The sequence below is a fragment of the Demequina litoralis genome, from assembly GCF_030418455.1.
GTDB lineage: Bacteria > Actinomycetota > Actinomycetes > Actinomycetales > Demequinaceae > Demequina > Demequina litoralis.
In genome coordinates, this window is the sequence record NZ_JAUHPW010000002.1 from 283,331 (window position 1) to 375,612 (window position 92,282).

Annotated in this window: 101 protein-coding genes, 1 tRNA gene and 1 pseudogene (1 of these 103 cut by a window edge); 28 read left to right on the plus strand and 75 right to left on the minus strand. The window is 70.7% G+C overall.

All coding sequences use genetic code 11. From position 1 onward, the window contains the following. The 4 genes from QQX09_RS03930 to QQX09_RS03945 form a co-directional block, all read left to right on the plus strand. Window positions 1-1,821, plus strand: partial view of a phosphoketolase family protein gene (locus QQX09_RS03930; protein WP_436969038.1) — the 3' portion only. Its footprint begins 639 nt before the window's first position; 1,821 of the gene's 2,460 nt are visible here — the last part of the coding sequence; its start codon lies beyond the left edge, outside the window; its stop codon occupies window positions 1,819-1,821. Between the two features lie 229 nt (window positions 1,822-2,050). After that, window positions 2,051-3,865, plus strand: coding sequence for a hypothetical protein (locus QQX09_RS03935; RefSeq protein WP_301131452.1), 1,815 nt, complete (start codon window positions 2,051-2,053; stop codon window positions 3,863-3,865). A 146-nt stretch (window positions 3,866-4,011) separates the two neighbouring features. Next, window positions 4,012-4,971, plus strand: coding sequence for a zinc-binding dehydrogenase (locus tag QQX09_RS03940; RefSeq protein WP_301131453.1), 960 nt, complete (start codon window positions 4,012-4,014; stop codon window positions 4,969-4,971). Window positions 4,972-5,074: 103 nt separating this feature from the next. After that, a complete protein-coding gene (locus QQX09_RS03945) occupies window positions 5,075-5,365 on the plus strand; it encodes a hypothetical protein (protein WP_301131454.1) in 291 nt (96 codons plus the stop codon). Between the two features lie 23 nt (window positions 5,366-5,388). On the opposite strand, the gene QQX09_RS03950 is transcribed toward QQX09_RS03945, so the two are convergent. Both QQX09_RS03950 and QQX09_RS03955 read right to left on the minus strand, forming a co-directional pair. Further along, entirely contained in the window at window positions 5,389-5,775 is a 387-nt protein-coding gene (locus QQX09_RS03950) for a DUF3054 domain-containing protein (RefSeq protein ID WP_301131455.1), read from the minus strand. Beyond that, complete coding sequence (locus QQX09_RS03955; RefSeq protein ID WP_301131456.1) at window positions 5,772-6,464, minus strand: glutamine amidotransferase; 693 nt, start codon at window positions 6,462-6,464, stop codon at window positions 5,772-5,774. The genes QQX09_RS03950 and QQX09_RS03955 overlap by 4 nt, the downstream gene beginning before the upstream one ends. A gap of 58 nt (window positions 6,465-6,522) precedes the next feature. Here QQX09_RS03955 and QQX09_RS03960 point away from each other — a divergent pair, with 58 nt between their 5' ends. The 4 genes from QQX09_RS03960 to QQX09_RS03975 all read left to right on the plus strand — a co-directional run bounded on the left by QQX09_RS03960 (window position 6,523) and on the right by QQX09_RS03975 (window position 10,478). Then, the gene (locus tag QQX09_RS03960) at window positions 6,523-6,942 is read left to right on the plus strand and encodes a nitroreductase/quinone reductase family protein (RefSeq protein ID WP_301131457.1); all 420 of its coding nucleotides are present in this window, start codon (window positions 6,523-6,525) and stop codon (window positions 6,940-6,942) included. A gap of 92 nt (window positions 6,943-7,034) precedes the next feature. Continuing rightward, complete coding sequence (locus QQX09_RS03965) at window positions 7,035-8,810, plus strand: ABC-F family ATP-binding cassette domain-containing protein (RefSeq protein WP_436969045.1); 1,776 nt, start codon at window positions 7,035-7,037, stop codon at window positions 8,808-8,810. A 145-nt stretch (window positions 8,811-8,955) separates the two neighbouring features. Then, on the plus strand, window positions 8,956-10,026 hold the full coding sequence (locus QQX09_RS03970) for a malate dehydrogenase (RefSeq protein WP_301131459.1): 1,071 nt from the start codon (window positions 8,956-8,958) through the stop codon (window positions 10,024-10,026). Continuing rightward, window positions 10,023-10,478, plus strand: a complete 456-nt coding sequence (locus tag QQX09_RS03975) for a hypothetical protein (RefSeq protein WP_301131461.1) — start codon at window positions 10,023-10,025, stop codon at window positions 10,476-10,478. Before QQX09_RS03970 ends, QQX09_RS03975 begins: the two co-directional genes overlap by 4 nt. Window positions 10,479-10,513: 35 nt before the next feature. Here QQX09_RS03975 and QQX09_RS03980 read toward each other — a convergent pair whose 3' ends face one another. Next, complete coding sequence (locus QQX09_RS03980) at window positions 10,514-11,614, minus strand: alcohol dehydrogenase catalytic domain-containing protein (protein ID WP_301131463.1); 1,101 nt, start codon at window positions 11,612-11,614, stop codon at window positions 10,514-10,516. 262 nt (window positions 11,615-11,876) lie between these two features. Here QQX09_RS03980 and QQX09_RS03985 point away from each other — a divergent pair, with 262 nt between their 5' ends. Beyond that, entirely contained in the window at window positions 11,877-12,284 is a 408-nt protein-coding gene (locus QQX09_RS03985; RefSeq protein WP_301131465.1) for a hypothetical protein, read from the plus strand. Between the two features lie 61 nt (window positions 12,285-12,345). Here QQX09_RS03985 and QQX09_RS03990 read toward each other — a convergent pair whose 3' ends face one another. After that, window positions 12,346-13,470: a GuaB3 family IMP dehydrogenase-related protein gene (locus tag QQX09_RS03990; RefSeq protein ID WP_301131467.1), complete on the minus strand. Its 1,125-nt coding sequence runs from the start codon at window positions 13,468-13,470 to the stop codon at window positions 12,346-12,348. Between the two features lie 121 nt (window positions 13,471-13,591). On the opposite strand from QQX09_RS03990, the gene QQX09_RS03995 reads away from it, so the two are divergent. The 3 genes from QQX09_RS03995 (at window position 13,592) to QQX09_RS04005 (ending at window position 17,229) form a co-directional block, all read left to right on the plus strand. Next, window positions 13,592-14,359, plus strand: coding sequence for an exonuclease domain-containing protein (locus QQX09_RS03995; RefSeq protein WP_301131468.1), 768 nt, complete (start codon window positions 13,592-13,594; stop codon window positions 14,357-14,359). Window positions 14,360-14,504: 145 nt separating this feature from the next. Further along, the gene (locus tag QQX09_RS04000; protein WP_301131470.1) at window positions 14,505-15,782 is read left to right on the plus strand and encodes a Glu/Leu/Phe/Val family dehydrogenase; all 1,278 of its coding nucleotides are present in this window, start codon (window positions 14,505-14,507) and stop codon (window positions 15,780-15,782) included. Between the two features lie 220 nt (window positions 15,783-16,002). Further along, window positions 16,003-17,229 carry an ATP-binding protein gene (locus QQX09_RS04005; protein ID WP_301131471.1) on the plus strand — a complete coding sequence of 409 codons (1,227 nt, stop codon included), beginning with the start codon at window positions 16,003-16,005 and terminating at the stop codon, window positions 17,227-17,229. A 3-nt stretch (window positions 17,230-17,232) separates the two neighbouring features. On the opposite strand, the gene QQX09_RS04010 is transcribed toward QQX09_RS04005, so the two are convergent. Next, window positions 17,233-17,982, minus strand: coding sequence for a TSUP family transporter (locus tag QQX09_RS04010; protein WP_301131472.1), 750 nt, complete (start codon window positions 17,980-17,982; stop codon window positions 17,233-17,235). Window positions 17,983-18,000: 18 nt separating this feature from the next. After that, window positions 18,001-19,512, minus strand: coding sequence for an IMP dehydrogenase (guaB, locus tag QQX09_RS04015; RefSeq protein WP_301131473.1), 1,512 nt, complete (start codon window positions 19,510-19,512; stop codon window positions 18,001-18,003). Window positions 19,513-19,723: 211 nt separating this feature from the next. Between guaB and QQX09_RS04020 the strand changes: the two genes are divergently transcribed. Continuing rightward, on the plus strand, window positions 19,724-20,014 hold the full coding sequence (locus QQX09_RS04020; RefSeq protein ID WP_062298375.1) for a WhiB family transcriptional regulator: 291 nt from the start codon (window positions 19,724-19,726) through the stop codon (window positions 20,012-20,014). Between the two features lie 143 nt (window positions 20,015-20,157). Here the strand turns inward: QQX09_RS04020 and groES are convergent, their stop codons facing one another. Then, window positions 20,158-20,451 carry a co-chaperone GroES gene (groES, locus tag QQX09_RS04025; protein WP_301131474.1) on the minus strand — a complete coding sequence of 98 codons (294 nt, stop codon included), beginning with the start codon at window positions 20,449-20,451 and terminating at the stop codon, window positions 20,158-20,160. 170 nt (window positions 20,452-20,621) lie between these two features. Between groES and QQX09_RS04030 the strand changes: the two genes are divergently transcribed. Further along, complete coding sequence (locus QQX09_RS04030; protein ID WP_301131476.1) at window positions 20,622-21,791, plus strand: class I SAM-dependent methyltransferase; 1,170 nt, start codon at window positions 20,622-20,624, stop codon at window positions 21,789-21,791. On the opposite strand, the gene QQX09_RS04035 is transcribed toward QQX09_RS04030, so the two are convergent. After that, entirely contained in the window at window positions 21,788-22,078 is a 291-nt protein-coding gene (locus QQX09_RS04035; RefSeq protein ID WP_301131477.1) for a helix-turn-helix domain-containing protein, read from the minus strand. The two genes, QQX09_RS04030 and QQX09_RS04035, sit on opposite strands and share 4 nt — an antisense overlap. Window positions 22,079-22,327: 249 nt before the next feature. Here QQX09_RS04035 and QQX09_RS04040 point away from each other — a divergent pair, with 249 nt between their 5' ends. Further along, a complete protein-coding gene (locus tag QQX09_RS04040) occupies window positions 22,328-23,887 on the plus strand; it encodes a sulfatase family protein (protein ID WP_301131478.1) in 1,560 nt (519 codons plus the stop codon). A gap of 110 nt (window positions 23,888-23,997) precedes the next feature. Further along, window positions 23,998-25,269, plus strand: coding sequence for an anaerobic sulfatase maturase (locus QQX09_RS04045; RefSeq protein ID WP_301131479.1), 1,272 nt, complete (start codon window positions 23,998-24,000; stop codon window positions 25,267-25,269). Window positions 25,270-25,297: 28 nt separating this feature from the next. Here QQX09_RS04045 and QQX09_RS04050 read toward each other — a convergent pair whose 3' ends face one another. Then, window positions 25,298-26,002 carry a LysE/ArgO family amino acid transporter gene (locus QQX09_RS04050; protein ID WP_301131481.1) on the minus strand — a complete coding sequence of 235 codons (705 nt, stop codon included), beginning with the start codon at window positions 26,000-26,002 and terminating at the stop codon, window positions 25,298-25,300. A 70-nt stretch (window positions 26,003-26,072) separates the two neighbouring features. Between QQX09_RS04050 and QQX09_RS04055 the strand changes: the two genes are divergently transcribed. Further along, window positions 26,073-26,948, plus strand: a complete 876-nt coding sequence (locus QQX09_RS04055) for a LysR family transcriptional regulator ArgP (protein WP_301131483.1) — start codon at window positions 26,073-26,075, stop codon at window positions 26,946-26,948. Window positions 26,949-27,283: 335 nt separating this feature from the next. Here the strand turns inward: QQX09_RS04055 and QQX09_RS04060 are convergent, their stop codons facing one another. The 4 genes from QQX09_RS04060 to QQX09_RS04075 are packed head-to-tail and all read right to left on the minus strand — an operon-like array spanning window position 27,284 to window position 30,576. Continuing rightward, window positions 27,284-28,909, minus strand: a complete 1,626-nt coding sequence (locus QQX09_RS04060; protein ID WP_301131484.1) for a glycoside hydrolase family 3 N-terminal domain-containing protein — start codon at window positions 28,907-28,909, stop codon at window positions 27,284-27,286. After that, complete coding sequence (gene tsaD / locus QQX09_RS04065; RefSeq protein WP_301131485.1) at window positions 28,909-29,946, minus strand: tRNA (adenosine(37)-N6)-threonylcarbamoyltransferase complex transferase subunit TsaD; 1,038 nt, start codon at window positions 29,944-29,946, stop codon at window positions 28,909-28,911. Before tsaD ends, QQX09_RS04060 begins: the two co-directional genes overlap by 1 nt. A gap of 34 nt (window positions 29,947-29,980) precedes the next feature. Further along, window positions 29,981-30,334 (minus strand): type II toxin-antitoxin system PemK/MazF family toxin, encoded by a 354-nt coding sequence (locus QQX09_RS04070; protein WP_301131487.1) that lies wholly within the window; start codon window positions 30,332-30,334, stop codon window positions 29,981-29,983. Next, entirely contained in the window at window positions 30,331-30,576 is a 246-nt protein-coding gene (locus QQX09_RS04075; protein ID WP_301131488.1) for a type II toxin-antitoxin system HicB family antitoxin, read from the minus strand. The genes QQX09_RS04070 and QQX09_RS04075 overlap by 4 nt, the downstream gene beginning before the upstream one ends. Window positions 30,577-30,728: 152 nt before the next feature. Between QQX09_RS04075 and QQX09_RS04080 the strand changes: the two genes are divergently transcribed. Then, the gene (locus tag QQX09_RS04080) at window positions 30,729-31,358 is read left to right on the plus strand and encodes a malonic semialdehyde reductase (protein ID WP_301131490.1); all 630 of its coding nucleotides are present in this window, start codon (window positions 30,729-30,731) and stop codon (window positions 31,356-31,358) included. 23 nt (window positions 31,359-31,381) lie between these two features. Here QQX09_RS04080 and QQX09_RS04085 read toward each other — a convergent pair whose 3' ends face one another. The 7 genes from QQX09_RS04085 to glmS all read right to left on the minus strand — a co-directional run bounded on the left by QQX09_RS04085 (window position 31,382) and on the right by glmS (window position 38,673). Beyond that, a complete protein-coding gene (locus tag QQX09_RS04085; RefSeq protein ID WP_301131491.1) occupies window positions 31,382-33,661 on the minus strand; it encodes a family 65 glycosyl hydrolase domain-containing protein in 2,280 nt (759 codons plus the stop codon). Window positions 33,662-33,734: 73 nt separating this feature from the next. Next, a complete protein-coding gene (rimI, locus tag QQX09_RS04090) occupies window positions 33,735-34,235 on the minus strand; it encodes a ribosomal protein S18-alanine N-acetyltransferase (RefSeq protein ID WP_301131493.1) in 501 nt (166 codons plus the stop codon). Then, entirely contained in the window at window positions 34,232-34,840 is a 609-nt protein-coding gene (gene tsaB, locus QQX09_RS04095) for a tRNA (adenosine(37)-N6)-threonylcarbamoyltransferase complex dimerization subunit type 1 TsaB (protein WP_301131494.1), read from the minus strand. The genes rimI and tsaB overlap by 4 nt, the downstream gene beginning before the upstream one ends. Before the next feature lie 4 nt (window positions 34,841-34,844). Further along, window positions 34,845-35,348 carry a tRNA (adenosine(37)-N6)-threonylcarbamoyltransferase complex ATPase subunit type 1 TsaE gene (gene tsaE, locus QQX09_RS04100; RefSeq protein ID WP_301131496.1) on the minus strand — a complete coding sequence of 168 codons (504 nt, stop codon included), beginning with the start codon at window positions 35,346-35,348 and terminating at the stop codon, window positions 34,845-34,847. Beyond that, window positions 35,345-36,451 carry an alanine racemase gene (gene alr / locus QQX09_RS04105; RefSeq protein WP_301131498.1) on the minus strand — a complete coding sequence of 369 codons (1,107 nt, stop codon included), beginning with the start codon at window positions 36,449-36,451 and terminating at the stop codon, window positions 35,345-35,347. The genes tsaE and alr overlap by 4 nt, the downstream gene beginning before the upstream one ends. Next, window positions 36,452-36,805: a holo-ACP synthase gene (locus tag QQX09_RS04110; RefSeq protein ID WP_301131499.1), complete on the minus strand. Its 354-nt coding sequence runs from the start codon at window positions 36,803-36,805 to the stop codon at window positions 36,452-36,454. A gap of 2 nt (window positions 36,806-36,807) precedes the next feature. Further along, a complete protein-coding gene (gene glmS, locus QQX09_RS04115) occupies window positions 36,808-38,673 on the minus strand; it encodes a glutamine--fructose-6-phosphate transaminase (isomerizing) (protein WP_301131501.1) in 1,866 nt (621 codons plus the stop codon). A gap of 72 nt (window positions 38,674-38,745) precedes the next feature. Between glmS and coaA the strand changes: the two genes are divergently transcribed. Next, complete coding sequence (gene coaA / locus QQX09_RS04120; protein WP_436969039.1) at window positions 38,746-39,720, plus strand: type I pantothenate kinase; 975 nt, start codon at window positions 38,746-38,748, stop codon at window positions 39,718-39,720. 96 nt (window positions 39,721-39,816) lie between these two features. On the opposite strand, the gene QQX09_RS04125 is transcribed toward coaA, so the two are convergent. The 55 genes and pseudogenes from QQX09_RS04125 to QQX09_RS04395 all read right to left on the minus strand — a co-directional run bounded on the left by QQX09_RS04125 (window position 39,817) and on the right by QQX09_RS04395 (window position 82,642). Continuing rightward, complete coding sequence (locus QQX09_RS04125; RefSeq protein WP_301131504.1) at window positions 39,817-40,716, minus strand: class I SAM-dependent methyltransferase; 900 nt, start codon at window positions 40,714-40,716, stop codon at window positions 39,817-39,819. Continuing rightward, on the minus strand, window positions 40,706-41,461 hold the full coding sequence (locus QQX09_RS04130) for a DedA family protein (protein WP_301131505.1): 756 nt from the start codon (window positions 41,459-41,461) through the stop codon (window positions 40,706-40,708). The genes QQX09_RS04125 and QQX09_RS04130 overlap by 11 nt, the downstream gene beginning before the upstream one ends. Window positions 41,462-41,565: 104 nt before the next feature. Continuing rightward, window positions 41,566-42,927, minus strand: a complete 1,362-nt coding sequence (gene glmM, locus QQX09_RS04135; RefSeq protein ID WP_301131507.1) for a phosphoglucosamine mutase — start codon at window positions 42,925-42,927, stop codon at window positions 41,566-41,568. A 10-nt stretch (window positions 42,928-42,937) separates the two neighbouring features. Beyond that, window positions 42,938-43,417 (minus strand): 30S ribosomal protein S9, encoded by a 480-nt coding sequence (gene rpsI, locus QQX09_RS04140; RefSeq protein ID WP_436969040.1) that lies wholly within the window; start codon window positions 43,415-43,417, stop codon window positions 42,938-42,940. Window positions 43,418-43,445: 28 nt separating this feature from the next. Beyond that, window positions 43,446-43,889 carry a 50S ribosomal protein L13 gene (rplM, locus tag QQX09_RS04145; protein WP_042213112.1) on the minus strand — a complete coding sequence of 148 codons (444 nt, stop codon included), beginning with the start codon at window positions 43,887-43,889 and terminating at the stop codon, window positions 43,446-43,448. 183 nt (window positions 43,890-44,072) lie between these two features. Continuing rightward, on the minus strand, window positions 44,073-44,927 hold the full coding sequence (truA, locus tag QQX09_RS04150; RefSeq protein WP_301131512.1) for a tRNA pseudouridine(38-40) synthase TruA: 855 nt from the start codon (window positions 44,925-44,927) through the stop codon (window positions 44,073-44,075). A gap of 40 nt (window positions 44,928-44,967) precedes the next feature. Then, window positions 44,968-45,480: a 50S ribosomal protein L17 gene (gene rplQ, locus QQX09_RS04155; RefSeq protein WP_301131514.1), complete on the minus strand. Its 513-nt coding sequence runs from the start codon at window positions 45,478-45,480 to the stop codon at window positions 44,968-44,970. Window positions 45,481-45,498: 18 nt separating this feature from the next. Beyond that, window positions 45,499-46,485, minus strand: a complete 987-nt coding sequence (locus tag QQX09_RS04160; protein WP_062298312.1) for a DNA-directed RNA polymerase subunit alpha — start codon at window positions 46,483-46,485, stop codon at window positions 45,499-45,501. Window positions 46,486-46,642: 157 nt separating this feature from the next. Next, on the minus strand, window positions 46,643-47,032 hold the full coding sequence (rpsK, locus tag QQX09_RS04165; protein WP_061963598.1) for a 30S ribosomal protein S11: 390 nt from the start codon (window positions 47,030-47,032) through the stop codon (window positions 46,643-46,645). A gap of 3 nt (window positions 47,033-47,035) precedes the next feature. Beyond that, window positions 47,036-47,404 carry a 30S ribosomal protein S13 gene (rpsM, locus tag QQX09_RS04170; RefSeq protein WP_301131517.1) on the minus strand — a complete coding sequence of 123 codons (369 nt, stop codon included), beginning with the start codon at window positions 47,402-47,404 and terminating at the stop codon, window positions 47,036-47,038. Window positions 47,405-47,532: 128 nt separating this feature from the next. Beyond that, entirely contained in the window at window positions 47,533-47,646 is a 114-nt protein-coding gene (gene rpmJ, locus QQX09_RS04175; RefSeq protein WP_062069916.1) for a 50S ribosomal protein L36, read from the minus strand. Between the two features lie 48 nt (window positions 47,647-47,694). Further along, window positions 47,695-47,916 (minus strand): translation initiation factor IF-1, encoded by a 222-nt coding sequence (infA, locus tag QQX09_RS04180; protein WP_042213122.1) that lies wholly within the window; start codon window positions 47,914-47,916, stop codon window positions 47,695-47,697. Between the two features lie 136 nt (window positions 47,917-48,052). After that, a complete protein-coding gene (locus QQX09_RS04185) occupies window positions 48,053-48,325 on the minus strand; it encodes a hypothetical protein (RefSeq protein WP_301131519.1) in 273 nt (90 codons plus the stop codon). A gap of 172 nt (window positions 48,326-48,497) precedes the next feature. Continuing rightward, the gene (locus QQX09_RS04190; RefSeq protein WP_301131520.1) at window positions 48,498-49,094 is read right to left on the minus strand and encodes a hypothetical protein; all 597 of its coding nucleotides are present in this window, start codon (window positions 49,092-49,094) and stop codon (window positions 48,498-48,500) included. Window positions 49,095-49,202: 108 nt separating this feature from the next. Beyond that, complete coding sequence (locus QQX09_RS04195; protein WP_301131521.1) at window positions 49,203-49,820, minus strand: hypothetical protein; 618 nt, start codon at window positions 49,818-49,820, stop codon at window positions 49,203-49,205. 143 nt (window positions 49,821-49,963) lie between these two features. After that, window positions 49,964-50,773, minus strand: coding sequence for a type I methionyl aminopeptidase (gene map / locus QQX09_RS04200; RefSeq protein WP_301131522.1), 810 nt, complete (start codon window positions 50,771-50,773; stop codon window positions 49,964-49,966). A 4-nt stretch (window positions 50,774-50,777) separates the two neighbouring features. Then, window positions 50,778-51,341: an adenylate kinase gene (locus tag QQX09_RS04205; RefSeq protein WP_301131523.1), complete on the minus strand. Its 564-nt coding sequence runs from the start codon at window positions 51,339-51,341 to the stop codon at window positions 50,778-50,780. Next, window positions 51,341-52,639, minus strand: coding sequence for a preprotein translocase subunit SecY (secY, locus tag QQX09_RS04210; protein WP_301131524.1), 1,299 nt, complete (start codon window positions 52,637-52,639; stop codon window positions 51,341-51,343). The genes QQX09_RS04205 and secY overlap by 1 nt, the downstream gene beginning before the upstream one ends. Before the next feature lie 77 nt (window positions 52,640-52,716). Continuing rightward, a complete protein-coding gene (gene rplO, locus QQX09_RS04215; RefSeq protein WP_301131525.1) occupies window positions 52,717-53,382 on the minus strand; it encodes a 50S ribosomal protein L15 in 666 nt (221 codons plus the stop codon). Continuing rightward, window positions 53,382-53,564, minus strand: coding sequence for a 50S ribosomal protein L30 (rpmD, locus tag QQX09_RS04220; RefSeq protein ID WP_062314489.1), 183 nt, complete (start codon window positions 53,562-53,564; stop codon window positions 53,382-53,384). Before rpmD ends, rplO begins: the two co-directional genes overlap by 1 nt. Window positions 53,565-53,566: 2 nt before the next feature. Further along, the gene (rpsE, locus tag QQX09_RS04225) at window positions 53,567-54,136 is read right to left on the minus strand and encodes a 30S ribosomal protein S5 (RefSeq protein ID WP_042213137.1); all 570 of its coding nucleotides are present in this window, start codon (window positions 54,134-54,136) and stop codon (window positions 53,567-53,569) included. A gap of 23 nt (window positions 54,137-54,159) precedes the next feature. Further along, window positions 54,160-54,531 carry a 50S ribosomal protein L18 gene (rplR, locus tag QQX09_RS04230; protein WP_301131526.1) on the minus strand — a complete coding sequence of 124 codons (372 nt, stop codon included), beginning with the start codon at window positions 54,529-54,531 and terminating at the stop codon, window positions 54,160-54,162. Window positions 54,532-54,534: 3 nt separating this feature from the next. Continuing rightward, on the minus strand, window positions 54,535-55,071 hold the full coding sequence (rplF, locus tag QQX09_RS04235) for a 50S ribosomal protein L6 (protein WP_301131527.1): 537 nt from the start codon (window positions 55,069-55,071) through the stop codon (window positions 54,535-54,537). 21 nt (window positions 55,072-55,092) lie between these two features. Further along, on the minus strand, window positions 55,093-55,491 hold the full coding sequence (gene rpsH / locus QQX09_RS04240) for a 30S ribosomal protein S8 (RefSeq protein ID WP_062298289.1): 399 nt from the start codon (window positions 55,489-55,491) through the stop codon (window positions 55,093-55,095). A gap of 55 nt (window positions 55,492-55,546) precedes the next feature. Then, the gene (locus QQX09_RS04245; protein ID WP_042213145.1) at window positions 55,547-55,732 is read right to left on the minus strand and encodes a type Z 30S ribosomal protein S14; all 186 of its coding nucleotides are present in this window, start codon (window positions 55,730-55,732) and stop codon (window positions 55,547-55,549) included. Between the two features lie 3 nt (window positions 55,733-55,735). Then, window positions 55,736-56,296, minus strand: coding sequence for a 50S ribosomal protein L5 (gene rplE, locus QQX09_RS04250; protein ID WP_062298287.1), 561 nt, complete (start codon window positions 56,294-56,296; stop codon window positions 55,736-55,738). Further along, window positions 56,296-56,634, minus strand: a complete 339-nt coding sequence (rplX, locus tag QQX09_RS04255) for a 50S ribosomal protein L24 (RefSeq protein ID WP_301131528.1) — start codon at window positions 56,632-56,634, stop codon at window positions 56,296-56,298. The genes rplE and rplX overlap by 1 nt, the downstream gene beginning before the upstream one ends. After that, a complete protein-coding gene (gene rplN, locus QQX09_RS04260) occupies window positions 56,634-57,005 on the minus strand; it encodes a 50S ribosomal protein L14 (RefSeq protein ID WP_062293953.1) in 372 nt (123 codons plus the stop codon). Before rplN ends, rplX begins: the two co-directional genes overlap by 1 nt. Before the next feature lie 58 nt (window positions 57,006-57,063). Beyond that, window positions 57,064-57,351: a 30S ribosomal protein S17 gene (gene rpsQ, locus QQX09_RS04265; protein WP_042213157.1), complete on the minus strand. Its 288-nt coding sequence runs from the start codon at window positions 57,349-57,351 to the stop codon at window positions 57,064-57,066. Window positions 57,352-57,372: 21 nt separating this feature from the next. Continuing rightward, a pseudogene (gene rpmC / locus QQX09_RS04270) lies at window positions 57,373-57,600 on the minus strand (50S ribosomal protein L29); the annotation flags it as partial. Then, window positions 57,600-58,019: a 50S ribosomal protein L16 gene (rplP, locus tag QQX09_RS04275; RefSeq protein ID WP_042213163.1), complete on the minus strand. Its 420-nt coding sequence runs from the start codon at window positions 58,017-58,019 to the stop codon at window positions 57,600-57,602. The gene rplP and the pseudogene rpmC, both read right to left, overlap by 1 nt. A gap of 2 nt (window positions 58,020-58,021) precedes the next feature. Then, window positions 58,022-58,834: a 30S ribosomal protein S3 gene (gene rpsC / locus QQX09_RS04280; RefSeq protein WP_301131529.1), complete on the minus strand. Its 813-nt coding sequence runs from the start codon at window positions 58,832-58,834 to the stop codon at window positions 58,022-58,024. A gap of 11 nt (window positions 58,835-58,845) precedes the next feature. Continuing rightward, the gene (gene rplV / locus QQX09_RS04285; RefSeq protein WP_062298279.1) at window positions 58,846-59,205 is read right to left on the minus strand and encodes a 50S ribosomal protein L22; all 360 of its coding nucleotides are present in this window, start codon (window positions 59,203-59,205) and stop codon (window positions 58,846-58,848) included. A gap of 31 nt (window positions 59,206-59,236) precedes the next feature. Further along, complete coding sequence (rpsS, locus tag QQX09_RS04290) at window positions 59,237-59,515, minus strand: 30S ribosomal protein S19 (RefSeq protein WP_062293970.1); 279 nt, start codon at window positions 59,513-59,515, stop codon at window positions 59,237-59,239. A 12-nt stretch (window positions 59,516-59,527) separates the two neighbouring features. After that, window positions 59,528-60,367: a 50S ribosomal protein L2 gene (rplB, locus tag QQX09_RS04295; RefSeq protein ID WP_062298278.1), complete on the minus strand. Its 840-nt coding sequence runs from the start codon at window positions 60,365-60,367 to the stop codon at window positions 59,528-59,530. 18 nt (window positions 60,368-60,385) lie between these two features. Next, complete coding sequence (gene rplW, locus QQX09_RS04300; RefSeq protein WP_301131530.1) at window positions 60,386-60,691, minus strand: 50S ribosomal protein L23; 306 nt, start codon at window positions 60,689-60,691, stop codon at window positions 60,386-60,388. 1 nt (window position 60,692) lies between these two features. After that, entirely contained in the window at window positions 60,693-61,340 is a 648-nt protein-coding gene (rplD, locus tag QQX09_RS04305) for a 50S ribosomal protein L4 (protein ID WP_301131531.1), read from the minus strand. 5 nt (window positions 61,341-61,345) lie between these two features. Further along, window positions 61,346-62,008: a 50S ribosomal protein L3 gene (gene rplC, locus QQX09_RS04310; protein WP_062314477.1), complete on the minus strand. Its 663-nt coding sequence runs from the start codon at window positions 62,006-62,008 to the stop codon at window positions 61,346-61,348. 42 nt (window positions 62,009-62,050) lie between these two features. Continuing rightward, complete coding sequence (gene rpsJ, locus QQX09_RS04315) at window positions 62,051-62,359, minus strand: 30S ribosomal protein S10 (RefSeq protein WP_042213186.1); 309 nt, start codon at window positions 62,357-62,359, stop codon at window positions 62,051-62,053. A 242-nt stretch (window positions 62,360-62,601) separates the two neighbouring features. Beyond that, window positions 62,602-63,957, minus strand: coding sequence for a HupE/UreJ family protein (locus QQX09_RS04320; protein WP_301131532.1), 1,356 nt, complete (start codon window positions 63,955-63,957; stop codon window positions 62,602-62,604). Further along, on the minus strand, window positions 63,954-65,234 hold the full coding sequence (locus tag QQX09_RS04325) for a DUF3500 domain-containing protein (protein ID WP_301131533.1): 1,281 nt from the start codon (window positions 65,232-65,234) through the stop codon (window positions 63,954-63,956). The genes QQX09_RS04320 and QQX09_RS04325 overlap by 4 nt, the downstream gene beginning before the upstream one ends. A 150-nt stretch (window positions 65,235-65,384) precedes the next feature. Then, entirely contained in the window at window positions 65,385-66,575 is a 1,191-nt protein-coding gene (gene tuf / locus QQX09_RS04330) for an elongation factor Tu (protein WP_301131534.1), read from the minus strand. Between the two features lie 120 nt (window positions 66,576-66,695). After that, window positions 66,696-68,810, minus strand: a complete 2,115-nt coding sequence (gene fusA / locus QQX09_RS04335) for an elongation factor G (protein WP_301131535.1) — start codon at window positions 68,808-68,810, stop codon at window positions 66,696-66,698. 38 nt (window positions 68,811-68,848) lie between these two features. Then, a complete protein-coding gene (gene rpsG / locus QQX09_RS04340; protein WP_062314472.1) occupies window positions 68,849-69,319 on the minus strand; it encodes a 30S ribosomal protein S7 in 471 nt (156 codons plus the stop codon). Further along, window positions 69,319-69,693, minus strand: coding sequence for a 30S ribosomal protein S12 (gene rpsL, locus QQX09_RS04345; RefSeq protein ID WP_062293987.1), 375 nt, complete (start codon window positions 69,691-69,693; stop codon window positions 69,319-69,321). Before rpsL ends, rpsG begins: the two co-directional genes overlap by 1 nt. 202 nt (window positions 69,694-69,895) lie before the next feature. Beyond that, a complete protein-coding gene (locus QQX09_RS04350) occupies window positions 69,896-73,765 on the minus strand; it encodes a DNA-directed RNA polymerase subunit beta' (RefSeq protein WP_301131536.1) in 3,870 nt (1,289 codons plus the stop codon). Window positions 73,766-73,836: 71 nt separating this feature from the next. Next, window positions 73,837-77,310: a DNA-directed RNA polymerase subunit beta gene (rpoB, locus tag QQX09_RS04355; protein ID WP_301131537.1), complete on the minus strand. Its 3,474-nt coding sequence runs from the start codon at window positions 77,308-77,310 to the stop codon at window positions 73,837-73,839. Window positions 77,311-77,636: 326 nt separating this feature from the next. Next, window positions 77,637-78,023, minus strand: a complete 387-nt coding sequence (gene rplL, locus QQX09_RS04360) for a 50S ribosomal protein L7/L12 (protein ID WP_062298262.1) — start codon at window positions 78,021-78,023, stop codon at window positions 77,637-77,639. Between the two features lie 60 nt (window positions 78,024-78,083). Then, the gene (gene rplJ / locus QQX09_RS04365; RefSeq protein WP_301131538.1) at window positions 78,084-78,605 is read right to left on the minus strand and encodes a 50S ribosomal protein L10; all 522 of its coding nucleotides are present in this window, start codon (window positions 78,603-78,605) and stop codon (window positions 78,084-78,086) included. Window positions 78,606-79,091: 486 nt separating this feature from the next. Continuing rightward, window positions 79,092-79,790, minus strand: a complete 699-nt coding sequence (gene rplA, locus QQX09_RS04370) for a 50S ribosomal protein L1 (protein WP_301131539.1) — start codon at window positions 79,788-79,790, stop codon at window positions 79,092-79,094. Window positions 79,791-79,857: 67 nt separating this feature from the next. After that, complete coding sequence (gene rplK, locus QQX09_RS04375) at window positions 79,858-80,289, minus strand: 50S ribosomal protein L11 (RefSeq protein WP_301131540.1); 432 nt, start codon at window positions 80,287-80,289, stop codon at window positions 79,858-79,860. A 61-nt stretch (window positions 80,290-80,350) separates the two neighbouring features. After that, complete coding sequence (gene nusG, locus QQX09_RS04380; protein ID WP_367307543.1) at window positions 80,351-81,052, minus strand: transcription termination/antitermination protein NusG; 702 nt, start codon at window positions 81,050-81,052, stop codon at window positions 80,351-80,353. A gap of 35 nt (window positions 81,053-81,087) precedes the next feature. Continuing rightward, on the minus strand, window positions 81,088-81,345 hold the full coding sequence (gene secE / locus QQX09_RS04385) for a preprotein translocase subunit SecE (protein ID WP_301131542.1): 258 nt from the start codon (window positions 81,343-81,345) through the stop codon (window positions 81,088-81,090). 49 nt (window positions 81,346-81,394) lie between these two features. Continuing rightward, a tRNA-Trp gene (locus tag QQX09_RS04390) sits at window positions 81,395-81,467 on the minus strand. Window positions 81,468-81,781: 314 nt separating this feature from the next. After that, a complete protein-coding gene (locus QQX09_RS04395; RefSeq protein WP_301131543.1) occupies window positions 81,782-82,642 on the minus strand; it encodes a type IV toxin-antitoxin system AbiEi family antitoxin domain-containing protein in 861 nt (286 codons plus the stop codon). A 318-nt stretch (window positions 82,643-82,960) separates the two neighbouring features. Here QQX09_RS04395 and QQX09_RS04400 point away from each other — a divergent pair, with 318 nt between their 5' ends. The 9 genes from QQX09_RS04400 (at window position 82,961) to QQX09_RS04440 (ending at window position 92,118) form a co-directional block, all read left to right on the plus strand. Then, complete coding sequence (locus QQX09_RS04400; protein WP_301131544.1) at window positions 82,961-83,374, plus strand: SHOCT domain-containing protein; 414 nt, start codon at window positions 82,961-82,963, stop codon at window positions 83,372-83,374. Window positions 83,375-83,455: 81 nt separating this feature from the next. Continuing rightward, on the plus strand, window positions 83,456-84,658 hold the full coding sequence (locus QQX09_RS04405) for a pyridoxal phosphate-dependent aminotransferase (protein ID WP_301131545.1): 1,203 nt from the start codon (window positions 83,456-83,458) through the stop codon (window positions 84,656-84,658). A gap of 107 nt (window positions 84,659-84,765) precedes the next feature. Beyond that, the gene (locus QQX09_RS04410; protein ID WP_301131546.1) at window positions 84,766-85,641 is read left to right on the plus strand and encodes an ABC transporter ATP-binding protein; all 876 of its coding nucleotides are present in this window, start codon (window positions 84,766-84,768) and stop codon (window positions 85,639-85,641) included. Further along, the gene (locus QQX09_RS04415) at window positions 85,638-86,456 is read left to right on the plus strand and encodes an ABC transporter permease (protein WP_301131547.1); all 819 of its coding nucleotides are present in this window, start codon (window positions 85,638-85,640) and stop codon (window positions 86,454-86,456) included. The genes QQX09_RS04410 and QQX09_RS04415 overlap by 4 nt, the downstream gene beginning before the upstream one ends. Window positions 86,457-86,515: 59 nt before the next feature. After that, the gene (locus QQX09_RS04420; protein WP_301131548.1) at window positions 86,516-86,770 is read left to right on the plus strand and encodes a hypothetical protein; all 255 of its coding nucleotides are present in this window, start codon (window positions 86,516-86,518) and stop codon (window positions 86,768-86,770) included. Between the two features lie 65 nt (window positions 86,771-86,835). Then, window positions 86,836-88,071 carry a sensor histidine kinase gene (locus QQX09_RS04425; RefSeq protein ID WP_301131549.1) on the plus strand — a complete coding sequence of 412 codons (1,236 nt, stop codon included), beginning with the start codon at window positions 86,836-86,838 and terminating at the stop codon, window positions 88,069-88,071. Next, window positions 88,068-88,736, plus strand: coding sequence for a response regulator transcription factor (locus tag QQX09_RS04430; protein WP_301131550.1), 669 nt, complete (start codon window positions 88,068-88,070; stop codon window positions 88,734-88,736). The genes QQX09_RS04425 and QQX09_RS04430 overlap by 4 nt, the downstream gene beginning before the upstream one ends. Window positions 88,737-88,840: 104 nt before the next feature. Then, a complete protein-coding gene (locus tag QQX09_RS04435) occupies window positions 88,841-89,584 on the plus strand; it encodes an ABC transporter ATP-binding protein (RefSeq protein WP_301131551.1) in 744 nt (247 codons plus the stop codon). Beyond that, window positions 89,584-92,118: an ABC transporter permease gene (locus QQX09_RS04440; RefSeq protein WP_301131552.1), complete on the plus strand. Its 2,535-nt coding sequence runs from the start codon at window positions 89,584-89,586 to the stop codon at window positions 92,116-92,118. The genes QQX09_RS04435 and QQX09_RS04440 overlap by 1 nt, the downstream gene beginning before the upstream one ends. Window positions 92,119-92,282 lie beyond the last annotated feature (164 nt).

Below are 92,282 nucleotides of genomic sequence, written 5' to 3' on the forward strand. Positions count from 1 at the left end.
GGCTACAAGATCGCGAACCCGACCGTCCTCGCGCGCATCGGCGACGAGGAGCTCGAGGCCCTCATGGTGGGCTACGGCCACAAGCCGCACTTCTTCACCGCCGGCTTCGACGACGAGTCGCCCGCCGACTTCCACCGCCGCTACGCGGAGCTCATGGACGAGGTCATGGACGAGATCGCGGCGATCAAGGCCGAGGCGAAGGTCAACCCGCAGATGGACCGTCCGCGCTGGCCCATGATCGTGCTGCGCACCCCCAAGGGCTGGACCTGCCCGCCGTCGATCGACGGCAAGCGCACCGAGGGCTCGTGGCGCGCGCACCAGGTGCCGCTGTCGAACGCCCGCGACACCGACGACCACCTCCACACGCTCGAGTCGTGGCTGCAGTCGTACGGCCCGGACGACCTCTTCGACGCCGACGGCGTGGTCAAGCCGGAGGTGCTCGCGACCGTCCCGGAGGGCGAGCTGCGCATGTCGGCCCGCCCGGAGGCCAACGGCGGCCTGCTGATGAAGGACCTCGTCATGCCGGACTACCGCGACTTCGCGGTGGACGTGCCCGCGCCCGGCGCGGAGATCGGCGAGGCGACCCGCACCTTGGGCTCCTTCCTCAAGGAGGTCATGCGCAACAACCCCGACAACTTCCGCGTCTTCGCTCCCGACGAGCTCGCGTCGAACCGCATCCAGGCGGTCCTCGACGTCACGCAGAAGGTGTGGAACGCGGAGATCGACCCCGACGACGGCCCCATGGGCCACGACGGCCGCGTGGTGGAGATGCTCTCGGAGCACCAGTGCCAGGGCTGGCTCGAGGCCTACAACCTCACCGGCCGCCACGGCCTGTTCACCAGCTACGAGGCCTTCATCCACATCGTCGACTCGATGTTCAACCAGCACGCCAAGTGGCTGAAGGTCGCGCACGAGCTGCCGTGGCGCCGCCCCATCCCGTCGCTCAACTACCTGCTGTCGAGCCACGTGTGGCGCCAGGACCACAACGGCTTCTCGCACCAGGACCCGGGCTTCATCGACCACGTGGTGAACAAGAAGGCCGAGGTGGTGCGCGTGTACCTCCCGGCCGACGCCAACACCCTGCTCGCCACGTACGACCACTGCCTGCGCAGCCGCGACCGCGTCAACGTGGTCGTCGCCGGCAAGCAGCCGCAGGCCCAGTGGCTCACCATCGAGGAGGCGGAGAACCACTTCGCCCGCGGCGCCGGCATCTGGGACTTCGCGTCCAACGTGCCGCTCGGCGAGGAGCCCGACGTGGTGATGTGCGGCATCGGCGACGTGCCGACGATGGAGGTGCTCGCGGCGATCGACATCATCCGCCAGGAGCTGCCCGACCTCAAGGTCCGCATGGTGAACGTGGTCGACCTCATGCGTCTCCAGCCGGAGAAGGAGCACCCGCACGGCATGTCGGACCGCGAGTTCGACCAGCTGTTCACGTCGGACAAGCCGATCATCATGAACTACCACGGCTACCCGTGGCTCATCCACCGCCTCACGTACCGCCGCAACGGCCACGCGAACCTGCACGTGCGCGGCTTCAAGGAGGAGGGCACCACCACCTCGCCGTTCGACATGGCGATGGTCAACGACATCGACCGCTACCACCTGGTCATGGACGTCATCGACCGCGTGCCTTCGCTCGGCGGCCGTGCCGCGTCCCTGCGCCAGAAGCTGCAGGACAAGCGCTTCGAGGCGCAGCGCTACGCCTACGAGACCGGCGCGGACCTCCCCGAGGTCGCCGAGTGGGTGTGGTCGGGCGCCGGCACCGAGGTGCAGGCCAAGCTCTCGGGCGCGCTCGCGACCGACGGCGACAACGAGTAGGGACTCCTCTCCCTCTCCTTCCGGGGGACGATGCGCGGGGCCACCCCCGCGCATCGTCCCCCTTCCTCATCCCCCGACGTCCGCCCGGGAACGCGCCCCCACCAGGGACGACGCACCTCCCGGCCAGGTCGTCGCGACGCGCCGATGCGGTTCTCACGGTTTCGGCGTCCGGTGTCGCAGCGAGGCGCTACTCTCGCGCTACCACTACTCGACCTGGGGGGTCACTTCTGTGAGAACAAGCCTCGGTGCGCGCGCGCTGGCAGTCGCCGCCACCTCCGCACTGACCATCGGCAGCCTGGCCACGGCTGCATCCGCGGCGGACGACGCCACCCTGACGCTCAGCGAGGCCGGCGTCCTCACGCTTCCCGCCGGGGACGGCGTGCGCGACGAGACCACCGTGACGGTCACGTCCGACATCGCGACGACGCTCACCGTGTACGTCGACGAGACCGGCGCCGGCCCGCGAGTCCTCACGTACGACCCGATCGAGATCGTCGACCCGGCCGTGCCGGCGACCATCACGGTGCCGGTGGACGAGTTCGCCGCGGGCCACTACGAGATCTTCGTCGCGCCGGCCGCCGGCAACCCCGCGATCGCGCTCCTCACCGTCGGCTCCGGCGAGCCGACGGACGTCTCCGTGAGCCTGTCGGCCTCGACCATCTTCACCTGGTCCGGCGCATCGCCGCGCAACACGACCGCGACCGTCGGCGCGACCGACGAGACCGGCCTCGCGGTCCCGTTCACGGGCGCCCTCACGTCGACCGTCGGCGGGGTGACCTCCACCGCACCGATCGCCTCGACCACCGGCGCCGCCGCGACCAAGAAGGTCTACGCAGCGAACCTCGGCGCGGGCACGGGCAGCGTGACGGCCACGGTCAGCGGCCCGGCCGACGTCGCCTCCTCCGCAACCGCACCGCTGACCGTCGCGAGGACCGCGGTCACGAGCCTGTCGTTGGCGAGGAGCCTCGCCGCCGTCTACCCGCTCAAGGACGACTACCGCGACAAGGTCGCGTTCACGGTCACCCCCGCGACCACCAGGGACACCGCGTTCGCGGCGACGGGTTCCGTCAAGGTCGTCAGGGACGGCAAGACCGTGAAGTCGTGGACCCTCAGGACGTCCAAGAAGCGCACCCTGACGTGGGACGGCCGCGTCGGCGGCAAGGTCGTGCCCGGCACCTACACGGTCACGGCCTCCCTCAAGGGGCCGGAGGGACGCAAGCGGACCGCGTCGACCACGGTCAAGGTCGCGGCCTCGGCCGTCAAGCGCGTCATCGTCAAGAAGACCGTCGGGACGGTCTACCCCGCGAAGGACTCGTACCGCGACACCGTCGCCTTCACCGTCACCCCGCGCACCACGACGGGGACCACGCTGCCCGCGCAGGGCACCGTCAAGGTCGTCAAGGACGGCAAGACCGTGAAGTCGTGGACCCTCACGACGTCCAAGAAGCGCACCCTGACGTGGGACGGCCGCGTCGGCGGCGCCATCGTCCCCGGCACCTACACCGTCGCGGTCGCGCTCAAGGGCCCCGAGGGCAGCACCAAGAAGACCTCGACCACCGTCAACGTCAGCAAGAAGAAGCTCGTCACCGCGACCAAGAGGCTCACCTACAGGGCCTCGACCATCATGGACAGCTACATCACGCTCGACGAGTACGAGATCGGCGCGTGCTACGAGCACTACTTCACCGACGGCGACGTGGTGTGCGACGCCTACGACGCGTACTACGGCGACTCGATCGCGCTGTACGACTTCGGCACGATGCCGGTGCCCAGCGAGGTCGTCTCCGCCCAGCAGTTCGGCGGCGCGAGCGTCAAGCTCACCACCGCGTGGTCCTGGGTCAGCGGCGACGTCCTGTGGGGCTACGACAAGGTCGAGGGCGGCGGCGCCCAGCTCGGCTGGGCGTACGAGGGCCGGCAGACGCTGGGAGCGCTCAAGCTGCCGTCCGGCACCCGCACGGTCCACGTGACGTTCGCGCTCGGCGAGTACGCGACGTCCGCGGCGGACACCATCACGGCGACCTACACCTACAAGAAGCTCGCGTAGCGGCACGTCTCCATCCGCATCGAGGGGTCGATGCGCCGGGTCCGCCCGGCGCATCGGCCCCTTCGCCGTGCATGCCCCCTGCCACGGACGATGCGCGGGTGACCTCCGTCCCGGCGCGCGCCCGCGCATCGTCCTAGGTTGGGAGCATGATCGCCGCGTACGCCGCCCGCCTGTCCCCCGACGACCCCGTCAGCGCGCTCGAGGTGGGCGACCGGCCCGAGCCTGAGCCGCGCGAGCACTGGAGCACCGTCGCGGTGCGCGCCGCGAGCATCAACCACCACGACGTGTGGTCGCTCAAGGGGGTGGGCCTGACCGAGGCCCAGCTGCCGATGATCCTGGGCTGCGACGCGGCCGGGATCGCCCCGGACGGCACCGAGGTGGTGGTGCACGGCGTCGTCGGCGCGGACGGCCACGGCGTGGGACCGCGCGAGCCGCGCAGCATCCTGTCGGAGCGGTACCCCGGGACGCTCGCGGAGCGCGTCGCCGTGCCGACGGCGAACCTCGTGCCCAAACCCCCCGAGCTGTCGTTCGAGGAGGCGTCCTGCCTGCCCACCGCGTGGCTCACCGCGTACCGGATGCTGTTCCACGGCGCCGACCTCAAGCCCGGGCAGTCGGTGCTGGTCCAGGGCGCCGGCGGCGGCGTCGCGAGCGCCGCGATCGCGCTGGGAGCCGCCGCCGGGCTCGAGGTCCACACCACCTCGCGGTCCGAGGCCAAGCGCGAGGCGGCCCTCGCCCTGGGCGCGGTCGGGGCGGTGGAGCCCGGGACGCGCCTCCCCACGCGCGTGGACGCCGTGATCGAGACGGTCGGGCGCGCCACCTGGAAGCACTCGATCGCGAGCGTGCGCAACGGCGGCACGATCGCGATCGCGGGGCACACCACGGGAGACCCCGAGCCGGCGCTGCTCACCCGGGTCTTCTTCCACGAGCTCCGCATCCAGGGGGTCACGATGGGCACCCGCGAGGACCTCGCCGCGATCATGTCGTTCCTGGTCCGCACGGGGCTGCGGCCGACGATCGACTCCACCTTCGCGCTCGCCGATGCGCGCGACGCGATCGCGCGGGTCGCGTCCGGCGACCAGTTCGGGAAGGTCGTGGTGACGGTCTGACCCGACACCTCCCGGGCCTCCGCCGGCTCCGGTGGCGGGACCCGCACCCCGGTCCTACCGTGGCATGTGGGCGGTCCGGCGCCCACCACCCAGGGAGGCCCTCATGACCGAGCACGCGATCCACTCCGACCACACCCACGTCCACGACGCGGACTGCGGGCACGCCGCGGTCGAGCACGAGGGCCACACCGACTACGTGCACGACGGCCACGTGCACCACATGCATGGCGACCACGTCGACGAGCACCAGGGCGTCCATGCGGTCGCCGAGGCGCACGCGCACCACCACGAGGCCGACTGCGGCCACGAGACCCTCCAGCACGGCGACCACGTCGACTACGGGCACGACGGGCACCACCACGCCGAGCACGGCGACCACTACGACGAGCACTAGCCACGGCCCGCCTGCGGCTGGTCTCAGCCCTTGAGTCCGCGCCGCCTCGCGATCCACCCCGATGCCACGCGCCAGCCGACGAGGAGGACCGCGAGCACCGTGCCCGCGACGATGACGAACGAGACCTGCACGCCCTGGCCGTAGACCGCGCGCAGCGCCATGCCCCCGACGAGCGTCGAGGCCCACACGATCACGCCGGTGCGTCTCCAGTCGCACGGCCGGCGCCACGCCCGCGCGATCACCCACCCCAGCGCCGCACCCGTGAGGAACGGGGACGCCGTGGTCGCGAGCCCCGCGCCGCCGGGGCCGAGGATCCCCTCGTCGTGGCTCGCCCGCCCGATGGCGGAGAACACCACGATCGCGCCCGAGTCGATCGCCGCGGCCCCGATCGCCGCCTGCCTGAGGTTCATGCCTCGCTCCTCTCGAGCCCGCGCAGCCACTCCCGCACCAGCAGGATGCCGGCCACCGCCGCATCGTCCCCCGCCTCGCGGGACCGCGCGCGCATCGCCTCCACGTCGATGCCCAGGGCGCGCAGCTCGCCGGTGTGCCCGATGAGCCAGCGCTCGATGCGCTCCGCGTCGACCTCGGGGTGGAACTGGAGCGCGAGGGCGCTGCCGACCGCGAACGCCTGGCACGGGGTCGCGCGGGTGCTCGCCAGCACCGTGGCGCCGGCGGGCGGCACGATGCGGTCGCCGTGCCAGTGGAGCACGGGTGCGCCGCCGAGGTGGCGCAGCGGGGTGGACGATGCGGCGGGGGCGAGGTCCACGCCGCCCCACCCGACCTCCGGCTCGCCGGGCTCGACCCGGCCGCCCAGCGCGTGCGCGAGCAGCTGCGCGCCGAGGCAGACGGCGAGGGTCGGCAGGGTCGCGGCGACGCGCGCCGCCAGCAGCGCCGCCTCCTCGGCGAGCACCGGGTAGTCCGCGAGGTCGTCCACGCCCACCGGGCCGCCGAGCACGATGCCGACGTCCGCGGTCGCGAAGGGCGCGAGGTCGTCGACGCCCGCGTCGAGGTAGGCCACCTCGTAGCCGTGGGCGGCGATCTCCGCCTCCCAGACCCCGAGGTCCTCGAAGGCGACGTGGCGGATCGCGACGCATCTCATGGCGCGACCCTAGCCGCGCGGGCTGCGAGGCGCGGCACCTCCACGCACAATGGACGCCATGACCTCCGCGATGGACCTGCACGGAGCCGCCCACGTGGCGCGCTACCTCGAGACCGACGGCGCCGACGGGCACGACTGGCGCCGCGGCACCAGCGTCCTGCTGCTCACCACGACCGGGCGGCGGACGGGTACCGAGCGCGCCAGCGCCCTCATCTACCGCGAGTGGGGCGACGCGTACCTCGTGGTCGCCTCGAACGGCGGCGCCGCCGCGCCGCCGGCCTGGTTCGTCAACCTCACCGCGGACCCGGAGGTCACGGTGCAGGTGAGGGCCGACCGGTTCCGCGCCCGCGCACGCGTCGCGACGGCGGAGGAGAAGCCCGCGATGTGGGCGGCGATGGTCGAGGCGTGGCCCGACTACGACTCCTACCAGGCGAGGACCGACCGCGAGATCCCCGTCGTGGTGCTCGAGCGCGCCTGACGCACCGCGCGCCCGCACGGCGCGACTACCCTTGATGGGTGGCTCACCTGCTTGGCGCCGAGGCGCTTCACCTGGACTTCGGCACCGGACCGGTGCTCGGCTCGATCTCGATCGGGCTCGACGACGGCGACCGCATCGGCATGGTCGGCGCGAACGGTGCGGGCAAGTCGACGCTTCTCAAGGTCCTCGCCGGCCGCATCGAGCCGGACGACGGTCGCGTCACCGTCGCCCGCGGCACCCGGATCGCGGTCCTCGACCAGTCCGACCACGTCGACGAATCGCTCACCGTGGCCCAGGCGATCGTCGGCGACCGCGACGAGCACGAGTGGGCCGCGGACCCGCGCGTCCGCGACATCATGTCCGGCCTGGTGCCCGACATCGCGGCCGACACCGTCGTGGGCGACCTCTCCGGCGGCCAGCAGCGCCGCGTCGCCCTGGCCCACGTCCTCGTGGGCGACCACGACGCGATCTTCCTCGACGAGCCCACCAACCACCTCGACGTCGAGGGCGTCACGTGGCTCGCCGACCATCTCAAGCGGCGCTGGCCCGCCAACCGCGGCGCCCTCCTGGTCGTCACCCACGACCGCTGGTTCCTCGACGAGGTCTCGACCCGCACGTGGGAGGTGCACGACGGCGAGGTCGACATGTACGAGGGCGGCTACGCCGCGTACGTGCTCCAGCGCGTCGAGCGCGACCGCATCGCCGCGGTCACCGAGCAGCGCCGCCAGAACCTCATGCGCAAGGAGCTCGCCTGGCTGCGCCGCGGCGCGCCGGCCCGCACCTCCAAGCCGAAGTTCCGCATCGACGCCGCCAACGCGCTCATCGCGGACGTCCCGCCCATCCGCGACACCGTCAAGCTGCACCGCATGGCCGCCGCGCGACTGGGCAAGGACGTCGTCGAGCTCGTCCGCGTCGGCGTGAGCTACGGCGACAAGCAGGTCCTCCGCGGCCTCGACTTCAACCTCGGCCCCGGCGATCGCATCGGCCTCCTGGGCGAGAACGGCGCCGGCAAGTCCACCTTGCTGCGGCTCATCACCGGCGAGCAGGAGCCCACCGCCGGCCGCGTGAAGACCGGCCTCACGGTGCGCGTCGCGCAGCTGAGCCAGCAGCTCGCCGAGCTCGAGGACCTGGCCGACGAGCGGGTGTCCGCCGTGGCCAAGCGCTTCTCCTCGATCCAGCTGTCCGACGGCCAGGAGATGACCCCGGGCCAGCTGCTCGAGCGCATGGGCTTCACGTCCGCGCAGCTGAAGACGCCGGTGGGACGTCTCTCCGGAGGCCAGCGCCGCCGCCTCCAGCTGCTCGTGGTGCTGCTGAGCGAGCCCAACGTGCTGGTCCTCGACGAGCCCACGAACGACCTCGACACCGACATGCTCGCGGCGCTCGAGGACCTGCTCGACTCGTGGCCCGGCACGCTCGTGGTGGTGAGCCACGACCGCTACCTCATGGAGCGCATCACCGACCAGCAGTACGCGGTCATGGACGGCGGCCTGCGCCACCTGCCCGGCGGCGTCGACGAGTACGTCGAGCTGTCCCGCGAGCGCCGCGCCGGCACGTCCGGCATCGGCACGTTCGGGCAGGGGGAGGATGCGGCGGCCGCCCCGTCCTCCCCCGCCACCCCCGCATCGTCCGCCGCGGCACCGGCCCTGTCGGGCGCGGAGCGGCGCGCGGTCGAGAAGGAGCTCAAGGCCGTCGAGCGCCGCATGGCGAAGATCCAGGAGCTCACCGAGGGCACCCACAACGAGATGGCCATGCACGACCAGTCGGACTTCGCCGGCCTCACCAAGCGGATGAAGGCGCTGCAGGAGCTCGCGGACGAGAACGCCGAGCTCGAGGAGCGCTGGCTGGAGCTGTCCGAGCAGCTCGGCTGAGCCCTCTCCCACCGCACCCCGCCACCCCGCCACCCCGCCACCGCACCCTCGATACCGCTGGCGGTACGGATGCGGCCGGTCGACCGCTCCCCGATACCGCTGAGCGTGCATCCGCCCGAAACATCCCCCGCGTACGCTCGACGGCATGGATGTGGCGATCGTCGGAGCGACGGGGGATGTCGGCAGGGCGATCTGCGGGCAGCTGATCGAGCGGGGCGAGCTGGGGCCCACGTCGCGCCTGCAGCTCGTGGGCCGACCCGGCGGCTCGTCGGGCGACGCGGTGCATGGGCTGCGCGTCGACCTCATCGACGCGCACGACGAGCACGCGCCCCACATCGACGTCGCCACCCGCCCCGAGGACGTGGTCGCGGACGTCATCGTGATGACCGCGGGGCGCACGCTGCCCACCGGCACCGGCCGGCCCATCGACCGCGACCGGCTCGCGGAGGACAACCGCCTGGTCTTCGAGCAGTACGCGGACGCGATCGCCGCGCACGGCAGCGGCCACGAGGTCGTCATCGTGGTCTCCAACCCGGTCGAGCTCGCGGTCGAGGTGTTCGCCCGCCGCCTGGGCCGCCACCGCGTCATCGGGATGGGCGCGTGGCTCGATACCCTGCGCTTCCGCCGCGAGATCGCGAACACCCTGGGCATCCGCCGCCACCGCGTCGGCGGCTTCGTCGCCGGCCAGCACGGCGACCGCATGGTGCCGCTGTGGTCGACGGTGCGCCTGCGGGGGCTCGACCCCGACGAGCGCTTCGAGATCGTCGAGCGGCTGCGCGGGGAGCGCACCCTCGCGTCCTTCGTCTCCGAGGTGCGCGCCGCGAAGCAGCGCATCTCCGAGGCGCCCGGCATCGCCGCCGCCTTCTCCGCCGTCGACTCCTACCCGCCGGACATCCAGGCCGTCATCCGCCCCTACCTCACCCATCAGAGCGGCGCCAAGACCGCCCACGGCACCGCGAACGCGACCGTCGACCTCGTGCGGACCGTGCTCGACGGCCGTGACATCGTGGTCGCCGGACAGGTGCTGCTCGACGGCGAGATCGAGCTGGGCGGTATCCCCTGGCGAGGCGTGCTCGGGGTGCCGGTCGCGGTGGGACCGGACGGGTGGTCCCGGGTGATGCTGGACGAGCTCGCGCCCGACGAGACGCGCGCCCTGTGGGAGGTCGCGCAATCGATCAACGAGTCGCTCGTGGCCTGGGGCGGGGGCGCGCGATGAGCACCATCAACCAGCGGTGGTTCGCCTTCGTCCAGGTCGAGGACCGCAGCGGCGCATCCGCCGCACTCACCGGCGTCTTCTCCGAGCGCGGCGTGAGCTTCGGCTCGCTCTCCACGCTCGACGTCCACGCCGGAGTCGGCACCATGTCCGTGGAGTTCGCGGCCTCCGAGCGCCTCGCCCACGTCCTCGTGCGCACCCTCGAGCGGCTCGCGGTGGTGCGGGAGGTGACGCTCATCCGTGCGGACGATGCGCGCGTCCGGGCCGTCGCGGTGCTCACCGGCGTGCCGGGCGACTTCGCCGTCGAGGACGGCGTGACCGTGCACCGTCACGGCGACGCCGCGGGCGCGGTCACGATGATCGCGGGGCCGCTGCCCGCGGTGGGCGCGGCCGTCGCCGCCCTGCGCGGGCGCGACGCCGTCGTCGAGGCGCTCACCGTCCTGCCGCCGCGCTGACGGCGGCGCCCCGCTCGGCGCCGCCGTCCCGGACGTCAGACCGTCGCCGGCACCTCCTCGGCCGCCGCCCCGGCATCGGCCGGCGCGATCTCGCCGTGCGGCACGATGACCGCCCGCCCGAGCATCGTCCCGGTCTCGAGGCGTGCGTAGGCGTCGAGCGCATCGTCCAGCGCATAGGGGGTGACGTCGACCTCGAGCCGGCCGTCGCGGTAGAGCGCGGCGAGCTCGTGCAGCTCCTCGAGCGTGCCCATGTAGGTGCCGGTGAGCTCCGCCTCGAAGGGCGTCGTGTAGAAGCCCCAGTCCGTGCGACCACCCGCGAGCCCCACGACGGTGATGCGGCCGCGGACGGCGACCACGGCCTGCGCGAGCGCGATCGTCTCGGCGCTGCCGACCAGGTCGAAGACCGCGTCGACGCCACGCCCTCCGGTGGCCTCGCGGATGCGCGCCGCCTGGTCCTCGCCCTGCTCGACGATGACGGCGCCGCGGCCTGCGGCGAGCGCGGTCGCCTCCTCCTTGAGATCGGTGGCGTAGACGGTGGCCGCGGTCATGGACCCGAGGATCTGGACCGCGAGCTGGCCCACCCCGCCCAGCCCGATCACCAGGGCGGTCCGCCCGCCCGCAGAGAGCTGGGGCAAGGCGAGCTTGACGGCGTGGTACGCGGTGAGGCCCGCGTCCACCAGCGGCGCGGCCGCGATCGGGTCCGCGTCGCCGAGCGGGACCAGGTTGCGGACGGGCACCGTCATGTACTCCGCCATGCCGCCGTCCAGGCCGAGGCCGCTGCCCAGCGAGGTCATCGTCGCGACGTTGTCGCACAGCGTGTCCTCGCCGCGGGCGCAGGCCGCGCAGTGGCCGCAGCCCCGCGCGGCGTAGACCATGTAGGCGGCGCCCTTCTCCAGGCCGGTCACGCCCGGCCCGGTCTCCTCGATCCAGCCGGTCACCTCGTGGCCGAGGATGTACGACGGCCGCAGTTGGGGCATCGCGATGTCCTGGTCGAAGATCGCGTACAGCGCGACGTCGGAGTGGCAGGCCCCGGAGCCGGCGACCTTGAGCAGCACCTCGCCCGGCCCGGGCACGGGCCGCTCGACGTCGACGAGGGCGGGGCGCGTCTTCCACGCGTCGAATCGCACAGCCTTCATGTGGGGACTCCTGACCGGCGCCCGCTCCTGGGACCACGCGGGTCGGGCGCCATTGCTCGCCGCGTGCACTCCTGAGCATGGCACAGGAACACCGAGAATGTGAAGCCGCGTTAACTTAGGAGCCTGCGACCGACGCACGACCGGATGAATGCGCGCTCCGCGAAACAGCGCCCAACAACTCGTAACGGAGTTCTCCTCAACTTGTCTCTGTCCCGGCCGATGGGAACGTCGGCGCGACCGCGCCCAGAATTAGGGAGCATCAATGACTACAACGACAGGACCGCGCGCGAGCGCGTCCACCATCGACGAGGCAGCCGCTACAGCAATCGGCTTGGAGCCGATCCACCGGAAGAGCTTCGTCGACATCGTGCGCGATCCGAGTGCAGTTGATCTTGCGGCACTCGCCGCTGTCACGGGCCCGTCTGCGGATGCTCGAGTCCTCTTGTCCCTTGTGAAAGCCGAAGCCGCTCGGACGCCGTTTGCCGCAACCGCAATGACCTTCCTTGTCTTTGTGCTGACGCAACTTGTGGACAGCGCGGGAGTCCCTGACATGTTCGTGCTCGTGGTGCGCTCAGTAGCAGCGGTAGCGGTGGGCGCGCTACTCGTACGCTTCTTCCACAACCAGCACGCCGCACACCGCTGGCAGACGCTGCTTGAACCGCTGGCCTGATCCCAGGCAGACGCGAAGGCGCCCGGGCGGATGATCCGCCCGGGCGCCTCGCAGGATGCCTCTAGCCGGCCTGGTAGGGGCTCACCACGATGTCGACGCGCTGGAACTCCTTGAGGTCCGAGTAGCCGGTGGTCGCCATCGACCGCCGCAGCGCCCCCATGAGGTTCGAGGTGCCGTCGGCGTGCGTGCCGGGCCCGAAGAGGATCTCGTCGAGCGTGCCGGTGGTGCCCACGTGGACGCGCTCGCCGCGCGGCAGCTCGGGGTGGTGCGCCTCGGGGCCCCAGTGGAAGCCGGCGCCCGGCGCCTCGTCGGCGCGCGCGAGCGCGGCGCCGAGCATGATCGCGTCCGCGCCGCACGCGATCGCCTTGACGATGTCGCCCGAGCGGCCGAGGCCGCCGTCCGCGATGACGTGCACGTAGCGGCCGCCCGACTCGTCGAGGTAGTCGCGACGCGCGGCCGCGACGTCGGAGACCGCGGTCGCCATGGGGGCGTGGATGCCGAGCGTGGTGCGCGTGGTCTGCGCCGCGCCGCCGCCGAAGCCGACGAGCACGCCCGCCGCGCCCGTGCGCATGAGGTGCAGGGCGGCCTGGTAGGTCGATGCGCCGCCGACGATGACGGGCACGTCGAGGTCGTAGATGAACTTCTTGAGGTTGAGCGGCTCGGCGCCGTCCGAGACGTGCTCGGCCGACACGGTGGTGCCGCGGATGACGAAGAGGTCCACGCCCGCCTTGAGCACGGTCTCGTAGTGCTCCTGCGTGCGCTGCGGGCTCAGCGCGCCGGCGACCACCACGCCCGCCGCACGGATCTCCTGGAGGCGCGCCGTGATGAGCTCGTCCTTGATGGGCTCGCGGTAGATCTCCTGCATGCGCGAGGTCGCGGCCTCCGTGCCGAGCGTCGCGATCTCCTCGAGCACCGCGGTGGGGTCCTCGTAGCGGGTCCACAGGCCCTCGAGGTCGAGCACGCCGAGGCCGCCCGCGTTGCCGAGCGCGATCGCTGTCGCGGGGCTCATCACGGAGTCCATCGGCGCGCCGATCACAGGGATCTCGAACTGGAAGGCGTCGATCTGCCAGCCGAGGCTCACCACCTTGGGGTCGCGCGTGCGTCGCGACGGCACCACCGCGATGTCGTCGAAGGAGTAGGCACGGCGACCGCGCTTGCCGCGGCCGATCTCGATCTCGTTGCTCACGGGCTCCACCCTATCGTCCGGGTGGGACGGCACGGCGGGACGATGCGCGGGCCCCGCGGTCCCGCCGACGCCTGGGGACAACGTCGCACGGAAGGTCGGAGGGGCGTGCCAGGCTAGGACCATGAGCTGGCTCGACGAGACCATGGTGGGCTTCGACACCGAGACGACGGGCGTGTCCACCGCCCACGACCGCATCGTCACCGCGGCGGTCATCACGCGTCGCGGCGACGAGGTCGCGACGCGCACGTGGCTGATCGACCCCGGCGTCGACATCCCCGCGTCCGCGAGCGCCGTCCACGGCATCTCCACGGAGAAGGCGCGGGCCGAGGGCGTCCAACCGCCCGAGGCTCTCGAGGAGATCGCGACCGCGCTCGCCGAGGCGCTCGACGCCGGCTTCCCGGTGGTCGCCTTCAACGCGCAGTTCGACCTCACGCTGCTCGAGCACGAGCTCGCCCGGCACGGCCTGCCGTCGCTCGCCTCGCGGCTCGACCGCGAGGAGGTCCGCCCGGTCGTGGACCCGCTCGTGCTCGACCGCAAGCTCGACCAGTACCGCAAGGGCAAGCGCAAGCTCATCGATCTGTGCACCCTCTACGCCGTCAAGGTCGTCGCGGACGACCTCCACGCCGCGGACGCCGACGTGCTCGCCACGCTCGAGCTGGTCCACGCGCTCGCCGCCGCGCACCCCGCGATGCGCGACACCCCGCTCGACTCGCTGCACGACCTTCAGGCGGCCGCGCATCACGACTGGGCCGTGCGCTTCGGCGCGTGGCTCAAGTCCAAGGGCACCACCGACGACCTCCCGGATCCGATCTGGCCGGTCGGGGCACCCGCGCTCGCCGCCGCCTCGACCGGCACCGCGGACGAGGGGGAGGCCGGCACGCTCTTCTGAGCCGCATCGTCCCGCGCGTACCGCACGGGACGCCCGCCCGACGCTGTACGCGTGGGCCAACCGCGCATCGTCGCCTGGCCCACGTGGCGAACTGAGCACCCTCCGCACGGGGTTACTGTCGTGGAACACACCTCTGGAGGTCACAATGACGTGGTCCACCACCACGACGGCCACCCCTACCGGGGCCGGCCCTCTCACGGACGCGCTCGCACAGCTCGAGTCCGCACTGGCACACCTGGGCTTCAACGGCGGGACCCGCCAGATGCTCTCCACCCCGCGACGCGAGCTCATGGTGAGCGTCCCGCTCCGCCGTGACGACGGCTCGATCGCGGTCTACTCGGGCTACCGGGTGCAGCACAACTTCTCGCGCGGACCGGCCAAGGGCGGCCTGCGCTTCGCCGCCAACGTCGACCTCGACGAGGTCCGCGCGCTCGCCATGTGGATGACCTGGAAGTGCGCGCTCGTCGACGTGCCGTACGGCGGCGCCAAGGGCGGCATCGCGATCGACCCGCGCGAGCACTCGGTCGCCGAGCTCGAGCGCGTGACGCGGCGCTACACGTCGGAGATCCTGCCGATCATCGGGCCGACGAAGGACATCCCCGCGCCGGACATCGGCACCGACGAGCGGACGATGGCCTGGATGATGGACACCTACTCCGCCGCCATGGGGCACACCGTCCCGGGCGTCGTCACGGGCAAGCCTGTGAGCCTCGGCGGCTCGCTCGGCCGCGCCGCCGCGACGTCGCGCGGCGTCGCCCACATCGCGCTCATGGCGATGGCCTCGCACGGGCTCGACCCGGCGCACACCACCGCCTCGGTGCAGGGCTTCGGCAAGGTCGGCCGCGACGCGGCGCGCTTCCTCGCGGCGGCGGGGGTCAAGGTGCTCGCGGTGTCCGACATCGACGGCGCCATCTACGACGAGCGGGGGCTCGACATCGGCCGCCTCGCGGAGCACGTCGACGCGACGGGCTCGGTCGCGGGCTTCGAGGGCACCGAGTCGATCGACCCGGGCTCCATCCTCACGCTCGACGTCGACGTCGTGGTGCCGGCCGCGGTCGAGGGCGTGCTCACCGGCGACAACGCCGCCAAGGTGCAGGCGAAGATCATCGTCGAGGGCGCCAACGGCCCCACCACCCGCGAGGCCGACGCGATCCTCGCCGACAAGAACGTCCTCGTGGTGCCGGACATCCTCGCGAACGCGGGCGGCGTGGTGGTCTCCTACTTCGAGTGGGTGCAGGCGAACCAGGCGTACCAGTGGTCGGAGCGGGACGTGAACGACCGGCTCGAGGAGCGCATGACCCGCGCGTGGCACGACGTGGTCGACTACGCCGGCGCCCACGGCCTGTCCTACCGCGAGGCCGCCACCGCCCTGGCGGTCCAGCGCGTCACGGAGGCCCACCGCCTGCGAGGCCTCTACCCCTGATCGGCGTGGCGCCGCAACACCGTCGCCGCGCCACGCGACCGGCGTACCAGGCCTGCCTCGACCGCATCGTGCCTGGTCACGAAGCTCGAGCACGCCTCGGTACGCCGGTTGCGTCGGGCACAGGCAATGGCGATGCAGCTCCGAACCACAGACTGTTACAGGAATTAGATGATCTTATTCGTTCTAGATAAAACCACCTAAGATCACTAACATCGCTGCCATGGATGCACTATCGAACCCCTACACGCCCAATGCGGGGGCTGAACCCCAGGCAGTCGTGGGACGCGATGATCAGCTGGGCTCGTTCGACCTCCTGCTCGCGCGGATCGAGCGAGGGCGAGCGGAGCAGTCGATGATCATCACCGGCCTCCGCGGTGTCGGCAAGACAGTGCTCCTTGGGCAGTTCCGCAGCAAGGCGCTGGGGCGACGTTGGGTAGTGATCGAACTCGAGGTGTCGAAGAACGACGACCTGCAGTTCCGCCGCGATCTCGGCGCCAAGTTGCGGACCGCGCTGTACGAGCTCTCCCCCAAGGCACGGTGGACAGACCGCTTCAAGCATGCTGCCGCAGTGCTCAAGTCATTCTCCGTCAGTGTCGATCCCGATGGGACTTGGAGCGCTGGCCTCGACGTCGAGGCGGCCGAAGGGTTCGCAGACCACCACAACCTGGCAATGGACCTGACAGACGTCCTCGTCGCACTCGGCGAGGCGGCATCAGAGCAGGGACGCGGAGTCGTGCTGCTCTTCGACGAGGTCCAGTTCCTGAGCAAGATCCAACTCGAGGCGGTGATCGCAGCCCTTCACAAGATGGTCCAGCGCAAGCTCCCCATCACGATGGTCGCCGCAGGTCTGCCACAGATCGCAGAGCTAGCCGGCGACGCGAAGTCCTACGCCGAGCGCCTGTTCAAGTTCCCATCGATCGGCAATCTCAGCGCAGCGGACGCGAAGGCGGCCCTCCAGCGCCCGGCGGAGGAGGAAGACGCTTCGTACGAACCGGCCGCCCTGGACGAGGCTGTCGCGATTACCGGTGGATACCCCTACTTCCTCCAAGAGCTGGGGTACGCGGTCTGGACCGTCGCCGACGACCCGACGATCACGCGCGAAGACCTGCTCGCAGCACTCCCCGCCTACGAGTCAAAGCTCGACGAGTCCTTCTTCCGCGTGCGGCTCGACCGCGCCACGGAACTGCAACGCGCCTACCTGCGCGCGATGGCCGAGCTCGGCCCCGAACCTCAGAAGGCCTCTGACGTCGCCGATGCGATGGGGCGCACATCGACGAACCTCGGACCTACGCGGGCGGAGCTGATCAACATGGGGCTGCTCTACACGCCAGAGCATGGCTTCGCCGCGTTCACGGTGCCGCATTTCGACAAGTTCCTGAAGCGCGCGATTCCGACGCTGGTGGTGCCGCCGCTGAAGACCCGCAAGCGTGGCCAGGCCTCGGCGTAGCGATCACCCCAGCAGGTACCTCACCAGCATCGCGACGCTCACCACGACGATGAGCACCCGCAGCACCACGGGGTTCACCTTGAACAGCACGTGGGACGCGACGTAGGCCCCCACCAGCTGGCCGCCGATCATCGCGCCGCCCACCGCCCAGGCCATCTGCCCGGCGAAGGCGAACACCAGCAGCGACGCGATGTTGGTGGCGAAGTTGAGGGTCTTCGCGACGGCCGTCGACCGCACCAGCGGGTACGCGCGCAGCGTCACGCCCGACAGCGCGAACAGCGACCCGGTGCCGGGGCCGAAGGCGCCGTCGTAGGCGCCGATCGCGGGCACCACCGTCGCCTCGTACGGCGCCGCGGACATGCGCTCGTGGTCCGGCGGGCGGTGCGCCTTCGGCACGAAGGCGAAGTAGGCGGCGATGATCGCGAGGACCACGGGGATGACGACCCGCAGCGGCTCGGGGTCGGCGAACTGGATCGCGATCGACCCGGCGGCGGACCCGAGGAACGCCCACAGCATCGGCCACCGCGCATCGTCCCATCGGACGCGACGGCGCCGGATCACCTGCCACGTGGCCATCCCGGTCCCGAAGGACCCCTGCAGCTTGTTGGTGCCGAGCGCCTGCAGCGGCGGCACGCCGGCGAGCAGCAGCGCGGGCAGCGTCAGCAGTCCCCCGCCGCCCGCGAGGGTGTCGAGGAAGCCCGCGACCAGCGCGACGACCGCGAGGATCGCCAGCGTCTGCCAGGCGAGATCCACGCGCGGGCCGGGCCGCGCCTAGTTGCGACCGGCGTAGTTCGGCGCCTCGACCGTGATCTGCACGTCGTGCGGGTGCGACTCCTTGAGCCCGGCCGGGGTGATGCGCACGAACTTGCCCTTCGCCTGCAGCTCGGGGATGGTGCGGGCGCCCACGTAGAACATCGACTGGCCGAGGCCGCCGACGAGCTGGCGGACCACCGACGACAGCGGGCCCTTGTACGGCACGCGGCCCTCGATGCCCTCGGGGATGAGGTCGTCGTCGCTCGGGGCGTCGGCCTGGAAGTAGCGGTCCTTCGAGTACGAGACGCGGCCGCGCGACGCCATCGCGCCCATCGAGCCCATGCCGCGGTAGCTCTTGAACTGCTTGCCGTTGACGAGGACCAGGTCTCCCGGGGTCTCGGCGCAGCCCGCGAACAGCGAGCCGAGCATGACGGACGATGCGCCGGCCACCATGGCCTTGGCGATGTCGCCCGAGTACTGGAGGCCGCCGTCGGCGATGACGGGCACGCCCGCGGGGTGCGCCGCCTTCCACGCCTCGTGCACGGCGGTCACCTGCGGCACGCCCACGCCGGCAACGACGCGGGTGGTGCAGATCGAGCCCGGGCCGACGCCCACCTTGACGGCGTCGACGCCCGCGTCCACGAGCGCCTGCGCACCCTCGCGGGTGGCGACGTTGCCGCCGATCACCTGCACGTGGCGGGTCGCGGGATCGGACTTGAGCCGCTGGATCATCTCGATCATCTTGCGCGCGTGGCCGTGCGCGGTGTCGACGACGAGCGCGTCCACGTCGGCCTCGACGAGCGCCGATGCGCGCTCCCACGCGTCGCCGTAGAAGCCGACGGCGGCGGCCACGCGGAGGCGGCCCTCCTCGTCCTTCGAGGCGAGCGGGTACTTCTCGGTCTTGACGAAGTCCTTGACGGTGATGAGGCCCGTGAGGCGGCCGTCGGCGTCGACGAGCGGCAGCTTCTCGACACGGTGCTTCGCGAGCAGCTCGGCGGCCTCGGCGTTGGACACGCCCTCACGCGCCGTGATGAGCGGCATCGGCGTCATCTGGTCCTTGACCAGGCGCGTCGCGAACTCCGAGGTGTTGACGAAGCGCAGGTCACGGTTGGTGATGATGCCCACGAGGCGGTTGTCGCCGTCGACCACGGGCAGGCCCGAGACGCGGTACTTCGCGCACAGCGCGTCGAGCTCGGCGAGCGTCGCGTCGGGGCCCACGGTCACGGGGTCGGTGATCATGCCGGACTCGGAGCGCTTGACGATCTCGACCTGGTGCGCCTGGTCCTCGATCGAGAGGTTGCGGTGGAGCACGCCGATGCCGCCGAGGCGGGCGAGCGCGATCGCGAGGCGCGCCTCGGTGACGGTGTCCATGGCCGCGGACAGCAGCGGCACGGCCACCGAGATGCCCTTGGTCAGCCGCGTCGTGGTGTCGACCTCGGACGGGATGACGTCGGACTCGCCCGGGAGCAGGAGCACGTCGTCGTAGGTGAGTCCGGTGAAGCCGAAGGGATCGTGATCGAGCGATGCCATTGGCACATTCTAGGCTCTCGAACCTGGGGGAGAAACCAGGCAAATCGGGCCTTCCCAAGGCTGTCTCACAGTGTTATGAATGGCAGTGAGGGAGCGGCGAACGGAGGGCCACAAGCCCGATGGGAGCGTTTGACCAGCGGAGATGTTCGGCTTGGGTGGCAATGGGGCCATCCTGGGGGCAGGCCGGCGAACGAACCCATGAGGGGGCGTGATGGAGGCCGTGGCGAAACTGCCCGCACCGACTCAGGACCAGTGGGAGTGGCAATACGAAGGCGCGTGCCGGGCAGCCGACCCGGACCTGTTCTTCCACCCGGAGGGCGAGCGCGGTGCTGCGCGACGTCGCCGGGCGGAGGCGGCGAAGGAGTTCTGCTCCGGCTGCCCCGTGCTCGACACGTGCCGCGAGCGCTCGCTTCAGGCGCGCGAGCCGTTCGGCGTGTGGGGCGGGCTCAGCGAGGACGAGCGTCACGCGATCCTCGCCGGCCGCCTCAAGAAGGCGAGCTAGCCGGCGCAGGTGACCGCGCATCGTCCGCCGGGACGATGCGCGATGTCGGCACCCGTACGAGGGGCGGACGCCCCGGAGCCCGCGCGCAGACGCGGACGGGCCCCGGGGCGTTCGCCCCGGGGCCCGTCGAAGCTCGCGGCTGCTTAGCCGACGATGGCGAGCAGGTCGCGCGCCGAGAGGATGAGGTACTCCTCACCGGCGTACTTGACCTCGGTGCCGCCGTACTTGCTGTAGATGACCTTGTCGCCGACGGTGACGTCGAGCGGGACACGGTTGCCGTTGTCGTCGATGCGACCCGGACCGACCGCCACGACCTCGCCCTCCTGGGGCTTCTCCTTGGCGGTGTCAGGGATCACGAGGCCGGACGCCGTCGTGGTCTCGGCCGCGGCGGCCTTGACGACGACCTTGTCCTCCAGGGGCTTGATGGAGACCGACACTGCGGACCTCACCTTCCGTTCTCGAAGTTCGGGATGCGGATCTGCGGGACCGCCGTCGCGGGGGTCGGTCCCAGTGATCCTTGCTCTTGCGAGCGGATTCAATCTAGCACTCGTGATGGGAGAGTGCTAACGAGCGGGGCGCTGTTCGCCGCGCGTGAAAGGATCCGGGCATGGACCCCGCCACCGCGCGCCTCACGGCGAGCCCCGCGTGCCTCGAGCTCGCGGCGTCGCTGCGCGACACGTCGCCGCGCGACGCGTTGGCCGTCGCGGGCCGGCTGCGCAAGGCGGGGCACGAGCCCGCGCTGGTGGCCGCCGCGATGTCGCTCGCCGAGCTGCGCCGCGAGGCGCGCCCGCGCCTGGGCGACGCCGCCGATGCCATGGTCTTCCACCGCGCAGGCCTCGAGCAGGCGTCGCGGGCCGTGGCCTCCGCGCTGCACGCGGAGCGCTTCGCGGAGGCCGGATGCCGCGCGGTCGCGGACCTGACCGCCGGTCTCGGCGCGGACGCGAGGGCGGTCGCGGCACGCGGGCTCGGGGTGGTCGCCTTCGAGGCCGACGAGGCCACCGCGGTGCTCGCCGCCCACAACCTCTCCCCCTGGCCCGACGCGCGCGTGATCCACGGCGACTCCCTCGCGCTGCTCGAGGGGGCGGACGTCGACGGGGTCTTCGCGGATCCCGCGCGGCGCAACGCACGGGGGCGCCGCCACGACCCGGCCGACTACTCGCCGCCGCTCGACCAGGTGCTCGACCTCGCGACCCGCTACCGCGCGCTCGGGGTCAAGGCGGGGCCGGGGCTGCCGCACGAGGCGGTGCCCGAGGGCTTCGAGGCGCAGTGGGTGAGCGTCGACGGGGACGTGGTCGAGGTCGGGCTGTGGGCGGGGGCGGCGGCACGCCGGGCGGGGCACAGCGCGCTGGTGGTCCGCGGCGAGGAGCGCCACGAGATCGCGGGCCCGACCGACCGGGCACCCGCGGGGCCGCTCGGCGCGTACCTGCTCGAGCCGGACGGCGCGGTGATCCGTGCGGGGCTCGTGGGGGTGCTCGCCGCGCAGCTGGGGGCGCACCTCGTCGACCCCTCGATCGCGTACCTCACCGCGGACGCGCCGATCGCGACGCCGTTCGCACGCGCCTACCGCGTCCTCGAGCGCCTGCCGCTGGACGTCAAGGTCCTCGCACGCGAGCTGCACGCGCGCGACATCGGCACCATCGACATCAAGAAGCGCGGCGTCGATCTCACGCCCGAGCAGCTGCGACCGCGCCTCAAGCTGCGCGGCAGCGGGCGCGCGACGCTCGTGCTGACGCGCCTCGAGGGGCGCCACGCGGCGCTGCTGGTGGAGCCCGTCTAGCCCTCGCGGGCCGCCTTCAACGTCTTCGACACCATCTGCTGGCTGGTGCCGACCTCGCGCGCGATCGCGGTCTGCGACATCCCCGCGTCCGCGAGTGCGCGGATCGAGTCCAGCTGCTCGGGGGTGAGCGTGCCGGCGCGCTTGCTCGGTCCGCCGCGGCGTCCGCTCATGATCGAGTCGACGCTCGCCTTCGAGATCCCGACCGTCTCCGCGACCGTCACGCGCGCCTCGCCCGCCTCGACGCGGCGGCGCACCTCCGCGACCTGGGCCTCCGTGATCCGTGCCATGGGGTCAGCCTAGGCACCAGGGCGCCCCGTCGGCCCCACCCGGGCAATGTCCACCAGTCGGTTGATATTCGTCTACGATGGTCGCCACGGATCGGCTCGCCCGAACGCCCGGGGGGGCGCACTGAGCGGCGGATCCGCCGAAGGAACGCACTGCACCAGAAGGCGCGACGGAGCGACACACCCCTCACCCGGCCGGCAGGTCGGGCGCGGGCGAGGACCGCCGTCGCGTCCCGTCACAGGAGGACAACGTTGTCGTCAGAACTGCCCCCGGAGCCCGCGGACGTCGCGGCCCCCGCGCCCGCCGAGGCCCCCGTGCCGGAGGAGACCACCGTCGAGCCGCGCGCGAAGAGGGGCCGCGGCAAGCGGATCCTCAAGGCGACCGGCCTCACGCTGGCGCTCCCCGGCGCAGCCGTCGTCGCAGGCGGCGGCTACGTCGCGGTCAAGTCGCTCACCGCCAGCCCCGACAACTCTCCCGAGCACGAGGCGTCGAAGGACGAGTACCTCGACGCGATCCAGGGCTCGACCGCGTCGGGCGAGGCGCCGAACGTGCTCCTGGTCTACTACGACGACCTCGGCTACGAGGACCTCGGCTTCATGGGCGACACGCCCATCAAGACGCCGCACCTCGACTCGCTCGCCGAGGACGGTGCGGTGCTCACGAACTACCACTCGCCCTCGGCCGTGTGCACGCCCTCGCGGGCGGCGATGCTCACCGGCCGCCTCGCGCCGCGCGCTGCCGTCCCCGACGTGCTCTTCCCCACCGGCACTCCGCTGGCCCTCATGAACACGCTGGGCGACTCGTTCGGGCTGACCCAGGCCGAGATCACCATCCCCGACGTGCTGCAGGCCTCCGGGTATCGGACGGGCATGATCGGGAAGTGGCACATCGGCGACACCGAAGGCTCGCTCCCCAACGACTTCGGTTTCGACAGCTTCCTCGGCTCGCGGTACTCGAACGACATGACGCCGTTCAAGATCTACCGCGACAACGACGTGCTGATCGACGAGGTCGACCAGACGGAGCTCGACGCGCTGTACACGGACGCGGCGGTCGACTTCATCGGCGACGCGGCGGAGAGCGACGACCCGTTCTTCCTCTACTTCGCGCACAACTTCCCCCACGAGCCGCTGTTCGCGGCCGAGGAGAACGAGGGCCGCTCGGACGCCGGGCTGTACGGCGACATCGTCGAGGGTCTCGACGACGGCATCGGGCGGATCGTCGACCAGCTCGAGGCGACCGGCCAGCTCGACAACACCATCATCATGGTCACCAGCGACAACGGGCCCTGGTTCCAGGGCGATGCCGGCGACCACCGCGGACGCAAGGGCCTCATCAACGAGGGCGGCATGCTCGTGCCGTTCATGGTCCACTGGCCCGCGGGCATCGAGGGCGGGCAGGTGCTCGACACCATGACCATGGGCACGGACATCCTGCCGACGCTCCTGGACTGGGTCGGCATCGAGGCGCCTGCGGACCGCATGCTCGACGGCTCCTCCATGGCCCCGCTGCTCGCGGGCGAGAGCGACCAGGTGAGCGACTTCTACTACTACTACGCGGGCGAGCAGCTCATCGCGGTGAGCGACGGCCGGTACAAGTACTACGCGAAGCACCCCTACCTCTACGGGACCAGCGACGCCGGCTTCTCGGTGGCTCAGCAGAAGGGCCCATGGCTGTTCGACCTCGAGACCGACCCGAGCGAGGCCTACGACGTGAGCGGCAAGCACCCCGACGTCGTGGCCGAGCTGAAGGCCGAGCTCGAGCGCCGCGACGCCGAGATGGAGGAGAACCCGCGCGGCTGGGTCTCCTGATCCGAGCGTGACCGATGCGGTCGCCCGCGGCGACGTGGGCGGCCGCATCGTGCCTCCCCGGCCTCCGGTCCCACCTCCTCCCACCTCCACCCCCGTAGAATTGTCACGGTATGTCTGATTCACCCGAGCCCTCGCGCCCCGTCGTCGTCGCCGTCCCCGGCCTCGACCCGCTGGCAGCCGGCGGGCGCCGCCGGCTGCCGTTCACGGTCCTGGCCAAGCCGACCGGCGCGGCGTGCAACCTCGACTGCACGTACTGCTTCTTCCTGTCCAAGGAGCTGCTGTACGACAGCGACGGCCAGCGCATGTCCGAGGCCGGCCTCGAGTCCTACCTCGCCAATCTGCTGCGCTCGCAGCCGGACGGCGAGGTCGAGATCGCGTGGCAGGGCGGCGAGCCGACGATGCGCGGGATCCCGTTCTTCCGGCGCGCGGTCGAGCTCGCGGAGCAGTTGAGGCGGCCCCGGCAGACGGTGCGGCACACGCTGCAGACCAACGGCACGCTGCTGGACGATGCGTGGGGCGAGTTCCTCGCGGCGAACGGCTTCCTCATCGGCCTCAGCGTCGACGGCCCGGCGCACCTCCATGACGCCTACCGCGTCAACAAGGCCGGCCGCGCCACGCACGCGCAGGTGACGCGCGGGCACGACGTGCTGCGTCGGCATGGCGTCGAGTACAACATCCTCTGCACCGTGCACGCGGCCAACCAGGACCACGGGCTCGAGGTCTACCGCTACTTCCGCGACACCCTCGGCGCGCGGCACGTGCAGTTCATCCCGATCGTGGAGCGCGTGACCGCGGACCAGCTGCCGATCGCGGAGCAGGGCTGGAAGGACGGCAACGGCACGCGCATCCTGTACCGCCAGCAGGGCGACGCCGTGACCAGCCGCAGCGTCGATCCCGCTGCGTGGGGCGAGTTCCTGGCGGCGATCTTCGACGAGTGGGCCGCGCACGACGTCGGCACGATGTTCGTGCAGCACTTCGACGTGATGCTGGGCAACGCGCTCGGGCAGTACTCGATGTGCGTGCACGCGCCCGAGTGCGGCGGCGCGCTCGCCGTGGAGCACACCGGCGACGTGTACGCGTGCGACCACTACGTCGAGCCCGGCTACTCGCGGGGCAACGTCGCCGAGCGGTCGCTGCAGTCGATCCTGCAGTCTCCCGAGCAGCGCGAGTTCGGGAAGGCGAAGCTCACGAGCCTGCCGTCGCAATGCCGCGTGTGCCCGGTGCGGTGGGCCTGCCACGGCGGCTGCCCCAAGGACCGCTTCGATCGCACGCGCGACGGCGAGCCCGGCCTCAACCACCTGTGCCCCGGGTACTTCCGGTTCTTCTCGCACGCCGCGCCGACCATCCGCCGGATGGCGGAGCTCGTCGGCCCGACGCTCTGACGACCGGCCCGGGACGCCGGGCTCCCGCTCAGGCACCCGCCGCGAGCGACACCGCGATCACCGCCATCACGACCGCGATCGCGCCGTCGAGGATGCGCCACGCCCCAGGCCGCGCCAGCACGCCCGACAGCAGGCGCGCGCCGTAGCCCAACGCCGCGAACCACACGGCGCTCGCGGTCGCAGCGCCTGCCGCGAACAGCCACCGCGCCTCGTGCGTCGATCCGACCGTCCCCATCAGCACCACCGTGTCGAGGTAGACGTGGGGGTTGAGCCACGTGAGGGCGAGGCAGGTCGCCACGACGGTACGGGTCGTCGTCGCCACCGCCGTGCGGGAGGACGATGCGGGCGCCGCCGTGGACGAGGCGGCCCCCTCGGTCGCGCGCGGGGCGCCGGAGGCCGCCGCGACCTCCGAGGGGACCGCGACCCGCGCCTCGTCCACCTCGAGGCGCTCCCCTTCCGGACGCAGCGCGCGCCGCGCCGCGAGCACCGCGTAGCCGAGCAGGAACGCGGCCCCGGCCCAGCGCGCGGCGGCGACGAGCCACGGCACGCCGCCGACCGCCGCGCCCATGCCCGCGACCCCCGCCGCGACCAGCACAGCATCCGACGCCGCGCAGATGAGCACGACGATCCCCACGTGCTCGCGCCGGAGTCCCTGACGCAGCACGAACACGTTCTGCGCGCCGATCGCGACGATGAGCGAGAAGGCGAGGCCAAGCCCGGCGAGGTAGGTCATGGCGACACGGTAGGGCCCGATTATCCACAGCACCACTAACAATTGTGAATACTGCATTAGCGTTACTTATATGAAGATCCCCGCCGACCTCGCGCAGACGCTGGCTGCCGTCGTCGACGAGGGGTCGCTCGACGCCGGCGCAAGGGCCCTCCACGTCACGCAGTCCGCGGTGAGCCAGCGGCTGGCGACGCTGGAACGCCTGACCGGCCAGGTGCTGCTGGTGCGGTCCCGTCCCGTACGGCCCACGCCCGCGGGTGAGGCGGTGGTGCGTTTCGCACGCCAGGTCGCGCTGCTCGAGGCCGAGGCTGCGTCCACCCTCGGGATCGCGGAGGACCGGCCGGCCCCGCTGCGGATCGCGGTCAACGCGGATTCGCTCGCCACCTGGCTGCTGCCGCCGCTCGCCGCCGTGCTGCCCGGGTTGGGCGCGACCGTGCATCTGCACCGCGAGGACGAGCAGTACACCGCGGACCTCCTCCAGCGCGGCGAGGTGGTCGCCGCCGTGACCACGCGGGCCGCCGCGGTCCCAGGCTGCTCCGTGACCCGGCTGGGGCGTATGCGCTATCGAGCCGTCGCGGCGCCCTCGTTCGCGGCGCGATGGTTCGGCGCGGGAGTCTCGCCCGAGACCCTCGCGGTGGCGCCGGTGGTCGACTTCGACCGGCGCGACACCATCCAGACCCGCTGGCTCGAGGCCAGGGGCGCGGACCCTGACGCGCCGCCGCGCCACCGCGTCCCGTCCTCGTCCGAGTTCGCGCGCGCGATCGCGCTCGGCATGGGGTGGGGGCTCCTGCCCGCCGTGCAGCGAGAAGGGCTCGAGCTCGTCGACCTGGGCGATCCCGCCGAGGACATGGCGCTGCACTGGCAGCAGTGGCGGGTGCAGTCCGCGGCGCTGGACACCGTCGCGGCGGCCATCCGGGAGGCCGCGCGCGGCGCGCTCGAGCCTGCGTGATCCTCGCCGGCGACGGCCCACCGGCACCGCCCGGTGCGGCGCGCCCGCGTGCAAGTCGTGCGCGCTAATTTCAGGAATCGCTTGAACAGCCCCGCCGGAGGGGCAGTACCGCTGCCCGCTACGAGGCCTGTTCAAGCCTGCGTTGACATACGCGGACACGACGCGCGCGTCCGCCCGTCGACACGCGCGCCCCCCACGTCCGGACCCTCAACGACCTCCTCAACGCCGCGCAATGCATGGACCGCTTGACCCTGAGGCGTCCCCTGCGCACTCAGGACCTCGCAGGGCGCAGAGCGAGGCGACGGCGTGGTGTGGCGGGTGGGGTGGGCGGCGGATCAGGCCGCGCAGGCCGGCATCGCGCCCGCGAGCTCGACGGGCCAGTCGCCGCCAGGCTCCGCATCGCCCAGGAGCACGTCCGCGAGCCCGCGGATCGCGGCCGCGGAGTCGCCGTAGGTCGCGACGTACGCGTCGGCGGTCGAGTCGAATAGCCCCCACGGGCCGCCGAGCGACACCACCACGTCGGCGGTCGCACGGTAGCCGCCCGAGGACAGCAACGCGATCGACGTGCCGCCGTCGCCTACCTCGACCCCGTGCGACTCGAGCTCGCGCACGAGGGCGCGCACCGCATCGTCCGGTCCCCCGACCACGGTGGCTCGGCGCCGCACGAGCGGCCGGTCGCAGTCCTGCGCGGCGACGGTGGTGCCCGCCGCGGCGAAGGTCCGCGCGTACGCGCGCGACGGCTCCTCCCCGCCGAGGCCGTCGGCCCACCGTGCCAGCAGGATGGAGCGCGCGGCGGCCTCGTCGAGACGGTCGCGCGACAGCCGGCCGTCCCTGACGGCGGCGGCGATCTCGTCGATCACCGTGCCGACGTCGCCGGGCATGAGGAGCACGTCGGCGCCGGCGCGCAGCGCACGGACGGCGACCTGGCCCTGGGAGCGTCCGTCGGCGACCGCGGCCATGTTGAGGGCATCGGTGATCGCGACGCCCGTGAAGCCGAGCTCCTCACGCAGGTACGCGTACGCCTCGGGCTCCAGCGTGGCCGGGTCGTCGCCCCACTCGGGCACGGCGATGTGACCCAGCATGACGACGGGCGCTCCCGCCTCGATCGCGCGCGCGAAGGGCACCATGTCGGTGCGGGCGAGGCGCGTGACGGCGCGCTCCTGGACGGGCAGGCCCGCGTGCGAGTCGACCGTCACGGACCCGTGCCCCGGGAAGTGCTTGATCACGGGCACCACGCCGCCGTCGACGAAGCCCGCGACCGCGGCGCTCACGGTGTCCGCGACCGCATCCGGGTCGTCGCCGGCGCTACGGGTGCGGATGATGGGGTCCGCCGGGCCCAGCGTGACGTCCGCGACGGGCGCGTAGTCGACGGTGACGCCGAGCGCGCGCATGTCCGCAGCGGAGGACCGGTACGCCTCGGTGACCGCCGCATCGTCCGTCGCGGCGCCGGCCGCCATGAAGGCGGGCAGGCTCGGCACGGCGCCCGACAGGCGCGAGACGATGCCGCCCTCCTCGTCGGCGGACACCCACACCGGCCAGCCGCGGTCGTCGGCGCGCTGCACGCGGGCCGCGAGCGCCGCGACCGCGTCGGCGGACGGGGCCGCGCCGCCCATGAGGATGACGCCGCCGAGGTGGTGCTCGCGCACGAGCGCGGCCGCGGCGGCCGGGTCCCGGGAGTAGAGGTCCGCGACGATCACCTGGCCGGCGGCCCGGCGCAGGGGCAGGTCGCGCGCGGTCGCGAGCGCGTCCTCCCACTCGGCGACGGTCGGCCCCCACGCGAGCGTCTCCACCGTGGGGGTCGGGCTCGGGGTGGACGATGCGGCGGGCGCGGGCGCCGCGATGGTCGCCTCGGGCGAGGCCTCCGACGCCGAGGGGCTCGGCGAGGGCGCAGGGTCCCCCGCCGTGCACCCTGCGAGGACCGCGGCCGCGAGGACCGCGGCGGCGACCGCCCTCAGGCGCATCAGACCGTGATGGTCGACAGCGGCATCGAGGAGTCGACGCCGATGCCGAGGGTGCTGGGCCTCACGCCCGCCTCGACGACGGCCGAGCCGAGCGCCGCGATCATCGCACCGTTGTCGGTGCAGTAGCGCAGCGGCGGGATGCGCACGTCGATGCCGGCGGCCTCGCCGCGGGCCTGCGCGAGCTCGCGGAGCTGGCTGTTGGCGGAGAAGCCGCCGCCGATGACGAGCGTCTCGACGTCGTGCTCGCGGCACGCGTTGAGGGTCTTGGTCACGAGCACGTCTGCAACGGCGGCCGCGAAGCTCGCGCACACGTCCTCGACGGGGATCTCCTGGCCGGAGGCGCGACGGGCCTCGACCCAGCGCGCAACCGCGGTCTTGAGGCCCGAGAAGGAGAAGTCGTAGGCGTGGTTCACCATGTCCTTGGGCCGGGACAGGCCGCGCGGGAACGGGATCGCCTCGGGGTCGCCCTCGCGCGCGAGCCGGTCGACGTGCGGGCCGCCCGGGTACGGCAGGCCGAGCAGGCGGCCGACCTTGTCGAAGGCCTCGCCCGCCGCATCGTCCAGCGTGTGACCGAGCTCGCGGACGTTCGTCGCGATGTCGTCGACCATGAGCAGCGAGGTGTGGCCGCCGGAGACGACGAGCGCCATCGTGCGGTCGGGGAACCGTCCATGGACCAGCTGGTCGACGGCCGCGTGCCCGATCACGTGGTTGACGCCGTACAGCGGCCGGCCGAGGCCGAGCGAGAGCGCCTTGGCGGCGGAGACGCCGACGGTGAGCGAGCCCACGAGGCCCGGGCCGGACGCGACCGCGACCGCGTCGACGTCGGACAGCGTGCGGCCCGCGCGGCTCAGCGCCTCGTCGAGGGTGGGCAGGACGGCCTCGAGATGGGCGCGCGAGGCGACCTCGGGGACGATGCCGCCGAAGCGCGCGTGCTCGTCCATCGACGACGCGACGACGTCGGCGAGCAGCTCGCCGTCCTCCACGAGCGCGACGCCCGTCTCATCGCAGGTGCTCTCGAGTCCCAGTACCAAAGCCACGGGTCAACTGTAGTCGGGCGTCCGGCGCGCGCGATCAGGGCGCGAGGAACGTGCACAGCCCGCGATCGACCTCGTCCGTGAGGTGCGGCGGGAGGCGCACGACCTCGCCGTCGAGGGCCTCCCGGTCCACGGCGGTGACCGCCGTCACGTTCACGCACGAGTCCCGGGGCAGCCCGGAGACGTCGGCAGGGAGGAAGACATTGCCCGGGAGCTCGGCGAGCGCCGTGTTGCCGGTGATGGCGAGCACCGCGACGGTGCGCAGCCTCGACCGGTTGTAGGCGTCCGCCTGGACGACCAGGACCGGGCGACGGTGGGCAGACGCGCTCCCGCGCGCGGGCCCGAGGTCCGCCCAGCACACGGCACCGCGCCGGAGCGGTTCGGGACTCACCAGTCCTCGCGTTCGAGCAGAGCGCGTCCCGCCTCCATGGCGAACCTGCTGGACTCGTCCTCAGCGAGCGCGATCCGCTCGAGCACGCTGTCGATGCGCCCGGTGAGCGCCGCGTCGTCGAGGTCACGGAGATACCGCTGCGCCGCCACCGAGAGGAACTCGGAGCGGCTCATGCCGAGCGCGGCCGCGCGCATCGTCACCGCCTCGAAGACCGGGTCGGGAAGGGAGATCGCCGTCTTCATCCATCGAGCATCACCCGGTATCACCCGGGAGGCAAGGGGAGGTGGACGCCCACGGTCGTGCAAGCCGTCACCCGCTGCGCCCGCGCGTCCCGCCCGAGGCCGGGACCTCCGGTCGTCGCGCGCACCGCCTCGGAGGGCGCATCATGGTTGATATGACAACCCCGAACCTTCCCGAGTCGACCGTTGCCCCGTTCGCCCTCGACGAGGACGCCCGTGCCGCGCTGTTCACCTCCGCGCGCTCCGCGATCGCGTTCGACGACCGCCCCGTGGACGCCGCGCTGGTGGCGCGCGCATGGGACCTCGCGAAGTTCGGCCCGTCGAGCATGAACACGCAGCCCCTGCGCCTCGTGATGGCGCGCTCCGCGGCGGCCCGCACGGCCGTGATCGAGGCCGCGATGCCCGGCAACCGGCCCAAGCTCGAGCAGGCACCGCTGCTGCTGGTGGCCGCGCACGACGACCGCTTCCACGACCACCACGAGGTCACCGCGCCCGGCATGGCCGGCTTCCACGAGCGCTTCGAGTCCAACCCCGAGATGCGCGCGGGCCTCGCCCACTCCGGTGCGATGCTCCAGCTGGGCTATCTCATCGTCGCGCTGCGCGCCGAGGGCCTCGCGCTGCGCCCGTACGGCGGCTTCGACAAGGCCGCGCTCGACGCCTCGCTCATGCCCGAGGGGTGGCGCGCGGAGGTCATCCTCGGCGTGGGGCACCCCATCGCCGGCGACGACCTGTCGGGCGAGCGCCGCGGCCGCATCGCCGCCGACGTCGGCGTCCGCGAGCTGTAGCGCGGACCCGCGGGAGGAGCGGCTCAGGCCCGGTTGGCGACCGTCGCCGGTGCGTCCGCCGCGACCGTGACGAGGCCGTCGCCGACCTCGATCTCGAGCGGCTCCCCCTCGACGAGCGTGAACGCGGTCGACGAGGCGCCGACCGCGACCCGCAGCAGCCGCCCGCGGTAGCGGATCATGAAGCTGTAGCCCCGCCAGCCCTCGGGACAGAACGGCGCGAACCGCAGCCTCTCCCCGAGCCCGCGCATGCCGCCGAAGCCCTGCACGATCGCGAGCCAGGCCCCGCTCATCGACGTGATGTGCAGGCCGTCCTCGGTGTCGTTGTTGTAGTCGTCGAGGTCGAGCCGCGCGGTGCGGCTGTAGAGCTCGACGGCCTTCTCCGGCATGCCGATCGCCGCGGCGAGCACGGAGTGGATCGATGCCGACAGCGAGGACTCGTGGACGGTCATCGGCTCGTAGAACGCGAAGTTGCGGCGGATCTCCTCCGTCGTGAAGTCCTCGCTGAACGTGTACATGCCCTGGAGCACGTCCGCCTGCTTGATGTACGGCGAGCGCAGGATGCGGTCCCACGACCACCTCTGGTTGAGCGGCCGGTCGTCGTCGCCCAGCGCGGACACCGGCGCGAGCGCCTTGTCGAGGAAGCCGTCGTGCTGGACGTTGACGCCGAGCGCGTCGTCGTGCGGCAGGTACATCCTCGCCACGACGTCGCGCCACCGCTCCCGCTCCGCGTCGTCGACGCCGAGCTCGGCCGCACGCCCGGGCAGGCCGGCGAGCACCTCGTCCGTGTAACGCAGCACCCATCGGGCCAGGTAGTTCGTGTACCAGTTGTTGTTGATGTTGTTCTCGTACTCGTTCGGCCCGGTGACGCCGTGGATCATGTAGCGGTCCGCGCGCGCGGACCAGTGGACACGACCCGCCCAGAACCGCGCGATCTCGACGAGCACCTCGACGCCCTCGGCCTCGAGGTAGGAGCGGTCGCCCGTGTAGTCGGTGTAGTAGCGGATCGCGTGCGCGATGGCGCCGTTGCGGTGGATCTCCTCGAAGGTGATCTCCCACTCGTTGTGGCACTCGACCCCGTCGAACGTCACCATCGGGTACAGCGCGCCCGGAAGCCCCTGCTGGCGGGCGTTGTGCCGGGCCTGCGGGAGCTGGCGATGGCGGTAGCGCAGGAGCGCGAGCGCCACGTCCGGTTCCGCGATCGACATGTACATGGGGACCAGGAACGCCTCGGTGTCCCAGTACGTGGCGCCGCCGTACTTCTCCCCCGTGAAGCCCTTCGGGCCGATGTTGAGGCGCTCGTCCTCGCCGTAGTACGTGGACAGCAGCTGGAAGACGTTGAAGCGGATGCCCTGCTGCGCGGGAGGGTCGCCCTCGATCACCACGTCCGCCTGCTCCCAGCGGGCGGCCCAGGCCGCCGCCTGGTCCGCGCGATGGGCCCCGTGCGGGCGGGACGATGCGGCGTCCAGCAGCGCCGACGCGACGGCCGGGTGCGTGCGCGGCTCGTGGTCGCGGGAGGAGACCACCGCGACCGCCTTGTCGAGCGCGACGCGGTCGCCGGGCGCGACCGTCGCGGCGAACGTGCGGCCGGTGGACAGCGCATCGTCCCAGGCGTCGCCGGGCTCGAGGCCCTCCGCACGGGTGCGCGTCGCGGCGGTCACGGTGAAGCGCGGCGTCCCGAACGGGTTGGGCCGTGTGGTCATGGCGAGCATGCCCGGGCGGCGCTCGACGCCCGGCTCGGGCTCCCAGAACGTCTCCGCGTAGTTCGCGTCGAGGTTGTGCACGTCCGCGTCGAGCAGGGGCGTGATCTCGAGCACCCCCTCGCCGTCCTCGACCTCGATCTCGACCCGCTGGAACGACAGCTCGGGGGTGACGATGCTGAGGAAGCGGTCGAAGCGCACGCGCAGCGCGAGCCCGCCGGCCTCGCACCGGAAGGTGCGCGTGAGGCAGCCGCGACGCAGGTCGAGCGCGAACCGGAAGTCCGCGCACGGGACCGTGAAGAGGTCGACCGGCTCGCCGCCGGCACGGATCCTGATCGCGCCGATGTCGACCGCGTTGACGACCTTGCCGAAGTACTCGGGGTAGCCGTTCTTCCACCAGCCCACCCGGGTGCGGTCGGGGAACCACACGCCCGCGATGTAGGTGCCGAGGTGGCTGTCGCCCCCGTAGCCCTCCTCGAAGCTGCCCCGCGCGCCCATGTGCCCGTTGCCGAGCGACATGAGGCTCTCGACGAAGCGGATCCGCGCGGGGTCGAGCGTCGTGACCGCGACCTCCCACGGATCGACCTCGACCATCCGTGACGCCATGGGTCCACCGCCTTCGCTCGACCCTCCTTCGCACCCTACGCGGGCGGTCGGGCGACGTCGCGCGGTCGGAGGGTCAGAAACCCGGTTCGTAGCCGCTCAGCTGCACCCGCATCACCAGGGCGTCGAGCCCCTCCGGCTGGTAGTACTTGCGACGGATCCGCACGTCCTCGAAGCCGTACGCCCGGTACAACGCGAGCGCGATCTCGTTGTCGACGGCGACCTCGAGCCACGCGTCCGGTGCGCCCTCGTGGCGCGCCTCCGCCATGAAGTCGTCCATGAGCGCGCGGCCCAGCCCGCGGCCGCGCGCCTCGGGCACGACGGCCAGGTTGAGCAGGTGGAACGCGTCGCCGTCGTAGCCGTACACGGAGTACCCCACCAGCCCGCCGTCCAGCTCGATGCCCCGGTAGCGGGTGAGCCCGTAGAGGTAGTCGTGCTGGATGAGCTCGCGGGACCACGCGGAGGCGCCGAACATGCGGACCTCCTGCGCGGCCATCCAGGGCAGGTCGGCCCGGCCGAGGTCGCGGATGACCCAGGCGGGCGCGGCGCCGGCGCCGGCGCCCTCGGCGGGGGTCACGCCCCCGGGACGCCGTGCACGTCGGGGCGGCGCAGGTACAGCGGCTCGGTGGGCATCTCGTCGCCGGCGGCGCGCAGGCGGTCGGCCGCGCCGACGAGCAGCGCCGGGTCCGGGTCGCCCTCGACCGCGCCGGGGAAGGCGTCGGGGTAGAGCAGCGCGCCGCGGCCCACGACAGCGCCGGCCACCGGCACGTCGCCGGGCGCCGAGACCGCGGGACCGGACACCCGCACGCCGTCGCGGTAGGCGGCCCAGTAGACCTCCTTGCGGCGCGCATCGGCCACAACGGTCACCTCGCCGCCGTGCGCGGCGCCGATCGCGTCGAGCGAGCACACGCCCTCGACGGGCACGCCCCACACGTGGCCGAGCGTGCGCGCGGTCATGAGGCCCACCCGCAGGCCCGTGAATGGCGCGGGGCCCGTGCCGACGACGATGCGGGTGACGTCGGTGCGCGCGACGCCCGCCTCGCCGAGCGCCTCCTCGACGAGCCCCGACAGCAGCTCGGCGTGGCCGCGCGGGTTGAACGCGGACCGCCGTGCGCGCACCTCCCCGGAGTCGGAGACGAGCGCGACGGCGATGGCGGACGAGGTGTCGAGGGCGAGGATCACGGCTCTAGCCTACGAGCGCGACGCCGGCCCAGCGGTCGCCGTAGGTGGTGAAGGTGACGGTGCGCAGCCCCTCGTCGGGGCGCTCCATGTCGACCTCGCCGCCGTGCTCGCGCGCGATGGTGACGTGCACGCGGTCCTGCGACAGCTGCTCGGCCTTGTCCTCTCCCCACTCCACCACCGTGACGGACGAGTCGACCGTGGTGTCGAGGTCGAGGTCGTCGAGCTCCGCGAGCGAGTTGAGGCGGTACGCGTCGACGTGGATGAGCGCGGGCCCGCCCACCTCGGACGGGTGGGTGCGGGCGATGATGAACGTGGGGCTCGCGACGGGGCCGCGCACGCCGATCGCGTCGCCGAGGCCCTGCGTGAAGGTGGTCTTGCCGGCTCCCAGGTCGCCGGTGAGGATGACGACGTCGCCCGCGCGCAGGTGCGGCGCGAGCACGTCGCGGGCGAGTGCCCGCATCGCGTCGCCCGTGGCGACGTCGAAGGTGGCGGACGATGCGCTGGTCATGCGGGGTACTTCTCCTTCAGACCGCCGAAGCGGCAGACGATCTCGTAGTCGATGGTGCCCGCCGCATCGGCCCACTCGCGAGCCGAGGGCCCGTCCGCGCCGATGAGGACCACCTCGTCGCCGGGGTGCTCCGTGGCGTCGGGCCCGAGGTCGAGGACCACCTGGTCCATGCAGACCCGGCCCGCGATGACGTGCCGCCGACCGCCGATGGCGACGGGGCCACGCCCGTTGCCCGCGGAGCGGAAGATGCCGTCGGAGTAGCCCGCGGTCACCAGCCCGAGCCGGGTGTCGCGCGGCGTCGTGTACTCGTGGCCGTAGCTCACGCCCTCCCCAGCCGGCACGTCCTTGACGAGCGCGAGCGACGCGGTGACGCGCATCGCGGGCTCGAGCCCGAAGCCCTCACCGGCCGGGTCCTCCACCGGGGGCAGGCCGTACACGGCGATGCCGGGACGCACGAGGTCGAAGTGCAGGTCGGGGCGGGTGAGGGTCGCGGCGGAGTTGGCGAGGTGGCGGACCTCGAGAGCGACTCCGCGCCCCTCGATGGTGGCGACCGCCTCGCGGAACACGTCGGCCTGGCGGTCGATCGTGGGGTGGCCCGGCTGGTCGGCCCAGGCGAGGTGGGACCATGCGCCGACGACCTGGACCGCATCGTCCGCCGCGAGCGCGGCGTCGAGCAGCGCGGGCAGCCCTTCGGGGCGCACGCCCTCGCGCGACAGGCCCGTGTCGATGCACAGGTGGACGCGGGCGCGCAGGCCGTCCATGCGGGCGGCGGCCACGAGCGTGTCGAGCACCTCGAGGGACGAGGCGCTGACGTCCACCCCGCCGCGGATGAGCGCGCGGGCGGGCAGCTCGGGGCCGTACAGCCAGCACAGGATCCGGCCGGCGTCGCCGCCGGCGCGCAGCGCGAGCGCCTCGTCCGGCTGCGCGACGCCCAGCCACGCGGCCCCGCCCTCGCGCGCGGCCCTGGCGGCGCCCACGAGGCCGTGGCCGTACGCATCGGCCTTGACCACCGCCATCACCGCCGCGGTGGGCGCGTGCGCGCGCAGCCGTTCGACGTTGCGCGCGATGGCGCCGTGATCGATGGTCACCTGCAAGCGGGTCATTCAGCCCTCCCCGATGACGACCGCGGAGGCGATCCCCGCGTCATGCGACAGCGATACGTGCAGCGACGTCATGCCGAGCGCGGCGACGCGCGCCGCGACGGTCCCGGTGACGAGGAGGCGCGGCTGGCCGCCGTCCTCGCGGGTCACCTCGCAGTCCTGCCAGCTGAGGCCCGCGGGCGCGCCGAGCGCCTTGGCGAGCGCCTCCTTCGCGGCCCAGCGCGCGGCGAGGCTCGCGTGCCCCAGCTCGCGCTCGGCGGGCGTGAAGACCCGCTCGAGGAAGCCGGGCGAGCGTTCGAGGGCGTCCTCGAAGCGGGCGATCTCGACGACGTCGATGCCGAGCCCCAGGATCGCCACGCTCACTCCACCGTGACGGACTTGGCGAGGTTGCGCGGCTGGTCGACGTCGTAGCCCTTGGCCGCGGCGAGCTCGAGCGCGAACAGCTGGAGCGGGACCACGGACAGCAGCGGGGTCATGAGCACGGGCGCGGAGGGTACGTAGAAGACCTGCTCGGCGTAGTTCTCGGCGTCGCGGTCGCCCTCCTCGGCGATGACGAACGTGCGGGCGCCGCGCGCGCGGACCTCCTGCACGTTCGAGATGACCTTGGAGTGCAGCGACTCGCGGCCGCGGGGGCTGGGCAGCACGATGAACACCGGCTGGCCCTCCTCGACGAGCGCGATGGGGCCGTGCTTGAGCTCGCCGGCGGCGAAGCCCTCGGCGTGGATGTACGCGAGCTCCTTGAGCTTGAGCGCGCCCTCGAGGGCCACCGGGAAGCCCACGTGGCGGCCCAGGAACAGCACCGTGCGCTCGTCCGCCATGCTGCGCGCGAGCTCGCGGATCGGCTCCGAGGCGTCGAGCACGCGCTGGATCTTCGCCGGGATCGCGTCGAGCTGGTCCAGCAGCGACTCGATCTCGTCGGGGAACTTGTTGCCGCGCAGCTCCGCGAGGTAGATGCCCAGCAGGTAGACGGCGGTGATCTGCGCGAGGAACGCCTTGGTCGACGCGACGGCGATCTCGGGCCCGGCGCGCGTGTACAGGACCGCGTCGGCGTCGCGGGCGATGGTCGAGCCCTGCGAGTTGACGATCGCGATGACGGGGGCGCCCTGCTGCTGCGCGTGGCGCACCGCCATGATCGTGTCCATCGTCTCGCCGGACTGGCTGATCGCGACCACGAGGGTGCGCACGCTCACCACGGGGTCGCGGTAGCGGAACTCGTGCGCGAGCTCGACCTCGACGGGGATGCGGCACCAGTGCTCGATCGCGTAGCGGCCCACCAGGCCCGCATAGGCGGCGGTGCCGCACGCGACCACGATGATCTTGTCGATCGAGTTGAGGATCGTCTCGTGGATCATGCCGCCGTCGAGCTGGAGGCGGCCGTGCTCGTCGATGCGCCCGCGCAGGGTGTCCGCGACCGCCGTGGGCTGGTCGTGGATCTCCTTCTCCATGAAGGTCGCGAAGCCGCCCTTCTGGGCCGCGGAGGCGTCCCAGTCGACGTGGTACGGCTCGCGCTCGACCACGAGGCCGCGGATGTCGGTGATGGTGACGCCGTCGGGGGTGATCTCCACGACCTCGTCCTGGTGCAGCTCGAGCGCGGTACGGGTGTGCTCGATGAACGCGACCACGTCCGACCCCAGGAAGTTCTCCCCCTCGCCCAAGCCGATGACGAGCGGGCTGTTGCGGCGCGCACCCACCACCGTGCGGGGCTCGCGCGCGTCCACCGCGAGGAGCGTGAACGCGCCCTCGAGGCGGCGCGTGATGGCACGCATCGCGTCCGCGAGCGACAGGCCCCGGTCGACCTCGCGCGCGAGCAGGTGGCCCGCGACCTCGGTGTCGGTCTCGGACAGGAACTCGATGCCCTCGGCCAGCAGCTCGGCCCGCAGCGCGGCGAAGTTCTCGATGATCCCGTTGTGGATGATCGCGACGCGGCCGCCCGCCGCGAGGTGCGGGTGCGCGTTCGCGTCCGTGGGCGCGCCGTGCGTCGCCCACCTCGTGTGCCCGATCGCGGCGGTGCCCGCGGCGAGGGGCCGCTCGGCCAGCTCCTTCTCCAGGTTGACGAGCTTGCCCGCCTTCTTCGACATCGCGACACGCGCCGTGTCCTCGGTGACCACGGCGATGCCGGCAGAGTCGTATCCGCGGTACTCCAGCCGCGCCAGCCCCGCCATGACCACGCCCTGCGGGCGGCCGCCGGGCGCGCCCGACCCCACATATCCGACGATTCCGCACATGACCCCGAGTCTAGATGCCGCCCCCGTGCGCTCGGCGCAGGCCGGGCACGCGCATCGTCCCGTGGTCGGACGATGCGCCACAATGGTCGGGTGAACGAGGCGCGACGGTCCGACGCGGGCAACCCGTACGTCACCCTGACCCGCGACGAGTGGGCGGCCCTCGCCGACGCGACGCCGCTGCCGCTCACCGCGGAGGACGTCGCGCGCGTGCGCGGACTGGGCGACCCGATCGACATCGCCGAGGTCGACCGCATCTACCGGCCGCTGTCGCGGCTGCTCGACCTGTACTCGGGAGCGACGGGCGCGCTGCACGGCGCCACGAGCAGCTTCCTGGGCGAGCGCGCGTCGCGCACGCCGTTCGTCATCGGTGTCGCGGGGTCGGTCGCCGTGGGCAAGTCCACGACCGCGCGCCTGCTGCGCGAGCTCATGGCGCGCTGGCCCTCCTCGCCGCACGTCGAGCTCGTCACCACCGACGGCTTCCTCTACTCCAACGCCATCCTCGAGGAGCGCGGGCTCATGGCGCGCAAGGGCTTCCCCGAGTCCTTCGACCGGCGCTCGCTGCGCGACTTCATCCTCAAGGTGAAGTCCGGCGAGGCCGAGGTCCGCGCGCCGGTGTACTCACATCAGGTCTACGACATCGTGCCGGGCAAGGAGGTCGTGGTCCGTCAGCCCGACATCCTCATCGTCGAGGGGCTCAACGTGCTGCAGACCGCGCAGCCGCGCGAGCCTGGTGCCTCGCAGCTCGCGGTGAGCGACTTCTTCGACGTGTCGATCTACGTCGATGCGCACCCCGACGACATCCGCCGCTGGTACATCGAGCGCTTCCTCGCGCTGCGGGAGTCGGCGTTCGCGAAGCCGGACTCGTACTTCCACTCGTACTCCACGCTCACCGATGAGCAGGCGCACGCCGTCGCCGGTCAGGTGTGGGACACGGTCAACGCGCCCAACCTCGCGCGCAACATCGCCCCCACGCGCTCGCGCGCGACGATCATCCTCAACAAGGGGCCGGACCACCGCGTCGAGTCGGTGCGCATGCGCAAGCTGTAGAGGCGCCCCCACCGATTCCCAATGACACGTGTGACCGAAGCGTCAAAAGTGATGGGGGTGCCTCGTGTGGCCCGTGCGCCGCACTGTTCACCCTTGTCATTGGGAATCGGAGGGCGTCCGGCTTTTTCTCGCGACGATGGTGAGCGTGCAGGGGACGATTTCGGCCTCGCCGCCGGGCCACGCGAAGTCGCCGTCCGGCAGCTCCACCATGCGCTCGGAGAAGCGCCACGGGAGGGTGCGGCCCTCGTCCATCGCCTCGATCGCGAGCCCCGCCTCGAGCAGCGCGGTGACGATCTCGGAGACGGGGTGCGCCCACTCGTAGGTGCGCGTGGCCTCGACCCGTCCGTCCCCCACGTACGTCGCGTCGTCGTCCCACTGGAGCGCGCGCCCGTCCGAGAAGTAGCGGTACCGGGCGACCAGCTCGTCCCGATCCTCGTCGATGGTGCCGAGCATGGGATGGCCGTCACGGAAGTACAGGACGCCGCCCGGGGCGAGAAGCGCGGCGATCTGCCGCGCCCACGCCGTGAGATCGGACAGCCATCCGATGGTGCCGATGCTCGTGTAGACGACGTCGAAGGTGCGGTCCTCGCCCAACGCGGCGTCGACGAGCGCCCGCGCCTCGAGCACGTCGCCCTCGACCCAGCGGGCGTCGATGCCGATCGCAGCGGCGAGGCGGGCGGCCGCCGCGAGCGCGGGGGCGGAGAAGTCGACCCCCACGACGCGCGCGCCGGCGCGGGCCAGCGACACCGTGTCGGTGCCGATGTGGCACTGGAGGTGGCATACGTCGAGGCCGGCCAGGGTGCCGCCGTCGAGGTGACGCTCGAGCACCGGGAGGTCGTGCCTGACCACGCTGGACAGGTGCGCCGGATCCGCCGTGAAGGCTTCGAGCCCGTACGCCTCGACGTGGAGCGGCACGCGGTCGTCCCAGTTGGCGAGGTTCGCGGCGCGCGCGCCCTCCCAGCCGACGTCGACGCCGTCGACCGCCTCAGGCGGCATCGTCGGCGCTCCCGTCGACGCTCCCGTCGGCCCGGCGACGCCCGCGGCGCGGAGGCCGCACCTGCAGCTCGCCGGTGAGCAGCCGCTCCTCGATCTCCTCGGAGAGGTTCGGCATCTCCGGCTCGGCGAAGCCCAGGCGCGCGAGGATCTTGTCGATGACGATCCCGATCACGACGCCGCCCACGACGCCCACGGTGATCGAGACGAGGATGTTCTCGAAGATCGAGCCGGCCCAGATGCCGAGCGCGGTGCCGTAGGTGGCCCAGATCGCCACCGCGACCGCATCGACCACCATGAACCACTGGCGCGGGTAGCGCAGCGCCCCGGCGGTGAGGTTGACGGCGACGCGGCCCATCGGGATGAAGCGGGCCGCGATGATGAACGTGGTGCCGCGGCGCTCGAGCGTCGACTCGGCCCAGTCGAGCGTCTTGCGCATGCCGGCCCGCGCGAAGAACGGGTGCTTGCGCACGTCGAGCTTGGACCCGATGAGGTAGGCCAGCTGGTCGCCGCACCACGCGCCGGTCGCCGCGGCGACCCAGATGATCCCGATCCACGGGGAGCCCGACTGGGCCCAGCTGGTCGCGGTGGCGATCACCACGGACTCGCTCGGCAGCACCGGGAAGACGCCGTCCAGGAGGGACAGGAGCCACACCGCGGGGTAGATCCATAGCGACTCCATGAGGGACTCGACCCAGACCTCGACGGTCTCGATCCAGTCGGTCAGGAGATGCCAGAGCTCGTTCACGTGGCCAAGTCTGTCAGGTGCGCCAGTACCCGGCGATCGGGGGATGCCCTGATTCGGGGCTCACCCCTGCGGCGCGCGCCGGTCGCGTCGCCATGCGCGCCCGGTCAGAGCGACAGGCGGTCGCGCACGACGGCGGCGAGCGTCTCGCCGTGCCGCTGGGCCTCCTCGGCCGTGGCGGCCTCGACCATGACGCGCACGAGCGGCTCGGTGCCGGACGGGCGCAGCAGCACGCGGCCGGTGTCGCCCAGCTCGCGCCGGGCGGAGCTCACGGCGGCCTGCAGCTCGCGGTCCGTGTGGACGCGCGAGCGGTCCGCGCCGCGCACGTTGATGAGCACCTGCGGGAGCGTCTCGATGCCGGCGCACTGCTCGCGCAGGGAGCCGCGGGCGGCGACGCGCGCGGCGACCAGCAGCGCCGACAGCACGCCGTCACCGGTGGTCGCGTAGTCGGAGACGATGATGTGGCCCGACTGCTCGCCGCCGAGCGTGTAGCCGGCGTCGCGCATCGCCTCGAGCACGTAGCGGTCGCCCACGGCGGTCTCGACGATGTCGATGCCTTCGCGCCGCATGGCCTGGTGGAGGCCCAGGTTGCTCATCACGGTCGCGACGAGCGTCGACCGGTAGAGCGTGCCGGTGTCGCGCATCGCGACGGCGAGCAGGCCCATGATCTGGTCGCCGTTGACGACCGCGCCGGTGTGGTCGACCGCGAGGCAGCGGTCGGCGTCGCCGTCGAACGCCACGCCGAGGTCGCCTCCATGCTCCACCACGGCGGCCTGCAGCGGTCCGAGGTGGGTGGAGCCGACGCCGTCGTTGATGTTGAGGCCGTCGGGCGACGCGTTGATGGTGGTGACGCGGGCGCCGGCGGCGGCGAGGGCCGCCGGACCGACCGCGGAGGCGGCCCCGTGCGCGGCGTCCACGACGATGTGGATGCCGTCGAGCGGCTCGTCCGAGCCGGCGAAGGAGCGGACGGCGGAGACGACGTGGTCGACGTACTCGCCGGCGAGGCTCGCGGAGGGGACGATGCGCCCCACGGCCGCGCCGAGGGGCCGCTCCCATGCCTCGCCCACGCGCGCCTCGATGGCCTCCTCGACGGAGTCGTCGAGCTTGTGGCCGCCGCGCGCGAAGAACTTGATGCCGTTGTCCGGCATGGGGTTGTGGGATGCGGAGATCACCACGCCCAGGTCCGCCTCGGTGGAGGCGGTGAGGTACGCGACCGCGGGGGTGGGCACGACGCCCACGTCGAGGACGTCGACGCCCGCGGAAGCAAGACCGGCCGCGACAGCCGCGCTCAGGAACTCGCCTGAGACGCGGGTGTCGCGGCCGATGACGGCACGAGGACGGTGGCCGGAGAACTCGCCCCGCTCCCCCAGGACGTGAGCCGCGGCGACCGCGAGGTCGACCGCCAGCTCCGCCGTGAGGTCCCGGTTGGCAAGGCCCCGGACACCGTCCGTGCCGAAGAGTCGCGCCATGCGCGAGAGATTAGCGCTTCGAGTACTGCGGCGCGCGGCGGGCCTTCTTGAGACCGGCCTTCTTGCGCTCCACGATGCGGGCATCGCGGGTGAGGAAGCCGGCCTTCTTGAGCGCCGGGCGGTTGTTGTCCTCGTCGATCTCGTTGAGCGCACGAGCCACGCCGAGACGCAGCGCGCCGGCCTGACCCGACGGGCCGCCGCCGTGGATGCGGGCGTGCACGTCGAACTTGCCCTCGATGTCGAGGAGCGCGAACGGCGAGTTCACCAGCTGCTGGTGGACCTTGTTCGGGAAGTAGTCCTCGAGCTCACGGCCGTTGACGACCCACTTGCCGGTGCCGGGCACCAGGCGCACGCGGGCGACGGCCTCCTTGCGACGGCCGAGGCCGGCGCCGGGGGCGAGGTTGGTGACACCCTTGCCGCGCTCGGCAACGGTCTCGGTGGTGTACTCGGACGGGGTCTCGTTCTCGACCTCGGTGGTCACATCTGCCACTTTCATCAATCCTTAACTGCTGCGGCGCTTACTGCGCGACCTGGGAGATCTCGAAGACCTCGGGCTGCTGCGCGGCGTGCGGGTGCTCCGCGCCGGCGTAGACCTTGAGGTGCTTGAGTTGGGCGGCGCCGAGCTTGGTCTTGGGCAGCATGCCCTTGACCGCGTTCTCGATCACGCGACGGGGGTTCTTCTCGAGGAGCTCGCCGATCGGGACGGCCGAGAGACCGCCCGGGAAGCCCGAGTGGCGGTAGACCATCTTGTCGGTGAGCTTGTTGCCCGAGAGGGCCACCTTCTCAGCGTTGATGACGATGACGAAGTCACCGCCGTCGACGTGGGGCGCAAAGGTCGCCTTGTGCTTGCCGCGGAGCAGCGAAGCGGCCTGGGAGGCCAGACGACCGAGGACCACGTCAGTAGCGTCGATGACGTACCAGTTCTTGGTGACGTCACCCGGCTTGGGAGAAAACGTACGCACTGTGAAGCCTTACTTCTACTCGATTCGGTGTGCGGTACCGGGAGGCACCGCGAAGCAATTCGGTCGGCGGGTCCTGCGGCGGCGAGTGGGAGGCACCGTCCACGAGGGAACGCACAACGACGCACCATCATACGCGCACGCGGCCGGAATCTCAATCCGGGAGCGGCCGGCCGCGCGCGTCGGTCACGGCAGGGTGCGCCGCCCTCGGGTAGCCTCGGCGCGCGCCGCGAGCAGCGCATCGTCCGGGTAGGCCACCTCCTCGAGCGTGAGCCCGTGCGCGGGGGCCACCGCGATCGCCTGCGAGCGGGTCGCGGAGGCGGCGACAGCGGCGAGCCAGTCGAGGTCGCGCCGCCCCTCCCCCACGGTGAGCAGCGCGCCCACGAGCGAGCGCACCATCGAGTGGCAGAACGCGTCCGCGCGCACGGTCGCGACCACCAGGCCCGTGTCGGGGCCCTCGGTCTCGCGGCGCCACGACAGCTCGGTGAGGTCGCGGATGGTCGTGGCGCCCTCGCGGCCGCGGCAGAAGGCCGCGAAGTCGCGCAGGCCCAGCAGGGTGGACGACGCGCGGTTGAGGGCGTCGACGTCGAGCGGGCGGCCGACCCGGACCACGTGGCGGCGCCGCAGGACGTCGGGGACGGCGTCGGTGACGCGGTAGGCGTAGCGGCGCTGCGTGGCGGAGAAGCGCGCGTCGAAGCCTGCGGGCGCGACGGTGACGTCGCGGATCACGACGTCGCCGGGGAGCACGCCGTCGAGGCGCGAGAGCAGCCCCTGGGCCGGCGTGCGCGCGGCGCGGCCGGGCATCCGCTCCCATGCGGAGGCCTCGATGTCGACGTGGGCCACCTGGCCGCGGGCGTGGACGCCCGCATCGGTCCGTCCGGCGACGGTCACCCGGGGGTACGCCTCCTGGCGGACGATGCGCGTGAGGGCGTCCTCGAGGACGCCCTGGACGGTCCGCAGCCCGGGCTGGGTGGCCCACCCCGAGAAGTCGGTGCCGTCGTAGGAAAGGTCGAGGCGGGCCCGCACCGTCTCAGAGAGCATGTGCGGACCCGCCTCGGGTTGCCTTGATGGAAGGCGAGGGTTACTTGGCCTCGTCGGCGGCCGGGGCCTCGGCGGCCTCGGTCTCGACGACGGTCTCCTCGGCGACGGGCGCCTCCTCGACCTTCTCGGCCTTCTTCGGCGCAGCCTTCTTGGTGGCCTTCTCGGCCTCCTTGGCGACGGCCTTCTTGGCGGGCGTGCCGAACTCGACGAGCTCGATCACGGCCATGGGGGCGTTGTCGCCCTTGCGGAAGCCGGTCTTGGTGATGCGGGTGTAGCCGCCGTCACGCTCGGCGAAGCCGGGGCCGATCTCGGTGAAGAGCTTGTGGACGACGCCCTTGTCCGAGAGGATCCCGAGCACCTTGCGGCGCGAGGCGAGGTCGCCGCGCTTCGCGAAGGTGATGAGACGCTCGGCGTGCGGGCGCAGGCGCTTGGCCTTGGTCACGGTGGTGGTGATGCGGCCGTGCTCGAAGAGGCTCTGCGAAAGGTTCGCGAGCATCTGACGCTCGTGCGCGGGACCGCCGCCCAGGCGGGCACCCTTGGTGGGGGTAGGCATGATTGAGAATTCTCCTTGTTACTCGTCGCTGCCCGAGAAGTAGACGGACGAGCCGCTGTCGTACTCGACGGCGCTGTCCTTGAGGGAGAAGCCCAGCTCGGCGAGCTTCTCCTTCACCTCGGTGATCGACTTCTGGCCGAAGTTGCGGATGTCCATGAGGTCCGCCTCGGACCGCGCGGTGAGCTCGCCCACGGTGTGGATGCCCTCGCGCTTGAGGCAGTTGTAGGACCGCTGCGTGAGGTTGAGCTCCTCGATCGGCTGGTTGTAGTCCTCCTCGAGCGACTCGTCCGTGTCCGACGGGCCGATCTCGATGCCCTCGGCGGCCTCGTTGAGGCCGCGGGCGAGCGAGAAGAGCTCGACGAGCGTCGCACCCGCCGACGCGACGGCGTCGCGGGGCGAGATCGAGGACTTCGTCTCGACGTCGATGACCAGCTCGTCGAAGTCCGTGCGCTGCGCGACACGGGTGGCCTCGACCTTGTAGGTCACCTTGAGGACGGGCGAGTAGATCGAGTCGACGGGGATCTGGCCGATCTCCGCGTCGTAGCTCTTGTTCATCGCCGCGGGAACGTAGCCGCGACCGCGCTCGACCGTCAGCTCGACCTCGAACTTCGCCTTCGCGTTGAGGGTCGCGATGTGGAGGTCCGGGTTGTGGATCTCGACGCCGGCCGGGGGCTGGATGTCAGCACCGGTGACGACGCCCGCGCCCGACTTGCGCAGGTACATCACGACGGGCTCGTCGTTCTCCGACGAGACCACGAGGTTCTTGAGGTTGAGCAGGATCTCGGTCACGTCCTCCTTCACCCCGTCGATGGTGGTGAACTCGTGGAGGACGCCCTCGAAACGCACCGACGTCACCGCCGCGCCCGGGATGGACGACAGCAGCGTGCGGCGGAGCGAGTTGCCGAGCGTGTAGCCGAAGCCCGGCTCGAGCGGCTTGAGCGAGAACTGCGAGCGGTTCTCCGAGATGACCTTCTCGGTCAGCGTGGGACGCTGTGCGATCAGCACGGTTGTTTCCTTTCCGAGCACCCGCTATCTGATGCTCGAGATTCCCTGCCGGGTTCGGTCCGGCTGGGGCCAGAAGCTGGAAATGAGGGGGCGGCCACGGGCCGATGACGTGCATCGGCCCGCGACCGGAGGCGCGGGACCGACCCGCGCGGGCGTGCTAGTTGCGGCGGCGCTTCGGCGGGCGGCAGCCGTTGTGCGCCTGCGGGGTGACGTCCTTGATGGAGGTCACCTCGAGGCCGGCGGCCGTGAGCGAGCGGATCGCGGTGTCGCGGCCCGAGCCCGGGCCCTTGACGAACACGTCGACCTTGCTCATGCCGGCGTCCTGCGCACGGCGAGCGGCGGCCTCGGCGGCCATCTGCGCGGCGTACGGGGTCGACTTGCGCGAACCCTTGAAGCCGACCTGGCCCGACGACGACCACGACACGACGGCGCCCGAGGGGTCCGTGATCGAGATGATCGTGTTGTTGAAGGTGGACTTGATGTGCGCCTGACCGTGCGCGACGGTCTTCTTGATCTTCTTGCGCGGCTTGCGAGTAGGAGCGGCCATGTCTTACTTCTTCTTTCCGGCGACGGTCTTCTTGCGGCCCTTGCGGGTGCGGGCGTTGGTCTTCGTGCGCTGACCACGGACGGGCATGCCGCGGCGGTGGCGGAGGCCCTGGTAGTTGCCGATCTCCACCTTGCGGCGGATGTCGGCGGTCACCTCGCGACGGAGGTCGCCCTCGACGGTGAAGTTGGCCTCGATGTAGTCACGGATCGCGACGAGCTGCTCGTCGTTCGCGTCCTTGACGCGCAGGTCCGGGCTGATGCCGGTCGCTGCGAGGATCTGCTCGGCGCGGGTGCGGCCGACGCCGTAGATGTAGGTAAGTGCGATCACCATGCGCTTGTCGCGCGGGATGTCGACACCGACGATGCGTGCCATTGCTGGTTCTACTCCATCAGTAGTCGGAGGTCTGACGCTCGAACGCCCCGCCTAGGTGTGTCGCGGGCCCCGGCCTCCGAGCCGGGGGTTTGATGCATATGTCGAGCGAGGATGTACTCGGGGTGTGTCTAGCCCTGACGCTGCTTGTGGCGCAGGTTCTCGCAGATGACCATCACTCGGCCATTGCGTCGGATCACCTTGCACTTGTCGCAGATGGGCTTGACGCTGGGCTTAACCTTCATGGTTCTTTCCTGCGTCGATCGGGCGCGCGGAAGCGCCGTCTCGACGACTCACTTGTAGCGGTAGACGATGCGGCCGCGGGACAGGTCATAGGGGCTGAGCTCCACCACCACACGGTCCTCGGGGAGGATCCTGATGTAGTGCTGACGCATCTTCCCGGAGATGTGAGCGAGCACGAGGTGCCCGTTCGTCAGCTCGACTCGGAACGATGCGTTCGGCAGTGCTTCGACCACCACGCCCTCGACCTCGATGACGCCGTCCTTCTTAGCCATGAACTCCGCTAACGTTGATTGACAGGGGTGCGGGCGCGCAAAAACGCCCAACGGAAAACTATACGGCAATCTGCCGCGCGTCTCAAGCCGCATCGCGCATCGTCGCGCGTGCGTGGACGCTCCTGTCGAGCCGAGCCTACCGGAAGGCGTTGCGGAGCCGCTGGACCGCGAGCCCCGAGATCCGCGGGTCGCGGTGGTCCGCGAGGCGCCGCACCACGGAGGACGGCGTGCGCGCGTTCCCCAGCAGCGCGCTGAGCACGTCCAGGTTGGCGTCGTGCCCGAGGGAGACGAGCGCGCCCATCGGGCAGTCGCTGCGGGCCGCGACCGCCGCCCGCACCTGCGGGTCGCGGTGCACCGCGAGCGGCAGGAGCTCGGAGCCGGAGATCTCAGGATCGAGCGCGCGCGCCACGTCCTCTGACGCCCCACTGGCCGGAACCACCACTGCGTACCTCCCACCGGTCATCGTTCTGCCAAGTATCTTCCAAACGCGCGCACAGCCGGGTCAAATCTCTGTGAGGAATCAGACATCGTGTCATCTTCGCGACACACGGGACGCGGCTTCCAGCCACCTGCCAGGGGCGTCAGTGCGCAGGTCGGGCGCCGCCGCGTGGCGGCACGGAGGGTCGGGGGGCCAGCACGCCCGCCGCCCGCTCCCCCACCGGGGAGGGGGTTCCTGCGGTCGGCGGCGCCGTCGCGCGGGGGCGCTCCTCGATCTCCTCGACGCGTGCCGGATGCGCGCCCAGCACGACGCCGTCGAGGGAGCGGCGCGCGAGCCGGGCGACGTCCTCGCGACGGTGCTCGGCGAGCCTCCCGAGCACCGCGCGCGGGGTGGCCGCGTTGCGCGCCAGCGCCTTGAGCACGGACAGCTCGCGGTCCTGCGCGAGCACGCTCGCGATCGAGCCGGCGAGACCCGGTCCCGAGGCGAGCGCGACCCGCACCGAGGTGCGCCGGTCGTGGGCGAGGGTCGCCTGCATGCCGAGGGGGCAGTCGGGCCGGGCCGCCACGGCCTCGCGGACCGCGGGCTCGCGGTGCTGCGCGAGCGCGATCACGCGCTCCCGCGAGAGGCCGTCGGCACGCGCCTCCATCACGATCGCGCGGAGGCCGTCGTCGCGTGCGTCGCTCGCGACGGGCACACCGGAGGCGGCCATGAGCGCGCGGGACCACCCGTCGTCGGCCACCTCCACCTCCCCGTCTCGATTCCGGAGAGGCTAGGCGCCCGCGGTGAGCATCGGCTGTCGCCGAGGTGTCGGCCAGGTGAAGGTCGGAAGAACGGTGGGTGGCGGCGCCTACGCGTCGACAGGGGGGCGGAACCCGCGCACCGGTGCGCTGCGGGTCGGGCGCGCGGGCAGCGGCTCGGCCGGTTCGGCGACGGGCGCGGCGCCTTCCATCGCGGCGTCGGCGGCCGCCTCGAGGCTGCTGTCCGCCGCCTCCGCGAGGAGAGCCTCCCGCCGGGCCTGGGACTCCTCGAAGACGCGGTCGCGCAGCTCGGGCGTATGGTCCGCGGACACCGCGCTGCCGGCGCGGGCGTCGAGCGCCGCGGCGGCCGCGTCCCGCACGGCGCCCTTGCGGTGAGCGGCCAGCGCCTCGAGGATGTCCTGCCCGGTCGACGGGTTGCCGGCCACCGCGCACAGCACCGCGACCTGCCGGTCGTGGGAGAGGTAGTCGAGGATCGAGTGGAGCACCTTGGGGTTGCCGGCCATGGCGGCCCGGACGGGTACCACGTGGTCGTGCGCCAACGTCACCATCAGCCCGAACGGGCAGTCGGTGCGTGCGGCGATCGCCTCACGCACCAGCGCGTTGCGGGAGCCGCCGAGCTCCTGCATCCGTTCCTTGGTCAGCCCGGGAGCCGCGGCCTCCTCGACCTCCGTGCTCGCCCCCGGGGCATACGAAAATCCTCGCGCCATGGCGCCCCTCCTCAGCTGCCGGCGTCCGGAGCACCGGCTGAGGCGACGCTAACCCGCGGTCTTTGCCCCCGCGTGCCGCGGAGGTAACGAGTGCGTGAACGCGTGTGGAGTCGACCACACCAGGGACGATGCGGGACCCGGGGCTACGGGGCGACCGGCGTGACGCCGAGCGGAGCGAGCTTGGCCGCGCCGCCGTCGGCCGCGGTGAGCACCCAGATGCCGTCCTCGTGGACGGCCACCGAGTGCTCCCAGTGGGCCGCACGCGAGCCGTCGAGCGACACCACGGTCCACTCGTCGTTGAGCACGGCGGAGTCCGGCGTGCCGATGACGAGCATCGGCTCGAGCGCGAGGCACATGCCCGGGCGCACGCGCGGGCTGCGGCCGCGCACCCGGTAGTTGGGGACGTCCGGCTCCATGTGCATCGCGGTGCCGATGCCGTGGCCCACGTACCCCTCGAGCGGATGCAGACCCGCCTCGTCCGCGACGTCCTCGATCGCCGCGGAGACGTCGGAGATCCGGTCGGCGGAGGCGAGGGCCGCGATGCCGGCCCACAGGGCGCGTTCGGTGGTGCTCACCAGGGCGACGTCCGCGCGGGCGGCGGGCTCGCCGACGATGAACGAGATCGCGCTGTCGCCATGCCATCCGGCCACGATCGCGCCGCAGTCGATCGACACGATGTCGCCCTCCACGAGCACGCGGTTGCCGGGGATGCCGTGCACGACCTCCTCGTTGACGGACACGCACGCCGTCGCGGGGAAGCCCTGGTAGCCGAGGAAGTTCGAGGTGGCGCCCGCCTCCGCGATGACGCGTGCCGCGGCCGCGTCGGCGTCAGCCGTGGTGGCGCCGGGGACGCAGGCCGACCTGGCGGCGGCGAGCGCGCGCTGGACGATCACGCCCGCCTCCGCCATGACCCGCATCTCCTCGCGGGTCTTGAGCTCGATGCGCCCCGCCATGGGATCAGCGCGCGACGGCGGCGACGAGGCGCTCGGTGACCTCGTCGATCTCACCCAGGCCGTCGACCTGGACCAGCAGGCCGCGGCCCGCGTAGAAGGCGGTGAGCGGCGCGGTCGAGGTGGCGTACACCTCGAGGCGCTTGCGGATCACCGGCTCGGTGTCGTCGGCGCGGCCCTCGATCTCGGCGCGCTTGAGCAGGCGCTGAGTCACCTCGTCGAAGTCCGCGGTGATCTCGATCGCCACGTCGAGCTCGACGCCGAGCTCGGCGAGCATCGAGTCGAGCTCGACCGCCTGCTCGGGGTTGCGCGGGTAGCCGTCGAGGAGGAAGCCCGCGGCCGCATCGTCCTCCGCGAGGCGCGCGCGCACCATGGCGTTCGTGACCTCGTCGGGGACCAGCTGGCCCGCGTTCATGTACTCCTGCGCCTTGACGCCGAGCGGGGTGCCGCCCTTGACGTTCGCGCGGAAGATGTCGCCGGTCGAGATCGCGGGGACGCCGAAGCGCTCCGTGAGACGGGCGGCCTGGGTGCCCTTGCCAGCGCCGGGAGGACCGAGGAGGACTGCACGCATTACTTGAGGAACCCTTCGTAGTGATGCTGCTCGAGCTGGGACTGGATCCGCTTGACGGTGTCGAGGCCGACGCCGACGAGGATGAGGATCGAGGTGCCGCCGAACGGGATCGACGAGGACAGGCCCAGCGCGACGAACAGCAGCGTCGGCACGAGCGCCACGATCGCGAGGTACAGCGAGCCGGCGGCCGTGATGCGGGACAGCACGTAGTCGAGGAACTCCGCGGTCGGGGTGCCCGGACGGATGCCCGGGATGAAGCCGCCGTACTTCTTCATGTCGTCGGCGACCTCGGTCGGGTTGAACGTGATGGCGGTGTAGAAGTACGCGAAGAACACGATCAGCAGGATGTAGAGCGCGATGTGCAGCGGCGCGCTCGACTGCGCCACGTTGTTGTTGAGCCACACGACCCAGCCCGCCGGGTCGTCGCCCTGGAACTGGATGATGACCTGCGGGATCGTCAGCAGCGACGATGCGAAGATCACCGGGATGATGCCCGCCATGTTGATCTTGAGCGGGATGTAGGTGGACGAGCCGCCCAGCATCTTGCGGCCGACCATCCGCTTGGCGTACTGGACGGGGATGCGGCGCTGCGACTGCTCGACGAACACGACCGCGGCGATCACGATGAACAGCACGATCGCGGTGAAGAACAGGTTGCGGGCGCCGTTCGAGGAGTTCCAGATCGACGACACGATGCCGGGGAAGCCCGCGGCGACCGAGGTGAAGATGAGGAGCGACATGCCGTTGCCGACGCCGCGCTCGGTGATGCGCTCGCCCAGCCACATGATGAGCACCGTGCCGGCCGTCATGGTCAGCACCATGCTGAGGATGACGTTCCACGAGTCGTTGGGGATGACCGGGACGGAGCAGCCGGGGAAGAAGATGTCGTTGCGCGCCATCGTGATGTACGAGGCGGACTGGATCGCGGCGAAGCCGACGGTGATGTAGCGCGTGTACTGCGTGAGCTTCGCCTGGCCCTCGGCGCCCTCCTTGTGGAGGGTCTCGAAGCGAGGGATGAGCACGCGCAGGAGCTGCACGATGATCGACGCGGTGATGTACGGCATGATGCCGAGCGCGAAGATCGAGAGCTGCAGGAGCGCCCCGCCCGAGAAGAGGTTGAGGATCGCGAAGCCGGCGTTGGTGGAGGTCTGCGCGAGGCAGAGCTCGACGTTGCCGTAGTCGACGCCCGGCGTGGGGATCGCGACGCCGAGGCGGTAGACGGCCAGGATGCCGATGGTGAAGAGGAGCTTCCTCCGAAGATCCGGGGTGCGGAACGCACTCATGAAGCCACTCAGCATTGATACTCCCCTGCAGATTGTGAGAACACGAGGATACGCGACCGGGCCCGTCCCTCAGGACGGGCCCGGCGCGATCACTAGCCCTCGTTGACCGAGCCGCCAGCGGCCTCGATCTTGGTCTTCGCGGACTGCGAGACCTTGTCGGCGTCGACGAGCGTCACCTTGACGGAGATCTCGCCCTCACCGAGGACCTTCACGGGCTGGTTGCGGCGCACCGCACCCTTCTCCACGAGGTCCGCCTTGGTGATCTCGCCGCCCTTGGGGAACAGCTCGGAGAGCTGGCCCACGTTGACGACCTGGTAGTACACCTTGAACGGGCTCTTGAAGCCGCGCAGCTTCGGGATGCGCATGTGGATGGGCGTCTGGCCACCCTCGAAGCGCTCCGGAACCTGGTAGCGGGCTCCCGTGCCCTTGGTGCCGCGACCCGCGGTCTTGCCCTTGGACGCCTCACCACGACCCACGCGGGTCTTCTTGGTGTGCGAGCCGGGGGCCGGACGGAGGTGGTGGACCTTGAGGGTCGCCACCTTCTCCGCGGGCTCCTCCACCTTGGGCTCGGCCTTCTTGGCGGCCGGCTTCTTGGCGGCCGGCTTGGCCTCGTCGGTCGCAGCCTTCTTGGCGGCGGGCTTCTTCGCGGCGGCCGGCTTGTCGGCCGCAGCCTTCGCCGGAGCCTTCTTGGCGGCCGGCTTCTTGGCGGGAGCGGCCTTCTCGGCGGTCTCCTCGGCCGGCGTGTTGGCCTCAGCCATCAGTCAACCTCCTCAACGGCGACCAGGTGGTCCACCGCCTTGACCATCCCGCGGATCTCGGGACGGTCCTCCTTCACGACGATGTCGCCGATGCGCTTGAGACCGAGCGACCGCAGGGTCTCGCGGTGCTGCGGCTTCGTGCCGATCGCCGACTTCTTCTGAACGACCTTGAGTCGTGCCATGACTACTTCACCCCCGCTGCCTGGGCGCGGAGCATCGCGGCCGGGGCCACGTCCTCCACGGCCTTGCCACGGCGGGCGGCGACGGCCTCGGGGCGCTCGAGGCGCTTGAGGGCGTCGACGGTCGCGTGCACGATGTTGATCGCGTTGGACGAGCCGAGCGACTTGCTCAGGACGTCGTGGATGCCGGCGCACTCGAGCACCGCGCGCACCGGACCACCGGCGATCACACCGGTACCCGGCGACGCGGGACGCAGGAACACGACGCCCGCGGCGGCCTCACCCTGCACGGCGTGCGGGATGGTGCCCTGGATGCGGGGGACGCGGAAGAAGTTGCGCTTGGCCTCCTCGACACCCTTCGAGATCGCGGCCGGCACCTCCTTCGCCTTGCCGTAGCCGATGCCGACGTTGCCCTCGCCGTCACCGACGACCACGAGCGCGGTGAAGCTGAAGCGACGACCGCCCTTCACGACCTTGGCGACGCGGTTGATGGTGACGACGCGCTCGACGAACTTGTTCTCCGGCTCGTTGTCGCGGCGGTTACCGCCCCGACGGCCGCTGTTGTTGTCAGCCATAATTCCTCACTCCTGGCCGCGCCCTAGAGGGCGAGGCCCGCCTCTCGGGCACCGTCGGCCACGGCCGCGACACGGCCGTGGTACTTGTTGCCGCCACGGTCGAAGACCACGGCCTCGATGCCCGCGGCCTTGGCGCGCTCGGCGACCAGCTGGCCCACCTTCGACGCCTTCGCGGTCTTGTCGCCCTCCATGGCACGGATGTCCGACTCGAGGGTCGAAGCCGAGGCCAGGGTCTTGCCGACGGTGTCGTCCACGATCTGCGCGACCATGTGGCGCGACGAGCGGGTGACGACGAGGCGGGGACGAGCAGCGGTGCCGGAGATCTTCTTGCGCAGGCGGAAGTGGCGACGCTTGCGCGAGATCGCCTTGCCCTTGCCCTTGATTGCGATACCCATGTCTTACTTACCCGTCTTTCCTGCCTTGCGGCGAACCTGCTCGCCGGCGTAGCGGACGCCCTTGCCCTTGTACGGCTCGGGCTTGCGAATCTTGCGGATGTTCGCCGCGACCTCGCCGACCTGCTGCTTGCTGATGCCGGCAACCGTGAACTTGGTGGGGCCCTCGACCGTGAAGGTGATGCCCTCCGGCGGGGTCACCACGACCGGGTGCGAGAAGCCGAGCGCGAACTCGAGGTCCGAACCCTTGAGCGCGACGCGGTAACCCGTGCCGACGATCTCGAGCTTCTTCTCGTAACCCGAGGTGACACCGGTCACCATGTTCGCGATGAGCGTGCGGGTGAGACCGTGGAGCGACTTCGACAGGCGCTCGTCGTTCGGGCGCTTGACCTCGAGGCCACCGTCACCCTTCTCCACGATGATGGGAGCGGCGACGGTGTGGGTGAGGGAGCCCTTGGGGCCCTTCACGGTCACGTCGGCGCCCTCGATGGTCACGTCCACTCCGGCGGGAACCGGAACGGGGATCTTGCCAATGCGGGACATTGCTCTCGTTCTCCTTTCCGGTTACCAGACGAACGCGACGACCTCGCCGCCGACGCCCTTCTTCTCGGCCTCGCGGTCCGTCAGCAGACCGGAGGAGGTGGACAGGATGGCCACGCCGAGGCCGCCGAGAACCTTGGGCAGGTTCGTGGACTTCGCGTAGACGCGGAGACCGGGCTTCGACACACGGCGCACGCCGGCGAGCGAGCGCTCGCGGTTCGGGCCGTACTTCAGCGTGAGGGTGAGGGTCTTGCCGACCTCGGCGTCCGCCGTGGCGGAGCCGGAGATGTAGCCCTCGGCCTCCAGGATCTTGGCGATGTTCGCCTTGAGCTTGGAGTGCGGCATCGACACGGTCTCGTGGTACGCCGCGTTCGCGTTGCGCAGACGCGTCAGCATGTCTGCGATGGGGTCAGTCATCGTCATGAGTCTTGAACTCTTCCTCGCCGTGGTTTCCCTAGGGGACCTGTGGCGTAGTGGTTTACCAGCTGCTCTTGGTGATGCCGGGCAGCTCACCGCGGTGAGCCATCTCGCGGAAGCACACGCGGCAGAGGCCGAACTTGCGGTACACCGAGTGCGGACGGCCGCACTTCTGGCACCGGGTGTAGGCGCGGACGGCGAACTTCTGCTTGCCGGCGGCCTTGTTCTTCAGCGCAGTCTTGGCCATGTCCTACTTCTCCTTGAACGGGAAGCCCAGCTGCTTGAGCAGCGAGCGGCCCTCGTCGTCGGTGGTGGCGGACGTCACGATGGTGATGTCCATGCCGCGCACGCGGTCGATCTTGTCCTGGTTGATCTCGTGGAACATCGACTGCTCGGTGAGACCGAAGGTGTAGTTGCCGTTGCCGTCGAACTGCTTGGGGCTGAGGCCGCGGAAGTCGCGGATGCGGGGCAGCGCGATCGAGATGAGGCGGTCGAGGAACTCCCACATGCGGTCGCCACGGAGGGTGACGTGCGCACCGATCGGCTGGCCCTCGCGCAGCTTGAACTGCGCGATGGACTTGCGGGCCTTGGTGACCTGCGGCTTCTGACCGGTGATGGCGGTGAGGTCCGCGATGGCGCCCTCGATGAGCTTCGAGTCCTTCGCGGCGTCGCCGACGCCCATGTTGACGACGACCTTCACGAGGCCGCCGACCTGGTTCACGTTCGCGTGGTCGAACTCCTCGCGGAGCTGCGCGACGATCTCGTTGCGGTACTTGTCCTTGAGGCGCGGAGCGGTGGTCGCGGTGGCCATCAGACGTCCTTACCCGAGCGCTTGGCGACACGCACGCGCACAGTGCGCTTGCGGCCGTCACGCTCGACCTCTTCCGTGCGGTAGCCCACACGGGTGCCCTTCTTGGTCTCCGGGTCCACGAGCATCACGTTCGAGATGTGGATCGCGGCCTCGACGGTCACGAGGCCACCCTCGGCGTTGTCGCGGCGGGTACCCGGCTTGACGTGCTTGGTCACACGCTGGATGCCCTCGACGACCACGCGCTCGCGCTCGGGGTCGACCGACAGCACGCGGCCCTGCTGACCGCGGTCACGGCCGGCGATGACGACGACGAGGTCGTCCTTCTTGATCTTCGCCATCAGATGACCTCCGGTGCCAGCGAGATGATCTTCATGAACTTCTTGTCACGCAGCTCGCGGCCGACGGGGCCGAAGATGCGGGTGCCGCGCGGGTCACCGTCGAGGTTCTTGAGGATCACCGCAGCGTTCTCATCGAAACGGATGTACGAACCGTCGGGACGGCGGCGCTCCTTGGTGGTGCGCACGACGACCGCCTTGACGACATCGCCCTTCTTGACGTTGCCGCCGGGGATCGCGTCCTTGACGGTGGCGACGATGATGTCGCCGATGCCGGCGTAGCGACGGTGCGAGCCGCCGAGCACGCGGATGCAGAGGACTTCCTTCGCACCCGTGTTGTCGGCGACGCGCAGTCGCGACTCCTGCTGAATCATGTCTTGTCTCCTGTCGTCTGGTTCTCGCCGATTCCTCAGCGAGCCTGGTCGAACCTAGTTACTTGGCCTTCTCGACGATCTCGACCAGGCGCCACCGCTTGGAAGCGGACAGCGGGCGGGTCTCCATCACGACGACGAGGTCGCCGATGCCGGCGGTGTTGGCCTCGTCGTGGGCCTTGATCTTGCTGGTGCGGCGCATGACCTTGCCGTAGAGCGGGTGCTTGACGCGGTCCTCGATCTCCACGGTGATGGTCTTGTCCATCTTGTCCGACGTGACGTAGCCGCGGCGCGTCTTGCGGTAGGCGCGGTGCTCCTCGGTCGCCGTCGTGTGCTTCTTGGTCGACATATCTGTTCCTTAAGCCTTCGCGGAGGGCGCGGTGCGGATCCCGAGCTCACGCTCACGCAGGATCGTGTAGATGCGAGCGATGTCGCGCTTGACGGCCTTGAGGCGACCGTGGTTCTCGAGCTGACCGGTGGCCGACTGGAAGCGCAGGTTGAACAGCTCCTCCTTGGCCTTCTTCAGCTCCTCCACGAGGCGCTCGTCCTCCATGGCGTCCAGCTCGGACGGCATGAGGTCCTTGGTACCGATGGCCATTAGATGTCACCACCCTCACGGGAAACGAAACGGGTCTTCATGGGCAGCTTGTGCTGCGCGCGGCGCATGGCCTCGCGGGCAAGCTCCTCCGGCACGCCGGCGAGCTCGAACATCACACGACCCGGCTTGACGTTGGCGACCCACCACTCGGGCGAGCCCTTACCGGAGCCCATGCGGACCTCGGCGGGCTTCTTGGTCAGAGGACGGTCCGGGTAGATGTTGATCCAGACCTTTCCACCACGCTTGATGTGGCGGGTCATCGCGATACGGGCCGCCTCGATCTGGCGGTTGGTGACGTAGGCGGGCTCGAGGGCCTGGATGCCGAAGTCGCCGAAGGCGATGGTGGTGCCACCGGTCGCAGCGCCCGAACGCTTCGGGTGGTGCTGCTTGCGGTGCTTCACTCGACGGGGGATAAGCATGGTCAGCTCTCCTTACCGGCCTCGGCCGCGGGGGCCTCGGCAGCGGGGGCCTCAGCCGCGGGGGCCTCGGACTGGCGGGGGGCGGAGTCACGACGCGGGCCGCGGTCACCGCGGTCGCCACGACCACGGCCACGCTGCGGGCGGGGGGCCTTCGCCTGCTCGGCGGCCCACTCCTTCTCCGTCATGTCGCCCTTGTAGATCCACACCTTCACACCGATCTGGCCGAAGGTGGTGCGGGCCTCGAAGAAGCCGTAGTCGATGTTCGCGCGGAGGGTGTGCAGCGGCACGCGACCCTCGCGGTAGAACTCCGAGCGCGACATCTCGGCGCCGCCGAGACGGCCCGAGCACTGCACACGGATGCCCTTGGCACCCGCGCGGAGCGCGGACTGCATGCCCTTGCGCATGGCGCGACGGAACGACACGCGCGAGGCGAGCTGCTCCGCGATGCCCTGCGCGACGAGCTGGGCGTCGACCTCGGCGTTCTTGACCTCGAGGATGTTGAGCTGGACCTGCTTGCCCGTCAGCTTCTCGAGGTTGGCGCGAAGCTTGTCGGCCTCGGCGCCGCGGCGGCCGATGACGATGCCCGGACGCGCGGTGTGCAGGTCGACGCGAACGCGCTCACGGGTGCGCTCGATCTCGACCTTCGACACGCCGGCGCGCTCGAGGCCCTCCGACATCATCTTGCGGATCTTGACGTCCTCGTTCACGTAGTCGCGGTACCGCTCGCCCTTCTTGGTCGAGTCGGCGAACCAGCGCGAACGGTGGTCGGTCGTGATGCCCAGGCGGTAGCCGTGGGGGTTGACCTTCTGTCCCATTACTTGGCCCCTTACTTGGCAGCGACCGGGGTCGCGACGGTGACGGTGATGTGGCAGGAGCGCTTGAGGATGCGGTTGGCACGACCCTGAGCGCGCGGCTGGATGCGCTTCATGGTCGGACCCTCGTCCACGTAGATCTCCTTGATGACGAGCTCGCGCTCGTCGAAGCGCTCGCCGGCCTGGTCGGCCTTCACACGCGCGTTGGCGATCGCCGAGTCGATGAGCTTGCGCACATCGGTCGCGACGGCCTGCGGCTGGAACTTCAGCGAGGCCGAGGCCTCCACGGCGTTCTGACCACGGACCAGGTTCACGACGCGGCGAGCCTTCTGGGCGGTCACGCGGATGTACCGCGTCTGCGCCTTGGCTTCCATGTTCTAACTCCTCTTACTTCGCTCGGGCGCCTTAGCGGCGGCCCTTGCGGTCGTCCTTGACGTGGCCCTTGAACGTGCGCGTGGGGGCGAACTCGCCCAGCTTGTGGCCGACCATCGACTCGGTGACGAACACCGGGACGTGCTTGCGGCCGTCGTGCACGGCAAAGGTGTGACCCAGGAAGTCCGGCGTGATGACCGAACGACGCGACCAGGTCTTGATGACGTTCTTGGTGCCCGCATCGTTCTGGGCGTCCACCTTCTTCTGAAGGTGGTCGTCGACGAAGGGGCCCTTCTTGAGGCTACGAGGCATGTCCAGGCTCCCTTATCGCTTGTTCTTGCCGGTCTTGCGGCGACGCACGATGAGCTTGTCGCTTTCCTTGTTGGGCTTGCGGGTGCGGCCCTCGGGCTTGCCCCACGGCGAGACCGGGTGACGACCACCGGAGGTCTTGCCTTCACCACCACCGTGCGGGTGGTCGACCGGGTTCATGACGACACCGCGGACGGTCGGGCGCTTGCCCTTCCAACGCATACGGCCGGCCTTGCCCCAGTTGATGTTCGACTGCTCGGCGTTGCCGACCTCGCCGACGGTCGCGCGGCAGCGCGCGTCGACGTTGCGGATCTCGCCGGACGGCATGCGCAGCTGCGCGTACGGACCGTCCTTCGCCACGAGCTGGACCGAGGCACCGGCCGAGCGCGCGATCTTGGCGCCGCCACCAGGCTTGAGCTCGATGGCGTGGATGACGGTACCCACCGGGATGTTGCGCAGCGGGAGGTTGTTGCCGGGCTTGATGTCGGCGCCGGCGCCGGCCTCCACGCGGTCGCCCTGACCGAGCTTCTCGGGGGCGATGATGTAGCGCTTCTCGCCGTCCGCGTAGTGCAGGAGCGCGATGCGGGCGGTGCGGTTGGGGTCGTACTCGATGTGCGCGACGGTCGCGGGCACGCCGTCCTTGTCGTGACGACGGAAGTCGATCACGCGGTAGGCGCGCTTGTGACCGCCACCCTGGTGACGGGTGGTGATGCGACCGGTGTTGTTACGGCCGCCCTTCTTGTGCAGCGGGCGGACGAGCGACTTCTCGGGCTCCGAACGGGTGACCTCGACGAAGTCGGCGACGGACGAGCCACGGCGGCCCGGCGTCGTCGGCTTGTACTTGCGAATAGCCATGAGTGCTTACCTGTCCTTCTAGCCGGCCTGGCCGCTGAAGATGTCGATGCCCGCGTCGCCTGCGATGGTGACGATCGCGCGCTTGACGTCCTTGCGCTTGCCCAGGCCGAAGCGGGTGCGGCGCGCCTTGCCCTTGCGGTTGATGGTGTTCACGGACGCGACCTTGACACCGAAGATCTGCTCGACGGCGATCTTGATCTCGGTCTTGTTCGAGCGGGGGTCCACCTCGAAGGTGTACTTGCCCTCGTCCATGAGGCCGTACGTCTTCTCGGAGACGATCGGGCGGACGATGATGTCGCGCGGGTCCTTGTTGAGCGTGGTCACGTTACTTCTCCTCCGCCTCGGACTCCGTCGCGACGGCCTTCACGGACTTGCCCGTGGCGGGGCCCGCGACGAACGCGTCGAAAGCGGCGCGCGTGAAGACCGTGTCGTCGTTCACGAGCACGTCGTAGGTGTTGAGCTGGTCGACCGCGATGAGGTGCACGTCGGCGGCGTTGCGCAGCGAGAGCCAGGTGAGCTCGTCGGTGCGGTCCGTGACGACGAGCGCGCTGCGGCCCGAGGTGAGGGCGGTCAGCGCCTCGAGGGCGGCCTTGGTCGAGGGGACGTCGCCGGACACGAGGGCGTCGGCGACGTGAACGCGGCCGGCGCGGGCGCGGTCCGAGAGGGCACCGCGGAGGGCGGCGGCCTTCATCTTCTTGGGGGTGCGCTGCGAGTAGTCGCGGGGCTGCGGGCCGTGGACGGTGCCACCGCCGGCGAACTGCGGCGCACGGGTCGAACCCTGGCGGGCGCGGCCGGTGCCCTTCTGCTTGTACGGCTTGCGGCCACCGCCGCGGACCTCGCCGCGGGTCTTGGTGGCGTGGGTGCCCTGACGAGCGGCAGCCAGCTGCGCCACGACCACCTGGTGGATGAGCGGCACGTTGGTGTCGACGTCGAAGATCTCTGCGGGCAGCTCGACGGTCTTGGTGTTAGCCATGGTGATCACGCGCCCTTCACGGCGGAGCGGATGAGAACGACGCCGCCCTTGTTGCCGGGAACCGCGCCCTTGACGAGCACGAGACCCTTCGCAGCGTCCACCGAGTGGACGCGGAGGTTCTGGACGGTCTTGCGGGCGTTGCCCATGCGGCCGGCCATCTTGAGGCCGCGGAAGACGCGCGAAGGCGTCGACGCGCCACCGATGGAGCCCGGCTTGCGGTGGTTGCGGTGCGCACCGTGCGAGGCGCCCACGCCGGAGAAGCCGTGGCGCTTCATGACACCGGCGGTGCCCTTGCCCTTGGTGGTGCCCGTGACGTCGACGAGCTGGCCGGCCTCGAACACCTCGGCGGTGATCTCCTGGCCGAGCGCGTACTCGGACGCGTTCGCGGTGCGGACCTCGGCGACGTGGCGGCGCGGCGTGACGCCGGCGGCCTCGAAGTGGCCCTTGAGCGGGTTGGTGACGCGGCGCGGGTCAACGGCGCCGAAGGCGAGCTGAACAGCCTCGTAGCCGTCGCGCTCGGCGTCCCGCACCTGGGTGATGACGTTGGTGTCGACCTGGATCACCGTGACGGGCACAACGCGGCCCTCGGCGTCCCACACCTGCGTCATGCCCAGCTTCGTACCGAGCAGCGCGGTGACCGCGCGCTGGGCATTGGAAGTCGTAGTCATGATGGTGGAAGTCCTAACTTCTCTGCGTACTTCGGGTGCTCGTTAGAGCTTGATCTCGATGTTGACGTCGGCCGGCAGGTCGAGACGCATGAGCGAGTCGACAGCCTTCGGCGTCGGGTCCACGATGTCGATGAGGCGCTTGTGCGTGCGCATCTCGAAGTGCTCGCGGGAGTCCTTGTACTTGTGGGGCGAACGGATCACACAGAACACGTTCTTCTCGGTCGGCAGCGGCACGGGGCCCACCACCGACGCACCGGCGCGCGTGACCGTCTCGACGATCTTGCGGGCCGAAGAGTCGATGACCTCGTGGTCATAGCTCTTCAGCCGAATGCGGATCTTCTGTCCCGCCATGGCGTGGTCTGCCTTATCTCTCGTTACAACTATGGTCATCACCCCGACCCCCGCGCTCGGGCGTGTCGCTCATCTGCGACACACGAGCGCCTGGACATTTCTGTCGGGCCATGGGTGAAGGTGCGGCTGCCCGCGATAGGCAACCTGAATATTGTGCCAGAATCCCTGCGCGGATGCAAAGGGAGTCGGACGGGCCCGCCGGCGCCCTGGACGATGCGCGCCGGCGGTCCCGGCCAGGAGTCTCAGGCGCCCCCGGCGTCGGCCACGATGCGCATCCGGTCCGCGTCCCGGCGCGACCCGACCCGCCGCGCGGCACGCGGTCCCATCGCGACGCCGGCGAGCACGGCGAGCGCGATCGCATAGGACTGCCACGGATGGGCGACGACCCAGTCTACGCCGCCGGAAAGCACGCTGTCGCGGCCCGCGATGACCGCGGCCAGCCAGGTGGCGCCGGCGAGCACGCCGACACCTGCGATGCCCCACCTGAAGGTGCCGTACCAGGTACTTCGGGAAGCCCACACGAGTGCGGGGAGGAGTGCCACGACGACCACCAGCTGCGCGAGCTCGACGCCCACGTTGAAGCTGAGGATCGCCGCGGCGAGCGCGCCGGGAGACAGGTCGAGGGCGACGAGCGTCGTGGCGAACGCCGTGCCGTGCACGACCCCGAAGGCGCCCGCGGTCCACGCCTCGCCCCGGCGTGCGAGGGGCAGGAGCGCGTGCACGCCCGCGACGATGATCGTGCCCGCGACCAGTGACTCGGTCACCACCGTGGGCAGGGACAGCAGGCCGGTGGAGACGAGCGCGAGCGACGCCGTATGCCCGACGGTGAAGCACGACACCAGGAGGCCCGCACGGCGGAGCGCGCGGCGTCCGTCCGCGCGCGCATCGTCCGTCGCGACCGTCCACCGGCGTCCGCGCGCCAGCAACGGGGCGGGCACCAGCAGCAGGATGAGGAACAGGACATGGTCGGGTCCGGCCGCGATGTGGTCGATACCGAGCCTGATCGTGGCCGCGACCCCGGACGCCCAGCCCGTGCCGTCGCGGTCGACCACGTACGAGGTGTGCTCCCAATCCATGACCGCGAGGAGCGCGGGCTCCTCGTCGGTGACCGTGCCGTCGGCCCAGTCGGAGACCATGGACACGTAGACCTCGTGCGTCGCGATACGGTCGATGAGGAGCGAGTAGTCGAGGGTGAGGTCGCCGTCGACGGACCCGTCGGGCGCGGTGGCGACCACCTCGATCACCGCGGTGGGCAGATCGTTCACCGTCGCCTCGGTGACGGAGGCGACGACGAGGTCGAGCGCGCCGTCGGCGTCGGCGAGGCCGAGCCGCGCGAGGGTGTACGCCGCCAGCTCCTCGGCATGCTCCTCGACGTCGCCGCCGTCCACGTCGAGAGCGGCGTCGGCCGCCTGGTCGTACTGCCGCACCGGCACCTGGAGCTCGAGGTCGACCGAGTCCTCGTGGACGGTCATCAGCACGGCGCTGGTCTCGGCGGGATGGGCCTGCGCCGCACCCGCCCCCGCCGCGAGCAGCCCGCACGCGACGAGCACGGCCGCAAGGGCGCGGACCAGGCCCGCAAGGGACGCGGGGCGTTTCACGATGCGTACTGGGTCGCGTCGCCGTAGTCGTACAGCTTGTCCCGGTATACCGAGTGGATGTGGAGGGCGTCGTAGACGATCCCGTTCTCCATGTCGAACTCGATCCACACCTGCGGGCCGGACAGCCGCAGGTACGTCGAGCCGTCGTCGGTGCTGAGCGCGCCGGACCACGACAGGTACGTCTCCCCGTACTGGGCGACGTACGTGTCGATGATCTCCTCCGCCTCCGCCTCGTCGAGCACCCCGACGTACTCGGCGATGAGATCGGTCACCAGCTGCTGCTGCTCGTCGGAGAGGTCGGACACGAGGACGCCCTCGTCGTCGGGGTAGGAGCCGTCGTCGGCACCGGGGCCCATGACCACCGCGTTGTAGACCATCGAGAGCTCGGACTCGGCCGCCTGCTCGTCCGTGAGCGAGCCCATGAGGGCGCCCGCCGCGGCCTTCTTGCCGGCGAGCGGCTCGTACGAGTCGCCGTCGGCGGTGGTCCACGTCTGCGGCTCGATGCCGGCGAAGTAAGGGGCGACGGTGACGGTGTCCCCGGCGTAGGCCGCGGACAGCGCAAGGTGGTGGCCGCCGTACTGGATCTCGAATGCCGAGCTCGTCGACACCTCGCCGTAGAAGGCGATGAAGTAGATGTCGGAGCCGTACTCGAGACCGCCCCCGGCCATGCCTCCGTCCCCCATATCGGCCGGCGCGGCGCCGTCCCCCATGTCGGGCGGCGTGGCGCCGTCCCCCGCGTCCGTGGGCGCACCGCCCATGCCGCCGTCCGTGGTGTTGGTCGCGTCCTCAGCCGCGTCGCCGTACAGGGCCGTGGTGTCGATGTTGCCCGCGAGCACGTCGTCCGCCTGCATGACCTCGACGACCTCCTCGTAGCCCTCGTCGGAGAGCATCGCCTGGAGCAGGGCGTCGAGCGCCGCGAGCTGCTCATCCGTCATGTCGCCGCGGGAGAGGCCGGGGCGGTCGACCTGCCCGTTCGGCAGGTTCGACCAGTTCGCCTTGTCCTCGAGATCGTCGTACGACAGCTGGACGAGCGCAAGCTGCTCCTCGTCGAGGGTGGCGAGGAACGCCTCCGCCGCGGCCACCACCTCCGCGGTGTTCGACTCCTCCGCGGCCGCCTCGACGGCGACGGCGCTGCTGGCGGCGCTGCTGGCGGTGCTGGTCGTCGCGCTGCTCGTGGATTCGGCGCCGTCCGCGCCGCACGCCGCGAGGGTGGCCGCAAGGCCGAGGAGTGCGCCGGAGGCGAGGAGGCGGCGGACCGCGGGCCGGATGGTGATCATGCGTGTACCTCTCATGGGGGACGTTGTACCCAGAGGCTATGGATCACGCCTGGGAGCAGGCTGAGAGATGGCCCGCAGAAGCCGAAGACCCCCGAACGCCACGAAGGCCCCCGCCTGACGGCGGGGGCCTTCGTGCGAAGTCGCGGGGACTTACTTGATGATCTTGGTGACGGTGCCGGAACCGACGGTACGGCCACCCTCGCGGATCGCGAAGCCCTGACCCTCCTCGAGGGCGATCGGCTGGATGAGCTCGACCGACATCTCGGTGGTGTCACCCGGCATGACCATCTCGGTGCCCTCGGGCAGCGAGATGACGCCGGTCACATCCGTGGTGCGGATGTAGAACTGCGGGCGGTAGTTCGTGTAGAAGGGGTTGTGGCGGCCACCCTCATCCTTGTTGAGGATGTAGACCTTGCCCTCGAACTGGGTGTGCGGCGTGGTGGTGCCGGGGGCGACCACGACCTGGCCGCGCTCGACGTCCTCGCGCTTGGTGCCGCGGAGCAGCAGACCGCAGTTCTCGCCGGCCCACGCCTCGTCCATCTGCTTGTGGAACATCTCGATGCCGGTGACGGTGGTCTTCTGCGGCTCGCGGATGCCGAGGATCTCGACCTCCGAGTTGATCTTGAGCTTGCCGCGCTCCACCTTGCCGGTGACGACGGTGCCACGACCGGTGATCGTGAAGACGTCCTCGATCGGCATGAGGAAGGGCTTGTCCATGTCGCGGACGGGCTCCGGCACGAACTCGTCGACCGCGTTCATGAGGTCCTGGACCGACTTGACCCACTTCTCGTCGCCCTCGAGCGCCTTGAGCGCCGAGACCTGGATGACGGGAGCGTTGTCGCCGTCGAAGCCCTGCGAGGAGAGGAGCTCGCGCACCTCGACCTCGACGAGCTCAAGGATCTCCTCGTCGTCGACCATGTCCGACTTGTTCAGCGCGACGAGCAGGTAGGGGACGCCCACCTGGCGCGCGAGCAGGACGTGCTCACGGGTCTGGGCCATCGGGCCGTCGGTCGCCGCGACCACGAGGATCGCGCCGTCCATCTGAGCGGCACCGGTGATCATGTTCTTGATGTAGTCCGCGTGACCCGGGGCGTCGACGTGGGCGTAGTGGCGCTTCTCGGTCTGGTACTCGATGTGCGCGATGTTGATCGTGATACCGCGCTCGCGCTCCTCGGGAGCCTTGTCGATGTCCTCGAACGGCGTGAACGGGTTGAGGTCCGGGTACTGGTCGTGCAGCACCTTCGAGATCGCAGCGGTCAGCGTCGTCTTACCGTGGTCGACGTGACCGATGGTGCCGACGTTCACGTGCGGCTTGGACCGCTCGAACTTGGCCTTAGCCATGGTGGCTTCCTCCTGATTGGGTTGTGAGACTCGGGTAGAGGATCCGACTGCCGATGGCCGCTGCCATCGTGGGGCGCATCCCTACTGGTCGTTATTGTTCCTGATTTTCAACCGGTGGGACTACTCGCCCCGGGTCTTTGCGATGATCTCCTCGGCAACGTTGCGAGGAACCTCGGCGTAGCTGTCGAAGGTCATCGAGTACACCGCGCGGCCCTGCGTCTTGGAACGCAGGTCGCCGACGTAGCCGAACATCTCCGACAGCGGGACCAGAGCGTTGATGACCTTGACGCCGGCAGCGTCGGACATCTCACGGATCTGGCCACGGCGGGAGTTGAGGTCGCCGATGACGTCGCCCATGTAGTCCTCGGGCGTACGGACCTCGACGGCCATGACGGGCTCGAGCAGGACCGGGCTGGCCTTGCGCGCGGCCTCCTTGAAGGCCATCGAGCCGGCGATCTTGAACGCCATCTCCGACGAGTCGACGTCGTGGTACTGACCGTCGACCAGCGTCGCCTTGACGCCCACCATCTGGTAGCCCGCGAGGATGCCGATGTTCATGGCGTCCTGGATACCGGCGTCCACCGACGGGATGTACTCGCGCGGCACGCGACCACCGGTCACGGCGTTGTCGAACTCGTACATGACCTCGGAGTCCGCCTCGAGCGGCTCGATGGTGATCTGGACCTTCGCGAACTGGCCGGAGCCACCCGTCTGCTTCTTGTGGGTGTAGTCGTACTTCTCGACCTTGCCGCGGATGGTCTCGCGGTACGCGACCTGCGGCTTGCCGACGTTCGCGTCGACCTTGAACTCGCGACGCATGCGGTCGACGATGATGTCGAGGTGCAGCTCGCCCATGCCGGAGATGACCGTCTGGCCCGTGTCCTCGTCGAGCTTGACGCGGAAGGTGGGGTCCTCCTCGGCCAGCTTCTGGATCGCGACCGACATCTTCTCCTGGTCGCCCTTGGTCTTGGGCTCGACCGCCACGTGGATCACGGGCTCGGGGAAGGTCATCGACTCGAGCACGACCTGGTTCTGCGGGTCGCACAGGGTGTCGCCGGTGGTGGTGTCCTTGAGGCCGATCACCGCGTAGATGTGGCCGGCGGTCACCGAGTCGACCGGGTTCTCCTTGTTGGCGTGCATCTGGAAGAGCTTCCCGATGCGCTCCTTCTTGCCCTTGGTCGAGTTGTAGATCTGCGCACCGGTCTCGAGGTGACCCGAGTAGACGCGGACGTACGTGAGGCGACCGAAGAACGGGTGCGAGACGACCTTGAAGGCGAGCGCGGAGAAGGGCTCGGCGGCGTCGGCGTGACGCTCGATGATCTTCTCCTCGTCGTGGATGTCGTGGCCCTGGATGGCCGGCACGTCGAGCGGGCCCGGCAGGTAGTCCACGACCGCGTCGAGCATCGGCTGCACGCCACGGTTCTTGAAGGCCGAGCCGCAGAGGACCGGGTAGGCCTCCGAGGAGATCGTCATCTTGCGGATGGCGCCCTTGATCTCGTCGACCGTGAGCTCCTCGCCGCCGAGGTACTTCTCGAGAAGCTCCTCGTCCGACTCGGCGCACGCCTCGAGCAGCTCCGCGCGGTACTCCTCGGCCTTGTCGGCCAGGTCCGCGGGGATCTCCTCGATCTCGTACTTCGCACCCATGGTCACGTCGCCCTTGGCGTCGCCGGGCCACACGAGGGCCTTCATCTGCACCAGGTCGATGACGCCCAGGAAGTCGTTCTCCGCGCCGATGGGCAGCTGGATGACGAGCGGACGCGCACCGAGGCGCGACTTGATGGTGTCGACGGTGAAGTAGAAGTCCGCGCCGAGCTTGTCCATCTTGTTGACGAAGCAGATGCGGGGGACGTCGTACTTGTCCGCCTGGCGCCACACGGTCTCCGACTGGGGCTCCACGCCCTCCTTGCCGTCGAACACCGCGACCGCGCCGTCGAGCACGCGGAGCGAGCGCTCCACCTCGACGGTGAAGTCGACGTGACCCGGGGTGTCGATGATGTTGATCTGGTTCTTGTTCCAGAAGCAGGTCACCGCGGCGGAGGTGATGGTGATGCCGCGCTCCTGCTCCTGCTCCATCCAGTCGGTCGTCGACGCACCGTCGTGGGTCTCACCGATCTTGTAGTTCACACCCGTGTAGAACAGGATGCGCTCGGTGGTGGTCGTCTTGCCGGCATCGATGTGGGCCATGATGCCGATGTTGCGGACCTTCTTGAGGTCCGTGAGCACGTCCTGTGCCACGAGTGGTTCTCCTTGAGTTTCCGACGAACGGCGAACGACTACCAGCGGTAGTGCGCGAAGGCCTTGTTCGACTCGGCCATCTTGTGCATGTCCTCACGGCGCTTCACCGCGGCGCCGAGGCCGTTCGAAGCGTCGAGGATCTCGTTCATGAGGCGCTCGGTCATGGTCTTCTCGCGACGCTGGCGCGAGAAGTCGACGAGCCAGCGCAGCGCGAGCGTGGTCGCACGCACGGGGCGGACGTCGACGGGGACCTGGTAGGTCGCGCCACCGACGCGGCGGCTGCGGACCTCGAGGGCGGGGCGGATGTTGTCCAGCGCGCGCTTGAGCACGACGACCGGGTCCTGGCCCGACTTCTCACGGACACCCTCGAGGGCGCCGTAGACGATGGCCTCCGCGGTCGACTTCTTGCCGTCGAGGAGCACCTTGTTGATGAGCTGCGTGACGACCGGCGCGCCGTAGACGGGGTCGTTGATGATCGGCCGCTTGGGGGCCGGTCCCTTGCGAGGCATTACTTCTTCTCCATCTTCGCGCCGTAGCGGCTACGAGCCTGCTTGCGGTTCTTGACACCCTGGGTGTCGAGCGAGCCACGGATGATCTTGTAGCGGACACCCGGGAGGTCCTTCACACGACCGCCGCGCACGAGCACGATCGAGTGCTCCTGGAGGTTGTGGCCCTCACCGGGGATGTAGGCCGTGACCTCGATGCCGGTCGAGAGACGGACACGGGCGACCTTGCGGAGCGCCGAGTTCGGCTTCTTGGGGGTCGTCGTGTAGACGCGCGTGCACACGCCGCGACGCTGGGGGCTCGACTGAAGAGCCGGGGTCTTGGTCTTCGAGGCCTTGGGGTGGCGGCCCTTCCTGACCAGCTGCTGAATCGTAGGCACTACTTCTCCGTGTCTCTGTGGTTCTGCGGGAACGTTTCTTTTCGTGTCGGCCCGACCCCCGCGCCCGGGCGTGTCGTTCCATCGGGTGTCGCACCGCGGGCGCGACTCGGGGGCCCGGCGACGCGGGCACAAGCATCTAAGATACCTGCGCTCCGCGCCGCCGTCAAAAGCGGACATCACGCCCGCACGGCCCCGTCGGTTGTCAGTCTCGGATGTCGAACTCCTCGAGCGGCACGGCCTCGCCGGTGCCCTCGCCGAAGAACTGGCCGTCCCACTCCTCGTATCCGAAGGTCGGGAACAGGTTGGCCTTCGCCTCCTCGGTGGGCTCGACCGTCGCCGTGCGGTACTGGGCGAGGCCCGTACCAGCGGGGATGAGCTTTCCGAGGATGACGTTCTCCTTGAGGCCGAGCAGCGGGTCCGACTTGCCGGACATCGCCGCCTCGGTGAGGACGCGGGTGGTCTCCTGGAAGGAGGCCGCCGAGAGCCACGACTCCGTCGCAAGCGACGCCTTCGTGATGCCCATGAGCTCGGGACGCGCCGAGGCGGGCTTGCCGCCGGCGGTCACGGTCTCGCGGTTCGCCTGCTCGAAGCGGCTGCGCTCGACGAGCTCGCCGGGGAGCAGGTTGGTCTCTCCCGAGTCCAGCACGGTCACGCGACGCAGCATCTGCCGCACGATGACCTCGATGTGCTTGTCGTGGATCTCCACACCCTGCGAGCGGTACACGTTCTGGACCTCGTCCACCAGGTGCTTCTGGGTGGCGCGGGGACCAAGGATGCGGAGCACGTTCTTGGGGTCGACCGCACCGGCGACGAGCTGCTGGCCCACCTCGACGCGCTCGCCGTCCTGGACCAGGAGGCGGGCGCGCTTGGTGACCGGGTACTCGACCGGCTCGTCCCCGTTGTCCGGGGTGACCACGAGGCGACGGGTCGCCTCGGAGTCGTCGACCTTGAGCGTGCCGCTGACCTCGGAGATCGGGGCCTCACCCTTGGGGGTGCGGGCCTCGAAGAGCTCCTGGACACGCGGCAGACCCTGGGTGATGTCGTCCGCCGAGGCCACACCACCGGTGTGGAACGTACGCATCGTCAGCTGGGTGCCGGGCTCACCGATCGACTGCGCCGCGATGATGCCGACGGCCTCGCCGATGTCGACGAGCTCGCGGGTCGCGAGCGAGCGGCCGTAGCAGCGGGCGCAGGTGCCCACCACGGACTCGCACGTGAGGACCGAACGGACCTTCACCGTGTCGACGCCCGCGGCGATGAGCGTGTCGATGAGCACGTCGCCCACGTCGGAGCCGGCGGTGGCGATGACCTCGCCCTCCAGCTCCACGTCGGTGGCCAGCGTGCGGGCGAACACCGAGGTGGCGACGCGCTCGTGCATGACGCGCTCGCCGCCCGCGAGGACCTCCGCGATCGGCATGGCCAGGCCACGCTCGGTGCCGCAGTCGTCCTCGCGGACGATGACGTCCTGCGAGACGTCGACCAGGCGACGCGTGAGGTAGCCGGAGTCCGCGGTACGCAGCGCGGTGTCCGCGAGGCCCTTGCGGGCACCGTGGGTCGCGATGAAGTACTCGAGGACGGACAGGCCCTCGCGGTAGTTCGACTTGATCGGGCGGGGGATGATCTCGCCCTTCGGGTTAGCCACGAGGCCGCGCATACCGGCGATCTGACGGACCTGCATCCAGTTGCCTCGCGCACCCGAGCCGACCATCGTGTGGACGGTGTTGTGCTTCGGGAACGACTCGCGCATGGCCTTGTCGACCTCGTTGGTCGCCTGGGTCCAGATCTCGATGAGCTCCTGACGGCGCTCGTCGTCGGTGATGAGACCCGTGTCGAACTGGTCCTGCACCTTCGCGGCCTGGGCCTCGTAGCGCTCGAGGATCTCCTGCTTGTTCGCGGGGGTCGCGACGTCGCCGATGGCGATGGTCACGCCCGAGCGGGTGGCCCAGTGGAAGCCCGCCGCCTTGAGGGCGTCGAGCGAGGCGGCCACCTCGACCTTCGGGTAGCGCTCGGCGAGCGTGTTGACGATGTCGCCGAGGACCTTCTTGTCGACGTTGCGGTTGACGTACGGGTACGACACCGGCAGGAGGTCGTTGAACAGCGACCGGCCCAGGGTGGTGGTGAGCATGAACGGCTCGCCGGCCACGTGGTCCTCGGGCAGCTCGGCCTCGACCGGCGGCACAGTGTCGCCGTCGACGCGCAGCTGGATCTCCGCGTTGAGCGAGATCGCGCCGGCGTCGAAGGCCATGACCGCCTCCGACTGCGTGCCGAAGACCAGGCCCTCGCCCTTCTCGCCCTCCTTGAGGAGCGAGAGGTGGTAGAGGCCGATGATCATGTCCTGCGAGGGCATGGTCACCGGGCGGCCGTCCGACGGCTTGAGGATGTTGTTGCTCGAGAGCATCAGCACGCGGGCCTCGGCCTGCGCCTCCGCGGACAGCGGCAAGTGCACGGCCATCTGGTCACCGTCGAAGTCGGCGTTGAACGCGCCGCAGACGAGCGGGTGCAGGTGGATCGCCTTGCCCTCGACCAGCTGCGGCTCGAACGCCTGGATGCCCAGACGGTGCAGCGTGGGCGCACGGTTGAGCAGCACCGGGTGCTCGCGGATCACCTCCTCGAGGACGTCCCACACCTCGGAGCGGCTGCGCTCGACCATGCGCTTCGCGGACTTGATGTTCTGCGCGTGGTTGAGCTCGACCAGGCGCTTCATGACGAAGGGCTTGAACAGCTCGAGCGCCATCTGCTTGGGCAGGCCGCACTGGTGCAGCTTGAGGGTCGGGCCGACCACGATGACCGAACGGCCCGAGTAGTCGACGCGCTTGCCGAGCAGGTTCTGACGGAACCGGCCCTGCTTGCCCTTGAGCATGTCCGAGATGGACTTGAGGGGGCGGTTGCCGGGGCCCGTGACCGGGCGGCCGCGACGACCGTTGTCGAACAGCGAGTCGACGGCCTCCTGCAGCATGCGCTTCTCGTTGTTCACGATGATCTCGGGCGCACCGAGGTCGAGCAGGCGCTTGAGGCGGTTGTTGCGGTTGATGACGCGGCGGTACAGGTCGTTGAGGTCGGAGGTCGCGAAGCGGCCACCGTCGAGCTGGACCATGGGGCGCAGGTCCGGCGGGATGACCGGCACGCAGTCGAGCACCATGCCCTCGGGCGAGTTGGTGGTCGTGAGGAACGCGTTGACCACCTTGAGGCGCTTGAGCGCGCGGGTCTTGCGCTGGCCCTTGCCGGTCGCGATGATCTCGCGGAGCTTCTCGGCCTCGGCGTCCAGGTCGAAGGTCTGGAGGCGCTTCTGGATCGCCTCCGCACCCATCGAGCCCTTGAAGTACGAGCCGAAGCGGCGCGACATCTCGCGGTAGAGCATCTCGTCGCCCTCGAGGTCCTGGACCTTGAGGTTGGCGAAGCGGTCGAAGATGGTCTCGAGGCGCTCGATCTCGGCGTCCGCACGCTTGCGGATGTTCGCCATCTCGCGCTCGGCGCCGTCCTTGACCTTGCGCTTGACGTCGGACTTGGCGCCCTCCGCCTCGAGCTCCGCGAGGTCCTTCTCGAGCTTCTCGGCACGGTTGTTGATGTCGACGTCGCGCTGGTTGGCGATCGCCTTCTTCTCCTTCTCCATCTCGTTGCGGAGCTGGGGAAGGTCCTCGTGACGGCCGTCCTCGTCGACCTCGGTCACCATGTACGCCGCGAAGTAGATGACCTTCTCCAGGTCCTTCGGGGCGAGGTCGAGCAGGTAGCCGAGGCGCGAGGGGACGCCCTTGAAGTACCAGATGTGGGTCACCGGGGCGGCGAGCTCGATGTGGCCCATCCGCTCGCGGCGGACCTTCGAGCGGGTCACCTCGACGCCGCAGCGCTCGCAGACGATGCCGCGGTAGCGGACGCGCTTGTACTTGCCGCAGCCACACTCCCAGTCACGGGTGGGGCCGAAGATCTTCTCGCAGAACAGGCCGTCCTTCTCCGGCTTGAGCGTGCGGTAGTTGATCGTCTCGGGCTTCTTCACCTCTCCATGCGACCAGTTGCGGATGTCCTCCGCGGTCGCAAGGCCGATGCGCAGATCGCCGAACTCGTTCACGTCGAGCAAGGTTCTACTTCCTTACTGCCGGCTGGACGCCGGCACCAAAACTTGTTCTGTATGGAGTGAGCTCGGGGCTCTTAGATCTCGTCGACGCTCGAGGCATCGGGGCGGCTGGACAGGGAGATGCCCAGCGACTCGGCGGCCTGGTAGGCGTCGTCGTCGGTCTCGCGCATCTCGATGACGTGGCCCTCGTGGTTGAGGACCTCGACGTTGAGGCAGAGCGACTGCATCTCCTTCATGAGGACGCGGAAGGACTCGGGCAGGCCCGGCTCCGGGATGTTCTGGCCCTTCACGATCGCCTCGTAGACCTTCACGCGGCCCGTGACGTCGTCCGACTTGATGGTGAGCAGCTCCTGGAGCGCGTAGGCGGCGCCGTACGCCTCGAGGGCCCACACCTCCATCTCGCCGAAGCGCTGGCCGCCGAACTGGGCCTTACCGCCCAGCGGCTGCTGCGTGATCATCGAGTACGGACCCGTCGAGCGGGCGTGGATCTTGTCGTCGACCAGGTGGTGGAGCTTGAGGATGTACTTGTAGCCCACCGCGATCGGCTCCGGGAACGGCTCGCCGGTACGGCCGTCGAACAGGCGGGCCTTGCCCTCCTGGTTGACGAGGCGCACGCCGTCACGGTTGGGGTTCACCACCGTGCGGAGGCCGCCGAGGACGTCCTCGCGCAGGCCGTCGAACACCGGCGTCGCGACCGGGGTGCCCGGCTCCGACGTGACGGCGTTCGCGGGGAGGTTCTTGGTCCACTCCCCCTCGGCACCGGTGGCGTCCCAGCCGTGCTTGGCGATCCAGCCCGTGTGGGTCTCGAGCACCTGGCCGACGTTCATACGGCCGGGCACACCGAGCGGGTTGAGGATGACGTCGACCGGCGTGCCGTCCTCGAGGAACGGCATGTCCTCGACCGGCAGGATCGTCGAGATGACGCCCTTGTTGCCGTGGCGGCCGGCGAGCTTGTCGCCCTCCTGGATCTTGCGGCGCTGCGCGATGTAGACGCGCACCAGCTGGTTGACGCCCGCGGGAAGGTCGTCGCCGTCCTCCTCCGTGAAGACGCGGACGCCGATGACGGTGCCCGACTCGCCGTGGGGCACCTTGAGGGACGTGTCGCGCACCTCGCGGGCCTTCTCGCCGAAGATCGCGCGCAGGAGGCGCTCCTCCGGGGTCAGCTCGGTCTCGCCCTTCGGCGTGACCTTGCCGACGAGGATGTCGCCCGCACGCACCTCGGCGCCGATACGGATGATGCCGCGCTCGTCGAGGTCGGCGAGCGCCTCCTCCGAGGCGTTCGGGATGTCGCGGGTGATCTCCTCGGGGCCGAGCTTCGTGTCGCGGGCGTCGACCTCGTGCTCCTCGATGTGGATCGAGGAGAGGACGTCGTCCTGCACGAGGCGCTGCGACAGGATGATCGCGTCCTCGTAGTTGTGGCCCTCCCAGCACATGAACGCCACGAGGAGGTTCTTGCCGAGCGCCAGGTCGCCCTGGTCGGTCGCGGGGCCGTCGGCGATGACCGAGCCGACGACGACGCGGTCACCCTCCTCGACCACGACGCGCTGGTTGTACGAGGTGCCCTGGTTCGAACGCTGGAACTTCGCGATGCGGTACGAGCCGGTGGTGCCGTCGTCGTTCGCCACGGTGACGAGGTCCGAGCTCACCTCGGTGACCACGCCCTCCTTCGACGCGACGACCACGTCGCCGGCGTCGATCGCGGCGCGACGCTCCATGCCGGTGCCGACGAGCGGCGCCTCGGAGCGGACCAGCGGCACCGCCTGGCGCTGCATGTTCGCACCCATGAGCGCGCGGTTCGCGTCGTCGTGCTCGAGGAACGGGATGAGGGCCGTGCCGACCGACACCATCTGGCGCGGGGACACGTCCATGTAGTCGACGGCCTCGCGGGCCACGAACTCGACCTCGCCGCCCTTGCCTCGGACGAGCACGCGCTCCTCGGAGAAGCGGCCGTCCTCCTCGATGCCGGCGTTCGCCTGCGCGATGACGTAGTGGTCCTCGTCGTCCGCGGTCAGGTAGTCGACCTGGTCGGTGACGACACCCTTGACGACCTTGCGGTACGGGGTCTCGACGAAGCCGAGCGGGTTGATGCGGCCGAAGGACGCGAGCGAGCCGATGAGGCCGATGTTCGGGCCCTCAGGGGTCTCGATCGGGCACATGCGGCCGTAGTGCGAGGCGTGGACGTCACGGACCTCCATGCCCGCGCGGTCGCGCGAGAGGCCGCCGGGGCCGAGCGCCGAGAGGCGGCGCTTGTGGGTGAGGCCCGCGAGCGGGTTGTTCTGGTCCATGAACTGCGACAGCTGCGACGTGCCGAAGAACTCGCGGATCGCGGCGACGACCGGACGCGTGTTGATGAGCGTCTGAGGCGTGATCGCCTCGACGTCCTGCGTGGTCATGCGCTCGCGGACCACGCGCTCCATGCGCGACAGGCCGGTGCGGATCTGGTTCTGGATGAGCTCGCCCACGGCGCGGATGCGACGGTTGCCGAAGTGGTCGATGTCGTCGGTCTCGACGCGCACCTCGCCGTCGGCACCCTCGATCGACGCCATGCCGGCGTGCGCGGCGGCGATGTACTTGATGGTCGCGACGATGTCGTCGAGGCCGAGCACCGAGTCGCCGAGCTCCTTCGACAGGCCGAGCTTCTTGTCGAGCTTGAAGCGGCCCACCTTGGCGAGGTCGTAGCGCTTGGGGTTGAAGTAGAAGTTGTCGAGCAGGTTCTGGCCGGCCTCGACGGTCGGCGGCTCGCCCGGACGCAGCTTGCGGTAGAGGTCGACGAGCGCCTCCTCGTGGCCGTGGACGGTGTCCTTGGCGAGGGTCTCGAGGACGGCCGGGAAGTCGGCGAACTGCTCGGCGATCTCCTCCTCGGACATGCCGAGGGCCTTGAGGAACAGCGTGACGGGCTGCTTGCGCTTGCGGTCGACGCGCACGCCGACGGCGTCGCGCTTGTCGATCTCGAACTCGAGCCACGCGCCGCGCGACGGGATCACCTTGGCGGTGAAGATGTCCTTGTCGGACGTCTTGTCGGGGGTGCGCTCGAAGTAGACGCCGGGCGAACGGACGAGCTGCGAGACGACGACGCGCTCGGTGCCGTTGACGATGAACGTGCCCTGGCTGCTCATGAGCGGGAAGTCGCCCATGAACACCGTCTGGGACTTGATCTCACCGGTGGTGTTGTTCATGAACTCCGCGGTGACGAAGAGCTGCGCGGAGTAGGTGAAGTCCTTCTCCTTGCACTCCTCCGGCGTGTACCGGGGCTCCTCGAAGTAGGGGTCCGAGAAGGACAGCGACATGGTCTGTCCGAAGTCCTCGATGGGAGAGATCTCCTCGAAGATCTCCTGGAGGCCTGCCACCTCCGGGACGTCGTTCCGGCCGCTCTCCTTGGCGGCGGCCACACGGGCCTGCCACGCGGTGTTGCCCAGAAGCCAGTCGAAGCTCTCGGTCTGGAGACCGATAAGGTTCGGGACCTCGATGGGGTCCTGGATCTGTGCGAAGGAGATACGGCGCGATGCGGAACGGTTGGAGACGGCGGAATCGGTGCGCGAGGCAGCCAAGGGTGGTTCCTTCCCTTTATGATCGTGCGTGACCACGATGCCTAGCCGCGGCTCCACCGGATCCCGGGGCGAATGCCGCTACAAGCGGACGCACAGCGGGTAGGCATATGAGGGCAGGGCGATAGACAGCGCAAGTCGTCAGACTACAGGCGCGCGCAAGGATTGTCCAGTCCGCCACGCCGGGCGCCAGCCGACACGCCGCTCGTGCCCGAAATGCGACCGTACCGACGCATCGTGCCGCCGCGCGCTCCCCCGGACACGGCAGAACGGGGCCGGGCCCTTGCGGACCCGACCCCGTTCAGAAGTGCGGCTATGCCGAAGCGAGCTTACTTGAGCTCGACGGTCGCGCCGGCGGCCTCGAGCTGAGCCTTGGCCTTCTCGGCGTCGTCCTTCTTCGCGCCCTCGAGGATGGCCTTGGGGGCCTCGTCCACGAGCGCCTTGGCCTCACCGAGGCCGAGCGACGTGAGCGCGCGCACCTCCTTGATGACCTGGATCTTCTTGTCGCCGACCGCGGCGAGGATGACGTCGAACTCGTCCTTCTCCTCGACCTCGGCAGCGGCCTCGCCGCCGGCGGCGGGGGCAGCGGCAACGGCGACCGGAGCGGCGGCGGTGACCTCGAAGGTCTCCTCGAACGCCTTCACGAACTCCGAGAGCTCGATGAGCGAGAGCTCCTTGAACTGCTCGATGAGCTCCTCGGTGGTGAGCTTAGCCATGATGACTTCCTTCTCTCTTGCCTGCGTGAAGCAGATGTGTGTAGTGGGGTGCAGCCTGGGTCAGGCCGCGTCTTCCTGCTTCGCACGCAGGGCGTCGACGGCGCGCGCGGCCTGAGCCAGCGGCGCCTGGAACATGTATGCAGCACCAAAGAGCGACGCCTTCATGGCGCCGGCAGCCTTGGCGAGCAGAACCTCGCGGGACTCGAGGTCGGCCAGCTTCTTGACCTCATCAGCAGAGATCACCTTGCCCTCGAGAACGCCGCCCTTGATGACGAGCTTGTCGTTCTCCTTGGCAAAAGCCTTGAGACCCTTCGCAGCCTCCACCGGGTCACCGGTGACGAACGCGATGGCCGTGGGGCCGACGAGAAGGTCGTCAAGACCCTCGATGCCGGCGTCCTTGGCCGCGAGCGCCGTCAGAGTGTTCTTCGCGACCTTGTAGGTCGCGGCGCCGCGGATCTCACCGCGCAGCTTCGCGAGCTGCGGGACGGAGAGGCCGCGGTACTCGGTGATCAGCACCGCCGAGGAGCCACGGAACTGGTCCGCGATCTCCGCAACAGCGTTCACCTTGTCTGGCGTCGCCATGTTTGTCCTTCCTTCGGATGACCACCGCACCCGCCCCGGACATGGGAAAGGCCCCGCGCAGGCGGGGCCGGGAGGCCTGGTCCGCAAACGGGAAGGGCGGCCCGGAGGCCGCCCAGACGTTCGCGCACTCGGCGCTGTCAGCTTCACCTGCGCTGGTCCCCGCATGAGCGGAGCTTCGGTCGTTCCCGGGGAACCCGGGCCCGACGACCGGCGGTCTTGGGCTCATCCATACTACGCGACCGCCGCATCGTCCGCAAATCGGTCGCGCGCGTCCGGCGGGACGATGCGCCGGCGGGGGCGGAGTCGACCGCGACCCGCGCATCGTCCCCCGGGAAGCGAGAGGGCCCGGCTCCCCCTGAGGGGAACCGGGCCGGTGGGCCGCGCTTGGGGCGCTGTGGCGCCGCGTGGGCGGCCCTTCTCCGCGTCCCGACCGGGATCGCCGGTCGGCGCGCGGGAGAACTCTGATGCCAGCTGGGGCGGGGGGTGTTACGCCTCGGCCTTCGCGAGCGCGTCGACCGGGATGCCCGGGCCCTGCGTCGCGGAGATGGCGGCCTTGATGATGTAACGACCCTTCGAGGCCGACGGCTTGGCGCGGAGCACCTCGTCGATGACGGCCTGGTAGTTCTCGAGCAGCTTCTCGTCGCCGAACGACGCCTTGCCCAGCACGGTGTGCAGGTTGGCGTGCTTGTCGACGCGGAACTCGATCTTTCCGCCCTTGATGTCGGACACGGCCTTCGCCACGTCCATCGTCACGGTGCCCGTCTTGGGGTTCGGCATGAGGCCGCGGGGGCCGAGCACGCGGCCCAGGCGACCCACCTTGCCCATGAGGTCGGGGGTGGCGACGACGGCGTCGAAGTCCGCGCGACCCTCCGCGACCTCGGCGATGAGCTCGTCACCACCGACGATGTCGGCACCCGCCTCGCGGGCGGCCTCTGCCTTGTCACCGTTGGCGAAGACCAGGACCCTGGCGGTCTTGCCGGTGCCGTTCGGCAGGATGACGGTGGAACGGACCATCTGGTCCGCGTGACGCGGGTCGACGCCGAGCTTGAACACGACGTCGATGGTCGAGTCGGTGTTCTTCGAGGACGTCTTCTGCGCGAGGCGGAGCGCCTCGAGCGGCGAGTACAGCTGGCTGCGGTCGACGAGCTGGGCTGCGTCGCGGTAAGCCTTGGAGCGCTTGGTCATCTGCGATCTTCCTTTGCAGTGCGTGGTTGCGGGCCAGCGCGGCCCTCCCACTGGGGTGAGGTGGTCCTTAGGAGACCGTGATGCCCATGGAGCGGGCGGTGCCGGCGATGATCTTCGCGGCGGCGTCGATGTCGTTGGCGTTGAGGTCCGCCATCTTGGCCTCGGCGATCTCGCGCACCTGGGCGTCGGTCAGGTTGCCGACCTTCGCGGTGTGCGGGGTGCTCGAGCCCTTGGCGACGCCGGCGGCCTTCTTGATCATCTCGGCGGCCGGAGGCGTCTTGAGCACGAACGTGAACGAGCGGTCCTCGTACACGGTGATCTCGACGGGCACGACGTTGCCACGCTGCGACTCGGTCGCGGCGTTGTACGCCTTGCAGAACTCCATGATGTTGACGCCGTGCTGACCGAGCGCCGGACCGACCGGCGGGGCAGGGTTGGCGGCGCCGGCCTGGATCTGAAGCTTGATCAGTCCAGTGACCTTCTTCTTAGCGGGTGCCATGTTGTTGGGTCCTTATCTTGTTGCCTGTGCGGCTTGGCGGCCGCGGATTCGCTGTCGCGAGCTAGATCTTGGTGACCTGCGTGAACGACAGCTCGACCGGGGTCTCCCGGCCGAAGATGGAGACGAGCACGTGGAGCTTCTGGGACTCTGCCGAGATCTCGGAGATCGTGCCCGGGAGGGTCGCGAACGGGCCGTCGATGACGGTGACCGACTCGCCGACCTCGAACTCGACCTCGACGGGCGCCTTCGGTGCGGACGTCTCCTCGGCTGCGGCCGCCTCGGCCACCTCCTTGGGCGCCATCATCGAGTACACCTCGTCGGTGGTGAGCGGGACGGGGTTGTGGGCGTGGCCGACGAAGCCGGTCACACCGGGGGTGTTGCGCACGGCGCCCCAGGACTCGTCCGTGAGGTACATGCGCACCAGGACGTATCCGGGCATCCGGACACGGGTGACGAGCTTGCGCTGGCCGCCCTTGATCTCGGCGACCTCCTCCATGGGGACCTCGACGCCGAAGATGTAGTCCTCCATGTGGAGGCTCTCGATGCGGTGCTCGATGGCCTGCTTGACGCGCTTCTCGTGGCCCGAGTAGCTGTGCACGACGAACCAGTCGCCCTCGAGGGTGCGCAGCTTCGCCTTGAACTCGGCGACCGGGTCGGCCGGCGCCTCGTCGATCGGGGCGTCCGCCGCATCGTCCGCGGGGGTCGCCTCGGCGACCTCGGGCTCCAGGCCGTCGGTCTCGGGCGTCACAGTCTCGTCAGTCATGTCGTCGCTCATCGCTCACTCCCCTTGTGGCGGCGTCAGCCGCCGAACACCTTCGCCGAGATCCAGCCGAACACCAGGTCCAGCGCGAACACCAGGATCATCATCACGGCCACGAAGCCGAGAACGATCCAGATGTAACGGATCAGCTCCTGGCGCGTGGGGGTGACCACACGTCGCAGCTCGGAGACGACCTGGCGCACGAACAGCGCGATGCGTCCGAAGATGTTCAGACCCTCGCGCGTCTCGTGCCGCGGGTCCTTCTCTCCGGAATCCGTCACGGCAGATTCGCTCACCGAAAAGTCCTTCTCTCTGGATTGCGCTCGCGGGAGATTCCCACGTACGCAGGGCAGGCGGGACTCGAACCCACAACCGCCGGTTTTGGAGACCGGTGCGCTACCAATTGCGCCACTGCCCTTCGGGGGTTGGGGCCCCCGCGGCTCTCGACCCGTCCGGTGCTCCCCGCCTCGAGGGCGCGGACCAGCCTGACGAACGTCAATCGCCGACGTCACATGTTACGCGGTTCGAGCCGGGAAGTCGAACCCGTGCTCCTGGGTCGGCCTCGTCGCCGCCCGCCATGTGCGCCGGACCAGACTAGCGGACCCTTCCGATTGCCAATGACAAGGGTGACAGGTGGGAACAGGGTCGCGCCGTCGCGGGCGGCATCGGCTGGTGCAGGGGGACGGGTCGCGTCGTGCGCGGCCCGCCGCTCGGTGGTGCCGGGAACCCGCTTCAGGCGCTGCGGGAGCGCCCGTAGGCGGCGAGCTTCGCGCGCACCTCCGTGGTCACCCGGCCCGGCTCGTCGCGCACGGCCGTGAACGGGATCCGGATGCGCGGGATCCCCGCCGCGGCGAGGACGGCGTCACGCCGCGCGTCCTCCGCCTGCGCCTCGGGCGACGAATGGTAGTTCTCCCCGTCCACCTCGACGACGACGAGGTCGTCGACCAGCAGGTCGACGTGACCGACGCCCGCGATCCTCGCCTGCGAGACGACCGCGAAGCCCGCCTGGCGCAGCTCGAGCCGGGCGAGCGTCTCGCCGGGCGACTGCGACAGCGGATCCGCGTGCGCGACGAGCCACGCTCGCCGCCTCGGCGCCGTGCCGGTCATCGTCCACACGTCCTGGAGGCGGATGAGGCTCCGGTTGAGCGCCGCGTCGACGACGGCCAGCTGCGCGGCGAGCCCCGTGCAGGCGCTCATGTGGTCGATGAGCGTCAACGCATCGACGCACAGCGCGTCGTCACCGTGGCGCAGGGCCCGGGGCAGGCGATGCACCGTGGTCGGCACCTTCAGACGCCTGTCCCCCTGCACGATGCCGCGGTCCCACGGCACCGCCACATGGAGCCCACCGGACGGGACGAGGGCGGGCAGGTCCAGCACCACCGCCGCCGAGACGCAGGTGAGCTGCGCCGACATGACCCGCGCGCGCACCGACGCGAACGACGCGTCCGGCAGCGCATAGCACCCCCGGTGCGGACGCGCGAGCGAGCCGGAGTGCACGGCGTCGAGCAGCTGCGGATCGGTGAGACCGAGCCGCAGCAGCTGAGCGCGGCGCGCACAGCCGCCCAATGCGCTGACCGCTCCGACCGGATCCACCGCTCCAGCGTCGCGAGGGTCGCCCTCTCACGCCGCACGCTCCTGCGGCCCGGGGGACGTCCGCGTCCGGGGCGGACACCGGGGACATCGCCTCGTCGATGGCGCAGCCGTCGAAGGATGGCGGGGGCCCGCGAGCGGCGACGGGCGGAGGAGGCACCCACGCCTGACCCGGCCCGACCCGGCCCATGCGGTCACATGCGTCACAAGCGTCATTGGGAGTCGACAGGCGTCCCGCTCCCCCCGGCGCACCGGGTGCCGCGGGGCTAGCGTGAAAGGTGCCGGGCGAGCACGGCGCCGCCGGCGAGAGGGGGCATCGTCATGGACTTCTTCGCGAACTTCCTGAACATCCTGTGGTGGTCGCTGTGGATGACCATCTGGATCATGTTCATCTTCCTCATCATCAAGTTCGTCATCGATGCGTGGCGCGATGAGGGCATCGGCGTCCTCGCCAAGATCCTGTGGACCCTCTTCCTGGTCTGCGTCCCGGTCCTCGGCGCGCTCGTCTACCTCCTGGCACGCGGGCGGGGCATGGCCGCGCGGGACATGGCAGCGGCGCGCGGATACCGCGCCGAGGAGGTCGACTACACGCGGAGCCTGATGTACGACGATGCCGACATCGAGGCGCTCACGCGCCAGCCCTCCGCCGAGATCGCGCGTGCGAAGGCGTTGCTCGACTCCGGCGCGATCACCGCGGACGAGTACGAGACGCTCAAGGCGCGCGCGCTCGGGTGACCGTCGCCCGCGACAGCCGCACCTGTCACACCCGCCACACGTGTCATTGGGAATCGAACGGCAGGTGGAACAATGACGTCCATGAAGCCTGCTCGTCGCGTCTCTGCCCGCCTCGGCGCCATCGCGCCGTCCGCCACCCTCGCCGTCGACTCCAAGGCGAAGGCCCTCAAGGCCGCCGGCCGCCCCGTCATCGGGTTCGGCGCGGGCGAGCCCGACTTCCCCACGCCGGAGTTCATCGTCGACGCCGCCGCCGCCGCGGTGCACGACCCCAAGAACCACCGCTACACCCCGGCGACGGGGCTGCCCGAGCTCAAGAAGGCGATCGCCGCGAAGACGCTGCGAGACTCCGGCTACGAGGTCGATCCCGCCAACGTCGTGGTGACCAACGGCGGCAAGCAGGCCGTTTTCCAGGCCTTCGCGGCCATCGTCGACCCGGGCGACGAGGTCCTCCTCCCCGCCCCGTACTGGACCACGTACCCCGAGGCGATCGCGCTCGCCGGCGGTACCCCGGTCGAGGTCTTCGCCGGCGCCGACCAGGACTACCTCGTCACGGTCGAGCAGCTCGAGGCCGCCCGCACCGACAAGACCAAGGCGCTGCTGTTCTGCAGCCCGTCCAACCCGACCGGCGCCGTCTACTCCCCCGAGCAGACCCGGGCCATCGGCGAGTGGGCCCTCGAGCACGGCATCTGGGTCATCACCGACGAGATCTACGAGCACCTCCTGTACGACGACGCGGTCTTCACCCCGATCGTCCGCGCCGTGCCCGAGCTCGCCGACCAGTGCATCGTGGTCAACGGCGTCGCCAAGACGTATGCGATGACCGGATGGCGCGTGGGCTGGATGATCGCGCCCGCGGACGTCACCAAGGCGGCCTCCAACTTCCAGAGCCACCTCACCTCGAACGTCGCCAACGTGTCGCAGCGCGCCGCCATCGCGGCCCTCGAGGGCGGGCTCGACGAGGTCCACGAGATGCGCGCGGCCTTCGACCGCCGCCGCCGCACCATGGTCGAGATGCTGCGCGCGATCGACGGCGTCGTGTGCCCCACCCCCAAGGGCGCGTTCTACGCGTACCCGTCGGTCGAGGGCCTCATCGGCCGCACCGTCGGCGGCGTCGAGATCACGTCGAGCGCGGACCTCGCGACCGTGATCCTCGAGCAGGCCGAGGTGGCCGTGGTCCCCGGCGAGGCCTTCGGCCCGTCCGGATTCCTGCGCCTCAGCTACGCGCTCGGCGACGACGACCTCGTCGAGGGCGTCACCCGCATCCAGAGGCTGCTCGCGCAGTAGCCGCCGCTCGCGCGCGGCCGGAAGGGGCGCATCGTCCGCGTGGACGATGCGCCCCTTCCGCCTTCTGGCCGAGGCAGCCTGGGACGATGCTGGTTAGGCTCGAACCCATGACCGAACCGGCCATCTCCATCGCGGGCCTGCACAAGCACTACGGCGACCTGCACGCCGTCGACGGCATCGACCTCGAGATCCCGCGCGGCGAGGTGTTCGCGCTGCTCGGCCCCAACGGCGCGGGCAAGTCCACCACGGTCGAGATCCTCGAGGGCTTCCGCAAGCGCACCGCGGGCGACGTCAGCGTGCTCGGGTCGGATCCGCAGCACGCTCCCCGGCACTGGCGCACGCGGGTGGGCGTGATGCTCCAGGGCACGTCGGAGCACGGCGCCCTCACCGCCGCCGAGTCGCTGCGCTACGCCGCCAGCCTCTACCCCGACCCGCGCGACGTGGACGAGACGCTCGAGGCCGTGGGGCTCACCGAGAAGGCCGGCGCGAAGCCCGCGACCCTGTCGGGCGGCCAGCGCCGCCGCCTCGACGTCGCGCTCGCGGTGATCGGCCGGCCCGAGCTGGTGTTCCTCGACGAGCCCACCACGGGCTTCGACCCGGAGGCGCGCCGCCAGTTCTGGACCCTCATCGACGGGCTGCGGGGCGACGGCACCACGATCCTGCTCACCACCCACTACCTCGACGAGGCCGATCACCTCGCGGACCGCATCGGCATCATCGCCGCGGGCCGCATGGTCGCCCTCGACACCCCGGCCGGCCTGCGCTCGCGCGCCTCCGCCGCGCGCGTCACCTGGACCGAGGGCGGCACCAGGCACGTCGAGGAGACCGCGACGCCCACCGCCCTCCTGCGCGACCTGCTCGCGCGCCACGACGGCGAGATCACGGGGCTCGAGGTGGTCCACCCGTCCCTCGAGGACGTCTACCTCCAGCTCATCGACCACGCCGCGAACGGCACCCCCGAGACCGAGGAGGCCTCGGCATGACCGCCACCACCGCATCGTCCGCGCCCACATGGGGCTCGATGACCCGCAGCCGCCTCGTGGTCGAGCTCAAGGAGTTCCTCCGCAGCCGCGAGCAGATGGTCTTCATCTTCTTCTTCCCGATGATGCTGCTCGTGCTGTTCGGGTCGGTGTTCGGGGGGCAGGAGATCGCTCCGGGCGTCACGTTCGCGGCGTACTTCCTGCCGGGCATGGTCGCCTCCGGCATCCTCAACACCGGCTTCCAGTCGCTCGCGATGTCGATCGCGATCGACCGCGACGAGGACGTCCTCAAGCGCATCCACGGCACGCCGCTGCCGCCCACGGCGTTCTTCGCCGCGAAGGTCGCGCAGGTGGTCGTCGTGTCGGTGGTGCAGGTCGTCGCGCTCGTCGCGATCGGCGTCGTGATGTACGACGCGACGCTGCCGTCGGGCTCGGGCTGGTGGACCTTCACGTGGGTGTTCCTGCTCGGCACCGCGGCGTCGACGACGCTCGGCATCGCGATGTCGTCGCTGCTGCGCAACGCGAAGGCCGGCTCGGCGATCATCACGCCGATCGTCCTGTTCCTGCAGTTCACTTCGGGCGTCTTCCTCGTCTACACGCAGATCCCGACGTTCCTCCAGCACGTCGCCGCGATCTTCCCGCTGAAGTGGCTCGCGCAGGGCATGCGCTCGGTGTTCCTCCCGGAGAGCTTCGAGTCCGCCGAGGTCAACGGCTCGTGGCAGCACCCCGCGACCGCGATCGTGCTGACGATCTGGGTGATCGTCGGGCTCGTGCTCGCCGTGCGGACCTTCCGCTGGACGCGCCACGACGACAACTGACAGCCGCCCTTGAGCGGGCTCTCGGCGGGCTCCCAGGGTCGCGCACGCATGCTGGGCGCATGAACCGCACCCCCACCCGCCTCGCCGTCACCGTCCTCGCCGCCGGCGCCCTGCTCCTCGGCGCCGGCTCCGCCGCGGGCGCCGCGCCGCGCGCCGCCCTGAGCTCGGAGGACGATGCGCCCGCCACCGCACCCGCCGACCGCGACGACCGGCCGCACCGCCTGGGCCCGCCCGCGGATCTCCCCGCCGTGATGCCGTCGCAGGACGTCACCGTGCGCAAGGGGCGCGACGACGAGGACGATGCGGCGGCCTGACGGACGATGCGGCGGTCGTCCGCGCGGACGATGCCGCGCCCGGCCGCGCGCCCTACGCTGGCCGGATGGACGTCAAACCCCCTCGCTGGGGCGACGTCGCGATCGCGGCGTCGCTCCTGGTGCTCGGGCTCATCGGGGTGCACGCGAGCGCGCGCTTCGAGCTCGGGGGCCGCGACATCGACACGTTCGGCTACGCGCTGCTCGCGCTCCAGGTGGCGCCGCTCGCGTGGCGCCAGCGGTACCCGCGCCTCGTCGTCTGGGCGGTGCTGGTGCCGTGGATCGTCAGCGTGGGCCTGGGATACCCCGACACGCCCGCCTCCCTGGCGATCTACCTCGCGCTGTACGGCGTGGCCGCGTACACGCCCCGCCGCCAGGCGATCGCGCACGGCGGCGCCGTGCTGGGGATCATGCTCGCGTGGACCACGGTGGGCCTCGCCCTCACCGACTACGTCCCCTGGACCGCGCTCATCGCGGTGGTGCTGGCCGTGGTGGTGCCCATGATGGTCGGCTTCGTCGACTACCGCCGCCGCGAGCGGCTCACCGAGCTCGAGCTCGCGCAGGAGCGGCGCGAGCAGGCGCAGCGGGTCATCGCCGCCGATGCGGTGCGGGCCGAGCGCGCGCGGATCGCGCGCGAGCTGCACGACGTGGTGGCGCACGAGATCACGGTGATGACGCTGCAGGCCGAGGGTGCCCGCCGCCTCGCCCGCGACGGCGACCCGCGCGTGACGCAGGCACTCGAGACCATCGCCGTCTCCGGCCGCACGGGGCTCACCGAGATGCAGCGGATGATCGGCGTGCTGCGGGCCACCGAGCAGGACGCCGTCGACACGGCGGACCGCGACCGGGCGACCGCGGAGCTCGAGCCGATGCCGTCGCTCGCGGCCATCCCCGCCCTCGCCCAGCAGGTGGAGGACGCGGGACTGCCGGTCGAGCTCAGCATCTCGGGCACCGCGCACGTGCCGGCCGGCGTCGAGCTGAGCGCCTACCGCGTGGTGCAGGAGTCGCTCACCAACGCGATGAAGCACGCCGGTCCCGGCGCCCGGGCGCAGGTCAGCGTCGAGCGCCAGGCCAGCGAGGTGACGGTGCTCGTCGAGGACGACGGCCGCGGCGTCATCTCGGATGCCGCGCGCCAGAGCGGCGGCCACGGCCTGCGCGGCATGGCGGAGCGGGTCCACGCGCTCGGCGGCACCCTGGAGTACGGTCCCCGTGCGGGGGGCGGCTTCCGGGTGCGCGCGGTGCTGCCGTCCGGCGACGACCAGGTGGGCCGGCGGCCCGCGAACGCGACGAAGGGCGGACGATGATCCGGGTGGCCCTGGTGGACGACCAGGCGATGGTGCGGGTGGGCCTGCGGATGATCCTCGAGTCCGAGGACGACGTCGAGGTCGTCGCGGAGGCGACGTCCGGCGTCGACGCGGCCCGCATCGTCGCCGACCATGCGCCCGACGTGGTCCTCATGGACGTGCGCATGCCCGGCATGGACGGCCTCAGCGCGACGCGCGAGGTCCTCGCCGCCCACCCCGGCACGCGCATCGTCATCCTCACCACCTTCGACGACGACGAGTACGTCTACGAGGCGCTGCGGGCCGGCGCGTCCGGCTTCCTGCTCAAGAGCGTCGAGGGCGATGCGCTGGTCGCCGCCGTGCGCGTCGTCGCGGGCGGCGAGGCGCTGCTCGCCCCCGAGGTGACGCGACGCGTGATCGAGCAGTTCGCCCGCACGTCGCCCGGCACCGTCGAGGAGGCGGAGCCGTCCGCCGAGGCCGTCGGCGACCTGTCGGAGCGCGAGGTCGAGGTCCTGCGGCTCATGGCGCGCGGGCTGTCGAACCAGGAGATCGCGGCCGAGCTGTTCGTGTCCGCCACCACGGTGAAGACGCACGTGAGCCACATCCTCACCAAGCTCGGCGTGCGCGACCGCGTCCAGGCCGTGGTCGAGGCGTACGACTCCGGCATCGTCCTGCCGCGGCCCTAGCAGGGTCATCCCTGAGGCGGACCCTCAGGAACCGTCCTCATGGACGATGCCGTCCGCGCGCCTGCCGCGCCAGACTGACCGAGGCATCGACTTCAGGAGGAACCATGTCCACCAGCCCCACCGTGACGATCGCCGCGTCGATGCGCGGCGGCACCAAGGACTACGGGTCCGGCGACGCCGCGGTCCGCGCGCTCGACGGGCTCGACGTCGACATCGCCCAGTCGGAGTTCACGGCGATCATGGGGCCCTCGGGCTCCGGCAAGTCCACCCTGCTGCACACGCTCGCGGGCCTCGACCGGCTCACCGCCGGCGAGTCCTGGATCGGCGAGACGCAGATCACCGGCCTGTCCGAGGACAAGATCACGCAGGTCCGCCGCGACAAGATCGGCTTCGTGTTCCAGGCCTTCAACCTCATCCCGTCGCTCAGCGCGCGGGAGAACATCACCCTGCCGCTCGACATCGCGGGCCGCGACGTCGACCCGCAGTGGTTCGAGGAGATCATCGCGATCCTCGGCCTGGGCGACCGCCTCACGCACCTGCCGGCCGAGCTGTCCGGCGGGCAGCAGCAGCGCGTCGCCGTGGCCCGCGCCCTGGTGGCGCGCCCCGAGCTGATCTTCGCGGACGAGCCGTCGGGCAACCTCGACTCTCGCTCCGGCGCCGAGCTGCTGGGCTTCATGCGCCGCGCGGTCAAGGAGTTCGGCCAGACCATCGTCATGGTGACCCACGACCCGACCGCGGCGTCCTACTCGGACCGCGTGCTGTTCCTCGCGGACGGCCGCATCGTGGACGAGATGCGCGAGCCCACCGCGGACCGCGTGCTCGACCGCATGAAGCAGATGGGGCACTGATGTTCCGCCTCGCAGTCAAGTCCGTCAAGCACAACCCCAAGAGGCTGGTGCTCACGGCGGTCGCCGTCGCGCTCGGCGTGGCCCTCGCGGCCGCGACCTTCACGCTCACCAACGCCCTGTCGGGAGGCTTCACCAAGCTCTTCGAGGAGATCTACGCCGGCACCGACGTCATCGTCGAGGCCGACCCCGACGCCGACCCCGCCGAGGAGGACCCGTTCGCCGCGACCGAGTCGCTCTTCTCGCAGGCCGACGTCGAGGACGTCTCCGCCGTGGACGGCGTCGCATCGGCCTCGGGCGGCCGCCAGGTCATGGGCAGCGTCCTCGCGTCCGACTTCGAGCCGACGAACGACGTCATGGCGGGCGGCGGCCCGCCGAGCCAGCTGTTCAACTGGGAGGGCGACCCCCGGGTCGACCAGGCGACCCTCGTCGAGGGCGAGGGTCCGGCGGCCGACGACGAGATCGTGCTCGACCTCGACTCCGCGCCGCGCCTGGGCTATGCCATCGGCGACACCGTGTCCGTCGCGACCGAGGCCGGCGTCGAGGAGTTCACGCTCGTGGGCCTCGTGCGCTTCGGCGAGTCCAACTCGCTCCAGGGCGCGACGCTCGGCTACATGACCGACGCGCGCTCCGCGGAGATCAACGGCGACGACGGCTACGAGCAGATCAGCGTGATCGTCGAGGACGGCGCCGACCAGGACGCCGTCGCGGAGGCGATCGGCGAGATCCTGCCGCCCGACACCCGCGCCATCACGGGCGAGGCGAAGGCCGCCGAGCAGACCGAGCAGTTCGACGAGCTGCTCCAGTACATCGACATCTTCGCGATCGCCTTCGCGCTCATCGCGCTGTTCGTGGGCGCGTACATCATCGTCAACACGTTCCGCATCATCGTCACCCAGCGCACCCGCGAGTTCGGGCTGCTGCGCGCCATCGGGGTCTCCGGGCGCCAGCTGCGCACGATGATCCTGCTCGAGGCGCTCGTCGTCGCGGTCGTGTCGGCGACCATCGGCATCGTGCTCGGCTACCTCGGCGCGCTCGGCCTGTCGACCCTCGTCGAGGCGTTCTCGGGCGACATCTTCGGCACCGTCACGCTGCCGCTCGACGCGGTCGTGTGGGGCTACTCGCTCGGCGCGCTGGTGACGATCGTCGCGGCGATCATGCCCGCGATCCACGCCTCGACGATCTCCCCCATGGAGGCGCTGCGCGAGTCCGCCACGGAGTCGAAGAAGCCGCTGCGGCTGCGCAACGTGGTGGGCGGTGCGCTCACGCTGCTCGGCGCGCTCGCGATCGTCGCGGGCCTGTACCTGGGCATCGAGAGGCCGTACATCCCCGTCGGGGCGGGCGCGATGGTGCTCATCATCGGCGTGACTCTGCTCGCGGCGCAGGTGCTCGTGCCGCTGGCCTACGGGCTCAAGGCGACGCTCACCCGCATCTTCCGGGTCGACGGCAAGCTCGCCGCGAACAACATCCACCGGGAGCCCCGCCGCAGCGCGAACACGGCGGCGGCGCTCATGATCGGCGTGATGCTGCTCGCGCTCGTCGCGACGTTCACCGAGTCGATGAAGTCCCTCGTGACCGAGCAGTTCAAGGGCAACAACGCCGACTTCTTCGTGTTCACGTCGCAGGGCGCGATCCCGGAGGGCGCGCTCGAGGTGATCGAGGGCGAGGACGGCGTCGCGTACGTCACCTCGACCGGCCTCGGCACCGTGATCGTCGACGGCGAGACCACCAACGTCGGCATCATCGATCCCGAGACCGCGGACCTCGCGTTCGACTACAACAACGAGCCCGACTTCGACCAGATGGACGGCGGGGCCTTCATCGACCCGTCGATGGTCGAGGCCGGCTACGCGGTCGGCGACGAGCTGACGGTCGAGGGGCCCGAGGGCAGCACCACGCTCACCGTGACGGGCGAGTACCTCAACGAGGGCGACGCCCAGGTGTGGATCGACGAGGAGACGGGCCGCGCGCTGCTCGGGGACTACCCCCTCGCGCAGTCGATGGTGGTGCTCGACGACGGCGTGGACGCGTCCGAGGCGCAGGACCAGATCCTCGAGGCCCTCGCGGTCGACTACCCGCTCGTGGTGCTGCAGTCGCCGGGCGAGTTCGAGCAGCTGGCGAACCAGTTCATCGACCTGCTGCTCGGGATCATCTCGGCGATGCTCGGCGCGGCGCTCGTCATCGCGCTGCTCGGCGTCGCGAACACGCTGCTGCTGTCGGTGACGGAGCGCACCAGGGAGATCGGGCTGCTGCGCGCGGTCGGCGTGCGCCGCCGGTCGATCCGCCGCATGATCCGCATCGAGTCGATGGTGATGGCCATCTTCGGCACGATCCTCGGCATGATCCTGGGCGTGGGCCTCGGCGCGGCGCTCGTGCGGGCCCTCGAGGACTTCGGCTTCACCACCATCACCATCCCGTGGGTGTGGCTGCTCGTCTACACGATCTCCGCGGCGATCGCGGGCGTGCTGGCCGCGGTGTGGCCCGCGCGGCGGGCGGCGAAGCTCGACATCCTGCAGGCCATCGCCTTCGACGGCTGACGGGACGATACGGACGGCCCCCGGGGACAGTCTCCCCGGGGGTCGTGCCCGTTCACCTCTCCACGCCGGTGAGGCGCTCCTCCACACGAACTCCACGATGTGAACGGGAACATGCCTGGCAGCAGCCCGGTCCGGGCCCGCGTGCGTGGAGCAGCGCCCGCCGA

What these genes read in the sequence shown, in the direction of transcription:
- QQX09_RS03940 (WP_301131453.1), top strand. Translation starts at nt 4,012, where the DNA reads ATGATCGCCGCGTACGCCGCCCGCCTGTCCCCCGACGACCCCGTCAGC.
- QQX09_RS03945 (WP_301131454.1), top strand. Translation starts at nt 5,075, where the DNA reads ATGACCGAGCACGCGATCCACTCCGACCACACCCACGTCCACGACGCG.
- QQX09_RS03950 (WP_301131455.1), bottom strand. Translation starts at nt 5,775, where the DNA reads ATGAACCTCAGGCAGGCGGCGATCGGGGCCGCGGCGATCGACTCGGGC.
- QQX09_RS03955 (WP_301131456.1), bottom strand. Translation starts at nt 6,464, where the DNA reads ATGAGATGCGTCGCGATCCGCCACGTCGCCTTCGAGGACCTCGGGGTC.
- QQX09_RS03960 (WP_301131457.1), top strand. Translation starts at nt 6,523, where the DNA reads ATGACCTCCGCGATGGACCTGCACGGAGCCGCCCACGTGGCGCGCTAC.
- QQX09_RS03970 (WP_301131459.1), top strand. Translation starts at nt 8,956, where the DNA reads ATGGATGTGGCGATCGTCGGAGCGACGGGGGATGTCGGCAGGGCGATC.
- QQX09_RS03975 (WP_301131461.1), top strand. Translation starts at nt 10,023, where the DNA reads ATGAGCACCATCAACCAGCGGTGGTTCGCCTTCGTCCAGGTCGAGGAC.
- QQX09_RS03980 (WP_301131463.1), bottom strand. Translation starts at nt 11,614, where the DNA reads ATGAAGGCTGTGCGATTCGACGCGTGGAAGACGCGCCCCGCCCTCGTC.
- QQX09_RS03985 (WP_301131465.1), top strand. Translation starts at nt 11,877, where the DNA reads ATGACTACAACGACAGGACCGCGCGCGAGCGCGTCCACCATCGACGAG.
- QQX09_RS03995 (WP_301131468.1), top strand. Translation starts at nt 13,592, where the DNA reads ATGAGCTGGCTCGACGAGACCATGGTGGGCTTCGACACCGAGACGACG.
- QQX09_RS04000 (WP_301131470.1), top strand. Translation starts at nt 14,505, where the DNA reads ATGACGTGGTCCACCACCACGACGGCCACCCCTACCGGGGCCGGCCCT.
- QQX09_RS04005 (WP_301131471.1), top strand. Translation starts at nt 16,003, where the DNA reads ATGGATGCACTATCGAACCCCTACACGCCCAATGCGGGGGCTGAACCC.
- guaB (WP_301131473.1), bottom strand. Translation starts at nt 19,512, where the DNA reads ATGGCATCGCTCGATCACGATCCCTTCGGCTTCACCGGACTCACCTAC.
- QQX09_RS04020 (WP_062298375.1), top strand. Translation starts at nt 19,724, where the DNA reads ATGGAGGCCGTGGCGAAACTGCCCGCACCGACTCAGGACCAGTGGGAG.
- QQX09_RS04030 (WP_301131476.1), top strand. Translation starts at nt 20,622, where the DNA reads ATGGACCCCGCCACCGCGCGCCTCACGGCGAGCCCCGCGTGCCTCGAG.
- QQX09_RS04035 (WP_301131477.1), bottom strand. Translation starts at nt 22,078, where the DNA reads ATGGCACGGATCACGGAGGCCCAGGTCGCGGAGGTGCGCCGCCGCGTC.
- QQX09_RS04045 (WP_301131479.1), top strand. Translation starts at nt 23,998, where the DNA reads ATGTCTGATTCACCCGAGCCCTCGCGCCCCGTCGTCGTCGCCGTCCCC.
- QQX09_RS04050 (WP_301131481.1), bottom strand. Translation starts at nt 26,002, where the DNA reads ATGACCTACCTCGCCGGGCTTGGCCTCGCCTTCTCGCTCATCGTCGCG.
- QQX09_RS04055 (WP_301131483.1), top strand. Translation starts at nt 26,073, where the DNA reads ATGAAGATCCCCGCCGACCTCGCGCAGACGCTGGCTGCCGTCGTCGAC.
- QQX09_RS04060 (WP_301131484.1), bottom strand. Translation starts at nt 28,909, where the DNA reads ATGCGCCTGAGGGCGGTCGCCGCCGCGGTCCTCGCGGCCGCGGTCCTC.
- QQX09_RS04075 (WP_301131488.1), bottom strand. Translation starts at nt 30,576, where the DNA reads ATGAAGACGGCGATCTCCCTTCCCGACCCGGTCTTCGAGGCGGTGACG.
- QQX09_RS04080 (WP_301131490.1), top strand. Translation starts at nt 30,729, where the DNA reads ATGACAACCCCGAACCTTCCCGAGTCGACCGTTGCCCCGTTCGCCCTC.
- QQX09_RS04085 (WP_301131491.1), bottom strand. Translation starts at nt 33,661, where the DNA reads ATGGCGTCACGGATGGTCGAGGTCGATCCGTGGGAGGTCGCGGTCACG.
- tsaE (WP_301131496.1), bottom strand. Translation starts at nt 35,348, where the DNA reads ATGACCAGCGCATCGTCCGCCACCTTCGACGTCGCCACGGGCGACGCG.
- alr (WP_301131498.1), bottom strand. Translation starts at nt 36,451, where the DNA reads ATGACCCGCTTGCAGGTGACCATCGATCACGGCGCCATCGCGCGCAAC.
- glmS (WP_301131501.1), bottom strand. Translation starts at nt 38,673, where the DNA reads ATGTGCGGAATCGTCGGATATGTGGGGTCGGGCGCGCCCGGCGGCCGC.
- coaA (WP_436969039.1), top strand. Translation starts at nt 38,746, where the DNA reads ATGCGCCACAATGGTCGGGTGAACGAGGCGCGACGGTCCGACGCGGGC.
- QQX09_RS04125 (WP_301131504.1), bottom strand. Translation starts at nt 40,716, where the DNA reads ATGCCGCCTGAGGCGGTCGACGGCGTCGACGTCGGCTGGGAGGGCGCG.
- glmM (WP_301131507.1), bottom strand. Translation starts at nt 42,927, where the DNA reads ATGGCGCGACTCTTCGGCACGGACGGTGTCCGGGGCCTTGCCAACCGG.
- truA (WP_301131512.1), bottom strand. Translation starts at nt 44,927, where the DNA reads ATGCTCTCTGAGACGGTGCGGGCCCGCCTCGACCTTTCCTACGACGGC.
- rplQ (WP_301131514.1), bottom strand. Translation starts at nt 45,480, where the DNA reads ATGCCTACCCCCACCAAGGGTGCCCGCCTGGGCGGCGGTCCCGCGCAC.
- rpsK (WP_061963598.1), bottom strand. Translation starts at nt 47,032, where the DNA reads ATGGCCGCTCCTACTCGCAAGCCGCGCAAGAAGATCAAGAAGACCGTC.
- rpsM (WP_301131517.1), bottom strand. Translation starts at nt 47,404, where the DNA reads ATGGCACGCATCGTCGGTGTCGACATCCCGCGCGACAAGCGCATGGTG.
- rpmJ (WP_062069916.1), bottom strand. Translation starts at nt 47,646, where the DNA reads ATGAAGGTTAAGCCCAGCGTCAAGCCCATCTGCGACAAGTGCAAGGTG.
- infA (WP_042213122.1), bottom strand. Translation starts at nt 47,916, where the DNA reads ATGGCTAAGAAGGACGGCGTCATCGAGGTCGAGGGCGTGGTGGTCGAA.
- QQX09_RS04195 (WP_301131521.1), bottom strand. Translation starts at nt 49,820, where the DNA reads ATGGCGCGAGGATTTTCGTATGCCCCGGGGGCGAGCACGGAGGTCGAG.
- map (WP_301131522.1), bottom strand. Translation starts at nt 50,773, where the DNA reads ATGGCGGGGCGCATCGAGCTCAAGACCCGCGAGGAGATGCGGGTCATG.
- QQX09_RS04205 (WP_301131523.1), bottom strand. Translation starts at nt 51,341, where the DNA reads ATGCGTGCAGTCCTCCTCGGTCCTCCCGGCGCTGGCAAGGGCACCCAG.
- secY (WP_301131524.1), bottom strand. Translation starts at nt 52,639, where the DNA reads ATGCTGAGTGGCTTCATGAGTGCGTTCCGCACCCCGGATCTTCGGAGG.
- rplO (WP_301131525.1), bottom strand. Translation starts at nt 53,382, where the DNA reads ATGGCTGAGGCCAACACGCCGGCCGAGGAGACCGCCGAGAAGGCCGCT.
- rpmD (WP_062314489.1), bottom strand. Translation starts at nt 53,564, where the DNA reads ATGGCACGACTCAAGGTCGTTCAGAAGAAGTCGGCGATCGGCACGAAG.
- rpsE (WP_042213137.1), bottom strand. Translation starts at nt 54,136, where the DNA reads ATGGCTGACAACAACAGCGGCCGTCGGGGCGGTAACCGCCGCGACAAC.
- rplR (WP_301131526.1), bottom strand. Translation starts at nt 54,531, where the DNA reads ATGGGTATCGCAATCAAGGGCAAGGGCAAGGCGATCTCGCGCAAGCGT.
- rplF (WP_301131527.1), bottom strand. Translation starts at nt 55,071, where the DNA reads ATGTCCCGCATTGGCAAGATCCCCGTTCCGGTTCCCGCCGGAGTGGAC.
- rpsH (WP_062298289.1), bottom strand. Translation starts at nt 55,491, where the DNA reads ATGACGATGACTGACCCCATCGCAGACATGCTGACGCGTCTGCGCAAC.
- QQX09_RS04245 (WP_042213145.1), bottom strand. Translation starts at nt 55,732, where the DNA reads ATGGCCAAGACTGCGCTGAAGAACAAGGCCGCCGGCAAGCAGAAGTTC.
- rplE (WP_062298287.1), bottom strand. Translation starts at nt 56,296, where the DNA reads ATGGCCACCGCGACCACCGCTCCGCGCCTCAAGGACAAGTACCGCAAC.
- rplX (WP_301131528.1), bottom strand. Translation starts at nt 56,634, where the DNA reads ATGGCGAAGATCAAGAAGGACGACCTCGTCGTCGTCATCGCCGGCCGT.
- rplN (WP_062293953.1), bottom strand. Translation starts at nt 57,005, where the DNA reads ATGATTCAGCAGGAGTCGCGACTGCGCGTCGCCGACAACACGGGTGCG.
- rpsQ (WP_042213157.1), bottom strand. Translation starts at nt 57,351, where the DNA reads ATGTCGACCAAGAAGCACACGACGGCGACCGAGGAGCACCGCGCCTAC.
- rplP (WP_042213163.1), bottom strand. Translation starts at nt 58,019, where the DNA reads ATGCTTATCCCCCGTCGAGTGAAGCACCGCAAGCAGCACCACCCGAAG.
- rpsC (WP_301131529.1), bottom strand. Translation starts at nt 58,834, where the DNA reads ATGGGACAGAAGGTCAACCCCCACGGCTACCGCCTGGGCATCACGACC.
- rplV (WP_062298279.1), bottom strand. Translation starts at nt 59,205, where the DNA reads ATGGAAGCCAAGGCGCAGACGCGGTACATCCGCGTGACCGCCCAGAAG.
- rpsS (WP_062293970.1), bottom strand. Translation starts at nt 59,515, where the DNA reads ATGCCTCGTAGCCTCAAGAAGGGCCCCTTCGTCGACGACCACCTTCAG.
- rplB (WP_062298278.1), bottom strand. Translation starts at nt 60,367, where the DNA reads ATGGCTATTCGCAAGTACAAGCCGACGACGCCGGGCCGCCGTGGCTCG.
- rplD (WP_301131531.1), bottom strand. Translation starts at nt 61,340, where the DNA reads ATGGCTAACACCAAGACCGTCGAGCTGCCCGCAGAGATCTTCGACGTC.
- rplC (WP_062314477.1), bottom strand. Translation starts at nt 62,008, where the DNA reads ATGACTACGACTTCCAATGCCCAGCGCGCGGTCACCGCGCTGCTCGGT.
- rpsJ (WP_042213186.1), bottom strand. Translation starts at nt 62,359, where the DNA reads ATGGCGGGACAGAAGATCCGCATTCGGCTGAAGAGCTATGACCACGAG.
- QQX09_RS04325 (WP_301131533.1), bottom strand. Translation starts at nt 65,234, where the DNA reads ATGATCACCATCCGGCCCGCGGTCCGCCGCCTCCTCGCCTCCGGCGCA.
- tuf (WP_301131534.1), bottom strand. Translation starts at nt 66,575, where the DNA reads ATGGCTAAGGCCAAGTTCGAGCGGTCCAAGCCGCACGTGAACGTCGGC.
- rpsG (WP_062314472.1), bottom strand. Translation starts at nt 69,319, where the DNA reads ATGCCTCGCAAGGGACCGGCCCCCAAGCGGCCGATCATCAACGACCCC.
- rplL (WP_062298262.1), bottom strand. Translation starts at nt 78,023, where the DNA reads ATGGCTAAGCTCACCACCGAGGAGCTCATCGAGCAGTTCAAGGAGCTC.
- rplJ (WP_301131538.1), bottom strand. Translation starts at nt 78,605, where the DNA reads ATGGCGACGCCAGACAAGGTGAACGCTGTTGCGGAGATCGCGGACCAG.
- rplA (WP_301131539.1), bottom strand. Translation starts at nt 79,790, where the DNA reads ATGACCAAGCGCTCCAAGGCTTACCGCGACGCAGCCCAGCTCGTCGAC.
- rplK (WP_301131540.1), bottom strand. Translation starts at nt 80,289, where the DNA reads ATGGCACCCGCTAAGAAGAAGGTCACTGGACTGATCAAGCTTCAGATC.
- nusG (WP_367307543.1), bottom strand. Translation starts at nt 81,052, where the DNA reads ATGACTGACGAGACTGTGACGCCCGAGACCGACGGCCTGGAGCCCGAG.
- QQX09_RS04400 (WP_301131544.1), top strand. Translation starts at nt 82,961, where the DNA reads ATGGACTTCTTCGCGAACTTCCTGAACATCCTGTGGTGGTCGCTGTGG.
- QQX09_RS04405 (WP_301131545.1), top strand. Translation starts at nt 83,456, where the DNA reads ATGAAGCCTGCTCGTCGCGTCTCTGCCCGCCTCGGCGCCATCGCGCCG.
- QQX09_RS04410 (WP_301131546.1), top strand. Translation starts at nt 84,766, where the DNA reads ATGACCGAACCGGCCATCTCCATCGCGGGCCTGCACAAGCACTACGGC.
- QQX09_RS04415 (WP_301131547.1), top strand. Translation starts at nt 85,638, where the DNA reads ATGACCGCCACCACCGCATCGTCCGCGCCCACATGGGGCTCGATGACC.
- QQX09_RS04420 (WP_301131548.1), top strand. Translation starts at nt 86,516, where the DNA reads ATGAACCGCACCCCCACCCGCCTCGCCGTCACCGTCCTCGCCGCCGGC.
- QQX09_RS04425 (WP_301131549.1), top strand. Translation starts at nt 86,836, where the DNA reads ATGGACGTCAAACCCCCTCGCTGGGGCGACGTCGCGATCGCGGCGTCG.
- QQX09_RS04430 (WP_301131550.1), top strand. Translation starts at nt 88,068, where the DNA reads ATGATCCGGGTGGCCCTGGTGGACGACCAGGCGATGGTGCGGGTGGGC.
- QQX09_RS04435 (WP_301131551.1), top strand. Translation starts at nt 88,841, where the DNA reads ATGTCCACCAGCCCCACCGTGACGATCGCCGCGTCGATGCGCGGCGGC.
- QQX09_RS04440 (WP_301131552.1), top strand. Translation starts at nt 89,584, where the DNA reads ATGTTCCGCCTCGCAGTCAAGTCCGTCAAGCACAACCCCAAGAGGCTG.